Source organism: Paraburkholderia fungorum (assembly GCF_046026025.1).
Lineage (GTDB): Bacteria > Pseudomonadota > Gammaproteobacteria > Burkholderiales > Burkholderiaceae > Paraburkholderia > Paraburkholderia fungorum_E.
The window spans coordinates 1-115,343 of sequence record NZ_JAQQFL010000012.1 but is presented as its reverse complement, the minus strand read 5'-3'; the positions used below and the strand labels follow the sequence as shown (position 1 = coordinate 115,343).

At 62.1% G+C, this 115,343-nt stretch carries 98 protein-coding genes and 3 pseudogenes (1 of these 101 running past the window's edge); 50 read left to right on the top strand and 51 right to left on the bottom strand.

What is annotated here, in order from left to right:
- Together PQR67_RS15540 and PQR67_RS15535 are read right to left on the bottom strand one after the other, a co-directional pair.
- On the bottom strand, positions 1-379 hold the 5' portion of the coding sequence (locus PQR67_RS15540; protein WP_408460597.1) for an ureidoglycolate lyase. 206 nt of this gene lie to the left of the window's left edge; only the first 379 of its 585 coding nucleotides appear in the window; the start codon lies at positions 377-379; the stop codon falls past the left edge of the window.
- A 47-nt stretch (positions 380-426) separates the two neighbouring features.
- The gene (locus PQR67_RS15535) at positions 427-1,371 is read right to left on the bottom strand and encodes a LysR family transcriptional regulator (protein ID WP_408460594.1); all 945 of its coding nucleotides are present in this window, start codon (positions 1,369-1,371) and stop codon (positions 427-429) included.
- Between the two features lie 295 nt (positions 1,372-1,666).
- Here PQR67_RS15535 and PQR67_RS15530 point away from each other — a divergent pair, with 295 nt between their 5' ends.
- From PQR67_RS15530 to PQR67_RS15510, 5 genes are all read left to right on the top strand, one after another.
- On the top strand, positions 1,667-2,803 hold the full coding sequence (locus PQR67_RS15530; protein ID WP_408460827.1) for a branched-chain amino acid ABC transporter substrate-binding protein: 1,137 nt from the start codon (positions 1,667-1,669) through the stop codon (positions 2,801-2,803).
- Between the two features lie 434 nt (positions 2,804-3,237).
- On the top strand, positions 3,238-4,242 hold the full coding sequence (locus PQR67_RS15525; RefSeq protein WP_408460591.1) for a sugar ABC transporter substrate-binding protein: 1,005 nt from the start codon (positions 3,238-3,240) through the stop codon (positions 4,240-4,242).
- 127 nt (positions 4,243-4,369) lie between these two features.
- Entirely contained in the window at positions 4,370-5,356 is a 987-nt protein-coding gene (locus tag PQR67_RS15520; protein ID WP_408460588.1) for an ABC transporter permease, read from the top strand.
- 20 nt (positions 5,357-5,376) lie between these two features.
- A complete protein-coding gene (locus tag PQR67_RS15515) occupies positions 5,377-6,174 on the top strand; it encodes an ATP-binding cassette domain-containing protein (protein ID WP_408460585.1) in 798 nt (265 codons plus the stop codon).
- 30 nt (positions 6,175-6,204) lie between these two features.
- The gene (locus PQR67_RS15510; protein ID WP_408460582.1) at positions 6,205-7,431 is read left to right on the top strand and encodes an ROK family transcriptional regulator; all 1,227 of its coding nucleotides are present in this window, start codon (positions 6,205-6,207) and stop codon (positions 7,429-7,431) included.
- Between the two features lie 10 nt (positions 7,432-7,441).
- Here PQR67_RS15510 and PQR67_RS15505 read toward each other — a convergent pair whose 3' ends face one another.
- Together PQR67_RS15505 and PQR67_RS15500 are read right to left on the bottom strand one after the other, a co-directional pair.
- Positions 7,442-10,528 (bottom strand): transglycosylase domain-containing protein, encoded by a 3,087-nt coding sequence (locus PQR67_RS15505; protein ID WP_408460579.1) that lies wholly within the window; start codon positions 10,526-10,528, stop codon positions 7,442-7,444.
- 195 nt (positions 10,529-10,723) lie between these two features.
- Positions 10,724-10,975: pseudogene (locus PQR67_RS15500) on the bottom strand (LysR family transcriptional regulator); the annotation flags it as partial.
- 171 nt (positions 10,976-11,146) lie between these two features.
- Here PQR67_RS15500 and PQR67_RS15495 point away from each other — a divergent pair.
- From PQR67_RS15495 to PQR67_RS15480, 4 genes are all read left to right on the top strand, one after another.
- The gene (locus tag PQR67_RS15495) at positions 11,147-11,716 is read left to right on the top strand and encodes an RNA polymerase sigma factor (RefSeq protein WP_408460577.1); all 570 of its coding nucleotides are present in this window, start codon (positions 11,147-11,149) and stop codon (positions 11,714-11,716) included.
- A complete protein-coding gene (locus PQR67_RS15490) occupies positions 11,716-12,498 on the top strand; it encodes an anti-sigma factor (RefSeq protein ID WP_408460574.1) in 783 nt (260 codons plus the stop codon). Before PQR67_RS15495 ends, PQR67_RS15490 begins: the two co-directional genes overlap by 1 nt.
- A gap of 140 nt (positions 12,499-12,638) precedes the next feature.
- Entirely contained in the window at positions 12,639-13,940 is a 1,302-nt protein-coding gene (locus PQR67_RS15485) for an NAD(P)/FAD-dependent oxidoreductase (RefSeq protein ID WP_408460571.1), read from the top strand.
- Between the two features lie 120 nt (positions 13,941-14,060).
- Complete coding sequence (locus PQR67_RS15480) at positions 14,061-14,756, top strand: TetR/AcrR family transcriptional regulator (protein WP_408460568.1); 696 nt, start codon at positions 14,061-14,063, stop codon at positions 14,754-14,756.
- 73 nt (positions 14,757-14,829) lie between these two features.
- On the opposite strand, the gene PQR67_RS15475 is transcribed toward PQR67_RS15480, so the two are convergent.
- Genes PQR67_RS15475 through aroQ form a run of 3 tightly spaced genes read right to left on the bottom strand, consistent with a single transcriptional unit; the run spans position 14,830 to position 17,664 of the window.
- Positions 14,830-16,215, bottom strand: a complete 1,386-nt coding sequence (locus PQR67_RS15475; protein WP_408460565.1) for an MFS transporter — start codon at positions 16,213-16,215, stop codon at positions 14,830-14,832.
- Positions 16,216-16,261: 46 nt separating this feature from the next.
- Positions 16,262-17,212 (bottom strand): shikimate dehydrogenase, encoded by a 951-nt coding sequence (locus PQR67_RS15470; protein ID WP_408460562.1) that lies wholly within the window; start codon positions 17,210-17,212, stop codon positions 16,262-16,264.
- Entirely contained in the window at positions 17,209-17,664 is a 456-nt protein-coding gene (gene aroQ, locus PQR67_RS15465; protein WP_408460559.1) for a type II 3-dehydroquinate dehydratase, read from the bottom strand. Before aroQ ends, PQR67_RS15470 begins: the two co-directional genes overlap by 4 nt.
- A 319-nt stretch (positions 17,665-17,983) precedes the next feature.
- On the opposite strand from aroQ, the gene PQR67_RS15460 reads away from it, so the two are divergent.
- The 3 genes from PQR67_RS15460 to PQR67_RS15450 all read left to right on the top strand — a co-directional run bounded on the left by PQR67_RS15460 (position 17,984) and on the right by PQR67_RS15450 (position 20,906).
- On the top strand, positions 17,984-19,867 hold the full coding sequence (locus PQR67_RS15460) for a bifunctional sugar phosphate isomerase/epimerase/4-hydroxyphenylpyruvate dioxygenase family protein (protein ID WP_408460556.1): 1,884 nt from the start codon (positions 17,984-17,986) through the stop codon (positions 19,865-19,867).
- A 289-nt stretch (positions 19,868-20,156) separates the two neighbouring features.
- Positions 20,157-20,489 carry a hypothetical protein gene (locus PQR67_RS15455; RefSeq protein ID WP_408460554.1) on the top strand — a complete coding sequence of 111 codons (333 nt, stop codon included), beginning with the start codon at positions 20,157-20,159 and terminating at the stop codon, positions 20,487-20,489.
- 156 nt (positions 20,490-20,645) lie between these two features.
- Positions 20,646-20,906, top strand: coding sequence for a hypothetical protein (locus PQR67_RS15450; protein WP_408460551.1), 261 nt, complete (start codon positions 20,646-20,648; stop codon positions 20,904-20,906).
- Between the two features lie 18 nt (positions 20,907-20,924).
- On the opposite strand, the gene PQR67_RS15445 is transcribed toward PQR67_RS15450, so the two are convergent.
- The 6 genes and pseudogenes from PQR67_RS15445 to PQR67_RS15420 all read right to left on the bottom strand — a co-directional run bounded on the left by PQR67_RS15445 (position 20,925) and on the right by PQR67_RS15420 (position 25,861).
- The gene (locus PQR67_RS15445) at positions 20,925-21,254 is read right to left on the bottom strand and encodes a hypothetical protein (RefSeq protein ID WP_408460548.1); all 330 of its coding nucleotides are present in this window, start codon (positions 21,252-21,254) and stop codon (positions 20,925-20,927) included.
- 12 nt (positions 21,255-21,266) lie between these two features.
- A complete protein-coding gene (locus tag PQR67_RS15440) occupies positions 21,267-22,034 on the bottom strand; it encodes an AraC family transcriptional regulator (protein WP_153142323.1) in 768 nt (255 codons plus the stop codon).
- A gap of 120 nt (positions 22,035-22,154) precedes the next feature.
- Positions 22,155-23,450: an FAD-dependent oxidoreductase gene (locus tag PQR67_RS15435; RefSeq protein WP_408460546.1), complete on the bottom strand. Its 1,296-nt coding sequence runs from the start codon at positions 23,448-23,450 to the stop codon at positions 22,155-22,157.
- An 83-nt stretch (positions 23,451-23,533) separates the two neighbouring features.
- Positions 23,534-23,785: pseudogene (locus tag PQR67_RS15430) on the bottom strand ((2Fe-2S)-binding protein); the annotation flags it as partial.
- Positions 23,778-24,908: an NAD(P)/FAD-dependent oxidoreductase gene (locus tag PQR67_RS15425; protein WP_408460824.1), complete on the bottom strand. Its 1,131-nt coding sequence runs from the start codon at positions 24,906-24,908 to the stop codon at positions 23,778-23,780. The pseudogene PQR67_RS15430 and the gene PQR67_RS15425, both read right to left, overlap by 8 nt.
- A complete protein-coding gene (locus PQR67_RS15420; protein ID WP_408460543.1) occupies positions 24,905-25,861 on the bottom strand; it encodes a 4-hydroxyproline epimerase in 957 nt (318 codons plus the stop codon). Before PQR67_RS15420 ends, PQR67_RS15425 begins: the two co-directional genes overlap by 4 nt.
- A 348-nt stretch (positions 25,862-26,209) precedes the next feature.
- Between PQR67_RS15420 and PQR67_RS15415 the strand changes: the two genes are divergently transcribed.
- Positions 26,210-27,115 carry a dihydrodipicolinate synthase family protein gene (locus PQR67_RS15415; RefSeq protein WP_408460540.1) on the top strand — a complete coding sequence of 302 codons (906 nt, stop codon included), beginning with the start codon at positions 26,210-26,212 and terminating at the stop codon, positions 27,113-27,115.
- A 12-nt stretch (positions 27,116-27,127) separates the two neighbouring features.
- Here PQR67_RS15415 and PQR67_RS15410 read toward each other — a convergent pair whose 3' ends face one another.
- Complete coding sequence (locus PQR67_RS15410) at positions 27,128-27,847, bottom strand: response regulator transcription factor (protein WP_408460537.1); 720 nt, start codon at positions 27,845-27,847, stop codon at positions 27,128-27,130.
- A gap of 416 nt (positions 27,848-28,263) precedes the next feature.
- On the opposite strand from PQR67_RS15410, the gene PQR67_RS15405 reads away from it, so the two are divergent.
- Both PQR67_RS15405 and PQR67_RS15400 read left to right on the top strand, forming a co-directional pair.
- On the top strand, positions 28,264-29,565 hold the full coding sequence (locus tag PQR67_RS15405) for an MFS transporter (RefSeq protein ID WP_408460534.1): 1,302 nt from the start codon (positions 28,264-28,266) through the stop codon (positions 29,563-29,565).
- 151 nt (positions 29,566-29,716) lie between these two features.
- Positions 29,717-31,243, top strand: coding sequence for an MFS transporter (locus tag PQR67_RS15400; RefSeq protein WP_408460531.1), 1,527 nt, complete (start codon positions 29,717-29,719; stop codon positions 31,241-31,243).
- Positions 31,244-31,267: 24 nt separating this feature from the next.
- On the opposite strand, the gene PQR67_RS15395 is transcribed toward PQR67_RS15400, so the two are convergent.
- The 5 genes from PQR67_RS15395 to PQR67_RS15375 all read right to left on the bottom strand — a co-directional run bounded on the left by PQR67_RS15395 (position 31,268) and on the right by PQR67_RS15375 (position 33,416).
- Positions 31,268-31,540 carry a hypothetical protein gene (locus PQR67_RS15395; RefSeq protein ID WP_408460528.1) on the bottom strand — a complete coding sequence of 91 codons (273 nt, stop codon included), beginning with the start codon at positions 31,538-31,540 and terminating at the stop codon, positions 31,268-31,270.
- A gap of 64 nt (positions 31,541-31,604) precedes the next feature.
- Complete coding sequence (locus PQR67_RS15390) at positions 31,605-32,036, bottom strand: DoxX family protein (protein WP_408460525.1); 432 nt, start codon at positions 32,034-32,036, stop codon at positions 31,605-31,607.
- Between the two features lie 128 nt (positions 32,037-32,164).
- A complete protein-coding gene (locus tag PQR67_RS15385) occupies positions 32,165-32,629 on the bottom strand; it encodes an RbsD/FucU family protein (protein WP_408460522.1) in 465 nt (154 codons plus the stop codon).
- A 27-nt stretch (positions 32,630-32,656) separates the two neighbouring features.
- A complete protein-coding gene (locus PQR67_RS15380; RefSeq protein WP_408460519.1) occupies positions 32,657-33,019 on the bottom strand; it encodes a hypothetical protein in 363 nt (120 codons plus the stop codon).
- A gap of 28 nt (positions 33,020-33,047) precedes the next feature.
- Positions 33,048-33,416 (bottom strand): nuclear transport factor 2 family protein, encoded by a 369-nt coding sequence (locus PQR67_RS15375; protein ID WP_408460516.1) that lies wholly within the window; start codon positions 33,414-33,416, stop codon positions 33,048-33,050.
- A 266-nt stretch (positions 33,417-33,682) separates the two neighbouring features.
- Here PQR67_RS15375 and PQR67_RS15370 point away from each other — a divergent pair, with 266 nt between their 5' ends.
- From PQR67_RS15370 to flhC, 7 genes and pseudogenes are all read left to right on the top strand, one after another.
- Positions 33,683-34,081 (top strand): type II toxin-antitoxin system RelE/ParE family toxin, encoded by a 399-nt coding sequence (locus tag PQR67_RS15370; RefSeq protein WP_408460513.1) that lies wholly within the window; start codon positions 33,683-33,685, stop codon positions 34,079-34,081.
- Positions 34,078-34,380, top strand: coding sequence for an addiction module antidote protein (locus PQR67_RS15365; RefSeq protein WP_408460510.1), 303 nt, complete (start codon positions 34,078-34,080; stop codon positions 34,378-34,380). The genes PQR67_RS15370 and PQR67_RS15365 overlap by 4 nt, the downstream gene beginning before the upstream one ends.
- A 164-nt stretch (positions 34,381-34,544) precedes the next feature.
- Positions 34,545-35,402, top strand: a complete 858-nt coding sequence (locus PQR67_RS15360; protein WP_408460507.1) for a helix-turn-helix domain-containing protein — start codon at positions 34,545-34,547, stop codon at positions 35,400-35,402.
- Positions 35,403-35,501: 99 nt separating this feature from the next.
- Positions 35,502-36,047, top strand: a complete 546-nt coding sequence (locus PQR67_RS15355) for a GNAT family N-acetyltransferase (protein WP_408460504.1) — start codon at positions 35,502-35,504, stop codon at positions 36,045-36,047.
- 129 nt (positions 36,048-36,176) lie between these two features.
- Positions 36,177-36,440: pseudogene (locus PQR67_RS15350) on the top strand (YeeE/YedE thiosulfate transporter family protein); the annotation flags it as partial.
- A gap of 521 nt (positions 36,441-36,961) precedes the next feature.
- Entirely contained in the window at positions 36,962-37,282 is a 321-nt protein-coding gene (gene flhD / locus PQR67_RS15345) for a flagellar transcriptional regulator FlhD (RefSeq protein ID WP_028194930.1), read from the top strand.
- Between the two features lie 14 nt (positions 37,283-37,296).
- Positions 37,297-37,866: a flagellar transcriptional regulator FlhC gene (flhC, locus tag PQR67_RS15340; RefSeq protein ID WP_105505973.1), complete on the top strand. Its 570-nt coding sequence runs from the start codon at positions 37,297-37,299 to the stop codon at positions 37,864-37,866.
- A gap of 154 nt (positions 37,867-38,020) precedes the next feature.
- Here the strand turns inward: flhC and PQR67_RS15335 are convergent, their stop codons facing one another.
- From PQR67_RS15335 to PQR67_RS15310, 6 genes are all read right to left on the bottom strand, one after another.
- On the bottom strand, positions 38,021-39,349 hold the full coding sequence (locus tag PQR67_RS15335) for an Nramp family divalent metal transporter (protein WP_408460500.1): 1,329 nt from the start codon (positions 39,347-39,349) through the stop codon (positions 38,021-38,023).
- A 60-nt stretch (positions 39,350-39,409) separates the two neighbouring features.
- Positions 39,410-40,612 carry an acyl-CoA dehydrogenase family protein gene (locus PQR67_RS15330; RefSeq protein ID WP_408460497.1) on the bottom strand — a complete coding sequence of 401 codons (1,203 nt, stop codon included), beginning with the start codon at positions 40,610-40,612 and terminating at the stop codon, positions 39,410-39,412.
- Between the two features lie 191 nt (positions 40,613-40,803).
- Positions 40,804-41,460, bottom strand: coding sequence for a methionine ABC transporter permease (locus tag PQR67_RS15325; protein ID WP_120344862.1), 657 nt, complete (start codon positions 41,458-41,460; stop codon positions 40,804-40,806).
- Entirely contained in the window at positions 41,453-42,610 is a 1,158-nt protein-coding gene (locus tag PQR67_RS15320) for a methionine ABC transporter ATP-binding protein (protein WP_408460494.1), read from the bottom strand. Before PQR67_RS15320 ends, PQR67_RS15325 begins: the two co-directional genes overlap by 8 nt.
- Before the next feature lie 13 nt (positions 42,611-42,623).
- A complete protein-coding gene (locus PQR67_RS15315; RefSeq protein ID WP_408460491.1) occupies positions 42,624-44,039 on the bottom strand; it encodes an LLM class flavin-dependent oxidoreductase in 1,416 nt (471 codons plus the stop codon).
- Positions 44,040-44,130: 91 nt separating this feature from the next.
- Positions 44,131-44,970, bottom strand: coding sequence for a MetQ/NlpA family ABC transporter substrate-binding protein (locus tag PQR67_RS15310; protein WP_408460488.1), 840 nt, complete (start codon positions 44,968-44,970; stop codon positions 44,131-44,133).
- Between the two features lie 364 nt (positions 44,971-45,334).
- Here PQR67_RS15310 and PQR67_RS15305 point away from each other — a divergent pair, with 364 nt between their 5' ends.
- Together PQR67_RS15305 and PQR67_RS15300 are read left to right on the top strand one after the other, a co-directional pair.
- Complete coding sequence (locus tag PQR67_RS15305; protein WP_408460485.1) at positions 45,335-45,658, top strand: helix-turn-helix domain-containing protein; 324 nt, start codon at positions 45,335-45,337, stop codon at positions 45,656-45,658.
- Positions 45,651-46,952, top strand: coding sequence for a type II toxin-antitoxin system HipA family toxin (locus PQR67_RS15300; RefSeq protein WP_408460482.1), 1,302 nt, complete (start codon positions 45,651-45,653; stop codon positions 46,950-46,952). The genes PQR67_RS15305 and PQR67_RS15300 overlap by 8 nt, the downstream gene beginning before the upstream one ends.
- Positions 46,953-47,055: 103 nt before the next feature.
- Here the strand turns inward: PQR67_RS15300 and PQR67_RS15295 are convergent, their stop codons facing one another.
- The 4 genes from PQR67_RS15295 to PQR67_RS15280 all read right to left on the bottom strand — a co-directional run bounded on the left by PQR67_RS15295 (position 47,056) and on the right by PQR67_RS15280 (position 54,086).
- Positions 47,056-48,693, bottom strand: coding sequence for an efflux transporter outer membrane subunit (locus PQR67_RS15295; RefSeq protein ID WP_408460479.1), 1,638 nt, complete (start codon positions 48,691-48,693; stop codon positions 47,056-47,058).
- 13 nt (positions 48,694-48,706) lie between these two features.
- Positions 48,707-51,892 carry an efflux RND transporter permease subunit gene (locus tag PQR67_RS15290; RefSeq protein WP_408460476.1) on the bottom strand — a complete coding sequence of 1,062 codons (3,186 nt, stop codon included), beginning with the start codon at positions 51,890-51,892 and terminating at the stop codon, positions 48,707-48,709.
- 82 nt (positions 51,893-51,974) lie between these two features.
- Positions 51,975-53,186 (bottom strand): efflux RND transporter periplasmic adaptor subunit, encoded by a 1,212-nt coding sequence (locus tag PQR67_RS15285; protein WP_408460473.1) that lies wholly within the window; start codon positions 53,184-53,186, stop codon positions 51,975-51,977.
- 45 nt (positions 53,187-53,231) lie between these two features.
- On the bottom strand, positions 53,232-54,086 hold the full coding sequence (locus tag PQR67_RS15280; RefSeq protein WP_408460470.1) for an alpha/beta hydrolase: 855 nt from the start codon (positions 54,084-54,086) through the stop codon (positions 53,232-53,234).
- A 174-nt stretch (positions 54,087-54,260) separates the two neighbouring features.
- Between PQR67_RS15280 and PQR67_RS15275 the strand changes: the two genes are divergently transcribed.
- Both PQR67_RS15275 and PQR67_RS15270 read left to right on the top strand, forming a co-directional pair.
- On the top strand, positions 54,261-55,265 hold the full coding sequence (locus PQR67_RS15275; protein ID WP_408460467.1) for a LysR family transcriptional regulator: 1,005 nt from the start codon (positions 54,261-54,263) through the stop codon (positions 55,263-55,265).
- 235 nt (positions 55,266-55,500) lie between these two features.
- The gene (locus PQR67_RS15270) at positions 55,501-55,815 is read left to right on the top strand and encodes a DUF4148 domain-containing protein (RefSeq protein WP_408460464.1); all 315 of its coding nucleotides are present in this window, start codon (positions 55,501-55,503) and stop codon (positions 55,813-55,815) included.
- A gap of 776 nt (positions 55,816-56,591) precedes the next feature.
- Here PQR67_RS15270 and PQR67_RS15265 read toward each other — a convergent pair.
- Positions 56,592-57,665, bottom strand: coding sequence for a purine-nucleoside phosphorylase (locus PQR67_RS15265; protein ID WP_408460461.1), 1,074 nt, complete (start codon positions 57,663-57,665; stop codon positions 56,592-56,594).
- A gap of 249 nt (positions 57,666-57,914) precedes the next feature.
- Between PQR67_RS15265 and PQR67_RS15260 the strand changes: the two genes are divergently transcribed.
- On the top strand, positions 57,915-58,895 hold the full coding sequence (locus PQR67_RS15260) for an aldo/keto reductase (protein ID WP_408460459.1): 981 nt from the start codon (positions 57,915-57,917) through the stop codon (positions 58,893-58,895).
- A gap of 42 nt (positions 58,896-58,937) precedes the next feature.
- Here PQR67_RS15260 and PQR67_RS15255 read toward each other — a convergent pair whose 3' ends face one another.
- The 4 genes from PQR67_RS15255 to PQR67_RS15240 all read right to left on the bottom strand — a co-directional run bounded on the left by PQR67_RS15255 (position 58,938) and on the right by PQR67_RS15240 (position 66,814).
- Positions 58,938-59,843 carry a cation diffusion facilitator family transporter gene (locus PQR67_RS15255; protein ID WP_408460456.1) on the bottom strand — a complete coding sequence of 302 codons (906 nt, stop codon included), beginning with the start codon at positions 59,841-59,843 and terminating at the stop codon, positions 58,938-58,940.
- Between the two features lie 176 nt (positions 59,844-60,019).
- Positions 60,020-64,861 carry an NAD-glutamate dehydrogenase gene (locus tag PQR67_RS15250; RefSeq protein ID WP_408460454.1) on the bottom strand — a complete coding sequence of 1,614 codons (4,842 nt, stop codon included), beginning with the start codon at positions 64,859-64,861 and terminating at the stop codon, positions 60,020-60,022.
- 145 nt (positions 64,862-65,006) lie between these two features.
- Positions 65,007-65,783, bottom strand: a complete 777-nt coding sequence (locus PQR67_RS15245; RefSeq protein WP_408460452.1) for an alpha/beta fold hydrolase — start codon at positions 65,781-65,783, stop codon at positions 65,007-65,009.
- Positions 65,780-66,814 (bottom strand): M14 family zinc carboxypeptidase, encoded by a 1,035-nt coding sequence (locus PQR67_RS15240; protein ID WP_408460449.1) that lies wholly within the window; start codon positions 66,812-66,814, stop codon positions 65,780-65,782. The genes PQR67_RS15245 and PQR67_RS15240 overlap by 4 nt, the downstream gene beginning before the upstream one ends.
- 291 nt (positions 66,815-67,105) lie before the next feature.
- Here PQR67_RS15240 and phnC point away from each other — a divergent pair, with 291 nt between their 5' ends.
- The 3 genes from phnC to phnE are packed head-to-tail and all read left to right on the top strand — an operon-like array spanning position 67,106 to position 69,887.
- A complete protein-coding gene (gene phnC, locus PQR67_RS15235) occupies positions 67,106-68,011 on the top strand; it encodes a phosphonate ABC transporter ATP-binding protein (protein ID WP_408460447.1) in 906 nt (301 codons plus the stop codon).
- 41 nt (positions 68,012-68,052) lie between these two features.
- On the top strand, positions 68,053-69,048 hold the full coding sequence (gene phnD / locus PQR67_RS15230; RefSeq protein ID WP_408460444.1) for a phosphonate ABC transporter substrate-binding protein: 996 nt from the start codon (positions 68,053-68,055) through the stop codon (positions 69,046-69,048).
- A complete protein-coding gene (phnE, locus tag PQR67_RS15225; RefSeq protein WP_408460442.1) occupies positions 69,045-69,887 on the top strand; it encodes a phosphonate ABC transporter, permease protein PhnE in 843 nt (280 codons plus the stop codon). The genes phnD and phnE overlap by 4 nt, the downstream gene beginning before the upstream one ends.
- Positions 69,888-69,931: 44 nt before the next feature.
- Here phnE and PQR67_RS15220 read toward each other — a convergent pair whose 3' ends face one another.
- Both PQR67_RS15220 and PQR67_RS15215 read right to left on the bottom strand, forming a co-directional pair.
- Positions 69,932-71,926 carry a hypothetical protein gene (locus PQR67_RS15220; RefSeq protein WP_408460439.1) on the bottom strand — a complete coding sequence of 665 codons (1,995 nt, stop codon included), beginning with the start codon at positions 71,924-71,926 and terminating at the stop codon, positions 69,932-69,934.
- A 319-nt stretch (positions 71,927-72,245) separates the two neighbouring features.
- The gene (locus PQR67_RS15215) at positions 72,246-72,947 is read right to left on the bottom strand and encodes a hypothetical protein (protein WP_408460437.1); all 702 of its coding nucleotides are present in this window, start codon (positions 72,945-72,947) and stop codon (positions 72,246-72,248) included.
- A gap of 106 nt (positions 72,948-73,053) precedes the next feature.
- On the opposite strand from PQR67_RS15215, the gene PQR67_RS15210 reads away from it, so the two are divergent.
- Positions 73,054-73,980, top strand: a complete 927-nt coding sequence (locus tag PQR67_RS15210; protein WP_408460434.1) for a LysR substrate-binding domain-containing protein — start codon at positions 73,054-73,056, stop codon at positions 73,978-73,980.
- Between the two features lie 94 nt (positions 73,981-74,074).
- On the top strand, positions 74,075-74,911 hold the full coding sequence (locus tag PQR67_RS15205; protein ID WP_408460432.1) for an EamA family transporter: 837 nt from the start codon (positions 74,075-74,077) through the stop codon (positions 74,909-74,911).
- Positions 74,912-74,936: 25 nt separating this feature from the next.
- Here PQR67_RS15205 and pdxR read toward each other — a convergent pair whose 3' ends face one another.
- Positions 74,937-76,454 (bottom strand): MocR-like pyridoxine biosynthesis transcription factor PdxR, encoded by a 1,518-nt coding sequence (pdxR, locus tag PQR67_RS15200; protein ID WP_408460429.1) that lies wholly within the window; start codon positions 76,452-76,454, stop codon positions 74,937-74,939.
- A gap of 123 nt (positions 76,455-76,577) precedes the next feature.
- Here pdxR and PQR67_RS15195 point away from each other — a divergent pair, with 123 nt between their 5' ends.
- Both PQR67_RS15195 and PQR67_RS15190 read left to right on the top strand, forming a co-directional pair.
- Positions 76,578-77,861: a 4-aminobutyrate--2-oxoglutarate transaminase gene (locus PQR67_RS15195; RefSeq protein WP_172161415.1), complete on the top strand. Its 1,284-nt coding sequence runs from the start codon at positions 76,578-76,580 to the stop codon at positions 77,859-77,861.
- A gap of 664 nt (positions 77,862-78,525) precedes the next feature.
- The gene (locus PQR67_RS15190) at positions 78,526-79,986 is read left to right on the top strand and encodes an NAD-dependent succinate-semialdehyde dehydrogenase (RefSeq protein WP_408460426.1); all 1,461 of its coding nucleotides are present in this window, start codon (positions 78,526-78,528) and stop codon (positions 79,984-79,986) included.
- Positions 79,987-80,165: 179 nt separating this feature from the next.
- Here PQR67_RS15190 and PQR67_RS15185 read toward each other — a convergent pair whose 3' ends face one another.
- The 4 genes from PQR67_RS15185 to mdlC form a co-directional block, all read right to left on the bottom strand.
- Positions 80,166-81,302, bottom strand: coding sequence for a porin (locus PQR67_RS15185; RefSeq protein WP_408460423.1), 1,137 nt, complete (start codon positions 81,300-81,302; stop codon positions 80,166-80,168).
- Positions 81,303-81,513: 211 nt separating this feature from the next.
- On the bottom strand, positions 81,514-82,941 hold the full coding sequence (locus PQR67_RS15180; RefSeq protein ID WP_459251983.1) for an MFS transporter: 1,428 nt from the start codon (positions 82,939-82,941) through the stop codon (positions 81,514-81,516).
- Between the two features lie 257 nt (positions 82,942-83,198).
- Positions 83,199-84,650 (bottom strand): aldehyde dehydrogenase, encoded by a 1,452-nt coding sequence (locus tag PQR67_RS15175; RefSeq protein ID WP_408460421.1) that lies wholly within the window; start codon positions 84,648-84,650, stop codon positions 83,199-83,201.
- 54 nt (positions 84,651-84,704) lie between these two features.
- Complete coding sequence (mdlC, locus tag PQR67_RS15170) at positions 84,705-86,324, bottom strand: benzoylformate decarboxylase (RefSeq protein WP_408460418.1); 1,620 nt, start codon at positions 86,322-86,324, stop codon at positions 84,705-84,707.
- Between the two features lie 206 nt (positions 86,325-86,530).
- Between mdlC and PQR67_RS15165 the strand changes: the two genes are divergently transcribed.
- Complete coding sequence (locus tag PQR67_RS15165; protein WP_408460415.1) at positions 86,531-87,439, top strand: LysR family transcriptional regulator; 909 nt, start codon at positions 86,531-86,533, stop codon at positions 87,437-87,439.
- 148 nt (positions 87,440-87,587) lie between these two features.
- Here PQR67_RS15165 and PQR67_RS15160 read toward each other — a convergent pair whose 3' ends face one another.
- Both PQR67_RS15160 and PQR67_RS15155 read right to left on the bottom strand, forming a co-directional pair.
- Positions 87,588-87,902: a DUF4148 domain-containing protein gene (locus PQR67_RS15160; RefSeq protein ID WP_408460412.1), complete on the bottom strand. Its 315-nt coding sequence runs from the start codon at positions 87,900-87,902 to the stop codon at positions 87,588-87,590.
- 148 nt (positions 87,903-88,050) lie between these two features.
- Complete coding sequence (locus PQR67_RS15155; RefSeq protein WP_408460410.1) at positions 88,051-89,067, bottom strand: GlxA family transcriptional regulator; 1,017 nt, start codon at positions 89,065-89,067, stop codon at positions 88,051-88,053.
- A 33-nt stretch (positions 89,068-89,100) separates the two neighbouring features.
- On the opposite strand from PQR67_RS15155, the gene PQR67_RS15150 reads away from it, so the two are divergent.
- From PQR67_RS15150 to PQR67_RS15125, 6 genes are all read left to right on the top strand, one after another.
- Entirely contained in the window at positions 89,101-89,484 is a 384-nt protein-coding gene (locus PQR67_RS15150) for a hypothetical protein (protein WP_408460407.1), read from the top strand.
- Positions 89,481-90,434, top strand: coding sequence for a choline ABC transporter substrate-binding protein (locus PQR67_RS15145; RefSeq protein ID WP_408460405.1), 954 nt, complete (start codon positions 89,481-89,483; stop codon positions 90,432-90,434). The genes PQR67_RS15150 and PQR67_RS15145 overlap by 4 nt, the downstream gene beginning before the upstream one ends.
- Positions 90,435-90,524: 90 nt before the next feature.
- Positions 90,525-91,454, top strand: coding sequence for a 3-dehydrocarnitine:acetyl-CoA trimethylamine transferase CdhC (gene cdhC, locus PQR67_RS15140; RefSeq protein ID WP_408460402.1), 930 nt, complete (start codon positions 90,525-90,527; stop codon positions 91,452-91,454).
- A 76-nt stretch (positions 91,455-91,530) separates the two neighbouring features.
- A complete protein-coding gene (locus PQR67_RS15135; RefSeq protein WP_408460399.1) occupies positions 91,531-92,496 on the top strand; it encodes an L-carnitine dehydrogenase in 966 nt (321 codons plus the stop codon).
- 94 nt (positions 92,497-92,590) lie between these two features.
- Complete coding sequence (locus PQR67_RS15130) at positions 92,591-93,109, top strand: thioesterase family protein (RefSeq protein WP_408460396.1); 519 nt, start codon at positions 92,591-92,593, stop codon at positions 93,107-93,109.
- Entirely contained in the window at positions 93,102-94,061 is a 960-nt protein-coding gene (locus tag PQR67_RS15125) for an alpha/beta hydrolase (protein ID WP_408460394.1), read from the top strand. Before PQR67_RS15130 ends, PQR67_RS15125 begins: the two co-directional genes overlap by 8 nt.
- Positions 94,062-94,129: 68 nt before the next feature.
- On the opposite strand, the gene PQR67_RS15120 is transcribed toward PQR67_RS15125, so the two are convergent.
- Together PQR67_RS15120 and PQR67_RS15115 are read right to left on the bottom strand one after the other, a co-directional pair.
- On the bottom strand, positions 94,130-94,972 hold the full coding sequence (locus tag PQR67_RS15120; RefSeq protein WP_408460392.1) for an alpha/beta hydrolase: 843 nt from the start codon (positions 94,970-94,972) through the stop codon (positions 94,130-94,132).
- A gap of 220 nt (positions 94,973-95,192) precedes the next feature.
- A complete protein-coding gene (locus tag PQR67_RS15115; RefSeq protein WP_408460389.1) occupies positions 95,193-95,969 on the bottom strand; it encodes an NAD(P)H-dependent oxidoreductase in 777 nt (258 codons plus the stop codon).
- A gap of 70 nt (positions 95,970-96,039) precedes the next feature.
- On the opposite strand from PQR67_RS15115, the gene PQR67_RS15110 reads away from it, so the two are divergent.
- Positions 96,040-96,954, top strand: a complete 915-nt coding sequence (locus tag PQR67_RS15110; protein WP_408460386.1) for a LysR family transcriptional regulator — start codon at positions 96,040-96,042, stop codon at positions 96,952-96,954.
- 52 nt (positions 96,955-97,006) lie between these two features.
- Here the strand turns inward: PQR67_RS15110 and PQR67_RS15105 are convergent, their stop codons facing one another.
- Positions 97,007-97,888, bottom strand: coding sequence for an aldo/keto reductase family oxidoreductase (locus PQR67_RS15105; RefSeq protein ID WP_408460384.1), 882 nt, complete (start codon positions 97,886-97,888; stop codon positions 97,007-97,009).
- A 106-nt stretch (positions 97,889-97,994) separates the two neighbouring features.
- Here PQR67_RS15105 and PQR67_RS15100 point away from each other — a divergent pair, with 106 nt between their 5' ends.
- Positions 97,995-98,888, top strand: coding sequence for a LysR family transcriptional regulator (locus tag PQR67_RS15100; protein ID WP_408460381.1), 894 nt, complete (start codon positions 97,995-97,997; stop codon positions 98,886-98,888).
- An 84-nt stretch (positions 98,889-98,972) separates the two neighbouring features.
- Here the strand turns inward: PQR67_RS15100 and PQR67_RS15095 are convergent, their stop codons facing one another.
- Together PQR67_RS15095 and PQR67_RS15090 are read right to left on the bottom strand one after the other, a co-directional pair.
- On the bottom strand, positions 98,973-100,133 hold the full coding sequence (locus tag PQR67_RS15095; RefSeq protein ID WP_408460379.1) for a porin: 1,161 nt from the start codon (positions 100,131-100,133) through the stop codon (positions 98,973-98,975).
- A 436-nt stretch (positions 100,134-100,569) separates the two neighbouring features.
- Positions 100,570-101,301 (bottom strand): FadR/GntR family transcriptional regulator, encoded by a 732-nt coding sequence (locus tag PQR67_RS15090; protein ID WP_408460377.1) that lies wholly within the window; start codon positions 101,299-101,301, stop codon positions 100,570-100,572.
- 275 nt (positions 101,302-101,576) lie between these two features.
- Between PQR67_RS15090 and uxuA the strand changes: the two genes are divergently transcribed.
- The 5 genes from uxuA (at position 101,577) to PQR67_RS15065 (ending at position 108,265) form a co-directional block, all read left to right on the top strand.
- Positions 101,577-102,617, top strand: a complete 1,041-nt coding sequence (gene uxuA / locus PQR67_RS15085; protein ID WP_408460374.1) for a mannonate dehydratase — start codon at positions 101,577-101,579, stop codon at positions 102,615-102,617.
- Between the two features lie 84 nt (positions 102,618-102,701).
- Positions 102,702-104,024, top strand: coding sequence for an MFS transporter (locus PQR67_RS15080; protein ID WP_408460372.1), 1,323 nt, complete (start codon positions 102,702-102,704; stop codon positions 104,022-104,024).
- Positions 104,025-104,148: 124 nt separating this feature from the next.
- Positions 104,149-105,366, top strand: coding sequence for a sensor histidine kinase (locus PQR67_RS15075; RefSeq protein WP_408460370.1), 1,218 nt, complete (start codon positions 104,149-104,151; stop codon positions 105,364-105,366).
- Between the two features lie 597 nt (positions 105,367-105,963).
- Entirely contained in the window at positions 105,964-107,811 is a 1,848-nt protein-coding gene (locus PQR67_RS15070; protein WP_408460367.1) for a S10 family serine carboxypeptidase-like protein, read from the top strand.
- A gap of 61 nt (positions 107,812-107,872) precedes the next feature.
- Positions 107,873-108,265, top strand: a complete 393-nt coding sequence (locus PQR67_RS15065) for a 2-oxoglutarate dehydrogenase (protein WP_408460365.1) — start codon at positions 107,873-107,875, stop codon at positions 108,263-108,265.
- Between the two features lie 132 nt (positions 108,266-108,397).
- Here PQR67_RS15065 and PQR67_RS15060 read toward each other — a convergent pair whose 3' ends face one another.
- Positions 108,398-108,781, bottom strand: coding sequence for a hypothetical protein (locus PQR67_RS15060; RefSeq protein WP_408460362.1), 384 nt, complete (start codon positions 108,779-108,781; stop codon positions 108,398-108,400).
- Positions 108,778-109,785: a hypothetical protein gene (locus tag PQR67_RS15055; RefSeq protein WP_408460360.1), complete on the bottom strand. Its 1,008-nt coding sequence runs from the start codon at positions 109,783-109,785 to the stop codon at positions 108,778-108,780. The genes PQR67_RS15060 and PQR67_RS15055 overlap by 4 nt, the downstream gene beginning before the upstream one ends.
- Before the next feature lie 355 nt (positions 109,786-110,140).
- Between PQR67_RS15055 and PQR67_RS15050 the strand changes: the two genes are divergently transcribed.
- Together PQR67_RS15050 and PQR67_RS15045 are read left to right on the top strand one after the other, a co-directional pair.
- A complete protein-coding gene (locus tag PQR67_RS15050) occupies positions 110,141-111,607 on the top strand; it encodes a metallophosphoesterase family protein (protein ID WP_408460357.1) in 1,467 nt (488 codons plus the stop codon).
- Positions 111,608-111,847: 240 nt separating this feature from the next.
- The gene (locus PQR67_RS15045) at positions 111,848-114,106 is read left to right on the top strand and encodes a patatin-like phospholipase family protein (protein WP_408460355.1); all 2,259 of its coding nucleotides are present in this window, start codon (positions 111,848-111,850) and stop codon (positions 114,104-114,106) included.
- A 22-nt stretch (positions 114,107-114,128) separates the two neighbouring features.
- Here the strand turns inward: PQR67_RS15045 and PQR67_RS15040 are convergent, their stop codons facing one another.
- Entirely contained in the window at positions 114,129-115,259 is a 1,131-nt protein-coding gene (locus PQR67_RS15040) for an ATP-binding protein (protein WP_408460818.1), read from the bottom strand.
- Between the last annotated feature and the right edge of the window lie 84 nt (positions 115,260-115,343).

Below are 115,343 nucleotides of genomic sequence, written 5' to 3'. Positions count from 1 at the left end.
AGCGCGGCCGCATGCAGATCCCCTCCCCTACGGGCACCTCGAAAGCGGCCAATGAATCGAGGTTCGGGTGTCCATCCGGCGTGCTCGTTGCGACAATCTGGACGAGAGGTCCGGTTAGCGGCACCACGGCCTGCTCAGTAAGCCAATGCGCCTCGAGTTGCATCACCTCGGCTTCGCGATCGCGGTATCTGACCCACAGAATTTCGGGATCTCCGGACAGGCCGGCATCGAACAGATGTTCGCGCCAGAAATCGGACGACGGGCTTGCAAACGAAGACGCCGCGCTATCCCCTGGAAACGGCTTACCTAACATCCATCCATAGGCTTCGAAAGCGCCGGCAGTAAGCGGCTGAACGGTCAGAGGCGTGGCAGTCGGCATCTCGGTTCGGGCCTTTTTGATAGTCAGAAAAACATCAAGCGTGCCACTCAATGAGGTGGCAGCGCTTCGTCGGTGTCTGGAAAGAGTGCGATATCCGGACCGTTCTCCAGGCTGAACTCTCGCATGACTTTTTGCGCCAGATGCATGATCGACTCGCATAGCAAACTGTCCGGACTTCGCCGGAAGGACGCGAACAGTGGGAGTTCCGGGACTCGATGGGTCACTTTCAGCAGTTGTAGATGACCGGACTCCAGTTCGCGGGTCACGAAAGCCGTCGGCAGAACCGCGATGCCGAAACCGTCGAGTACGAGCCTGATAATCGCCGCGACCGAAGACACGCAATTGATTTGCACGTGCGGCTCGCCGGCGGCTGCAAACAGGCCGGCGACAAACACATGCGGCGACGAATGACGGGCAAAGCTCACGATCGGGAAGCTCGCCAGTTCAGCTTCCGATAGTGCTTCAGCCGACAGATTCAGCGACGGACTCGCCACCCATCGCATCGGCAATGCGCCGAGCGAAACATTTTCCGCGTCCGCACCGGTGACCATCGTGCTCAAGAAAGCGATATCCACGTTGCCATTCACCAGTTGCACGGACAGATTCGTCGAGGTGTCGCAAGTCAGCTCGATCGTCAGGTTCGGATATTCGTCCCGCACTCGCCGTAGTAACTCAGGCAGCCACGTATGCACGACGGACTCCATCACGCCGACCCGCAGCAGCCCACTCACATGCGAACGGTCGCTTACGCTTGCGAGCATGTCGTTCGTGAGTTTCAGGATCTGCTCGGCGAAAGCCAGCGCCTTGGTCCCTTCCTGGGTCAGCTTGACGTCGCGCGGCCCCCGATCGAATAGACGCACGCCGAACTCCTGCTCGAGTGCAGATATCCGACTGGAAATTGCGGCCTGTGTCGCATGCAAGCGCTCCGCTGTCAGTCGGAAATTGCGCAGCTTGGCAAGCCATACAAACGTTTCTAGAAAACGGACATTCATCAGACGCCTTGTATTCCACGCATCGCGTCCGCGCAACGGACAGCTTCAGTGCATTGGCAGAGTTTAGCGCCGCAAAATCAGATCCGTGACAACAAAAACTGGCCACCCGAAACAACTTTTTGTTGTGACCATGGCGGCTCAACGCGCAAGGGACGGCCTTCCGGGAAAGCCCTGGGGGCGATCAGATTTATCTATCGCCGGTCAATAAAATAAGTCGTTGGACGGAAGAATTTGGCGGTCGAACACTCATTGAACCGAAAACTCAGGAGCCGCCATGTCACCCTCGTTCAGTAAATTGAATCGGACGCTGCAAACGAGCGCCGCAGCGCTGCTGCTTGGCGCAGGTAGCGCGAGCTTCGCGGCGGAGCCTGCCGTGGTCCTGATTGGTCATGCCGCACCCTTGACAGGCCAGCTCGCGCATATGGGCAAGGACAGCGAAAATGCGGCGAGGCTTGCAATCGACGAGATCAACAGCCAGCATCCGGTCATCGGCGGCAAGCCGGTCCGCCTGCAACTCGACGCTCAGGACGACGCGGCCGACCCACGCACCGGTACTCAAGTCGCCCAGAAACTCGTTGACGATGGCGTGGTAGCCGTGGTCGGCGATATCAACTCCGGGGTTTCGATCCCGGCATCGAAGATCTACAGCGAGGCCGGCCTGGTGCAGATCTCGCAAGGCTCGACCAATCCCACCTATACGCTGCAAGGCTTCAAAACGACCTTCCGGGTTGTCGCGACCGACGCACTGCAAGGGCCGGCACTGGCTCGCTACGCAGTCGACACAATGCACGCAAAGCGAATTGCAATCGTGGACGATTCCACCGCATACGGCCAGGGCCTCGCGCAAGAATTTGAAAAAGCGGCAAAAGCACGGGGCGCCGTTATCGTGACCCACGAAGCGACGACGGATAAAGCCATCGACTTCCGATCGATTCTGACGAAAATCAAAGGTCTGAAACCCGACGCAATCATGTACGGCGGCTCGGACGCAACGGCCGGCCCGCTGGCGAAACAGGCGGCTAACCTTGGCATCACCGCAAAGGTGCTGGGAGGCGACGGTGCCTGCACGGAGAACATGACGCAACTTGCCGGCAGCGCAATTGGCAATGTGACATGTTCAGAAGCCGGACTTGCCTTGTCAAAAATGCCAAAGGGTCAAGACTTTGACAAGCGATACGTGGCACGCTTCAGCACGCCGATCGACGCCTACGCTCCGTTCACGTACGACGCCGTCTACGTTATCTATGACGCAATGAAGCGAGCCAACTCAACCGACCGATTGAAAATTCTCGCAGCGATGCCTGCCACGAACTATGACGGCGTGATCGGGCACATTGCGTTCGACCCGCACGGCGACCTGAGGGACGCGGCGATCACGATCTACCAGTTCAAGGACAATAAGAAGACCGTGATGGATGTCATCAGAATGTGATCCGGGCGAAAGGGACGGATATCGCGTACATCGAGTTACGCGCGGCTCACACTGATCACCTTCCCGACGGCAGTGCTTCTGCCGTAAAAGACCACTCAATACTTTCAATTATCCTTCAGTCAGGCCAGGACTTTCCCGAAGTCCTGACGCCTGATCTTGCATCGCACCACACCCGCCAAGCCCCGCCACGTAAGCCCCGCCGCCTCGTCGGCCGCTTCGGCACGCCGATCTCCCCTGCTGATAGTTTTCTTGACGCGCATTCTCACGCCTGCTTTACTAAATCAACTCAAGTGATTTAGTCGCCCGATTTCGAACCGCCCCTGAATCGCTTCAGCGTCCAAAGCAGGTTGCAAACCGATGGCAAGCGCGCAGCGTTCGCGTGCGCCATCACCCGCAGTTCACAACATCGTTGCCAATAACCGGAGGAGCGTCCCATGAATCTGAATTCCCGCAGGCATCCTGGCGCCAGGAAAATCGTGTCGATATGCGTCGCGGCATCGGCGGTGTGGTGTGCGAGCGCGAGCCAGGCAGCCGACCAGCCTGTCGTCGGCCTGATCACCAAGACCGACACCAATCCGTTCTTCGTGAAGATGAAACAGGGTGCCGAAGCGGCTGCCTCGAAAGACGGCGCCAAACTGCTCACCGCCGCCGGCAAGTTCGACGGCGACAACGCGAGCCAGGTCACCGCCATCGAAAACATGATGACGGCCGGCGCGAAAGCAATTCTGATCACGCCGAGCGATACCAAGGCGATCGTGCCGAGCATCAAGAAGGCGCGCGCGGCCGGTGTGATGGTGATCGCTCTCGACACGCCGACCGATCCGCAAGATGCCACGGACGCCCTCTTCGCCACCGACAACTTCAAGGCCGGCGTGCTGATCGGCAAGTACGCGAAAACCGCCATGAACGGCAAGCCCGCGAAGATCGCCACGCTCGATCTCGCACCCGGTGTCTCGGTCGGTGTACTGCGTCATAACGGCTTCCTGGAAGGCTTCGGCGTGAAGGAAGGCGATCCGTCGATCGTCTGCAGCCAGGACACTCGCGGCGATCAGGCGAAGGGCCAGACGGCGATGGAAAACTGCCTGCAGAAATCGCCGGATATCAACGTGGTCTACACGATCAACGAACCGGCCGCGGCGGGTGCGTATCGCGCGCTCAAAGCGGCGGGCAAGGACAAGAGCGTGATGATCGTTTCCATCGACGGCGGCTGCGAAGGCGTGCGCAATGTGAAGGCCGGCGCGATCGCGGCGACTTCGCAGCAGTATCCATTGAAGATGGCCGGGCTCGGTGTGACCGCCGGCGTCGACTATGCGAAGACCGGCAAGAAGGTTTCCGGCTATCAGGACACGGGCGTGACGCTGATCACCGACAAACCGATGTCCGGCGTCGACAGCAAGGATACGAAGTTCGGCCTCGACAACTGCTGGGGCAACAAGTAACAGGCACTGAACAGGCGGCCCACTGTGCTGGGCCGCCTGACTGCTGGAGGGCCGGCCGCAGAAGGCCGGCCCGCGTATTGACCGCATGGCCCGCTTGCCGCGTTCATGCATCGAGGACACCCCTATCATGTCGACTCCTTCCGCGCCCGCCGGCCACCCGCGCCCGTTCACCGACCGCTTGCCGTCGCTCGCTGAAATCGGACCGCTGATCGCCCTGTTGCTGGCCTGTGGCTTCTTCATTTCGCAGAGCAACCGGTTCCTGTCGTTCCAGAACCTCTCGCTGATCCTGCAACAGACGATGGTGGTCGCCGTCATCGCGATCGGCCAGACGCTGATCGTGCTGACCGGCGGGATCGATCTGTCGTGCGGGATGGTGATGGCGTTCGGCTCGATCATCATGACCAAATTCGCGGTCACGCTCGGCGTGCCGCCCGTTCTCGCGATTCTGTGCGGCATCGCCGCGAGCGCGCTATTCGGTGCGCTCAACGGCGTGCTGATCACGAAGATCAAGTTGCCGGCCTTTATCGTCACGCTGGGTACGTTGAACATCGCATTCGCGCTCACGCAGATCTATTCCAACGCGGAGAGCGTCTCGAACCTGCCGGACGCGATCATGTTCCTCGGCAACACGTTCAGGCTCGGCCCCGCCGAAGTCACCTACGGCACGGTACTCACGCTGCTGATGTACGCGGCGACCTGGTTCGTCCTGCGTGACACGGTGCCCGGCCGGCATCTGTATGCGCTCGGCAATAATCCCGAAGCCGCGCGCCTGATGGGCCTCTCGTCGCAGAAGATTTTGCTCACGGTGTATTCGCTGGCCGGCGCGATCTACGGCATCGCCGCGCTGCTATCGGTGTCGCGCACCGGCGTCGGCGATCCGCAGGCGGGGCAAACCGAGAACCTCGACAGCATTACCGCCGTGGTGCTGGGCGGCACGAGTCTGTTCGGCGGACGGGGCTCGATTTCCGGCACCCTGCTCGGCGCGCTGATTGTCGGCGTGTTTCGCAACGGCCTGACGCTGATCGGTGTCTCTTCGGTCTACCAGGTGTTGATCACCGGCATGCTCGTGATTCTCGCGGTCGCCGCGGATAAACTTTCCCATCGTCGCGGTTGAGCACTCAATTGGAGTCCGTCATGTCGACATCTACTTCCGCTTCCACCGCGATGCCCGTTCTGCAGGCGCGCGGCATCGTCAAACGCTACGGCAACGTCACCGCGCTCGACGGCTGCGATTTCGAAGTGCTGCCCGGCGAGATTCTCGCCGTGATCGGAGACAACGGCGCGGGCAAGTCGTCGTTGATCAAGGCGCTTTCGGGCGCCACCGTTCCCGACGAAGGCGAAATCCTGCTGGACGGCAAGCCGGTCAAATTCCGCAGCCCGCTGGATGCCCGCGCTCAAGGCATCGAAACCGTCTACCAGGAGCTCGCGGTGGCGCCCGCCATGAGCATCGCCGAGAACCTGTTCCTCGCCCGTGAGCTCGTCAAACCGGGCTGGCGCGGCTCGATCTTCAAGATGATCGACAAGCGCCGCATGCTCGAGGAAGCCACCGCGCACATGAAGGATCTGCAAATCGGCATCCGTTCGATGCGCCAGGCGGTCGAAACCTTATCCGGCGGCCAGCGCCAGGGCGTGGCCGTCGCGCGCAGCGCGGCGTTCGCACGGCATGTGGTGATTCTCGACGAACCCACCGCCGCGCTCGGCGTGAAGGAAGGCAACATGGTGCTCGAGTTGATCCGCCGCGTGCGCGAGCGCGGCCTGCCGGTGATCCTGATCAGCCACAACATGCCGCACGTGTTCGAAGTCGCGGACCGCATCCATATCCAGCGGCTCGGCCGGCGCGCGGCGCTCGTGAACACGCGGGACATCCATATGTCGGAGGCCGTGGCAATCATGACGGGCGCGAAGGAAGCGGACGTCAAGGCGATTGCATGATGGCGGCATCCCGCTGAGGGGCACGCGACGATGGAAACACCCGGCACCCGCTCACCGCTCGAACGCACGGTCGGCTCGAATCAGGTCGGCATGCGTCAATTCAACGAACGAATCGTGCTGCAGGCGATCCGTTTGCATGGGCCGCTGCCGAAAGCCGACGTAGGCCGCCTCACGCGTCTGTCGATGCAGACGGTGTCGATGATCGTCGACCGTCTGATCGACGACGGCCTGCTCGAGAAGCAGGCGCGCGTGCGCGGACGCATCGGTCAACCGTCGGTGCCGATCGCATTGCGTGCCGACGGTGCGTACACCATCGGCATCAAGGTAGGACGCCGGAGCCTCGACGTGCTGGCGATGGATTTCGCGGGCCGCGTCGTGTGCCGCGATGTCTTCGACTATGCCTATCCCGATCCGCGCACGCTATTCCCCGCGCTGGAAAGCAGACTGGCGCGCGTGACCCAGACGCTCGGCGCGAACGCGGACAAAGTGGTCGGCGTGGGCGTGGCGGCGCCGCTGTGGCTCGGCGGCTGGCGCGACTTTCTCGGCGCGCCGCAAGAAGCGCTGGAAGCCTGGCACGAGATCGATCTGCGCAGCCGCATCGCGACGATGACAGGCCTGCCCGTCGAATTCGCCAAGGACACCACCGCCGCTTGCGCCGCCGAACTCGTGATGGGGCAAGGCCGCGGAATTCACAATTTTCTGTACCTGTTCGTCGGGACGTTTATCGGCGGCGGCCTGGTGATCGACGGGCGTTTGCATGCCGGCCCGCACGACAATGCCGGCGCAGTCGGCTCGATCCCGCTGAGGGACGGCGGCCCTCGCAAACCGGCGCGGCAGTTGCTGCACGCCGCATCGGGCTTTGTTCTGGAACGGCTATTGAGCGATGCGGGCGCGCCAGCCGCGGCCGCGCATGACCATCGCGCGTTGTCGCCGGACCTGTGGCGGCAGACCGAGCAATGGCTCGACACGGCGTGCCCGGCCATCGCCAGTGCATTGACCAATGCGGCGGCCCTGCTCGATCTGGAAGCGGTCGTGATCGACGGCGAACTCGACCGGCAACTGGTGCGCGAAATCATCCGCCGGACCGAGCGCGTGCTCGATCGTTTCGAATGGGAAGGCCTGGTGCGCCCGCAGCTACTGGAAGGCACCATCGGTGCCGATGCGCGGGCAATGGGCGGTGCGATTCTGCCGCTGTACGCGCATTTCGCGCCCGTGCACGAACTGTTTCTCAAGCCGGCGACGGACGCGGGATATTAGACGCCGCCGCTCATTGCGCTTGCGCGGCCACCTTCGTTATCGACGCGGTTCTGGCCGGCGGATTGTCGAGCAACGGCTGCAACACCGGCGCGAGCGACTTCAGCAACTGCACCGAGAGCGCACTCGTGAAGTCGTAATGGGCTGCATACGGTTCGTGCACCCAGGCAGTCAGCGTGCCGTAGAACCGGTCTCCCATCACGAACACGAAGGTTGCGCTGCGGTTCACCTTGCGCGACTCGATCAGGCGCGCGCCTTTGGCCCACACATTGAAGCGCTGATCGCCAGTGCCGGTCTTGCCGTAAATCTCCAGTGTCTGGCCATTGGGGAACGTCATGCCCTGGGCGAGACGCTTGGCGGTACCGCCTAACACGACGTCACGCAACAGCCCCCTGACAACCCCGGCGATCTCCGGCGACAACTGCTGCTGCGGCGCTACCGCCGCGCGCTGGAAATGCGTTTCGTAGGGCGTATTTTTCGCGAAATCGAGTTGCGTGAGGCTTTCTGTCGGCACCTTGCTGCCGTCGTTGGCAATCACGCCGATCAGTTGCGCGAGCGCCGCCGGCCGGTCGCCGGACGCGCCAATCGCCGCCGCATACGACGGCGTGAGCGTCGCGAACGGATAGCCGAGCGCCTGCCACGATTTGCCGATCGCATCGTACGCGCGCAACTCGACCATCCGCTTGATGCGGCGGTCCTGAGTAGCGTGATAGCGGGTTTTGAAGAGCCACGAATAGGTCGACAGACGCACGTCGCGACTCGCGGTTTCCATCTGCTCGAGCGTCGCGTCGGGATGCGCGCGCAGATAGTTGAGGGTCCACAGTTCCAGCGGATGCACGCTCGAAATGTAGCCGCGATCGTTCAGGTTGAAGCGGTCGATCGCATATTTTTCGTACAGGTTCGCGAGATCCTCATCGTCCAGCACGGAGGCCGCCGGCGTGTTCTTCAACGCGGCCCGCATCTTCGCGTTGAACCACGCGTTCGATTCGTCCGGCGCCACGCTGCGCAACACCGTCGCCACCTTGGGCGGCGATTTGCGCACGCCGAGCAGCAGCAGAGTCAATTGCTGATCCGGCGTCTTACCGTGGTACTTCGTGTAGAAACGCGTCATATACACGCGGCTCTCCTGATCGGCGAAACGCGTGAGATACATCTTGCGGGTCGTCGGATCGCCCAGCCATTGCGACGAGGGTCCCGTGGTCTGCAGCATCTCGTAGTGGACGATATCGCGCATCAGCCGCACAAACACCAGATTCACCGAATGCTGGAACGCGCGATGCACGGTGAGAATGCGGCTGTTGTCGTCGGAGTCGAAGTTGTTGAAGCTCTGCGCGCCGCCACCCGTATAGAAGGTTTCGCCCGGGCTCGCCGAGTATTTGCGTTCCACGGCCGCATCGAGCATGGCTTGCAGCGAGCGGTCCGAGGTATGCATCAGATAGTCGAGCGCCCAGCGCGTAAGCTGATCGTTCGGATCGGGTTTCACCGCTTTCAGCTCCGCCATGCTCAACGGGGCATAACGCGCGTGCAGGTCGGAGACGATCTGCAGATACGTCACCACGGTGCGCATTTTCGCGGTTGAGCCGAGATTGAGCCGGGCGCCGGAGTTGATGTCGAACGGCTGGTTCACGCTATCGGTTTGCACCCGCACGAGGTTCGCGCCGTCGCGCCGTTCGAAGAGCGTGAAGCTATAGGCGATTTTCGAGGGGTCGTCGGCGGCGCGCAGCATTTCAAAACCGACGATCCCGGCGGCTTTCGCGCCGTCACGCGTCGCGGCGGCGGCAAGACGGTCGCTCACCGCCTGTTGCACGGCATTATTGAGCGTGCCCGTCGCCTGCAAGTCGAGCCGGTCGAGTTCATAGAAACTCGGTATACCGAGCGCCACCAGCAGATGCGAGCGCATCGACGTAACGGCCTTGCGCGACACGAACGAGTCCGCGTTCTGCACCGCGTTCGGTGCGTGGCGCAGAGCGACTTGCGCGGACAGCGCGGCATCACGCAGCGCAGGCGTGACGACACCGCCGTTCGCCAGCAGACGGATATAGCTATCCGTCAGACGTTCGAGATCGGCGTAACCGTGACGCAGGAAATACGACGGTGCGCGCTGCGCGATCATCAGTGACAGCACCTGGCGAAACGCGATGCCCTGCCCGGCAAGATTCGCCTCGCTCGACGGCGCTTTCAGAATGCGGTTGACCTCGTTGAAATCGCTGCCGTACCAGGCGGCCAAACCATCGCCAATCCCGTTGATCTCGCCGATGCCCGGTTGCGCGGCGAGCGGCACCGAGTTGAGGTAATGGACGACGATCTGCTGGCGCGCGGGCATGGTCTGCGGACCATTCAGATAAGCGCGCACCGAGGCCGACGCGATCTGCCGCAATTTCTCCGGCGGCGTTGCCGTGCGCCCGCCCGCCGAGTGGCGGAACTTCTCTATCTGCGTGGCAAGCGTGCTGCCGCCCGGCGTCGACTGATGCCGGTTGAACACGCGCGCGCCCTGATCGACTAGCGCGCGGCTAAAGCGCCCCCAGTCGATCGCCGGGTTGCGGTTCGGCTGATCCGGATCGAGCAGATAGCGGTCTTCGATAAACAGCAGCGAGCGCACAACGACCGGCGGGATTGAATCGAAGCTGTCATAAACGCGGCCCGGAAACTGTGCGCCAAAGAGCGGCGCACCGGTGCCGTCGAAGAGTTGCAGTCCTGCCTGATCTTTTTCGGCGTAGGGAATAAACAGACCGTCATCGGCCAGCGACAGCATCCGTTCGGAATCACGCGCCTGCGCGCTGATTTCAAACCCGCGTTGCAGCAATCGCTGCTGGAACGACGGCAGCAACGCGTAGCCGAGCCGGCTGTCGTAGGGGCCTTTGTCTGCCTGAGGGAAGCGGATGGAATGACTTGGACCGGTGTCGACGGAGAAACCCACGTCGCGCGTGAGTTCGGAGAGATAGCGCGCCTGCAGCCGGGACGTTTCGATCTCGACCTGGACCAGGCGCACCACCAAAGCCAGCGCGAGCAAAAACGCCGCTGCCAGCCCCCATTTGAGCCACTTCCTGACGGGCGCCGTGCCTGTCGCGCGAAGCGGTAACCGAACCAGTGGCCGATTCATGGCTGCTCTCCCCGAGCGTGCGCCATGCTCTTGAGTCCGGCGCACCTTCAATCAAGTGTAGCGCGGAAAATGAGCGTGCAATCGGTTCGGATTTACCCGAGAGTGTCGCCGCAGCAACACCCCACCACAAGGCATGGCGGAGCGCCGTCCGGCGTGAGATATTGAAAGTCTTTCGCGACTCGAAAAACCGCTGTTTCAGGCGGTTTTCTGCTTCTGCACTGCCTGATTTTCCCACTGCGCCGCCACCTGCCCCACCGTCCGTTCACGCAATAACTCGATGAATTGCTCGGCCGGCGGCGATAGCACGCCGCCCTTGCGCGTCACGACGCCGAACGTTTGCGAAGGCGATTTAAGTTTGACCGGCACGAGTCCCGCCATTTTCTGCTGCACGAATAACGCCGCGATTGCGCTGTGCAAGAGTGAAGCCAGATCGGCACTGTTTTGTACACTGGTGTTGCGCTGGGACGCCTGAGGCCAGGTTGCGGACCCAGCGCCGGGCCCGTGCAGCCGTATACGCAGACGTCGGCCCGGTGGATGCAGTACACGGGGTGAAAACCACATGTAAGACCACGAGGAAATTGAGTAACATAGGCCCGCAAGCCCACCACGCCACTTTCCATGACCGCCGATCCTCGAGAACTGACGCCGGACACCCTCGCCGAGTTGCTCGAGCGCGTTGCCAGACAGGACGGCGCGGCGCTGCGCGAGCTATATGATCTCGCTGCCCCGAAACTGTTTGGCCTCGCGCTTCGTATATTGAGCAAGCACGAGTGGGCCGAAGAAGTCTTGCAGGACAGCTTCGTCAATATCTGGCGCTTTGCCGGCGACTACCGCCGCGCACTGTCCGCCCCGATGACGTGGATGTCGGCGATCGTCAGAAACCGTGCTCTCGATCACCTGCGGCGGGTCAACACGCAGGAAACGGAATGGAGCGATGCGTTGGACGATCTTGTGGCAAGCGGCGATCCAGATCCCGAAGCGCTGAGCGCGGTCAGCCTGCAGGCACGCCTGCTGGCCGGCTGCATGCAGCAGCTGGAACCGGCGCAGCGTCAGGCGGTTGCCCTTGCCTACCTGCGCGATCAGAGCCATAGCGAGATTGCCGAAGTGCTGACGGTGCCGCTCGGCACCGTCAAGTCCTGGATCCGGCGTGGCCTCGCCAAGCTGAAAACCTGTCTGGGAGGTCAGTGATGAATCTCCATCGCTATCCTCAGCAGGTCGACATGCTGGCCGCCGAATATGTGCTCGGCACGCTGCGCGGTGGCGCCCGGCGCCGCTTCCAGTACTACGCGGACCACGACGCGGTGATTCGTCAGGCCATCGACGAGTGGCTGCGGCGCATCTCGCCGCTGGCCGAACTTGCGGAGCCGCGCATGCCACCGGCCGCGGTATGGCAAGCCATCGAACGGCGTCTCGATTTGAGTTCGGCCCGCGAGGCGGCACGCCCGCGTACCGTGGTCGAAAAACCCGCGCGTCCGTCCGGCAGCCTCTTCGAGAACCTCGCGTTCTGGCGTGGCTGGGCGATCGGCGTGACCGGGTTCGCCGCGATCGCCGCCGTGGTCGCCGTGCGCTCGCTGCTGCCGTCCGGTGTGACGCCTGCCACGGCGCCGAGCGTCGCGCAGCAACCTGAAACAGCCGTTTCACACGTCGCCGTGCTGAATGACAAGGACACCCATCCGGTCATGCTGGTGGCGTGGGACGAAACCCACGCCACCATGACGCTGCATCCGCTCGGCAAGGTCGACTTGCCGGCCGGCCGGGCGATGGAGTTGTGGGGTATTCCGGCCAGTGGCCACCCGGTGTCGCTCGGCATGTTGCCGGACAGCGCCAACGGCAAGGTCACCGCCGGTCAGCAGAAACCGGAGCGCTATGCGGCGCTGGCGGTCTCGATCGAAGCGCCGGGCGGCTCGCCCGATCACAATGCGCCTACCGGTCCGGTGGTGTTCAGCGGCAAACTGCTGCCCGTGTCCTGAGCGGTTTGAGACCATACCGGCAAGGCCGGCATTCGCTGTGAGCGGATGCCGGCCTTTTGTTTAACCGATAACTACGATCCGAAGCGCAAGCATTGTCAGATGGCTGGACGCGGGCCCACCGTTGCCGCTACCCTATCCGCATGCAAAGCTTTTACGAAGCCACCGTCACCCGCTCTGCCGGGCACCCGTCCACTTACGCGCCGCTAACGGGCCGGCGCAGCGTCAACGTCTGCGTCATTGGCGGCGGCCTCGCGGGTTTGTCCACGGCGTTGGGACTCGCCGAGCGCGGCGTCTCCGACGTCACCGTACTCGAAGCCGAGCAGGTCGGCTTCGGCGCCTCCGGCCGCAACGGCGGCTTCGTGTTCGGCGGCTATAGCCTCGATTGCGCCGATCTGCTGAAGACCCTCGGCCCGGCCCGCGCCCGCGAACTCTATGCGCTGACCACCGACGCCGTCGATCTGATGAGAAAGCGTATCCAGCGCTACCACATCGATTGCGACGTGACCGATGCCGGCGTGATCTTCGCCAACTGGTTCGACGAACCGGCGAGGCTCGACACGCAACGTCGCCTGATGCGGGATTCGTTCGGTGTCGAGTGGGAACCCGTGGCGGCCGCGTCGCTCGCGTCGCAACTGAAGACGAGCCGTTATCACGGCGGCCTGTTCGAGCGCAACGCATTCCACTTTCATCCGCTGAAATATGTGCTCGGTGTCGCTGGAGCCGCGGCCAACGCGGGCGTGCAGATTCACGAGAAGTCGCCGGTTGTGCGCTTACAGTTTGAAGGCGCGGGTTTCGTGGTGCACACGCCGCACGGCGCGCTCGATGCGCGCCACGTCGTGATGGCCGGCGGCGGCTATGCGCGCAACCTCTATGCAAAGGTCGAACGTGCGGTGTTGCCGATCGCCACCTACGTGATGGCCACCGAACCGCTCGGCGCGCGCCTGAAAGACGCGATCGACACTCGCGCCGCCGTCTACGACACGCGCTTCGCCTTCGACTACTACCGCCCACTGCCCGACACGCGCATCCTGTGGGGCGGCCGCATCTCGGTTCGTGACCGCGCTCCCGAAGTCATTGCGCGGCTGTTGCGGCGTGATCTGCTGAAGGTCTATCCGCAGTTGCATGACGTGCGTATCGAGCACGCCTGGGGCGGCCTGATGAGCTACGCGCGGCACAAGATGCCGCAAATCGGCCGCAGCACGGACGGCATCTGGTACGCGGTCGGCTTCGGCGGGCACGGCATGGCGCCCACCACCGTCTCCGGCGAATTGCTGGCGGCGGCCATCGCCGGCGAACGGCCGATACCCGACGCGTTCGCGGCCTTCGGGCTGACGCCCGTCTACGGCGCGCTCGGTCTCGCCGCCGCCCAACTCACCTACACCGCCATGCAGACGCGCGACGCACTCGCCGCCCGGCACTCCTCGACCCGGCCGACGCCGTGACGCTATTCCCGTGACGCTATTCAATACGCTGGTCAATGCGCACCCGCTTATGCCCAGGACCCGCGCCGGGGGCCGGTTTCGCCATGCTAGAATGCGCCGTCACTGCCGCTCGAATACACAATGAAAAAGGGAAGCAAGGCCGCCGAGCCTGATACCAACGGCATCGCGTCCAGCGCCCCGCGCGCCGACGCACGACGCAAGTACGATCCCGAACAGACGAAGCGCAACATCCTCGACGTCGCGACCCAGGAGTTCTCCGCGATGGGCCTGACGGGTGCGCGCGTCGACGCGATCGCGGAGCGCACGAACACCACCAAGCGCATGCTGTACTACTACTTCGGCAGCAAGGAAGGGTTGTACCAGGCCGTGCTGGAAAAAGTGTACGGCGACATTCGCGCGCTCGAACAGGATCTGCACGTCAGCGAACTCGATCCGATCGAGGGCATGCGCGCGCTGGTCGAGTTTACGTTCGACTATCACGACCGCCAGCGCGACTTCGTCCGTCTCGTGACGATCGAGAACATTCACGGCGCGAAGTACGTCGAGCAGGTGAAGAGCTTCAAAGGCCGCAACGTCACCGTCATCCATACGATCGAAGATCTGCTCTCGCGCGGCATCGCCGCGGGACTGTTCCGCAGCGATATCGACGCGATCGACCTGCATCTGATGATCAGCTCACTGTGCTTTCACCGTGTCGGCAATCGCCATACCTTCGGTACAGCATTTGGCCGCGATCCGTCGCATCCGCGCCTGCGTGCGCGTCATCGCGCCATGATCGTCGACGCCGTGCTGCGTTTTGTGCGCAAGGAAGACTGAAGCACGTCTGAAATGAACGAAGGGGGACGTGGCCTCGCCACCTCCCCCTTTTCTATTCCATCAGGCGTGCTGTTCAATCCACCAGCACGATCCGCTTGATATCGCCGACGATAAAGATGTAAGACAGCGCGCCGATCAACGCAATCGCGCCGATGAACACCAGCGCGCCGACAAACGAGCCGGTTGCCGCGACGATGAAACCCACCACCAGCGGCGTGATGATGCCGGCCAGATTGGCGGCGAAGTTGAAGATGCCGCCCGTCACGCCGAGCAGGCCTTCGGGCGCAATGTCCGATACCAGTGTCCAGCCCAGCGCCGCCATTCCCTGCGCGAAAAACGCCACCGACAGAATCGCGATCACCGCCACGTTGCTCTCGACATAGTTGGCGAGAATGATCGTCGACGCGAGCAGCAAGCCGGCAATGATCGGTAGTTTGCGCGCGACGTTTGCCGACTTGCCGCGCCGCAGCAGCCAATCGGAGAAGATGCCGCCGAACATCACGCCGATCGATGCGGCAATGAACGGCATGATCGCGAAGAAGCCGATCTTCAGCCATGCCATGTGACGTTCGGTGGCGAGATACGTGGGGAACCAGGTGAGGAAGAACACCAGCGTCGAGTTACCGGCGAACTGACCGAGGCAGATGCCGGCCAATTGACGATGCTTGAGCAGGCGTCCGATGGTGCGCCATTCGAAGCCGCTTTTTCCAGCCGCAGTTGCCGAAGCTGCTGCCGGTGCGCCGGAAGAACCGGCGTCCTTCTTTCCGTGGGTCAGACCACCGCCTGCTTCGATATAGTCGAGCTCCGCCTGATTGATCCACGGATGCTCATGCGGCTCACGATAAAACTTCCACCAGATCAGGCCGAACACGATGCCGACGGCGCCCACCACGTAGAACAGCGAACGCCAGCCGAACGCGCCCATCAGCATGAACAGGAACGGGCTGAAAAACGCGAGGCCGATATATTCGCCAACCGTGTACGTGCCGGTGGCCATGGCGCGTTCGCTCTGCGGAAACCATGTCGCCACCACCCGGCTATTGGTCGGAAAGCACGGCGCCTCCGAAACGCCCAGCCCGAGCCGGAAAGCGAACAACGCGCCGATACCATGCACCAGCCCTTGCGCCAGCGTGCACAGCGACCAGAACGTCATCGACAGAAAATACGTGAGCTTGCTGCCGAAGCGGTCCAGAAAGAGGCCACCCGGAATCTGCGAAGCCACATAGCTCCACGAGAATACGGAGAACAGCAGGCCCATGACCGCGGCGTTGATACCAAGCTCCTTGGTCAACTGCGGCGCCGCGATGCCGAGCACCGTGCGGTCCAGATAGTTGATCATCGTGCCGATCGCCAGCAGCGAGAGAATCTGATAGCGGGCTTTCGAGCGTCGCACGGTGCCCGCGGCGGCATTCGTTTGATGTGTCGCGTCGGCGGGCGTGGTTGGAAGCGGTTGCGGCATGGTGTGTCTGTCTCCTCGGTGTGGTTACGTACCGGATATGTGTGGCTTATGTGCTGCTGGCCTCGCGTTGCAGCAAGGACTGGAAATGGCTGTACACACGCTCGGCATCGGGATCCAGGCCCGTGAAAATGCGCATGGCGTCGACCGCCTGATATACCGCCATGCCGCCGCCGCTCAGCGTGCGGCAGCCGAGCGCCTCCGCCGCCTGCAACAGTGCGGTGCGGATCGGGAAATAGACGATGTCGGCCACCCACAAATCGCGGTGCAACAATTCGACCGGCAACGGCAAACCCGGCAATTTCGCCATGCCGGTGGGCGTGGCGTGAATCAGGCCGTTAGCGCTCGCGAGCGATTCATCGAGCGATTTGAGCGAGTCGCCGGCGCTGACGGAGGAAGCCGGGAAACGCTTCTGCAATTCCCCGGCGAGCGACGCGGCGCGCGCGGCGTCCACGTCGAATAGCGTGAGCGTTTGAGCGCCCATCGTCAGCGCGGCATGCGCGACTGCCGCGCCTGCGCCGCCCGCGCCCAGTTGCACGACGCGCGCGAGCGACGCGTCCGGCAAGCCGCGTTGAAACGCGCGGGCGAAACCTGACCAATCGGTGTTATGGCCGATCCGTTTGCCGTCCTTGAACAGAACCGTGTTGACCGCACCGAGCGCACGCGCGTCGTCGGACAGTTCGTCGAGCAACGGAATCACGGCCTGCTTGCACGGGTACGTGATGTTCAAGCCGTTGTAGCCCATGCGTTCAGCGGCGACCAGCAAATCGGAGAGCGCCGTGACATCCAGCTTCAACGCTTCCAGATCGATGCGCCGGTACACATAATGCAGGCCGAGTTTGCTGCCCTCTTCCTCATGCATCGCCGGGCTGAGCGATCCACCAATACCCGATCCGATCAGACCGACGAGAAACGATTTTTCGCTTGCCTGAGCGTTCGTTTGTGGGTTCGTTTGTGGGTTCGCTCGTGAGGTCGTTTGTGGGTTCGCCTGAGTGCTCATTTAGCCCCCCGCTTCTTCAGGATGACCGCCATCCGCTCCAGCGCGAGCACATAGCCCTGCGTACCGCAACCGACGATGATCGCCTCGGCCACCGCCGACACGTACGAGTGGTGCCGGAATGCTTCGCGGCGATGCACGTTTGAAATATGCACTTCGATGACGGGCTTTTCGATCGCGCTGAGCGCGTCGGCAATCGCCACCGAGGTATGCGTATAAGCGGCGGGATTGATCACGATGCCATCGACCTTGGTGCGCGCCGCGTGCAACCAGTCGATGAGTTGGTGTTCGGCATTCGACTGACAGAAGTCGATCGACAGATCCAGCCGTTCGCCTGCGTCACGGCAAAGTTTCGCGACGTCGTCGAGCGTTTCCGAGCCGTAGATGGCCGGCTCACGCGTGCCGAGCAGGTTGAGATTCGGTCCGTTGAGGACCAGCACTGATGCAAAACTCATGACGGGTACTCCTGCAAAGTAAGGCATAAAGCGGGCCACGGCACGCGCCGCGGCTCTACAACGTGAGCGCAGTGTGCGCGCATTGGCCGCCATCGTCATTCGGGGTTTATACGAATTTGTACCATCTAGTTAGTTTGTATAAACTGTCGAAAAATTGCGTTATTGTGGGCGCTTCCGCCTGGCGACTATCAGGTTACCGGTAACCAGCTAGACCATTTATCGCATTGCAGCATGGCGGCCCGCAATGCCTGCGGACGCGCCGCGGCGGCCACCAGGCGCCGCCCCAACAGCCGTTTGATTGTTTTTGCAGGAGCCGTTCATGCAACGTTCGATTGCCACCGTGTCGATCAGCGGGACCCTCGTCGAAAAACTGACCGCCATCCAGGCGGCGGGCTTCGAAGGCGTCGAAATCTTCGAGAACGACCTGCTGTATTTCGACGGCTCTCCCGCCGACGTACGTCGTATCGCCGAGGATCTCGGGCTGAAGATCATGCTGTTTCAACCGTTCCGGGATTTCGACGGGGTGAGCCCGGAGCGCCTCGCGCGCAATCTGGATCGGGCAAAACGCAAGTTCGACGTGATGCATGAACTGGGTACCGACCGGATTCTGGTGTGCAGCAACGTCTCGCCCGACACCATCGGCGACGATTCGCTGATGACCGATCAGCTCGGCGCACTGGCCCGCGCGGCCGAAGCGGCCGGTGTGATCGCCGGTTATGAAGCGCTCGCGTGGGGCAAGCACGTGAAGACGTACCGCCACGCGTGGAAGCTCGTCAACGCGGTGAATCATCCGAATCTCGGGCTGGTGCTGGACAGCTTTCATACGCTGTCGCTCAGCGATACGGTGGACGCGATCGCCGAGATTCCCGGTGAGCGCATCGCCTTCGTACAAATCGCGGACGCGCCGAAGCTCGCCATGGACGTGCTCGAATGGAGCCGCCACTACCGCTGCTTCCCGGGTCAGGGCGATTTCGATCTGGCGGGTTTCACCGCGCAGGTCGTAAAAACCGGCTACACCGGGCCGCTTTCGCTCGAAATCTTCAACGACGGTTTTCGCGCCGCGCCGACCGCCATCACCGCGGCGGACGGCCATCGTTCGCTGCTGTTTCTCGAGGAGCAGACTCGCGCGCTGCTTGAATCCGCCCGGCAGCCGGTCGGCGAGCTCTATCAATCGCCCGCCGCGCCCGCGCACGTCGGCTATCAGTTTCTCGAGTTCGCGGTCGACCACACCACTCGCGCGCACCTCGTCGACTGGCTCGGCAAGTTACGCTTTCGCCAGGCCGGCCAGCATCGCTCGAAAGATGTGACGTTGTTTCAGCACGGCGCGGCGTCGATCGTGCTGAACGCCGAACCGGATTCATTCGCCAACGCTTTCTTCCAGCGGCATGGTTTGTCGCTGTGCGCGTCGGCATTTCGCGTGGACGACGCCAATCAGGCGTTCGAGCGCGCCGCCGGCTTCGGCTACGCCCCGTTCTCGGGCCAGATCGGGCCGAACGAACGCGTGTTGCCCGCTGTGCAGGCGCCCGACGGCAGCCTGAACTATTTCGTCGACGAAACGCCGGACCAGCCCACCCTGTTCGAAGCCGATTTCATCCTCACCGACGTCAACGGTCCGACCGAAGTGGGGCCGCTCACGCGCATCGACCATGTCTGCCTGTCGGTGCCGGCGCCTGCGCTGGATACGTGGGTTCTGTTTCTGCGGACCGCGCTCGGCTTCCAGGCCGAGCCGGGCGTGCTGGTGCCCGATCCGTATGGGCTGGTGCGCAGCCGCGCGCTGCGCAGCCCTGACGGTTCGGTGCGCATCGTATTGAACGCGTCGGTGGACCACCACACGGCGGTGGCCGAGGCATTGCACACCTACCACGGCTCGGGCCTGAACCACGTCGCGTTCAGCACCAGCGACATTTTCAGTGCGATTCCCGAGTTCATCGCCGACGGTCTGCCGGTGCTGCGCATCCCACGCAATTACTATGAAGACCTCGCCGCCCGCTATGCGCTGCCGGACGAGACGCTCGAGGCGCTGCGCGCGCACAACATCCTGTACGACCGGGACGAGCGCGGGGGCGAGTTCTTCCACGCTTACACCGAACAACTCGATCAGCGCTTTTTCCTGGAAGTTGTCGAACGGCGCGGCGGCTACGACGGCTATGGCGCCGTCAACGCGGCCGTACGGCTCGCGGCGCAGGCGCAGCGCCGCAAATAGGCGTTCGTGCCCTGAAAGGGTCCGGGCTTCGGGCTTCGGGCTTCGGGCTTCGGGCTTCGGGCTTCGGGCTTCGGGCTTCGGGTTCCAGGTTCCAGGTTCCGGGCACGGCTCGCCTTGTGGCCGTCCACCTGTGGATTCAGGCAGATCGGGCACAGCCCATGCTTGCTTCGCTCAGACGGGCGCGCCGCGCCGATATAATGGCGGCTGATCCGCGGTCCGGTGCCGCGCGCAGTCTGCCCGATGCGGGCGTCGCGCGCGCCGTCGTGCCGAATGAAACGCCAGGAGAGATATGAAGAAGTTTGCCGTAGTCCTGTCAGTTCCCCTGCTTCTCAGCGCTTGCGCGTACTTCCAGAAGAATCCGGATGCCGGCGAGCCCGTCACGGACACCACCACGCAGCGCTCGGTCAATGACGTGGTCGCCTGCCTGACGCAAGTAGCGACCAGTCACAATGCCGCGTTCAAATCGACCGAAATCCCGCAAGGCCAGATGCTCGACTTCGGCGATTCGAATATCGTCAAGGTGCGTAGCGACAACGGGGCGACGACTTATCGCTTCTACGCCGGCAAGCGCCACGTGGGCAATCTGTGGATTGAATCGGCGAGTAAAACCTGCGCGCCGTAAGGTAAGTTAGGGTAATAATCGGGCAAGTGTAACCATCGGTAACTTGTTCCGACGCAATGATAGTGTCACGGTGTTACATCACAATGGTGTCTTAAGAATCGTTTAAGACTTCATCCGCATGATCCGTTCGACACTATCCCGCACAAGGTGCGCTCCATGAATCAGCCCAATCACAACACGAACGAGACGACGGCACCAGCAAAGCGGCCCACGATTCTGCGCCGCCTGCTGAGCCATCACGAACTGGCGACGCTCCTGCTGTTGCTGCACGCGCCGATCGACGCATCCGCGAAACCCGAGATTCCGCAGCTTCACGAAGCGGGCTTGATCGAAACGGTTGCCGGCGACGCAGGCGACTCGCAAATCCGTCTGACGCCTGAAGGCAACGCAGTGCTGCGCGGACTTGGCGTGAAATAAGGCAAGGCAAGCTATAGCTCAGGCCTGCCATACGCCGTACCCCGCCTCACGCAGTCCAATCGCCAACTCAACTTCCATATCCTGTGCGCCGCGGTAAGGCATCGGATTGAACACTTCATACAGTTCGGGCAAGAGGCGCAGACCGTAATCGCGCACATAGCGATTTGCCTGAATGCCGGCTTTGTGCCGGTCGAATCTCAAATCCGGGTCCAGTCCCGTCATTCCCACGTACACGCAAGGCTTGTCGAACCGGTAATCCGGATTCGCGCGGCGAAAGCGCGCCTCGTTCCAGACGGTATCGTCCAGCACGACGACGTAGACATAGTAATGATGCTTGCGACGAACCATGGGGGCCGGAGTTCAGCTTCGTGAGGTCCCGTGCAGCAGCATCCGGTACTCGGTCGGCGTGATGCCCACGGTCGCCTTGAATTGGCGCGTGAAGGCGCTGTGGTCAGTGTAGCCGCAGAGCGCGGCGACGTCGGTGACCTTGTCGTGCGAAACCAGCAGCGCGGTGGCGGCGTCCAGCCGCGTTTTCAGCAACACCTGACGCGGCGTCAAATGAAATACCTTGTGAAAGTAGCGCTCCAGTTGCGCCACCGACATATCCGCCATGGCAGCGAGCTGTTTCAGATTCAACGGCTGCACGTAGTTTTCCTGGATGGACTGCACCACCGCGGCCAGCCGGCTGTAAGCGGGGTGACTGCTTTCGTCGGCTTTCAGATCGCGGGAGATGCCGGCGAGGCCGACCACCTTGCCCGCCGGATCGCGCAACGGCTGCTTGCAGGTCAGGCACCAACCCGGCTGGCGGCCGGGATACAGATGCAATTCCAGCTGATCGATCATCTGGCTGCCGACATTGATGATCGCTTTGTCCTGTGCGGTGTAGATGCGGCCAAAACGCCGCGGGAAGACGTCCTCGGCAGTCTTGCCGAGCAACGCGGCCTTTTCCTTGAAGCCACAGCGCGAAGCCAGCGTGCGATTGACCAGCGCATAGCGAGCGTGCGCGTCCTTGACGAAAAACACCACGTCCGGCATTGCGTCGAACACGGGCTCGAGCAACGTGAAATGCGACAGCATGCCGGACAGCGTTGCGTCGTCCGGTTCGAGCGGATGAGCCAGCGTGTTCATCATGCGGGTTCCGTGGTCGGTGCGGTTTTGCGTGGATCGCGCGTTGCTGGTGCGCGCTTGCGCTCGATTATAGGACCACGCGGGCGGAGACAATACCCGCCGGCCGCATGGATGCCGAGGTCACCCGGGCGGCGACGACTCTGCGCTCGCCGCCATCAAGGTGCCGATTTGCGCCGGACTGAACGGCGGCCGCGGCGCCGCGGCTTGCCAGCCGAAATACAGCCCGGCCGCGGCGCCGCAGATTCGTCCCTGACATGCACCCATTCCGCAGCGGGTATGCAGCTTCGCCGCGCGCCAATCCGGATAGGCGCGCACCGTGCCAAGGCTGACGTCTTCGCAACGGCACAGCAGCGTGGCGTCGTCGGGTGGGGTGCGCGCGGCGGCTTGCAAGGCAAAGGCTGCTTCGACACGGTCGGCGAAACGCCGCCATCGGGCTCGTTGCGCATGCAGCGCGGCGCGGTTTGCCGGGCTATGGCTCGCCGGGTCGCCACTCGCGGAAAGCCCGGCAATCTCGCCTTCCACACCCGAGAGCTCCGCGCCGCCAACTCCCGTGCATTCGCCTGCCGCCAGCACGCCATCCGCTGAAGTCCGCTGCTCACTGTCGACCACGATCCCACCTGCTTCGTTAATCTCACAGCCGAGCGCTTGCGCGAGCGTGATGTTCGGCACGAGTCCATACCCGCACGCGATGCGGTCGCAATCCAGTGTGAGTTGGCGCGGCCCGCGCTGAATCGTCACGCGCTCGACCCGACCGTCACCAAGCGCTTGCCTGACGACGCTGCCGGTCCAGTAACGCACACCCGCGAAGCCGCGCGTCATGGTCAGGGCTTGCCGCAACTTCGCCGGCTCGCCCAACAGAGAGACGCCGAAGCGGGCGACCTCGTACGCCGACGCCTGCTCCACCACCGCCACCACCTGCGCGCCAGCGGCACGCGCAGTAGCGAGCGCAGCGATCAGCAGCGGCCCGCTGCCCGCAATCACGATCCGTTCGCCGCGCACCGGCATGCCGCCTTTGATGAGTGCCTGCAGCGCGCCTGCACCGGTCACGCCCGGCAGCGTCCAGCCGGCGAATGGCAAGAGCCGCTCGCGCGCGCCGGTCGCGAGAATCAACCGCTCGTAGCTGATGGACACGCCACCATGCTCAGCCGATTCGAGCAGCAAGCCGCGCGAGCCCAAAGGCGCGATCACGCGAGTCGACGGCAAAAGGGTGACGTTGGTTTGCATCTTCAAAGTGGCGAGCAGGACTTGCAGCGGCGCTTGCGGCAGATGGCCGGGACCCTGCCGCCAGATCTGGCCGCCGGCGCGCGGGTTGTCGTCGAGTAACGCAACCGTGGCGCCCGCGCGTGCCGCGGCTTGCGCGGCGGTCAACCCGGCGGGACCGGCGCCTACCACGACGATATCGAAGTGTTGCTTCATCGTGTGCCTGTGATGGTGCTCGTGCCGTTGGCGGCGGTGGGGATAACAGCAATCGCGTTGCCCTCGCCGTTTGCCACGACCGTCGTGCAAACCACTTGCCCGTCGCGGCAAAGCGTCTGGCACGCCAACGCATGCGCCCGGCCGTCAATCGTGACGCGGCACTCCTGGCACACGCCCATGCCGCACAGCGCCGCGCGCGCCTGACCGCTAACCGACGTCCGCGTGCCGCTCGCGCCCGCGATCACCAGCGCCGCGGCCACAGTCGTACCCGCTTCGACCACGACGCGCCTACCGTCGATCGTCAGGTGGAGACAGGTTGCATTGGCGTTAGTCATGGGTCACTCCCTCTTGCGCAAAACGGCCCGGCAAGTACGGCTCGATGGGAATCGGTGCGACGTTCCCCGTGATTTGCGCGGCGAGCAACTTGGCGCTCGCGAGCGAAGTCGTTACGCCTAGGCCTTCGTGCCCCACCGCGAGCCACACGCCTGGCGAAAAGTCGCCGGCCGGGCCGATCAACGGCAATCCGTCAGGCGACGCCGCACGAAAGCCGGTCCACGCGCGGATGCCATTAAGTGTCGGCAGAACGGGCAGGTAGTGCGCGGCGCGCTGCAGCATCTGAGCGAGCACCGGCAGGTCGACGGCGGGGTCGGTTGTATCGAACTGACGCGACGAGCCGATCAGCAACTGGCCGGTAGGCCGCGGCTGGGCATTGAATGCCACCGAGGTGCCGGCCGCATGATGCGCGCTCTTGATGTAGCCGAGTTCGAGCAGTTGATGGCGAATCAGCTCGGGGTAGCGGTCAGTGATCAGCAGATGCCCCTTCTTGGGCTGCAACGGAGGCGAGCGCAGCAGTTGCTGGGCGCCCAGGCCATTGGCCACGATCACATGCGCGGCGCCGATGCGCTCGCCATCGGCCAGCGTCACACCGCTGCCATTGACGGTGGCAACCCGCGCGCCGAGCCGCACATGGATATTCTCGACTCCTGAGGATTGGGTCAGCAGCCACTCGGCAACGGTGGGCGCGTACACAATACTGTCGTGCTCGATCCGCAAGCCGCCGGCCATCGACTGCGCCAGCGCCGGTTCGCACGCTCGCAACTCGAACGCGTCGAGCATCTGCGCCGAAACGCCCTGTGCTTCGAACGCGGCATGCATGGTGCGGGCGGCCTGGCACTCCTCGTCGTCGGCGGCGACCCATAGGGTGCCGCAGCGGGCGAACGCGTCGCGCGTGCGCAGTTGCGGCGCGAGCGCCAGCCACAAGTCGCGCGAATAGCGGCTCAACGCGAATTCCGCGGGCGAGTCGTTCATCACGACGATATGGCCCATGCCCGCCGCCGTCGCGCCGCCGCCGATGCCCTGTGCGTCGAGTACCTCGACCCGCATGCCGAGCGCCGCCAGCTCCGCCGCGCAAGCCGCGCCGACAATGCCGGCCCCGACGATCAATGCGTCCGCGGTCATGCCGCGCGGATGCCCCACGCGAACGGATCACGCTCGTCGAAACACAAACGCCCTTCGGCCATGATGTGCGCGTGGCCGGTGATGGTCGGAATCACCGAGACGCCATCGTCGGCGTGACGGTAGCTCGCCTCGAATACGCTGCCGATAATGCTTTCCTGCCGCCACACCGTGCCTTCGGCGAGCTTGCCGTCGGCGGCAAGGCAGGCGATTTTCGCGCTCGTGCCGGTACCGCACGGCGAGCGGTCGTACGCGTTGCCGGGACAGAGGACGAAGCTGCGGCTGTCGATGCCGTCGCGCGAGCCGGGTCCAAAGAGTTCGACGTGGTCGATCAAGGCGCCGTCTGCGCCGGTAATGCGCTGCGCGATCAGCGCATCGCGGATAGCCGCGCTGAACGCGGTCAGCTCGGTAATCCGCGCGGCCTCCAGCACGTGCCCGTGGTCGGCGATGAGAAAGAACCAGTTGCCCCCCCAGCCGATGTCGCCAGTCAACCTGCCGTAGCCCGGCACATCCACCTGCACGCCTTGCCGGTAGCGATAAGCCGGTACGTTGCGCACGGCTACACTGCCGTCCTCGTTGAGCGTCGCCTCGACGATGCCGACCGGCGTCTCGATCCGATGACGCCCCGGCCCGATCCGTCCCATGTGCGCGAGCGAGACGACGAGGCCGATCGTGCCATGCCCGCACATGCCGAGATAGCCCACATTGTTGAAGAAGATCACGCCGGCCGCGCATGCCGGGTCGTCAGGCTCGCAGAGCAGCGCACCGACCACCACGTCCGAGCCGCGCGGTTCGGTGACGACGCCCGCGCGCCAGTCGTCGAAATGCGTGCGGAATACGTCCAGACGCTGTGCCAGCGCGCCACCGCCCAGCGCCGGGCCACCCGACACCACCAGGCGGGTCGGTTCACCGCCGGTGTGCGAGTCGATGATATCGAGGGTTTTCATGATGCACATGGTAGGAATGCCGGCAGCCGGAGTCTTGGTGTGCTTAATCGCGGATTGTGACGATTTCAGCATAGCCGCTGCGCTCGCGCTCGCACATCCCAATCTTTGAAAAATGAACCTATGCCCTACCTGGACAGCGCACACCCAACGGATTCGAGAACGCGTGCAAGGCCCTGCCCGTACGATTTCGACGCATTTTACGCGCCGTCCTGAAATAGCTGATCTGCTTCACCTTGTTGGGTCTACAGGCGTGAGCACTATGCTGAAATCGTCATCAGCCACGCATGAATCACGCAAGACGGCGGCATTTTCCCTGCTTACACTGCGCTTCAAGTCAACTCACTCGGGAGAGCAATTGTGGCGCATATCTGGGAAGGCGTATGGCCTGCGGTAACCACCAAATTTCACGCGGATTTCAGCATAGACCGCACATGGACAGCGAAGAATATCGATGCGCAGATCGATGCCGGGGCGGACGGCATCATCGTGTGTGGATCGCTCGGCGAAGCGTCGACCCTTTCGCTCGACGAGAAGCTGGAGGTGCTCGACGTCGCGGTCGAGGCTTCACGCGGACGCGTCCCGGTGTTGCTGACGATCGCCGAGAACAGCACGCTCGACGCCTGCCGCCAGGCCGAAGCCGGTAGCGGGCATGGCGCAGCGGGTTTCATGGTGCTGCCCGGGCTGCGCTATCTGTCGGACCGGCGTGAAACGCTGCATCACTTTCGCAGCGTCGCCGATGCGAGTGCCCTACCCCTGATGATCTATAACAATCCGCTTGCCTATGGCGTCGACATGACGCCCGAGATGTTCGCGGAAATCGCCGACGAAAAGAAGATCGTCGCGATCAAGGAATCCTGCGGCGACGTGCGCCGCGTAACCGATCTGATCAATGTGGTGGGCGACCGCTTCGCGATTCTGTGCGGAGTCGACAATCTCGCGATGGAAGCGATATTGATGGGCGCGCATGGCTGGGTGGCCGGTCTCGTGTGCGCGTTTCCGCGCGAGACGGTCGTGATCTACAAGTTGCTGAAAGCGGGCCGTCTTGAAGAAGCGCGCGCGATCTATCGCTGGTTCGCGCCCCTGCTCGCGCTCGACGTCTCGTCAAAGCTGGTGCAAAACATCAAGCTGGCCGAAACGATCGTCGAGCTTGGCACGGAGCCGGTCCGGCCGCCGCGCCTGCCGCTGGCCGGAGATGAACGCAAGGCCGTTGAAGCATTGATCCGCCGGGCGATCGAGACCCGGCCGGTGCTGCCGCAGGTTTGAGTTGCAGCGGGTTCAGGCCGCCTGCTTCTGCTCGGCCGCTTCGCCTTGCCGCAGATGCAGCAACCGGTAGCCGCTTTTGTAAACGGGCTGCAGCCGGAAGTCGTTTTGCGGCTCGATCTCGAGCAGCAGGCGCAGGCGCGACACGTGGCTGTCGATGGTGCGGGTGAACTCCCGGAACTCACGGCCCCACACCATCGCGAAGATATGGTCGCGCGACAACACGCGGCCAATATTGGAAAAGAACAGCGACGCCAGCCGGTATTGCGTACCCGACAGCGCGACCGGTTGGCCGCGCAGCATGACGAGCTGGCGATGCGTGTCGAAATGGTAGGGACCGACGTCGAAGCTCGCGGTGCTGAAACGGTCCGGATAGGCGCGACGCAGCAACGCCGTGATGCGCTCGCGGAACTCGCCCGGCCGCAACGGCAGCACCACATAGTCGTCTGCGCCGCTGACAAAGGCACGTACCGCGCTGTCTTCGGATGTCTCCGCTGAAGCGAACAGGACCGGCAAGCGGTCGCCGCCGACCGCGCGCACCGAACGCAGCACCTCGGCGCCGGACAGGCGGCCGCCTTGCCAGTCCAGCACCAGCAGATCCACGGTGGAACGGGCGAGCGCTTTCGACATGGTCAGACCATCGTCGTAGGCCATACAGGTATGGCCGGCGCTCATGATGACCTTTTCGATCGATTGACGCAGGACGGGGTCACGCTGAAGGATGGCAATGCGCATGGGATAACTCTCAACTGATAGCTCGGACGCGATTCTCAGAGGGACGCCCAAGTCATCCCATAGGAGCATTCCTAATTTGCGCATCAATCGCCCCTCTCCGACAGATGCTCGCCGCGCCCCTACACGGAAAGCGACAGCTCGTACGACGCACAGCCCTCGTGCTAGTGCAGACCGTCGAGAAGGCACGTTTTGGGGAACTTTTTCCAATCTAATTAAGCACTTCCCGAAACGAACAGCTTTCGTCCTGTAAAATCCCCGCCCTGGTCCCAGTCGTCATCACGCTTGCCCTACCCGGGCCGGCGCGCCGGTGTCCCGTGCTCCCGTGCTCTACCCAGCGCTTGCCACACTTCTCGCCCGACGACCGCCGTATTTCCACGCGCTACGTGTGGCTCCCAATTCAAGACAAGATACAAGCAATGCAAGCGACAAATCTGGGTGGAGCGCAGGCTGCCATCCCACGCCCTCTTGGGCGAAGCGATTACAAGACGCTCGGCCTCGCCGCGCTCGGCGGGGCGCTGGAGTTTTACGACTTCATCATCTTCGTATTCTTTGCGCCGGCAATCGGCCAGTTGTTCTTCCCCGCCGCGATGCCCGACTGGCTGCGTCAGGTGCAGACCTTCGGCATCTTCGCGGCGGGCTATCTGGCACGGCCGCTTGGCGGCATCATCATGGCGCACTTCGGCGACCTGTTCGGCCGCAAGCGCATGTTCACGCTGAGCGTCCTGTTGATGTCGGTGCCGACGCTGATGATGGGTCTGCTGCCCACCTACGCCAGCATCGGCGTGATGGCGCCGGTCTTGCTGCTGCTGTTCCGCGTGATGCAAGGCGCGGCGGTCGGCGGCGAAGTTCCGGGCGCCTGGGTGTTCGTCTCCGAGCACGTGCCGCAGCGGCACATCGGCTATGCATGCGGCACGCTGACGGCCGGCCTCACGGCAGGCATCCTGCTCGGCTCGCTAATCGCGTCGGCGGTGAACCGCCACTTCGCGCCGGCGGAGATCTCCGCTTACGCATGGCGCATCCCGTTCCTCGTGGGCGGCGTATTCGGCATGTTCTCGGTTTATCTGCGCCGCTGGCTGCATGAGACGCCGGTGTTCGCCGAGCTCAAACAACGCAAGGCGATCGCCGCGGAAGTGCCGCTCAAGGCCGTCTTGCGCGACCACGGCCGCGCCGTGATCGTGTCGATGCTGCTCACGTGGATGCTGTCGGCCGCGATCGTCGTGGTCATTCTGATGACGCCGACGCTGCTGCAAAAGCAGTTTCATATCGCGCCGGCCACCGCGCTGCTGGCGAACTGCGTGGCGACGCTGTGCCTGACGATCGGTTGCGTGATGGCCGGTTCGATCGCCGGCCGGATCGGCGCGGGACGCACGATTTTCATCGGCGGCCTCGCGCTGGCGGTGACGTACTACGTGATGTTCCAGCAACTCGCCGTCGATACTTCGGCGTTGGTGCCGCTGTACGCCGTGGCCGGTCTTTTTGTCGGTGTGATTGGCGCGATTCCGTTCGTGCTGGTCAAGGCGTTCCCGCCCGTCGTGCGATTCTCGGGAATCTCGTTTTCGTATAACGTCGCGTATGCGGTGTTCGGCGGCCTGACACCGATCGCGGTTTCGCTGATGATGAAGTCGAATCCGATGGCTGCGCCGCTCTATGTCGGCGCGATCTGCGTTCTCGGGGCCTTGACTACGCTGTTTATCAAAGACGCGCCGCAAGCGCGCTAATCGAGCTACTGCGCAGCGGCGCGCCGCGTGGTGCGCCGTTGTTCCATCGGCTCCGCGCCGCGCCCCTCGGGCACTCTCCGCAGTTCCGGCGACATCCATACTTCACGCCGGGCCGAAACATCGCTCGTTGAATCGGCCTAGGATGGGTGTCATGAACTCATCCCCATCACCCGTCTCGCCCGCTCTCGGCCGCATCCTCGCGACGGTCAGCGTCGGCTTCGTCGTCACGCAACTCGACGTGACCATCGTCAACATCGCACTGCCGAAGATCGGTGCGGACCTGCATGCGAATGTCGCGGGACTGCAATGGGTCGTCGACGCGTACACGCTCGCCTTCGCCGTGCTGATGCTGTCGGCGGGCGCGCTCGGCGACCGGCTCGGCATCCGGCGCATGTACGCGGCCGGCATCGTGCTGTTTGCGCTCGCGTCGCTCGCCTGCGGATTGGCGCTCGATGCCACCATGCTGGTGGCCGCCCGGGCGGTGCAAGGCATCGGCGCGGCCGCCATGCTGCCGAATTCGCTGGCGCTGCTCAACCAGTCTTATGGCCACGATCCGAAGCTCCGGGCGCGTGCCGTCGGGCTTTGGACCGCCGCGGGCGCGATTGCGATCGCGGCCGGGCCCGTGATCGGCGGCCTGCTGATTGCGGCCTTCGGCTGGCGCAGCATCTTTCTCGTCAATCTGCCGATTTGCGCGGCCGGCTGGTTGGCGACTTTGCGCTGGGTACCCGGGCCTGAGTCCGAGTCCGCGCCAAACGGCGCGCAGCGGGGGGCTCCGGCTAACGCTGCTGCTATGGCCAGGGCCAGTGCGGCAACTCAGGACCGAACCGCAACCGCGGCAGGCTCGCGCGGTATCGATCTGAGCGGTCAGGCCCTCGCGATTGTCGCGCTCACCGCCTTTGTCGCCGCGGTGATCGAGTGGCGGCCGCTGGGGTTGAGCCATCCGCTGGTAGCCGGGGGTTTCATCCTTGCGCTCATCGCCACGGGTGCCTTTATCGCCGTGGAGTCGCGCGTCGCGGCACCGATGCTGCCGCTCTCGCTATTCAGCAAGCGCACCTTCAATGCCGCGGTGCTGTTCGGCATCTGCGTGAATCTGACCTACTACGGCATGGTGTTCGTGCTGAGCCTGTACTTGCAGCGTGTGCGCGGCTACACCCCGCTGCAGGCGGGCCTCGCGTTCCTGCCGTTGACCGGCGGCTTTCTGATCTCTAACGTGGCGAGCGGCTGGGTAGTCGGGCGGTTTGGCGTACGCGTGCCGATGATTGCCGGCGCGGTCACCGCGGGGCTCGGCTATGGCCTGCTCCATTTCGTCGGTGCGTCCACGCCGCTCATCGGCTTGCTGCTGCCGTTCCTGCTCATTCCATCGGGGATGGGTCTCGCGGTCCCGGCGATGACGACCGCCGTCCTGGCCTCCGCTGAGGCCACCCGCGCGGGCACTGCGTCCGCCGTGCTCAACACCGCCCGGCAAGCAGGCGGCGCAGTGGGTGTAGCCGCCTTTGGCGCGCTGGCGAGCGGCGCTGCCGCCACGCAGATTGTTACGGGGATGCAAGCCGCGACAGCCGTCTCGGTCGGCCTGCTGGTGGTGGGCGGCGTAATGGGCTGCCTTGTGAATCCAGAGCCGCACAGGTTGACTTCGAACCCGCACAAGACAGGCTCCGGCCGGATTCCTGAATCGCGCTGATCGGCTCCTGACTTGTCGCGCGACTTACAGCGCCGCTTCCTGAATCAGGCCGGTGTCGATCGCGCGCTCGATCAGCCCGTCGTTCTGCGCCTTGACGATCGCATCGGCGATCAGCTTCTCAGGCTGTTCTATTTCGGCTTTGATCGTGCCGATGAGACCGGATGCATCCAGAATCACCAGGGTTTTCGCGGAATCGGCAAGGCTGATGATGACGCGATGGGGCGTAGGCCCTTCGCCGAGACTTGCACACAACTGCGTGACCTTGCCGCCAATGGTTTGCTCAAAACTTTGAATCATTATCTGCTCCCTTGATTACAGCCGGAATCAAACGCGACCGGCCCACACTACGCCAACCGCGTGATCAGAGATTCAGCCCCCTGCGTGGCGAACGCGCACCGTCGATACTGATGCGGCCCGCTCCGGTCACGAACAGCAGCAGGAAACCGCCGGCGATACCAATGTTCTTCCAGAAGTGAATCACCATATCGCGTTGCAAAGCAGGATCCGTGACGTTCCAGAAATCGTGGCCCAGCACCGCGGTTGCCACGGTGTAGACAGCCATGATGAGCGCGAGCGGGCGAATCTTGAAGCCGACGATCAGCAGCAGACCGCCGAGCGCTTCGACCGCGGTTGCAATCGGCGCGGCAACCGGCACGAACGGCACACCCTTCGAATGCAGATAGCCGACAAAGCCCGCATAGCCCAGCAGTTTCATCACGCCGCCCCACAAAAACAGCACGGCAAGGGCAATGCGCGCGATGAGGATCACGCCGGAATCGACGGGACGCGTCATGAGGGGCTCCTGTAAATGAATAAGCAGCAGACCCGGCCAGGCGGCCGCAGTTCCCTATTTTGCATCCGGTAACATGTGCATTGCCCGCCTTTTCCAAGCGCGGGGCGGCGTGAACGGCGCGATTTGCCCTATTGCTGCGGCGCATCCGGCGCGAGCAAGACACCTTTGGTGAACACGAAGCAGCCGTAACCGCGCTCTTCGCCGGTAGCGATCACGCAATAGGCTTTGCGCGCCCGCTCATAGAATGCGAAACGTTCGACCGAGGCAAAGGGCACCTCGCGCCCTTCCGCGGCATTGATCTCGATCTGCGCCTCGCGCTGAACCGCCGGAATCGTGTCCGGCTCGCCCACCACTTCCATTCGCGAGGCAGGGCGTTCGATGAACGTATCCAGCGGCATCACCGACAGAATCGCGCGAATTGCACGCGGTGCGTTCACGCCATCGAGACGAAGCAGCTTGCCCAACACCGTCTCCTGCGCGACGGAAGCACCCGGAAAGTTGGCGTCGCAAACGATCAGTTCGTCGCCATGTCCCATCGAGCGTAACGCATGCAGCACGTCGGCATTCAGCAGCGGGTCCAGATTCTTCAGCACGGCGTCTCCTTGAGGTCTGATTAGTGGCTAGGCGGGTCGAACGGGTTGTCCTCGTACTATCCCTGTAGCGCGTCGCGATCGATTGTAGCAAGACCGTGGCGCACGGTCCGTTGCCCGCGGCTCATCGTCGATCAGCCTTTGCGCACGATGCGGCGTGCGGCTTTGCGCCGACACGGTCCACCGTAGCCATCCAACCAGCGCGAGCAGCACGAGAGCCACGCCACCCAACACCGGCTCGCGCCAGGCCAGCAACGCAGTAAAGGTGAACGCACGCGTGCCGGCCAGCAGAGCGAAGCCGGCGATCGCGCTGGAGAGCGCGTCGACAGCGCCTGACAGGCGTGCGAACGTGAGGGCCGTACCAGGAACCGTGGCGGCAGCGGACTCGTGCATGATCGTCTCCGTTAAAAACAGTGTGTTATCAGCTAGCGGCGGGTACCTGGTCGAGGAAACCCGTCACCGCCTGCAAGCGGCCATGTGCATCGAGCACGCCGAAATCGGAGCCTTTGACGATCGCTTCGCCGGCCGGCGTGGTCAGTGCCCACGAAAAGCGCAAACGGTTCGCGAAGCCGTCGACCTCCGTCGTGCGGCGAAACGTGTGATGCGGGAAGCGTTCATGCACCGCACGGATCATCGCGTCGATGCCGTCATGGCCCGCCCCTGCCAGCAGTGGATCGCGATAGTCGGCATCGTTGGCCCACGTTGCGGCGATCAGCTCACGGCGGCGCACGGCATCGGTTTCATTCCATGCGTCGAAATAACGGTCGATCAGATCGGTATGCGCGTTCATCTCAAACTCCTTGATTTGCATGACTGAGCACTACGCTCGGCAGACACGTTGTATGCGGCGGGCTCGGAGTGAAGATTGGCGCCTCGAGAGCGGCGCGTCGATTACGTGAGAGGTAAGCATCTCGACGCACCACGGTGCGCAAGCGCGTCTTTCGCCTGCCGGATTGGCCATCTGGCCGAATCGTCAGGAGCGATGTCAGCCGCTAACCTCATGGAGCAAATGGGGGCCGCGCAGCGTTGCCGCACGGCATGTGACGAACTGAACGGGTGCGGATACAAACCGCTTTTTTTAATATGATTTTTCCACTTGCAAGACCGTATCCGATGGGATACACTCATCAGCAAATCGGTTCACCTCCGGTGTACACGGTCAACCGCACCGAAGAATTCGACAACTGGCTTGCCGGTCTCGCAGACTTAAGAGCGAGGGCAAAAATCCTGGTGCGGGTCCGGCGTGCGGAGCGAGGTCATTTCGGCGACGTAAAGCTGCTGGAAGACGGGGTGTCCGAAATGCGTGTCGATTGCGGTCCCGGCTATCGGGTCTACTTCGCGCGTGAAGGGCGAATGGTGTACCTGCTGCTCTGCGGTGGCGATAAGTCCACGCAGCCGGCCGACATCAAGCACGCCAAATCAATGTGGGCAGCAATCAGAAAGGAACTGTCATGAGCAAAGTCAAAACCGCACGGTTCGACGCATCGCACTACCTCGATAGCGAGGAGATGATCGCTGAATATCTCAACGCGGCGCTGGAAGAAAGCGACGCCGACGTCCTGCTCGCCGCGATTGCCGACATCGCAAAAGCACGCGGCATCGCAAAGGTCGCGGCCGACGCCGGACTCGGGCGCGAAAGCCTCTATAAAACGCTCGCGCCAGGCTCCAAACCGCGCATGGATACCGTGTTCAAACTGCTGCGCGCACTGGGTGTCAAGCTCAATGCCGTGCCGGAACGTGTGGCGCACGCCTGATTCGCGCTTGCCGTGTTGTTGCTTGGGGCAAGGCGCTGAATGCGTTGCATGTTCTTGGGTGCGCCTACGTTTTCTCGGGTATTCCGCCTGATTCCGGCATTCCGCGGTATTCCATTACCTGTCGGGTAATGGATCGCTAACGAGCTTTGGCTATCATCGGTAGCATGAACACACTCTCTCTTGCGCAAACCATCCCGTCGAACAGTCCGACGGCAAGCCGCACGATCGGCGATCTGCTACGCGAATGGCGGCAACGGCGAAGAATGAGCCAGTTGCTGCTCGCCGCTGAAGCTGAAATTTCAACGCGGCATCTGAGCTTCGTCGAGTCAGGCCGGGCGGTGCCCAGCCGGGAAATGGTCATGCACCTCGCCGAACGGCTCGACGTGCCGCTTCGTGCGCGCAATGCGCTGCTGATCGCGGCGGGTTATGCGCCGCTGTTCCGCGAACGTCCGCTAACGGACCCGCAACTGGCCGCTGCGCGCGAGGCAGTCGAGTTGGTGCTCAAAGGTCACGAGCCGTATCCGGCACTCGCGATCGACCGTCACTGGACCATCGTGGCCGCAAACAATGCGCTCGCGCCGCTGCTTGCAGGCGCGAGCCCGGAACTGCTGAAACCGCCGGTCAATGCGATGCGACTGAGCTTGCATCCGGAAGGCATCGCAGCGTCGATCATCAACTGGCATGCCTGGCGTGCGCATGCGCTGTCCCGACTCCAGCGGCAAATCGACGTAAGTGGTGACGAGACGCTGAGCGCACTGCGTGACGAGCTGGCCGCCTATCCCGCTCCGCCCGGCGCGGGAGTGGCGGACCACGACGATGCCGCGAGTCATCAGGTCGCCGTGCCGCTGCGACTGCGCACGCCGATCGGCGAGCTGTCGTTCTTCAGCACGACCACGGTGTTCGGCACACCGGTAGATGTAACTCTCTCGGAACTCGCCATTGAGGCGTTCTTTCCCGCCGACCGGCAAACCGCAGCGGCGTTGCTCGAGTTTGCCGAGAAGCAACGCACCGAGGGGAAATAGGCTGAAGCCGGGAAGCCATAGTCGGACACGAACGCCTGCGCATCTTCGAACGCTGTGTTGTTGCTTACAAGGCCATTCAAATCACGTGGAGAGACGCATTTGATCAACAACGCCCTGCTGATCCGCCAACTCGGGCCGTCCGACCGCGACGCCTATTTCCAGCTTCGCCTGCGCGGCCTGAAGGCCCATCCAGAGTCGTTCGGCCAGAGCTATGAAGAAGCGTTGGCCAAGGGCGCCCCGCAACATGACGCGATGCTGCAAGGCGCGCGCGCGACCGAAGGTGATTTTTTGCTGGGTGCTTATGCATCGGCCAACGCGACATCTACCAACACACCGTTGATCGGCGTGGTCGGATTGCTGCGCAGCCAGCGCGACAAGGAGCGGCACAAGGCCTCTGTCATCGGCATGTATGTCGCGCCGGAAGCCGCGGGCCGCGGCGTCGGGCGCGCGTTGCTCAATGAGTTGCTGGCGCGAGCGGCGCAAGTAGAAGGCCTAAGGCAAATACAGTTGCTGGTGAACAGCCGGAATGAGGCGGCACGCAAACTCTATGAGTCGCTGGGCTTTCGCAAATATGGCTGCGAGATAGACGCGCTGAGCGTCAACGGCGTGTTTCACGATGCCGATCTGATGGCGCGCTGCATGTAACCAGGCTTCATGCGGCCACGCTTCAAGCAGCAATCATCTGCCGCTCGTCAACCCAACATCATGTCCGATCTCTCCACTTCGCTTCCGCGCGTGCCCCGCCGCTTCGACATCAATCCGAAACCGCCAGGCGCAGCGCTCGCCGGCCGTTACGCACCCGTCTGGAAAGTGCCGGCCCGCTCGTTGATCGCGGCGGTGGTGGGCGGCCTGATGCTCGGCTACGGAGCCCGTCTGGCCTACGGTTGTAACATTGGCGCCTACTTCAGCGGCATCGTGTCTGGCAGCTTGCATGGCTGGCTGTGGCGGGTCGCCGCCTTCGCCGGCAACGTACCCGGCACCCGTCTGCGCCCGGCGTTCGGCCTCGGGGTCGAGCGGATTCGCGCAAACGGTTGCTAGAAGTTACAAATGCGGCCTCGTTTGTAACTGGGGCCGCACCAACCTGTTACACCTCTGATTTGTCCCCACTGCGACGTCAATGAGCGGTATTTATTACTTTTAATTGATCTCGCTTTCTACTTCCTTTCTGATTCAGTCCTGATTTTCCGGTTCCCGACCGGATGTGCACCATTGCTCAGACTAATAAGCCTGGTGCCCACCACACAAGGGTTTCCATGGATCAGACAAAATTCACAGACGGCAAAAAATCTGTTAAGCATCCTCTATTACAGCGCCGTGAAAGAGTTACCGAAATTTGATGCATTTTTTTGAGATATTTTTCCGACAGGGGATTGATTTCTTGTTTTGCCCTTCATACAATTCGTCCCAAGCTGTTACGAAATGTAACGTGATGTATCAAATGGTCGCTGTCTGTATCAGGTGGTGACATGTAGCCGGAGGACAACGTTTCCGGTGAGGCACAAAAGACATAACGGCAGAAAATGCCGACATAGTAATTCGGGGCTTCGGAAACACAGAAAATGGACCGTAGCAGCGAGACGCTGGATTCAATCCGCGAGATCAACTTGTCTTACATCATGCTCGCGCAACGTATGTTGCGTGAGGACAAACCGGTCGGCATGTTCCGGCTGGGACTGTCGTCGGAACTGGCTGATTTGCTTGCCGGGCTGTCGCTCGCGCAGATCGTCAAGCTGGCCGCTTCCGATCAGCTTTTATGCTTCTTCCGCTTCAACGACCACTCGATGTTGTCGGCGTTGACGCAAACGACGAAGCATGCAGCAGTTGCACCGACTCACGCGGCGATCCTGCTTGCAGGCCAGCCTGCTGAGCAGTTTGCTTAATCGAGGTGACCGCGATGCTCAAGCGTAGCCTGACGGAAGACGCGCAAGAAGTATTCCGCGCCATCGCGCTGATCGAACTCGGCGCGCGCATGCAGGTGCTCGAAAGCGAGTTGACGCTTTCGCGCGACCGCATGATCCGCCTGTACCGCGAGGTCAAAGGCGTATCGCCGCCCAAGGGCATGCTGCCGTTTTCGGCGGACTGGTACATGACGTGGCTGGCGAACATCCACGCGTCGCTGTTCTACAACACGTACCTGTTCCTGAAGAACGAAGCGCGTTGCTCGCATCTGGATGCGCTGACCAAAGGATATCGACTGTATCTGGAACATTGTCAGCACAGCGAAAGCGAGCCGGTGCTGGATCTGACGCGTGCGTGGACGCTGGTGCGTTTCTTCGACGCCGACATCCTGCAGTTGACCAAATGCTGCCGTTGCACCGGCAAGTTCGTCGCCCACAAGCACGATCTGCAACACAACGTGGTGTGTGGCGCCTGCCAGCCACCGTCGCGCGCCGGCAAGACCAAGAAGGCCGCCGCCGCTCGCCAGGAAGCGCTCGAAGCAGCGCAGATTGCGCAAGCCGCCTGAATCGGGTTGATTCGAAGAGGGCCGGTCCAGCCTGATTCGAGCCGAAGCACCCAGGAAAAAGGTCCGCCATCGCGCGGACTTTTTTTATCGGGCGGCCGCCCGGCACCGAACGCTCGCGACCCGGCGCGACTCTGCCACCGCCCGGGTTATCGCATCAATTCACCAGCCCCACCGTCTGCACCACCAGCCACAGGTTCGCCGCACTGATCACCAGGAACAGCGACCAGGCGAGCAGCCGCGTCGGCAGTGTGTTGGCGAATTCGCCCATCAGCGAACGATCGTTGGTCATGCGGATGAGCGGATAAAGCGCGAACGGCAATTGCAGGCTCAACACAACCTGGCTTGCGACCAGCAGTTTGCCGACGGCGCCGTTGCCCATCATCTGCACGCCGATCAGCGCCGGAATCAGGGCGAGTGCCCGCGTGATGAAGCGCCGTTGCCAGCACGGAATTTTCAGCTTCAGGAAACCTTCCATGATGACCTGCCCTGCCACCGTGCCCGTGAAAGTCGAACTTTGCCCCGACGCCAGCAACGTGATCGCGAACAGCACCGCTGCGAAACCGGTGCCGACGATCGGCGTCAGCAGCTTGTACGCATCTTCGATTTCGGTGACCTGATTGTGGCCAGTGGCATGGAACGCGGCGGCCGCGAGGATCAGGATCGCCATATTGATCAGCAACGCGATCACCAGCGAGACGATCGTATCGATGCGTGACATGCCGATCGCCGACCGGATACTGGCCGGATCACGCTTGACGGCGCGCGTCTGCACGATCGACGAATGCAGGTAGAGGTTGTGCGGCATCACGGTCGCCCCGAGAATGCCGATCGCCAGATACATCGGCTCACGGCTGCTGAGCGCCTGCCATGAAGGAATCAGTCCTTGCGTGACCGACGGCCAATGCGGCTTCACCAGCGCCAGTTCGATGATGTAGCCAACCCCAATTGTCGCGATCAAGCCGAGCATGATCGCTTCGAGATCGCGGAAATTCTTGCCCTTCAGGCCAAGCACGATCAGCGTGTCGAACGCAGTCAGTAACACGCCCGTGGTCAGCGAGCATTTGAAGAGCAGATGGAAGGCCAGCGCGCCGCCGAGCACTTCGGCCAGATCGCAGGCCACGATCGAGAGTTCGGCGAGCAGCCACTGAAAGCGCGCGGCACCCGGCGAATATCGCAGTCTCGACAATTCCGCGAGGTCCCGCCCGGTGGCGATGCCCAGACGCATGCTCAGGCATTGCAGCGCCATCGCCGCGAGACTCGACAGCAGGACGACGAACAGCAGGCTGTAGCCGTAGCGCGAACCCGCTTCGATATCGGTGGCCCAATTGCCGGGGTCCATGTAGCCGATCGAAATCAGCAGACCAGGCCCGGCGAACTGCAGGATTTTTTTCCAGAACGGCGCGCCTTGCGAGACGGCGACGGTGCCTTGCACCTCGGATGGACAAAACGGCGCCGTTGCGGTGGTCGGTAATTTGAACTGCAATCCGCTGCTCTCTTGAAGGGGATAAAGCGCGGCGCCTCATAGAAGCCGCCGCGAGCCGCCTCAAGTGTACAAAGAAACCTCCGGCAGTGTCCCGCTGAGTGCATAGCGGCCGACGTCGCGCAGACGATAGTCGAGCGGGTCATGCAGCGTATGCACGCGAGCATTGCGCCAGAACCGGTCGAGTGCGAGCGGTGCATGCGTGGCACGCGCGCCACAGGCGTCGAACAGTTTCTCGCTGACGTCGAGCGCGGAACGGTGGGCGACGATTTTCGCCTCCGAGGTGGCAAGCGCCACGTGTGCGCGCGTTTCGGCGTCCAAAGCCGCACCCCGTTGCCATGCGTCTTCGAGCGCATAGGCGGCACGTGTTGCCAGCGCCTCCGCGCTCACCGCCTGCAGACGCATCTCACCGAAACGCTGGATCAGGTAGGGATCGTCAGTGGCTTTCTCGACGCCGGAAGAGATCCACGGCTTGCCGTATTGCGTGACATACGCGCGCGCCTCTTCGAGCGCACCCTGCGCGATGCCGACGAACAGATTGGTCAGCACCTGTTGCGAGATCAACGTACGCAGACTCGCATAGGGCGTGTCGGCCCGCTCCAGCACCTCATGCGGCTCGACCAGAACCTGCGCAAAGGAGACGCTGCCGCTATCGGTTTGCCGCTGGCCGATCGGGTTCCAGTCTTCGTGAACGGTAATGCCTTCGCGCGTGGTCGGGACCACGGCGAACACCGCTTTGCCGGTGGCCGGTTCGAGCGCGGAAACCGTCATCATGTGCGAGCCGCGCGTGCCCGAGCAAAATCCTTTCTGCCCATCGAGACGATAGCCGCCGCCACGGGTTGCACGCGCAACGAGTCGCGTGTCGAGCGGATTGACGGCATTGCCCCACCACCAGCGCCCTTCCACCGTGCCGCCCAGATAGCGGGCCCGCTGTTGCGCGTTGCCCCAGACATTGACGCTGACCACCTGCAGGCACGTGAAGCCCAGCAGATGCGCGAGCGCACTGTCGACTCGCGCGATCTGACGGATCGTCTCGTAGATCTCAGGCCAACGCGCGCCGGGACCGCCAAACTCACGCGGCACGGCGAGCGTGAGCAGACCCGCGTCGGCGATCCATTGTTTTTCCCGCGCGGCGTGGCCACCGTCGCGATCGCGCTGAGCCGCGCTGGCACGCAACGCGTCGAGCAAACCGGCGAGATCGCGCACCACGGGCGCTGCGTCGGTTGGCAGCGTGTGCAGCGCCTCGGGATGACGAGGTTCGTTCATGCAATGTCCACGTGAAAAGGTTGGGCGAGCGGCACGCGGCTTATCAGCGCGGCCGGTCTGCATTCGACCAGGTGAGCGGCAGTCTCGCTGCACCCAGCATGGCACATAACATGACAAACAGCGACGTCAGCGCTGAAAACGCGGGACGTATACGCCTATTCGTCACGTAAATAGCGCTCGAAAGGCGGCCATCATGCGCGCTGCGCGAGCCGTCGCACAAAGCGGTCGCCGACAAACTGCACCGCCGTCACAATCACGATCAGCAAGACGATCACCGTCACCATCACGGTCGTATCGAAACGCTGATAGCCGTAGCGAATCGCCAGATCGCCCAGGCCGCCGGCGCCCACCGCGCCCGCCATCGCCGACGAACCGATCATGGCGACCACCGTGATCGTAAAACCGCCGAGTATGCCCGGCAGCGCTTCCGGCAGCAGCACATGCCAGATGATATGCCGGCGCTGCGCACCCATTGCCTGCGCGGCTTCGATCAACCCGCGGTCCACTTCGCGCAAGCTCACTTCGGCCACGCGTGCAAAAAAAGGAATCGCTGCGATACTGAGCGGCACAATCGCGGCCCATACGCCGATCGTCGTGCCGATCAGCAAACGCGTGAGCGGCAGCAGCGCAACCAGCAGAATGATAAACGGCGTGGAGCGAAACGCATTGACGAGCGCGCCGAGCGTGCTGTTCACCACACGCTTTTCGAAGATGCCGCCTCGTGTGGTGGTGACCAGCACCAGCGCGAGCGGAATGCCGATCAACGCCGCGACGAAGGCCGACACGCCGACCATGACAATGGTGTCGCGAATGGCATCGGCAAGTTCCGAGAGCCAGAGATCAGACATAGCCGAGCACCTCGACATGATTGGCATAGCGGCGTGCACGTTCGAGCAAGGTCGCGATCTGCTTTTGCACCGTGTCGCCGGCATTCGCGCGCACTTCCGCCGACACCACCAGACGTCCTTGCGCATGCCCCTGAATCCGGTCAATGCCGCCATGCACGAAACTCACGCGCCCGCCTTCCACGCTCAAGGCCGACGTCAACCCGCCCAGATCGGGCTCGTTCGCATCGCTGCCGGTGAAGCGCACGTCGAGCAGAATCCGCGCATCCGCCTGCGCGATCTCATGCACCGGTTTGACCCGTGTGGCCAGATCCGCTGGCAGATCGTGCACCAGGGTACGCAGCAACGCACGCGTGGCGTCATGCCGTGGCTCGCCGAACACGCGCCACACCGGACCGGTCTCCACCACTTCGCCGCGCTCGATCACCGCCACCGTATCGCAGACCTCACGAATCACCTGCATTTCGTGGGTGATCAGCACAATGGTCAGGTTGAGCCGTTGATTGATATCGCGCAGCAACGCGAGAATGGCTTGCGTCGTTTCAGGATCGAGTGCCGACGTTGCTTCATCGCAAAGCAAAATATCCGGGTCGGTCACAAGTGCGCGCGCAATTCCGACGCGCTGCTTCTGCCCGCCGGACAAACTCGCCGGGTAAGCATCGCGTTTGGTCGACAGGCCCACTAGTTCGAGCAAGGCATCGACCTTTTTGTCGATTGCCGCTTTCGGCGTGCCGGCGATTTTGAGCGGCAACGCAATGTTCTCGCGCACCGTTTTCGCGGAGAGCAGATTGAAATGCTGGAACACCATGCCGATCCGGCGACGCAATGTGACCAGTCCGCGTTCGTCGAGTTCGCCGACGCTCACGCCACTCACGCGAACAGCGCCGGAAGTCGGTTTTTCCAGACCGTTGACGAGCCGCAGCAGCGTTGATTTTCCTGCGCCGCTGCGACCGATGATGCCGAACACCTCGCCTCGCGCCACCTTCAGCGTGACATTCGCAAGCGCCGCGGTCGACACACCGCGCGTGTTGGCGAAGACCTTGCCCACGTCGTCGAAAACGACAGCTTCCTGGGCGATATCGGGCGCAGCACGATTCAAGCCGAGGGACGGCGCGTCTTCAATAAACTGCGGCACGTCGAATAGATTAGCCATGGCTTCGTTCCTCTCATGCTTCCACGGTGGATCGCGCGCCGGCTTGCGCAATCTGCGCATTGAGCCGATGCTGCGCGCCAGCGTGGACCTCAGGCAGTCGCGCGCGGCCGCCACCGAATAGCTTTTCACGCAGCGTCGGCGCCGGGTCGTAGTCTTCCTTATAGACGCCGCGATTCTGCAATTCCGGCACCACCAGATCGACGAAGTCTTCAAACGATTCGGGCATGACCGTACGTGTCAGATTGAATCCGTCCACGCCGGCCTCTTCTATCCACGAGATCAACTCGTCCGCGATCTGTTGCGGCGAACCGACCACGGGTTTCGCGCGGCCGCCGAGCGTCATCTGTTCGAGCACCTTGCGTTTGGTCCACACGCCGTTCACGCTCTTCTTCGAAATCGCCTCGACGGCCGATTGCATCGACTCGGTCTTCACATACGAAATCGGGTCATCCAGCGCGTATTGCGAGAAGTCGATGCCGGTCGAACTGGAGAAATGCGCGATGCCGCCCTCGGCGCTCGCGTAGCGCCGGTACTCTTCGAATTTCTCCTGCGCGGCGCGTTCTGTTTCACCGACTACAACGGTAATGCCGGCAAAGATCTTGATATCGTCAGGCGCGCGGCCGAAGCTCACCGCGCGGGCGCGGATGTCGTCGACAATGGAGCGCGTAAGCTGCTTGTTCTGCCCACCGACAAACACGCATTCCGCGTGACGCGCCGCGAAATCGACGCCCCGGCTCGACGAACCCGCCTGATACAGAACCGGCGTGCGTTGCGGCGACGGCTCGCTCAGATGAATGGCGTCGATCGAATAGTACGGACCGTCGTGTTTCACACGATGCACCTTGCCGGGATGCGAGAAGATGCGCGCCGCGCGATCGCGCACCACCGCGTCGTCTTCCCAGCTTTGCTCCCATAGCTTGTAGACCACGTCCATGTAATCGTCCGCGCGATCGTAGCGGTCATCGTGACTGATCTGTTGCGCGAGACCCATGCCGCGCGCCGCACTGTCCAGATAGCCAGTGACGATGTTCCAGCCCACCCGGCCTTTGGTCAGATGATCCAGCGTCGACATGCGTCGCGCGAACAGATACGGTGGCTCATACGTCAGATTCGACGTGACGCCGAAGCCGATATGCTTCGTCACATGCGCCATGGCCGGCACGATCAGCGAGGGATCGTTGATCGGAATCTGCACCGATTCGCGCAGCGGGGTGTCCGGACCACCTTGATAAACGTCGTATACGCCGACGATATCCGCGAGAAAGATCCCGTCGAACTTGCCGCGTTCGAGCGTTTGCGCAAGACTCGTCCAGTAATCGAGGTCGGTGTAATGGGCGGAACGGTCACGCGGATGCGTCCACAAACCATGATTGATATGGCCGACCGCGTTCATATTGAACGCGTTCAGCAGGATCTTTTTTTTCGCCATCGTGTGGCTCCTTGCTCTATACAACGCTAGCCGCGTGGCTGAGGTGCGTCACCGAGTTGCGTAACCAGGTTATGTAACTTGGTTATGTAACTTACCAGGCGACCGCGTACAGATTGCCGAAGGCTTTATCGAGCGCGGCGCGCACGGCGGGCGAATGCTGATAGATCGCGATGAACTTGCGGATACGCGGATCGTTTACGCTTTCCGGACGCACGACCCACTGAATCGCGTAGTTCTTGTTTTCGAGGCCATCGAACAGCAATGCGCTGTTCGGATCGGTGGTGCCTGCGAGCTTGATGAAGCTCGGGTAGCCTTGGGCGAGATCGACGTCGTCGAGCGAGCGGGCCAACTGCGATGCTTCGAGCTGGACGATTTTCAGATGCTTCGGGTTGTCGACGATGTCGAGCGTCGTGGCGCGATAGTCGATGCCCGGCGTCAGTTTGATCAGACCGGCGCGTTGCAGCAACAACAGACCACGGCCGCCGTTGACCGGATCGTTCGCAATGGCGACGGTGGCGCCGTCCTTCAGTTGATCGAAGCGTTTGATCTTCTTCGAGTAGAGACCGATCTTCATGATCGTGCCCGGCGCGATCGCGACGAAGTTATAACCGCCCTGCTTCTTTGCGTTCTCGAGAAACGGGATGTGCTGGAAATAGTTGACGTCGATATCCTTGTTGGCGAGTGCCGCGTTCGGGGTATTCCAGTCGGTAAACTCGATGATCTTCACATCGAGCCCTTGTTCCTTCGCTTCGCGCGCGGCCACTTTGAGCGCTTCGATCTGCGGGCTGGTGGCGGTGCCGATTTTCAAGGTAGGCGTGTCGGCCGCGGCTGCCGGTGCGGCCGACAAAGCCAGCGCGACGCCGAATGCGCCGATCAGCGTCAGCGCCGGAGCATGAAAAAAACGCTGCACTGCAGAGAGAGAAATGCGCATGGTGAGCTCTTTAGAATTGGGGCGCGGCATGTTTCGAGGCGAGCCGATCCCACGGCATGCTGGTAGACGCGCCGGAGTCGGTCGAACGACGGAAAACGGAAATCTGCAACGCGCGGTTTAACCGGCGCGCGGCAGCAAAAGAACGCGCGAGCGGATCAGCGCGGACAGCAGGTCGGACAGGTCATCGCCTCTCTCCAGATGAGGTGCGAATCATGATAGACGGCGGGAAACCGGCGGTCTACGAACGGATGTTGGGAAGGAAAGCGGGAAAAATGATTTGGGGACGACACGATCGCCATCTGCACTTGAAAACCACAAAAATATGTATAAAATCAAAATTTAGGCGTTTAAATTTGATTTAATTGTGAAAAAAATCCAGCTACTCGACATGCTGCCGTTCGAAGCCGAGGAAGTCATCACCGCCTTGGGATACAAGATCGCGCTCGCGCGCCGAGCCCGATCGTGGACTCAGGCGGACCTCGCCGCGAAGATGGGCGTCAGCGTGAACACCGTAGTCAATCTCGAGAAGGGCCGGCCGTCCGTTGCATTCGGGCAGGTCGTCATGGCACTGTGGTTGCTGGATTCTCTGGACGTGCTGCGCCAGGCCACACGCCCCGAAGACGATCCCGTGATCCAGAGAGAAGCGCTCAAGCGCTTGCCAAAACGCGTGCGGGGATCTAATGGCTGAAAAAACGCGACCGGTGTGGATATGGCCGCCCGGCGAAGTCGACCCAATCGTCTGCGGCACCTTCGAATGGTCGCCGGGGATCGGTCAATTCGCCTATCTCCCGGAATATAGGGCGCGCGCCGGCGCCCTGCCTATCGATCCCAGCAACCTGCCATTCTCGCGGTCGACGAAACCTGCAACGACCACACTAATGAACGGTCTTTTCGGCGTACTGCGCGATGCGGCGCCCGAGGGATTTGGCCTGGATTTGCTCCTTGCGAAACACGCCCGGCAGGATCTCGACGAAATCGACCGAATGGATCTGGCGGTCGGAGATGGTGTCGGGGCAATCGAAGTCTGTTCGCCCGACATGATCGATCGAAAGATCGCGTATCGGCCGCCATCCGAAAACGAACTGAAACTGCAACTCGCCGATGTCGAACCGGGATTCTCGGTACGTCGCGTTGTTGAGCAACTATCGGGAATAGACGACGGTACCAGTCTCGGCGGCGAAAAACCCAAACTGACCATCACGCGGCAAAGCGGCAGCGCTACACAATGGTGGATTGCCAAGCTGCAGGAACGCGGGGCCGCGCCATTTCTCCCAGCCCGTGAATTCGTAGCAATGACGCTGGCCGCGCAGTGTGACATTGACGCGGCCCAGGTGCACTACAGCAGGATGGGCCAGCACGAGGTCGTACTGGTCAAACGATTCGACCGCGACGTGGTAGCAGAAGGCGTGCAACGCTCGTTGTTCGCGAGCGCCGCAACGGTGCTGCGACTGCGTAGCGATTCGACGCGGGAAGACCCAGATCGTTCGTACGTGAAGTTCTCGCATGAGTTGCGGCGTTGGTGCGCAGATCGGAATCAAAGCTACGTCGACCAGCAACGTGAACTGTGGCGGCGTATGGTGTTCAATGCGCTGGTCGGCAACTATGACGATCATCCACGCAATCATGGGCTGCTTTACCGCTCAGGCTCCTGGGCATTGTCGCCCGCCTATGACATCGTGGCGATACCACGCCGGCGAGAAGATCAGGCCATGGCATTGAACCGCCAGGGAGATCGCATTGCAACGCCTGAGAGCCTGATCGTCGACGCGCCAGCATTTTCGTACGAGATGGAGGAAGCGTGGAACACCTTGCGCGCAATGGCCGATGTTGTGCATACGTCGTGGCGCGCATTGTTTGCGATGTCATGCGGTCTCACCGAACCGGAGATCGAGATTCAGCGCCCTGCTTTTAAACTTGCTGAAGACATCTCGACCGGACAACAGACGCTCGATCTGGTGCGGTTGGGCCGACGCCGTCGATAAAGGTTCTTCTCCGATGCCGGCAACCGGCGACAAAAAACGCCGGGCCGCGCTTTAGCTCGCGCAACCCGGCGTTCTTCATCGGCCAACAAACTGCAAGCAGATCCTAGCGCTTCGCCACCTGATCCACCGCTACAGAAGCAGAGGCCGAGGTAGAGGCAGAGGCCGAGGCAGCAATCGCGCCCGACGCCGGCGCAATCGCCCCAACCGCCGTATCGCCTGCCGGGCCCGCCGGCTTCACATCGCCCCAGCCGCCGCCGAGCGCGCGAATCAGATTCACGGTCGACACCGCCTGCGTGCCCGACAGATGGCTCGCCTGCAACTGCGAAAGCAGCACTTGCCGCTCGCCGTCGATCACATCCAGATAGCTGACCGCGCCTTCCGTGTACTGCGTGCGCGACAGATGCGCCGCACGCTGCGAAGCCACGACCGCATCGTTCTGCTCGCGCATCTGATCGTCCAGCAAACGCAGATCGGCCAGATTGTCCTCGACCTCACGGAACGCCACCAGCACCTGTTGACGATACTGCGCCACATCCTCGTCGTACTTTGAGCGCGCCTGCGCGAGGTTTGCCTTACGGCGGCCGCCGTCGAACAGCGGCAGCGTCAGCGCGGTACCGGCGAACGGCCCGAGAATAAACGCGCGGCTCGACCACATGAACAGATCGCCCAGCGTCGCCGATTCAAAACCAGCCCCGCCCGTGATATCGAGCTTCGGGAAAAACGCCGACTTCGCCAGACCGACCCGCGCATTCGCCGCCATCATCGCCCGCTCCGCCGCCGAAATGTCCGGCCGACGTTCAAGCAGCGCCGACGGCAAACCTGGCGGCACGCGCACCGTCACCGGCGCGAGCGGCGCTTCCGCGAACGAGAAATCCGCCGGCGGCTTGCCGAGCAGAATCGCCAGACTGTGCTCCGAGGCCGCGCGCTGACGCGCCACACCCACCGCGTCGGCACGCGCACTCGCCAGCTCGTTACGGGAGCGCGAAACATCCAGCTCGCCGATATCGCCTTCCTTGAAGCGGCGCTCGACCAGCTTCAGCGTGTCCTCGCGCAACGCCACGGTGCGGCGGTACAGATCCTGATCCGTGTCGAGCTCACGCAACTGGAAGTAGTTCTGCGCCACGTCCGCTTGCAATGACAACTGGACCGAGCGGAACAGCGCTTCACTTTGCTGCTCGTCCGCCCGCGACGCATTCACGTTCGAACCGACCCGCCCGAACAGATCGGTCTCATACGACGCCCCCACCTGGGCGCGCCAGATCGTGCCGTTCGTACCACCGGCGCTATCCGGCTGGAATTGCGAGGCGGCCGATGCCCGTTCACGCGTCGGGCCAAAACCCGCGTCCAGCTTCGGGAACCAGTCCGACTTGGCCGCCCGGGTCACTGCACGCGCCTGCTGCACGCGTGCCGCAGCCGCCTTCAGGTCCTGATTCGCGGCAGCCGCCTGCTCTTCCAGCGCGTTGAGTTGCGGGTCGCCGAAAATCGTCCACCATTCGCCGCGATGCGCATCGTCGGCGGGCTGGGCCTGTTTCCAGGTACCCGCCTCCTGCGGCGATGCGGCGGACGTAGCCGATGCAGCGGACGCACCCGAAGCCGCAGCAGGCGCTTCCTTGAAGGCAACCGGCGTATCCACCTGCGGCCGCTTATACGTGGGCTCCACGGAGCAGGCTGCGAGCAACGCCACCAGCAAACCGCTAGTCGCCGCCCGGCCCCACCCGCTCAAAGATTCAAAACGATTCATTTTTGTTTTCTCCTCAGGCTTCCGTCGCCGGCGCCCCAAGATGCGGTGCGTCTTTCTGCGCGACGTGAATCGTCCCGCCCGCCAACGTACGCAGCACCACATAGAACACAGGGGTCAGCATCAGGCCGAACAGCGTCACGCCGAGCATGCCGAAGAACACCGCGATACCCATCGCGTGACGCATCTCCGAACCCGCTCCGCTCGAAAGCACCAGCGGCACCACACCCATGATGAAAGCGATCGACGTCATCAGAATCGGACGAAGACGCATGCGGCTCGCCTCGATCGCCGCCGCCAGCGGCGTACGCCCGTCATGCTCCAGCTCCCGGGCGAACTCGACGATCAGGATCGCGTTCTTCGCCGACAGCCCCACCAGCACCATCAAGCCAATCTGCGTGAAGATGTTGTTGTCGCCACCCGTGAGCCACACACCGGTCAGCGCGGACAGCACGCTCATCGGCACGATCAGGATCACCGCGAGCGGCAGCGTCAGGCTTTCATACAAGGCGGCCAGCACGAGGAACACGAGCAGCACGCTGATCGGGAACACCCACAGACCCGCATTGCCGGCGATGATCTGCTGATACGTCAGGTCGGTCCATTCCAGCTTCACACCGTGCGGCAAGGTTTCAGCCGCCACGCGTTCGGCCGCGGCTTGCGCCTGGCCTGACGAGAAGCCCGGCGCCGGACCACCGTTGATGTCGGCAGCCGTATAGCCGTTGTAACGCACCACCATTTCCGGACCATACGTCGGCGTCACCGTCACCAGTGACGACAGCGGCACCATGTCACCGGCAGCATTGCGCGTCTTCAGTTGCAGGATGTCGTCGGCACGTTGACGGAACGGCGCATCGGCCTGCACCCGCACCTGATACACGCGGCCGAAACGGTTGAAGTCGTTCACATACAGCGAACCCAGATAGATCTGCATCGTGTTGAACACGTCCGTGACCGGCACACCGAGCTGCTTGGCCTTCACACGATCCAGGTCGACGTTCAACTGCGGCACGTTGATCTGATAGCTGGAGAAGGTCGGTCCGAGTTCAGGCGTTTGCGCCGCCCGCTTCACGAATGCTTCCGCTGCCTTGTTCAGCTCCGCGTAGCCCACCGCGCCATGGTCCTCCAACTGCATCTTGAAGCCGCCGAGCGTGCCGAGACCCAGCACCGGAGGCGGCGGGAACACCGCCACGAACGAATCCTTGATCGCGCCGTACTGCTGATTCAACGCGCCGGCAATCGCACCGGCCGAGAGCTTCTTGCTGCCACGCTCCTTGAAAGGCTTCAGCGTGACGAACACGATGCCCGCGCTCGAACTATTGGTGAAGCCGTTCACCGACAAACCGGGGAAAGCCACTGCGCTTTCCACGCCCGGCTGTTTCAGCGCGATCGCACTCATATCGCGAATCACCTTTTCCGTGCGATCCAGCGATGCACCGTTCGGCAATTGCGCGAAGGCAATCAGGTATTCCTTGTCCTGCGCGGGCACGAAACCGCCCGGCACGACGCGCGAGATCAGCACCGTTGCGCCCAGCAGGATCGCGTAGACCGCGAGCATCGCGCCCTTACGGCGCAACACGCCCTTCACGCCACGGCCATACTCCGTCGAGCCGCGATGGAACACCTTGTTAAAGCCCTTGAAGAAGCGGCCCAGCACGCGATTCATCACCCGTGTCAGGATGTCTTCCTTGGCGCCATGGCCGCGCAACAGCATCGCGGACAACGCCGGCGACAAGGTCAGCGAGTTGAATGCCGAGATCACCGTCGAGATCGCGATGGTCATCGCGAACTGCTTGTAGAACTGACCCGTCAGGCCGGTCATGAAAGCGAGCGGCACGAACACGGCAACCAGCGTCAGCGCGATAGCGATAATCGGCCCGCTCACTTCCTGCATCGCCTTATACGTGGCATCGCGCGCACTGAGCCCGCTTTCGATGTTCCGCTCGACGTTCTCCACCACCACGATCGCATCGTCCACCACGATCCCGATGGCCAGCACCATCCCGAACAATGACAACGCATTGATCGAGAAGCCGAATGCAAGCAGCAGCGAGAACGTACCGACAATCGACACCGGCACCGCAATCAGCGGAATGATCGACGCACGCCACGTTTGCAGGAACACGATCACCACGATCACCACCAGCGCGATCGCTTCGAGCAGCGTGTGGATCACGGCCTCGATACTCGAGCGCACGAACTGCGTCGGGTCATAGACGATCTTGTATTCGACGCCCGCCGGCATGTCTTCCGCCAGCTCTTTCATCGCCGAGCGAACCTGATCGGAAATCGCCAGCGAGTTCGCACCCGGTGCCTGATTGATCGCGAGCGCAACCGCCGGCTTGTTATCCAGCAGCGAACGCAGGCCGTACTCCGATGCCGCCAGTTCGACACGTGCGATATCGCGCAGATACGTCACGCCGCCATCCGGCGCGGTTTTGACGATGATGTCGCCGAATTCGCCCTCAGTCCTCAAACGGCCACGCGCGTTCACCGACAACTGTAATTGCGTGCCCGGCACCGAAGGCGATGCGCCGATCACACCGGCTGCCACCTGAATGTTCTGCTCACGGATCGCGTTGACCACTTCGGTCGCCGTCAAACCGCGCTGTGCGACCTTCTGCGGATCGAGCCAGACGCGCATCGCGTAGTCGCCCGAACCCCACAACTGCACTTCGCCGACGCCCTGAATCCGCGCCAACCGGTCCTTGACGTTGAGCAGCGCGTAGTTGCGCAGATACGTCATGTCGTAGCGATTGTTCGGCGAGATCAGGTGGACCACCATCGTCAGCGTGGGCGAACTCTTGATGGTCGTGATGCCCAGGCGCTGCACATCTTCCGGCAGGCGCGGCAGCGCCTGATTGACGCGGTTCTGCACCAGTTGCGTCGCAAGGTCCGGATTGGTGCCGAGCTTGAAGGTCACCGTCAGCGTGAGATTGCCGTCGCTATTGGCTTGCGACTGCATGTACAGCATGTTCTCGACGCCGTTGATCTGCTCTTCGAGCGGCGCGGCGACCGCCTCGGCGATCACCTTCGGGTTCGCGCCAGGATACTGCGCGTGCACCACCACTGAAGGCGGCACGACTTCCGGGTACTCCGAAATCGGCAGCTTGAAGAGCGAAATAATGCCCCCCAGCAGGATCAATACCGATAGCACGCCGGCAAAGATCGGTCGATCGATGAAGAATTTGGATATGTTCATGGGAAGCTCTTAACGTTGGAGCATGCGCCCGCTATGACCAGACAATGGGTAGATACAACTGGCCAGGCGCGGCGCACGAGGCTCACGAATTCTTGTCCGCGGTTTTCGCTTTCGTCTGCGCAAGCGGTACGCTGTTCGGATCCTGATCGGCGGTCATCGGCACCATATGAGCGCGCACCGCATCGCCCGGACGCACACGCTGGATACCATTCACGACGATCCGGTCGGTCGGCTGCAAGCCACCCTTGACCACGCGCAGGTTGCCTTGCATGCTGCCCACCGAGATCTCGCGATACACCACGTGATTGCCCTGATCGACCACCAGCACGAACTTCTTGTCCTGATCGGTGCCCACTGCGGCGTCGTCGATCAGCAGGGCCGGGTGCGGCTCGCTGCCGCCGACCTTCACGCGCGCATACAGGCCCGGGATCAATGCGCCATCCTGGTTATCGAAACGCGCGCGCACGCGGATCGTGCCGGACGACGTGTCCAGCCGGTTGTCGACGGATTCGATCGTGCCGCTGCGCGAGTAGCCGCTTTCATCCGCCAGACCCAGGTCCACCGGCACCTTGCGGCCGTCTTTCGCGCGGCTCAGGTATTGCAGGTAGGTTTGTTCGTCGACATCGAACGATGCGTAGATCGGCGAAACCGACACCAGCGTGGTGAGCGGCGCCGAGCTTGCGCCCGCCGCCACCACATTGCCCACCGTGATTTCCGCGCGCGACACACGGCCTGCCACAGGCGCAACGATCTTCGTGTAGCCGAAATTGATACGCGCGGTTTCGACCGCGGCCTGCGCGGCCTTCAGGTTGGCGCTCGCTTCGCGCGCGGCGTTCTGCTTCTCGTCGTAATCACGCTTGGCGATCGCGTTGTCGGCAATCAGGCGTTGCGCGCGTTCCCAATCGCTTTGCGTGTAGCCCGTGCGCGCTTGCGCCGCCGCGAGCTGGGCTTCGGCGCGATCCACTTCAGCGGCGTACGGACGCGGATCGATCACGAACAGCGTATCGCCCTTCTTCACCAGCGCACCGTCCTTGAAGTTGACAGACACGATCGTGCCCGGCACTTGCGAACGGACATCCACTTTTTCGACCGCTTCGAGGCGGCCCGAATAGCTTTGCCAGTCGGTGATGGTCTTTTGCACCACGGTGGCAACGTCAACCTCCGGCACGATGGTCGGCGCGGCGGGCGAGCTCGCGTCGACGCGAATCGCGCCGAACGTGCCCAGCCCGGCCACCACGACGACGGCTAGCGCGGCAATCGCCACACGGCGACGGGAAAGAGGAAGGATAGTCATGAGAAGCTCCCGGTATCGTTGATTAAAGTTCTACTTATTTCTGTTTCAGCGATGGGCGCGCGCATCGAAGCGCCACTGAAAAAATCTCACCGCCTCCTGCAATGCGGGCGGATGGTCGGCCAACGCGGCGTGCGAGATGCTGGGATAGCGGACCACCTGGGTCAGCACACCGGCGTCGATCAGACTGCTCGCGTATTTCTCCGCCTCCACATGCAGCACATCGTTTTGCGCCGTCGCGATCAGCGTGGCCGGCAGGCCCGCGAGACGCGACGACTCGAGCGGCGCGGCATACGGATGCATGCGTTGCGACGCTTGCGGCAGATACGCGCGATAACACGCCGCGCATTCCTTCGCGGTGATGTCCGAGCCGAGCCGCTTCTCGTCGCCGAGGCGCGTGAGGCTCGGATCCAGCATCGGTCCGAACAGCGCCTGCGCGACGATGCGCACATCACCGCGATCGCGTGCGATGAAAGCAAGGCAGTTGGCCAACTGCCCGCCGGCATCGTGGCCCGCCACGCCGACCTTCTTGCTGTTGCCACCAAACGCGCGCGCTCGTGTCTGCACCCACAGCGCCGCGCGATGGGCGTCTTCAGGCGCCGCCGGAAACGGAAACTGGGGCGCCAGCGAGTAACCGACCGAGACGACCAGGGCCGGTAAGTGTTCTGCGAAATAACGCGCGGCGTAGTCGGCCTGATCGATCGAGCCCTTGGTAAAACCGCCGCCGTGAAAATAAAGCAGCACTGGCAGTGCGGTTTTCTGTGTCTGCCGGTACAAACGCAACGTAATGTCCTGGGCGTGCCCTTCGATCTGCACGTCAGTGATCTCAAGTGCCGAACTGTCTGCCTGTGCCGGGCCGCTGCCGGCGGGCACGAAAGAGTACGGCGGTTTAAATGCATCCATGTCGAGCCGCGCAATGCGCATAGAACTTCAATGGTGCGAATTGTGGGTTCGGCAGACTCGTAAATAAATGCCTATAATCCGGCAACACAATTCGGCGTCCCTGAACAATCGAATGCGAATGCTCTGCGGATTCGATTCCTGCTCGGTGCGCCCGCCCCTTTCTGGAGGTTTGCAATGGACCGGCTTCAGGCCATGCAAGTGTTCACGCGCGTCGTCGACACCAACAGCTTTACCCGTGCGGCGGAAACGCTCGACCTGCCGCGCGCATCGGTTACCACCATCATTCAGAATCTCGAAGCGTTCCTCGGTACGCGTCTGATGCACCGGACCACGCGGCGTTTGTCGCTGACGCCGGACGGCGCTGCGTACTACGAACGCTGCGTGCGCATTCTTGCGGACGTCGAAGAGACCGAGGCCAGCTTCCAGAGCGGCAACAAGAAGCCGCACGGCAAGTTGCGCATCGACATGCCGGGATCGATCGGGCGTTTGCTGGTGATCCCTTCGCTCTGTGAATTCCACACGCGCTATCCCGACATCGACCTGCAGCTCGGATTGACGGACCGGCCCGTCGATCTGTTGCAGGAAGGCGTGGATTGCGTGGTACGTGTGGGTGCGCTACAGGATTCGTCGCTGGTGGCGCGGCGTATCGGTTTGTTCGAGGGCGTGACATGCGCGGCCCCCGACTACATCGAACGCGCGGGCATGCCGGCGTCGCTCGAGGACCTCGATAATCACAAAGCAGTCAATTATTTTTCGAGCCGCACGGGGCGCACGATCGATTGGGCCTTCATGGTTGATGGCAAAGAAATCGAAGTAAAAATGAAGGGCATTGTGTCGGTGAATGACGCCGATGCCTACGTAACTTGCGGGCTGGAAGGGTTCGGCCTGATTCAGCCGGCGCTCTTCATGGTGCTGCCGCATCTGCGTTCGGGCCAGCTGGTTGAAGTGTTGCCGGAGCTGAAGCCTTTACCGATGCCGATTTCCGCAGTCTATCCGCACAGTCGGCATCTGTCGCCTAAAGTCCGTGTTTTCGTAGACTGGATTGCCGAGCTGTTCGATCGCTGCCCGTTGCTGAGCGGACGCGGCAGTCTCGACGCGATGTGCACGAAGCGTACTTTCGAAGAACGTGAATCTGCTCCGACGCTCGATACACCGGTGATAACGGAGTGGGTTGCCTGATTCGCGCGAGCCGAGGTACAGAATCGAGGTACAGAATCTGAAACAGTGAATTCCAATCGCGGCTCTAATGCCGCGATTGCCCCGCAGTACCGGGTGACATGCATGTCACCGCGATTGTTCTGGAATCGCGACAATTCATTTCGCGAAAGTGCGATTTATCCGCACTGTGTCGACGTCTACATTTCACCCTGTCGCAGCGCTGCTCGTGCTGCAAACAAATCGACAGGAGTGAATCATGCAACGCAATCTCTTAGCAGGTCTGGTTATTTCGCTGCTTGCCAGCGCGCCGGTGTTCGCACAAGGCAATGCTGGTGGTGGGGGTATTGGCCATGCGGGCACATATGAAACGCAAGCTGTTGCGAGCACAGGTGGTAAAACGCGTGCTGAAGTTCAGGCCGAACTGGTTGCGGCGTATCGGGATGGGTCGCTGCCCGCGCTGAATCGTACTTCGTACCCGAATAAAGGCTTGATTGGTCAAACGCAGGCTGCGCGGATTGCATTGCAAGAAGGTAGAAGTGGCGATGTGACGCGGGTTGCTGATGGGCAGTAAGCTTGGTTCGCTACCGCGATGATTTGGATTCCATAAGGATTTTTTTATTGCGGTGGGTTCTGGTCTTTTATTCTTTGCAAAGGAGCATGTCATGACACCGTCTGAACTCGATCATTGGGATTTGGATGCGGCTGTTTGGATGCCTTATCGGGCGCCGCAACGGTAGAGGTTTTTTGGTTTTTTTTGCCTGCGTGGCGCTTGTCTGTGTGCTTGTGGTTTTGGCCTTTCCTTGTTTTCTTATCGGTCTATTAGCGTTCCCCCTGTGCGGGGGGCACCTACTTTTCTTTGCCTGCCGCAAAGAAAAGTAGGCAAAAGAAAGCGGCTCAAACCGCTAATTCTTAAGTGGGTCCCCTGGCTCGGAGGGGGCAGTGGTGCATCTGGAATCGGTGTTCTCGCACATTCCACGTTAGTGACAAAGCACTCATTCGCTCCCACTCCGCACTGCGTGCGTCGCGGACGGGTCTGCCAGGGAAACCGCAGTGATCGGTTTTGTGAAGTGCGCGTCGGCGCGCGCAGCGCCGCCGGAAGTATGACTGCCTTGTCACCGGGGCTGAATGCGCGAGGGCACGGATTCCAGATGCACCACTACCGTGGCTGTGCGGGGGACCCGCTTAAGAGTTGGCGGTTTGAGCCGCTTTCTTTTGCCTACTTTTCTTTGCGGCAGGCAAAGAAAAGTAGGTGCCCCCCCGCACAGGGGGAACGCTAATAAACCACTAAAAAAACAAGGAAAGGCCAAAACCACAAGCACACAGACAAGCGCCACGCAGGCAAAAAACCTACCTCTTAGGCACCCCGTCCCGCCACTCCCCCCAATGACTAACAATATCCTGCACAAGCGGATTCCCCGACCTGTACAGGTTCTCAATAGCAATCGTAAAGCCCCCTTGCGCAGCATAGTTAAGCAGATTATCGGCACTAGTCTGCCCATCATATGGCCGATCAAAATCCGACCCGGCCCGCAACACCGCAACGCGGTTCAAATCCACCTTATGCACAGAGGCCGCGCGCTTAAGCGCCTCATACGTCGCGTTATCCTCCTGCTGCGTCGTGCAATAAACCCCATTGCCATCGGTCAGAATCTTCGTCCAATCCCGCGCCCGCTGCCCAAGCAGCGTCCCTGACCACCACGTGTCTCCCGCCAACGTATCGCATTGAATAACGGTAGGCGGCCGGTTCGCCGGCGCATAAGAATACTTGGCACGCGCAGCCTGCGCCTGAGCACTGTCAGATAGCACCACACTCCGCGACAAAGCAAACGCTGTATCGGCCAGTTGCGTATTCAACTGAAACACCTCCGTCCGATAGTCCAGTGGCGGCTTAGCCGCAGGACTCGTGGTGTTGATCCCAAGGTACCCGGTATTCCAACCCGGCGGAATCTCCCGCCCATCGATCTCCCACTGAATCCCGAAATCCACCAGGTACTTCGCCCACGCGGCAGACCCGACCGTGCCCTGTTGCGGATCGATCCCGGCAATCCCCGCCACCATAAAGTAGGTATGCCGCAAATCGAAGCGCGGCGAGAAGGTCAACGCCATGATCGACGCGGCAGCGTTGCTATGCCCCATGCCGGTGGTCATGACACACACGTCCTGATTATTGCAATGTACCGTCGGGTAATCGGGCGACAGGCCGTCAACCGTAATCTCGCGCCACGGCCCAAGCCGGTCCAGCCACACCTGGCCCTCTGGTCCGAACATCGAAATGATCATCACCTTGACCGGCCGCCCGTGCGAGCCGCCGTCGCCTTGCGAATAACCGGCGCTGTCGTCAGCGCTGGCCACGCCGGATGTGAAAGCGGCGCAAGCCGCCAGTGTCATTGCGCAGAATGCGCCAAGTGTGCGAGTCAGCATCGGTGGTCCTTCCTTTTTTCTTTTGATGCAGATTGGGAGAGGGGCTGCCTTCAGGCCGAAAGAAGTATAGATGCGAAGAAATTATTTTCCACTACGCGTTGCGGCATTTCATGCGCCGCGGTTGAACACCGGCATATTCCGCGCGCCTGGCCGGCCCGTCGCCCTCTCAGCACGTCAACGCTGCCCTTCCTATAATGGAGGCCTCCCTGCACGCACCGCCTTTGCGCGCCTCACCCCTGGAGCACCACGATGGACTATGTGAAACTCGGCCGCACCGGCCTCGATGTATCGCGTCTTTGTCTCGGCTGCATGAGCTATGGCGTGCCCGCTCGCGGCACCCACCCCTGGTCGCTCGACGATGAAGCGGCACGCCCCTTTATCAAGCAGGCACTCGACCATGGCATCAATTTCTTCGATACCGCCAACGTTTACTCGGACGGCACCAGCGAAGAAATCGTCGGCCGCGCGCTGAAGGACTTTGCGAAGCGCGACGAGATCGTGCTGGCCACCAAGGTGAATAGCCGCATGCATCCCGGCCCGAACGGCGCAGGCCTGTCGCGCAAGGCAATAATGGCCGAAATCGACAACAGCCTGCGGCGTCTCGGTACGGATTACGTGGATCTGTATCAGATCCACCGCTGGGACGACAGTACGCCGATCGAAGAAACCATGGAAGCACTGCACGACGTCGTGAAAGCAGGCAAGGCACGCTATATCGGCGCGTCGTCGATGTATGCGTGGCAGTTCGCCAAGGCGTTGCACGTCGCCGAACGTAATGGCTGGACGCGTTTCGTGACCATGCAGAACTACGTGAACCTGCTATACCGCGAGGAGGAACGCGAGATGCTGCCGCTGTGCGAAAGCGAAGGCATCGGCGTGATTCCATGGAGCCCGCTGGCACGCGGACGTCTGACGCGCGACTGGAACACCGAAAGCGCACGCTCCGAGACTGACGCATTCGGTCGCACGCTATACGCCCACACCGAAGACGCGGATCGGCGGATCGTCGAACGCGTCAGCGCGATTGCCAGCGAACGCGGGGTGCCGCGGGCACAAGTGGCGCTCGCGTGGGTGTTGCAGAAGAAGCCGATCACCGCGCCCATCGTCGGTGCGACCAGGCTGCATCACCTGGACGATGCGGTCGCGGCACTATCGTTGAATCTGGGCGCGGACGAAATCCGTCAACTGGAAGAACTGTACGTACCGCATGCGGTGACCGGTTTCCAATAAGCGGCTAAGGAACCGGGCGTGCTCCACCCGCAAGACAACGCATCAAACCCGCGGCACGTCCGGTTCAAAAAACACCCAGCGCACTTGCGGAAACGCCGCCTGCAGGTCCGCTTCGATCACATTGATCGCATCGACCATCGCGCGGCCGCTCGCATAGTCGATCATTTCCGCCTGCACCGCCACCACCACGTGGCGGCCCCATTGCAGCGTGATCATGTTCATGATGCTGCGAATCTCGGAGCGGGCGCGCAGATGCGCCTCGATCGCGCGGCGCACTTCCGGGCTCGCCGATTCGCCAACGATCATCGACTTCACTTCACGCGCCACCAGCCACGCAATGACCATCAGCAACACACCCACGCCGATGGAGCCCAACGCGTCATAGACCGGATTCCCGGTCACCATGGTCAGCAGCACGGCGACGAAGGCCATCGCAAGCCCCGCTAACGCGGCAATGTCCTCGCCGGCCACCACCAGCAGTTCAGACTCGCGCGTTTCCCGAAACCAGCGCCACATGCTTTTGTCGGGATGCGTCTTGCGGATTTCCTTGACCGCGCCCCACAACGAGAGGGCCTCGAGCACGACCGAGACGCCGAGTACGACGAGCGCCACATACGCGTACTGCAAAGGTTCCCGCACAAACAGACGATGCACGCCCTCGTACACCGAAAACGCGCCGCCCACAAAGAACAGCAGCAACGCCACCAGCAGCGAGTAAAAATTAATCTCGCGGCCGCCGCCCATTGGATGCAACGGGCTCGCGGGCTTGCGCGCCTGGCGCAAGCCGAATAGCAGCAGCAACTGGTTGCCGCAATCGGCGGTGGAGTGAATGGCTTCGGCGAACATCGAACCGGAACCGGTGAAGGCGGCAGCAGCGAACTTGCAAATGGCGATGCCGAGGTTGGCGGCAAGCGCATAGAAAATGGCTTTCGGCGATTCTTCTTTCATCGTCGTGGCGGGGGTCCGTGAGTTTGCAGAGCGCTTTCAGTTGGCAAGAGTGCGTATTATGGACACGCCAGGTGGCATGCGTCCAACCCCGGCGCCACTCTACGTCGTCTTACGCCGGGTTTCGTCACGCATTCAGCGCATCGGCTCCTGCTCGCCCTTCGTCGCCCTTCGTCGCGCTATGCCCTTTCGAGCGCAGCCATCTCCCGCACGATCACCAGCAGCATCGACAAGCTCGCGCCGCCCGTAGCCCGCAAATCGGCAAGCAGGCGCGCGTAACGCTCGAGTTGCGCGGCGCGCTTCTCGCGCCATGCCTGAACCAGACCCTCCGGCGTGGAGGCGTCGTCGGCGTCGGCCAGCGCGCTCGTGGTCAGCGCGCGCTTCAGGCGGGCGAGTTCCGCCAGCGCGGTGGCGCGCGCCAGCATGTCCCAGTGCGTGGGTGCGGGCAGCGCGGTCGCGCGCTCGCTGATCCAGCCGTAGTTCAGCAGCGTACCGAGCGCGAAGTAGACGCCTGCCACGAGCTCGATCGTGCGGCCGCAAGTCGACGACACCTCGGCGATGTCGAGCAAAGCCGCCGAGATCTCGCCGCTGGCGATTCGCACCGCCAGTTCGCTGTCGACACCGGCGTCCGCGAGCACACGTTGCCGCTCGGACAACGCTTCGAGATCCGCGCCCGGCAGCAGCGCGGGCCATTGCGGCGCGAGGCGCTGCGCCGCATCGCGGCAGCGTGCGAGCAAGCCGGCGACATCGCCGTCGCTAACGCCCCCCGCTTGCAACTGCCGCAGAAACCACAGCGCCGAGCGTTCGACGAGCCGCGCCACCTCGACGAACATGCGTGCCTGCACGTCGTCGGCAACACGGTTGTCCAACGCGTCGATGCTGCGCCACACGTCGTCGAGATCGAACACGTCGCGCGCCATGATGCAGGCCCGCACAATGTCGCCAGGTTTCGCATCGGTCTCTTCCATCAGGCGATGCACGAACTCGCAGCCCACGCGATTCACCAGCGCATTGGTCAGATGCGTGGCGAGGATTTCGCGCCGCAACGGGTGACGTTGCATGGGTTCGCTAAAGCGCTGCCGCAACGGCTTCGGAAAGTACTCGATCAGCATGTCGCTGACAAGCGGGTCTTCCGGCATCGACGAGTCGAGCAACGCGTCGTACAGCCACATCTTGCTATAGGCAAGCAGCACCGAGCGCTCGGGTGTGGTCAGCCCTTGTTTCGCGGCCAGGCGTTCAGCGACTTCTTCGTCGGTCGGCAAGAATTCGATCACGCGATTGAGACGACCCGCGCGTTCGAGGTAGCGCATCAGGCGCACTTCGGCATCGAGCAATTCGACGCCGTAGCGGCCCGCGATCGAGAGCGCCTGGGTCTGGTAGTAGTTGTCCTGCAAGACCAGCAGGCCCACTTCGTCGGTCATCTCCGCGAGCAGTGCATTGCGCTGCTTCTCGGTCATTTCGCCGTCGGAGACGACCAGACCCAGCAGAATCTTGATGTTGACCTCGTGGTCCGAACAGTCGACGCCGGCGGAGTTGTCGATCGCATCGGTGTTGATGCGGCCGCCGCGCTGCGCGAACTCGATACGCCCCAGTTGCGTGAGGCCGAGATTGCCGCCCTCCGCGACCACCTTGCAGTGCAGATCGGCGCCGTTGACGCGGATCGCATCATTGGCGCGGTCGCCGACCTGCAGATGCGTTTCACGGGTCGCTTTCACGTAGGTGCCGATGCCGCCGTTGTAGAGCAGATCGACCGGCGCCTGCAAAATCGCACGCATCAATTCCGCGGGCGCGAGCGCCGGCGCGCTGATGCCGAGCACCGACTGCACCGCTGGCGACAACGGAATCGTCTTGGCCGTGCGTGGAAACACCCCGCCGCCCGCCGAGATCAACGACGGATCGTAGTCGGCCCAACTCGAGCGATCCAGACCGAACAGGCGCCCACGTTCGGCAAGGCTTACCGCTGGATCGGGGTTCGGATCGAGAAAGATATGCCGGTGATCGAATGCGGCCACCAGTTTGATATGCGGCGACAGCAGCATGCCATTGCCGAACACGTCGCCCGACATATCGCCGACGCCAACCACGGTGAAATCCGTCGCCTGCGTATCGACGCCCATTTCCCGGAAGTGCCGCTTGACCGACTCCCACGCGCCGCGCGCTGTGATCGCCATTTTCTTGTGGTCATAACCGACGGAGCCGCCCGACGCAAAGGCGTCGTCGAGCCAGAAACCGTATTCCTGGGAGATCGCGTTCGCGTAGTCGGAGAAGGTGGCGGTACCCTTGTCGGCGGCGACCACCAGATACGGATCGTCGGGGTCATGGCGCACCACGTCGGGCGGCGGCACCACCGTCGTCCCCGCGAGGTTGTCGGTCAAATCGAGCAGGCCGCGCAGGAATGTCTGATAGCAGGCGATGCCTTCGCGCATCCACGCATCACGCTCCGTCTGCGGCGGCGGATTCTTCACGACGAAGCCGCCTTTGGAGCCGACCGGCACGATCACCACATTCTTCACCATCTGCGCCTTCATCAAGCCGAGCACTTCCGTGCGGAAGTCCTCGCGCCGATCCGACCAGCGCAGCCCGCCGCGCGCCACACGGCCGCCGCGCAAATGCACGCCTTCCACTCGCGGCGAGTACACCCAGATTTCGAACATCGGTTTCGGTTCAGGCAAACCGGGGACATGCGCGGGATCGAATTTGAACGACAGATACGGCTTGGGCTGGCCTTGAGCGTCGAAGCGATAGTAGTTCGTGCGCTGCGTGGCCTTGATGACGCCGAGGAATTGCCGCAATATCCGGTCCTCGTCGAGATTCGGCACCTGATCGAGCGCGCTGTCGATCTTCTTCAACAATCCATCGACACGTGCCTCGCGCGTCACGCCCTGGGCCGGGTCGAAGCGCGCAATGAACAACTCCACCAGCATGCGGGCAATCTCCGGATTGCCGGTCACCGCGCGTTCGATATACGCGTCGCTGAATGTCGAACCCACCTGCCGCAAGTACTTGGCATAAGCACGCAGAATCGTCACCTCGCGCGCATTCAGTTGCGCGCGCAACACGAGGCGGTTGAAGTCGTCGCTTTCGATTCCGCCGGTCCACACCTGTTCGAACGCGTCTTCGAAAAGATTCTTCACCCGTTCGATATCGAACTCCGCATCGTCCGCGAGTTCGAGCCCGAAGTCGTGAATCCACGCAGGCGTGGCGTCGAGCGATTCGATCAGATAAGGCCGCTCCTCGTCGACACGCACGCCCAGATGTTCGAGCATCGGCAAGCTGCGCGACAACGCAATCGGCAATCCCGCACGATAAACCTTGAAACGAAACGCGCGCGGCCCGGCTTCGATCGGGCGGTACAGGTTCATGGCAAGTCGTTCGCTGCCCTGCACACGCTCGATCAGCTCGATATCGCGCACCGCGGTACGCGCCGGATAGTCGTCGCGATAACCGGGAGGAAACGAATCCGCATAGTGTTGCAGGAGACGGTTGCCCTGCTCTTCGCCGAATGCGTCGAGCAATGCGTCGGCGAGATCGTCCTGCCAGCGGCGCGTGACCTGCACGAGCCGCGCTTCGAGCTCACGCGTATCCACATGGGGCATGCCGCCCGGCTTCGCATGCACGACGAAATGAATCCGCGCGAGGGTCGACTCCGATAACAGCGGTGTGAATTCGACGCTTTCGCCGTTGAATGCATCGACTAGCAGGTTGGCAATGCGCTGCCGCAGATCGGTGTTGTACTTGTCGCGCGGCACGAACACCAGACACGATACGAAGCGATCGAAACGGTCGCGCCGCACGAACAGGCGCGTGCGCTGATGCTCCTGCAAACGCAGCACACCCAGCGCGATGTCGTAGAGCTGGTCTTCGTCGGCCTGAAAGAGTTCGTCGCGCGGGTAAGTTTCGAGCACCGTCACCAGCGATTTAGCCAGGTGGCCCTTTGGCAGGAAACCGGCCCGCCGCACGATGTTCGCGCATTTGCGCCGCACAATCGGAATTTCCGAGGCCGAAACCAGGTAGGCGGTCGAGGTATACAGACCGATAAAACGCCGCTCCCCGATTACCTTGCCGTCCGCTCCCGCCAGCTTGATGCCGACGTAATCCAGATAGCCCGGACGATGCACCGTCGCGCGCGAGTTGGCCTTGGTCAGGAAAATGGGCGACGAGCCGGAGATGATCTCGGCGGCCGCCGGCGGTAACGGCGTGATTTCGGCGGCGCCCGCGGGACGCAACGCGTCACGCAGAATGCCGAGGCCGGAGCCGGGCATCGCACGCAAGCCAAAGCCGCCGTCGTTCTGCACCAGCTCGTAGTCGCGCTGGCCAAGAAACGTGAAATGATCGGCCACCATCCATTCGAGAAACGCGCGAGCCTCGACACCTTCGGGCCCCGCCTCGCCGGCTTTCATGCCTTTGACGGTGACGCGCGCGAGTTCGACGATCTTCGGCCAGTCTTCCACCGCGGCGCGCACGTCGCGCAGCACCCGGGCGATTTCGTCACGCAATGCGTCGAGCTTCGCTGCGTCGCCGCAACGGTCGACTTCGAAGTGAATGAACGAGGCGAGCTGCGAGCGCGTATCGGTGGCATCTTCAGCACCCTGACTCACTCGCACAATACTGCCATCCGCACCGCGCCAGATGCGAAACACCGGATGCACGACCGAATGCAGCGCGAGCCCGAGGCGGTTGACCGCCATCGATACCGAATCGACCAGAAACGGCATGTCGTCGTTGACGATTTCGATCACCGTGTGATCGGAATGCCAGCCGTGCTGTTCGAGTATCGGGTTATAGACACGGAGCCGTTCGCTGCCCGGCACGAAACGCTGCGCGGTTTGCCAGTGTGCAAGCGCCGCGCCGTAAAGATCGGCGATCGCGCGGCTCTGCAGATCGTCGGCGTCGACGAAATCATAGTAGTGCCGCAGGAAAGGCTCGACGACTTTGAAGGTCGGCTCCGGCAAGCGCCCACGCGCAAATTCGAAGACATCGTTCAGCAGGTGCGTGACGGCTTCTTCATTCTTTGCTTGCATGATCAACTCCCCTGGCGGGCGGCAATAGCGAGTATCGCTCGATTCGCATGCATCGTCTGAACGGGGATTATGCGCCTGCCGCCCGAAAAGCGATGCGCGAGCTCACTTAGGTTATACCCGCTGCCGGTATGCGTCCTGCTTCTGTTTAGAGCACGGCCTTCGATTCCCTCGCCTCCTGCTTCAACCATGCTTGAACCTGCTCGCTGGTCCACGCCGGGTCGTCGTGCGGCAGATCGTGACCGGCCCATGGATGCTCGCAAAGCGTTGCGCCCCACGCCGCCGCGAGTTTCGCCGAACACACCGGGTTGACCAGCCGGTCGGCGCGCGAAGCAAGAATCAGCAGCGGACAACGCGGTTTCGTCGCCGCCGCATTGAAGCGCGCGGCCGCCCACAGTTGTCGTAACGCGTTGCCCCGGCTCACCGGCGCGCTTGCGCGAATCTCGCTCCATACCTCGAGGTCCGCGCCCAGCGTGTCGACGTTGTTGCATGTGAGCCGATGGATGCCGCTTTCCGCGCGTGACGCGTCGCGCCAGTGAGCCGCCACGCCCAGAAGCCCCGGCCACGCGGATGGACGCAAGCGCTCGTGCACGCGGCTGAACGGCCGCATACTGGTATTGATCAGCACGAGCCGCTCGATCTCGCCGGGATGCCGTTGCGCCCAGTCTGTCGCCACCATGCCGCCGAGCGACATCGCCAGCACGCGATAAGGGCCGGTTGCTCCGGTTTGCAGCGCAGCAATCCGCACGAAGCTCACCATCTCCTCTACATCCGCCGGCGCGCGCAAGTGGGTGAACTCGCCATTGCCCGGCAGATCGAGCAGCAGCAGGCGGTCCGCGCCGGCCGCCTTGCGCAGCAAGCCGGGCAAATGGCCCCAGTGGCGTGTTTCGCGCGTCAGGCCACGCAACAGAATCCATGTGCTCATAAGGCTGCCGGTTTGGACCAATGGTCGGTCGCGCTTTGCAGCAATTGCTCGCGACGATTGCCTTGCGGCAGCCAGCGTTGCGATGAGAACGCCGCGCGCGCGAGAAAATCAAGCAGATTCGCATGACGCCGCAGCACGCGCGCGGTGCGGTGCGCCTTCACCGGATTGAACATGCCCTGGCGCGAAAACAGTTGACGCGGATTCTTCTTGATCCACAGCCACGAACCGAGTTCAAGCGTCATCGGCAGGAAGATGTTCGGCGCCGGCGCGCGGTCGTACGCGAAGTCCCACAGATCGCCGTGCAGCAGATATTGATGACTCTGTGGCTCGAACGCGTAGCCATGATGCGGATGCGCGCGCTCGAACATGGTTTTCAGCATGTACATTTCCGGCAAATGCGGCATCAGTTTGCGCGTACGCGCATAAGGAAACCAGATGCTATCCCGCCAGCCGTAACCCGAGTGGCAGTCGAGCGCAATACTCAGGGGCCGCGCGGCCATTTCGGTTTCGACCACCCGCAGGAGCGCGGCCGCCTCCGGCTCCATAGGTTCGCCCGGCCGGCCGCGATACCAGGGCAGCCATGCGCCCACCCGCTGTCCGCCGGCGAGCAGCGGCACGCGTTCGTCGGCATTCTGCGGCGCATTGCGCATCAGATCGACGCCGTTGGGATTGGCGCGCGTGGCGGCCCACATGCCGCCCGGATTGACGATCGGCATAAAGATCAGACGAATCGACTGTAATTGCCGCACTAGCAGCTCGTCCCATTCCAGGCGGGCGAGCAGCGCGCGCATGTAGTCGAGCACGAGTTGCGAGCCAATCCGTTCGAGCCCGTGAATCCCGCCAAAAAAACCGATCGCCGGTGCGAGCGGGTCGGTCGAACCGATACTCGCGGTGTGCACGGCGAATTGCCGCCCTCGCACCGTCGTCTCGCACACGGTGCGAATCTCGAAGCTGGCGCTGCCCTGCTCAAGGATCGTCTTGAGATCTTCGTACTCCGCAAAACTGTCGGGAAGAAAGCTCAAAGGCTGCATGACGACATCGAAAGGGACTGCAAGGTTATTGGGGACGGCACACCGAATGACGCAATATAGCCTGGCAACACACGATCATGCGAAACCGGCCCGACCCACTGCAAATCGTGTCATACAGGTGTCATTTTTTATTCGAATGAATGACATCTCCCTGCCTTTCCGGCGACGCAAAAAAGACACGCGAAGATATAGTCGTCTAGACGTTGCGATGCCTTCACTCAACCGTCACAGACGCTTCCTAGAATGAGCCCCACACATGCCGGCAATGGCCGAATGCATCAAGGGGTACTTATGGAAACAATTCGGGAAGCCATCCGTATTGAACGGTTGAGCAAGACGTTCAGCAACGGCCGCAAGGCCCTGGACGAAATCGATCTGCGTGTCGAGCCGGGCGAAATGGTTGCATTGATCGGCGCCTCGGGTTCGGGCAAGTCGACGTTGCTGCGGCACATCGCGGGCTTCACGGCCTCGGATGCGCAGCCCTCGCAGATCGCGATTCTCGGCCGCCCGATCCAGCAGAACGGCCGCATCGTGCGAGAGGTGCGCAGCATTCGCCGCGATATCGGCTTCGTGTTCCAGCAATTCAATCTGGTGAACCGGCTTTCAGTGGAGAGCAACGTGCTGATCGGCGCGCTCGCGCGGCTGCCTTTGTGGCGCCGTCTCACCGGGCGCTTTCCGGTCGCGGAGCGGGTGTTGTCGATGGCCGCGCTCAATGAAGTCGGCATTGGCGACCACGCCCGCGAACGCGCCGCCAATCTTTCCGGCGGTCAGCAGCAACGCGCCGCACTGGCGCGGGCGCCGGTACAACGCGCGCGCATCGTGCTCGCCGACGAACCGATCGCCTCGCTCGACCCCGAATCGTCGCGCCGCGTGATGGAGATGCTGCGCACGCTGAACGTCGAGCATCAACTGACGGTGCTGGTGTCGCTGCATCAGGTCGATATCGCCATGCAGTTTTGCCCGCGCACCGTTGCCCTGCGTCGCGGCAAGGTGGTCTATGACGGCCCCTCCGCCGCGCTGAGCCCGGCACTGCTTAAGAAACTCTATGGCGACGACGCCCGTGAACTGCTCAACGAGGGCGGCGCCGATAGCACCGATAGCGCCGCCAACGGGGGCGACACCGGCGGTCTGGCGCCAGGCGCGGCACCCACCTCGACGCGCTATGCGTTCGCCCTCAATCCGGCGCACTCGAACTGAGCGCGCCCCCCATTCTGCTCACCCAACCGGACTTCAAAGCGATGAGATTCCTGCGTTCATTACGTTCAGTACGTTCATTGATCACATTGACTGTCGGTGCGGCCGCATTCGCCTGCGCCGCCACCGCACACGCCGAGGACCTCAACCTCGGCATCATCTCGACCGACTCCTCCTCCGTGCTCAAACAGCGCTGGGAGCCGTTGATCGCGGACATGAACAAGCAAACCGGCCTGAACGTCAAAGCGTTCTTCGCAACCGACTACGCCGGCATCATCGAAGGCATGCGCTTTAACAAGGTACAGGTCGGCTATTTCGGCAATGCATCGGCGATCGAAGCGGTGGATCGTTCGCAAGGCGAAGTGTTCGCGAAGGTCCTGTATGCGAACGGCGACCTCGGCTATAAGTCGGTGCTCATCACCAATGTCAACAGCCGCTTCAAGACGCTCGACGACGTGTTCAAGAATACGAAGGACGTCACGCTCGGTTTCGGCGATCCGAACTCCACCTCGGGCACGCTGATCCCGGGCTACTACCTGTTCGCCAAGCGCAACATAGCGATCAATACGTCGTTCAAGGCGGTGCTGCCGTCGAGCCACGAAGCGAACCTGCTGGCCGTGGTGAACAACAAGATCGACGTCGCGACCAACAACACCGAGATGCTCGACACGCTGAAGCAGCAGCACCCGGACAAGTTCGCACAAGTGCGTGTGCTGTGGACCTCGCCGCTGATTCCGTCTGATCCGCTGGTATGGCGCAAGGATCTGCCGCAGGCCACCAAGGACAAGATCCGCAACTTCTTCCTGAACTACGGCAAGACCGATCCGCATGAAAAAGAGGTGATGGCGTCGATCACGGGTTACGCCGGCTTCGCGGCATCGTCGGATGCGCAATTGCTGCCGATCCGCCAGGTCGCGTTGTACCGGCAGAAGCAGAAGATCGAGAACGACACGCATCTTTCCGACGACGACCGCAAGACCCAGTTGGCCGACATCGATGCGAAGATGAGCGCGCTCAATAGCGCCGTATCCAAGCAATGAACACGGTTGACCGGATCACGTCGCCCACGCGTGCGAGCGAAACGCTCGCCGCGCAGGCGGCATCGCACGCCGCGCCTGCCGCCGGCAAGCGCAGCTGGCTGTCGCTCATCGGCTGGATCGCCGTGCTTGCCGTGCTGGGTGGCGCGTGGCACGGCGCCGACATGCGTCCGCTCGATCTGCTCTCCGACTCCGGCAACATGGGCCAGTTCGCCAAGGACTTCTTCCCGCCGGACTTCACTGAATGGCGCAGCTATTTGCACGAGATGGTCGTGACGCTGTCGGTGGCGGTCTGGGGCACCGTCCTCTCGCTGGTATGCGCCGTGCCATGCGGACTGATGTCCGCACACAACATGGCGCCAATGTGGGTCGTGCAGCCGATGCGCCGCCTGATGGACGCGTGCCGCGCGATCAATGAAATGGTCTTCGCGATGCTGTTCATCGTCGCGGTAGGACTCGGTCCGTTCGCCGGCGTGCTGGCGTTGTGGGTGCATACCACGGGCGTGCTCGCCAAGCTCTTTGCCGAGGCGGTCGAGGCCATCGATCCGCGTCCGGCCGAAGGCGTGCGCGCCACCGGCGCGACCAGTCTCGACGAAATCATTTACGGCGTGCTGCCGCAAGTGCTGCCGTTGTGGATCTCGTACGCGTTATATCGCTTCGAATCGAACGTGCGCTCGGCGATGGTGGTCGGCATGGTCGGCGCGGGCGGGATCGGCGTGGTGCTGTACGAAGCGATCCGCTCGTTCAACTACGCGCAGACGGCCGCGGTGATGATCATGGTGATCGTTGTGGTGACGGTGATCGATATGGCGTCCGCGTGGCTGCGCGAACGCGTGACCTGATGCAAGGAACGACCTGAGGACGGGAGGTTTTCATCCCGCTCAGGTCACTTGTTGACCAGCGACTTTGCCGCCTCCTCCGTAAAGATTGCGCCCCTGAAGCCACTAACCGGAATCCGCGCGTTGACGTGCGACAACGCCACATGTTTGTCACCGATGACAGCCACGTCTAGTGCGCAATCTTCGAGGTTTTGCGGCTTGACACCCGCCGCGACACATTGCTCCCGTGACTTGCTGTACACCGCGGGGGCTAGATCGGCCGCGTAGAAGGGTTGGACGGGATTCGAGTCGGTCAGGGCTGCGAGACTCAGGCGCCCGGCGTCAAACAGCGACTGATTCGCCGGGACACGCCAACTATCACCGTAAGCGCTATAAAAGGTTCCAAAGTTGAATGGCGCCGGAATGACTTTCCCATCGCGCGCCACCACGGCATTGACGTTGCCTTTGGCATTGACCAGCAGGCCTTGCACGTTCGCCGGCCACCGCCCCAATCCGACGTACACGTCGATGTAATCGGTTGGAGCGCTTTGCAGGATGGCCTGCACCGAATTGCCATGCATGTCGCGCGCAACGTATGCATTACCGTGGCGCGTCAGATCACCGTCGCCGGCAAACACTCGCTTTTCTCCGTCGCGCAGTACGACCGGCGATCCGTTAGCAAAGACCTGTGGTTTGTTGCCTGCAACTGAGAACACCACAACTGTCTTGCCAATCGAGGCCGCAATGGCCTGGTTGACGGCTGCGTTGGGCCATTGAGGGGCGCCCGAGATCTGTCGCGTTTGCACCTGGAATCCCATATCGGTCAACGCCAGAACGAATTCACCTTGCGCCTGAAAATCATAGTTGAGATTACTCGCCGGCCCGTTCACCGCCTGCGGCGTCGGCGTGAAAGTATGCAGATGCGTGTCTGCGATGCCTGACGCAACAGCGCACGCAGCCGCCGACGACGATGCGCTCGACTGATCGGACAGCAGCGTTGGCGCGGCCTGCGTCGGAATCGGCGGAGTATTGACCATATTCAGGTTGTTGGTTTCACCTGTGAATCCTTCGAGTACGCAGCTCGGTGCGCCCGTTGTACTGTTGTGGACGGTTGTCGTGACAGCCAACGCCGTTCCTGCATTGAAGTTAGCGCTGTATCCGCAGCAATCGCCAACGACCGCGAACTCGGCGGTCGTCCAGTAGTCAGCCAGGCCCAGCATGTTGTCAGGACTGGTCATAACGTAATGGGTCGCGCCCGACGCCAGATCCAGACGGTCATTGCCTCCCGCCGCGACACTGCCCGTCATATTCGTTTGTGCGAGCGAGGTCGCGGGAATCAATGTAACGGTCACAGCCTGCGAGGAATTACGAAAACAACTGCCCTGATATTGAATCCACCCCGACGGGCATGAGTTTCCGTAGTTGATAAGCCAGTATTGTATATACGCCGATCCGCCGGATTTGCTGGAATACACGTATTGTTGCCAGCCCTGACAGGAGCCTGGATTGGCCGTCCCAGTACACGCGGGTGGCGAAGCGAAAAAGTTGCTATTGATTTGCAAGGTGTATGCGTTGGCCACCTGCGTGGATGGCGATTGATAGGTGTAACCATTTTCACCGGTCGTGTTCGCGGTCGAAAACGACCCGATCACGGAGATCAGTTTTCCGGAAACTTGCGCCGAATAGTCATAGCCGTTGCCGACAGTATCGGGCAGCGCACCTTGCCTGGGCGGCATCGGAATGTCCGGTGGTTTGGCACAGGTAACCTCTCTCCATCCGAGCTTCGGGTATTCGGCCTGGAAACAACCCTCATGTGGAACAGGCGTGTTGATCAGCGACTTATGCCACTCCAGTTGCAGGACCGCGAGGGCCGCTGGCGCATTCGCGACCTTCGGCTTGACCGCCGTGACCTTGTTCATTAATGGTTTGGTATCCTGTGCAAATGACATCTGGCAGAATAATGCTATCTGCATGACGAGATACGCCTTCACGGCTATCCGCACAAATGCCCACGCGTTGCCTGGTCCACATAGGATCACTTGTGATGAGTCTGGCTCTTTCACGGCTGTCTCCTGTGATTGCGCAACGTCGAAAATCTCTTCCTATCTCGACACTTTGAAATACAGTAATTACTCTAGTCCACGAGATGACGAAATACTGTAGGTATCGAAAAAATATCTCCTCATTTGAATTAAGTCCTGACTGGGATTTTCGCCTGACATGGCTATGTTCCCATTTAAATACTTCGCATTCCTTTAAAAACCTCAACACACCATCAAACGCATTCACTCCGCGTCGACTCGCATGAATTTCAGCACCGGGCGGCAACCTCCGCCTTTGCCGGATGAGCAATTTTCTGCAAGTTCATGGAAGAGGAACTGCTTACTTAGTCGGGGACTTTGCCCAGCCGAAGTCCACAGGTGCAGGAACAGAATCGCGTGAATCAACGGCAGCACGGTTCAACGCCTCGCCGACCTTGCCGAAGAACGCTTCATATTCTTCACGCGCCAGCACAGTCTTCGTGCGGGCGTCGCCGTTGCTGTCCCACACCGTATTGTCGAAACGCGCCCGCACGACGACACCTTGACCGCCTTCCGCCGCCCGTACACTGACGAGCGCCGCGGTGTACTGGTGATCGGGTTTGGCCGGCAGCATGCCGATACGCGTCTTGAGCACGCCACGCAGCACTTCGCGCCATTTCGGCGCCAGCACTTCCGCGCGGCCTGCTTCGACTAGCGCGGTGTCCGTTTCCACTGTAACCGGCGCGTAGCCGCTCGATTTCAACGCCGCTGCGACCGCCGTCAGCACCTTCTCCCGCGTGGCGCCCGGAAAGCTGCGGTCGCGCATGGTGGTAAGCGCGGTACGTTCGCTGTCGGTCAGATCCACGCTCACCTGACGCGAACTGTATTTGACAGCGGTGCCTCCGGAGCCTGTCACCCGTTCGTTCGGATCCGGCGCCTTGCATGCGCCCAGCATGGCAACGATGCCCGCGCTCATGCAGACACTGCGCCAGAACGGGCAGCGCCTCGCCTTCGGATAACAGAAAAACTGGGGTGTGGCGCGTTGCAGCACAGGCGATGCCATTGCGATGACCGGTAGTAGAAAGCTTTATCGTAAAAGCATGAAGGCGATATCCTCAATGGAAAGTTTCTGTTAGAAATACAAGCAATACTTGGATATAGGGCTTTTCATGCGCCGCCTGCCCCCTCTCAACACCTTGCGCAGCTTCGAGGCCGCCGGGCGTCTCGGCAGCCTCACCAAAGCGGCCGAAGAACTGTGCGTTACGCATAGCGCGGTCACGCAGCAGATTCGCGCGCTCGAAGACTATCTCGGGCAAAAGCTGTTCGAACGCCACGGCCGCACGCTGCAGATGACGCCGCACGCCCGGCACTATCTGGTCGATGTCGCCGGTTGTCTGAGCCGGCTGGCCGAAGCCACCGCGCAAATGAGCGGCAATACCGCGCGACGAACCCTCCGTGTGAATACATCGGGGTCGTTCGCGCACGGCTGGCTGATTCCGCGGCTCGCGCGCTTTCACGCGCAACACCCTGAAATCGACGTGCAGATCGTTACCGTCAACGGCCTGAACATCGACACCCTCGACGAGTCGCACGACGCCATCATCCGCCGCTACCAACCGAATCTGCGCCGCTACGGCTTCGACTCGCGGCCGCTCGTCGCCAATGTGGCCGTGCCCATATGCGCGCCCAATCTGCCCGGACTGGATGCGCTACGGACCCCCGCCGATTTGCTGCAAGCACGACTGCTGCACTATGCGGGCTTGCCGGAGGCCTGGCAGTACTGGTTCCACTGCGCGGCGGTGCCGGCCGGCGAAACGCTCGGCGGCCCCTTCTATGAGCAGTTCTTTTTGCTCGTGCAGGCAGCCGCAAGCGGACTCGGCGTGGCGCTCGCGCCTCAGGCGATCGTCGAAGAGGACATACAGCGCGGGCGGCTGGTCGCGCTCTTTCCGGAAGTCAGACTCGAAGGACCGCCGTTTCATTGCCTGTATCGCGTAGCGCCGCAGGATCGCGAACTCAACCTGTTTCTCGACTGGTTGTTCGACGATGCGCTGCAGGTGCCGGCAGAGGTGCCCCGAACCGCTTCAAAGCCCCTCTAGTTAAAACGTGATTCGGCCATTGCGGCGTTCTGCTGGAATAATCACGTGCTTGTGGCCGCCTCTGCGGCCTTCTTTCTCCTCTCCCTGAACGTCGATGGACACCCTGGTCGTCTCGCTGGTCCTGCTTTCCGCGCTGCTTCACGCCACCTGGAACGCGTTTCTGCATCTATCCGAAGACCGTGTATGGCTGCTCGGCATGATGGCGATTCCGTATATGGCCGTCAGCGCGGTCGGCGTGATCGTGCTGCCTTTGCCCGACCCGGCCGCGTGGCCTTATATCTTTGCGTCGGTGGTACTCGAATTCGGCTACCTGCTGGCACTGATCCGCGCCTACAAGAGCGGCGACTTTGGGCAAATCTATCCGATTGCTCGCGGTCTTTCGCCGATGCTCGTGTTCGTCGGCGCGATGGTGTTCGCCCACGAGGCGCTCAAACCGCTGGCGGCGCTCGGGGTGGCATTGGTGTCGCTCGGCATCGTCTCGCTGGCGTTTCGCCGCGGCATGCGGTTTTCCGGTGAAAGCGTGCCGTTTGCCCTGCTGACCGGCTTCTTCATCGCGACGTATTCGGTCGTCGACGGAATCGGCGCACGTGTAGCGGGCAACGGCCTGAGCTACATCATGTGGGTCTATCTGATCTGGAATATCCCGCAGTTTCTGCTCGCCTGGCATTGGCGCGGCGGCGCCCGCGGGCTGTTCATCGGCCGCACGGTGGTGCTCAAGGGCATCGCGTCCGGCGTGCTCGCGCTCACCGCCTATTGCCTGATCATCGAGGCCTACCGCTACCTGCCGATCGCGATGGTCTCCGCGCTGCGGGAGCTGAGCTCGATCTTCGCGGTGCTGATCGGCTGGCTGTTCATGCGCGAGAAGCTGACGGCGCGGCGTATCGCGGCATGCGCCATGGTTACGCTGGGGGCGGTGTTGATCCGGCTTTGAAGCCGTAAAGCCCCTCGCTCCACGCTCAGGCGAACTGCAGCAGCGTCGCGTCGATCGCATCCGCCAGCGTATTGAAGGCGGGCGCGATCTCCTCGTCCGGCACGCAGGCATAGCCGATCAGCAAGCCCGACGGCGCCAGCGCCGGTTGCGCGTAATACCCCGACAACGGCCGCACGACGATATTGCGCTCCAACGCCGCGGTCGCCACCGCGCGGTCGTCGCTGCCTTCCGGCAATTGCATCACCAGATGCAAACCGGCATCGCCGCCCACGGCCGGCAGCGCATCGCCATAACGGTGCGCGGCGGCGTCCAGCAGGGTCTGGCGACGCTGCCCGTAAAGCGTGCGCATCTTGCGGATATGCGACGTGAAATGCCCTTCCGCGATGAACTCCGCGAGCATCGCCTGCTGCAACAACTGCCCTTCCCGGTATAACTCCGCGCTCGCGGTCGCGAAGCTCTCGGCCAGTGCTTCCGGTACGACCAGGTAGCCGATACGCAAGCCCGGAAACAGCGTCTTGCCGAAGCTGCCCACGTAGATCACCTGGCCGGACCTATCGAGACCTTGCAGCGATGCCAGCGGCCGGCTGCCGTAACGGTATTCGCTGTCGTAGTCGTCCTCGATGATCCAGCACTGGTTCTGCCGCGCGTACTCGAGCAGCATGCGACGCCGGGCGAGGCTCATCACCATGCCGAGCGGATATTGATGCGACGGCGTGACGAGTATCAGCTTCGGCGGTTGCGCGAGATCGTCGGCGGACGGATTGATGCCTTCTTCATCGACGGCGATTGGCCGCGATTGCAGGCCGGAGACGTGCAGCACGCTGCGCACGCCCCAGTAGCACGGATCTTCGGTCCAGATCACGTCGCCCGGATCGGACAGCAGACGCACGGCCAGATCGACCGACTGGTGAATCCCGGTCGTGATGATGATCTGCTCGGGCGTGCAACGCACCGAGCGCGAGGTACGCAGATAATCGGCCAGCGCGTGCCGCAACGAGGCCAGCCCGCCGCCTGGCGCGTAGGTCAGCAAGTCAGGGCGCAGCCGGCGCCAATACTTGTTGTGCAAGCGGCTCCACACGCGCGCCGGAAACTTCGTGACATCCGGCACCCCCGGCATGAACGCGCCCCATTGCCGTTTCGACACCCCCGCCCCCGCGATGAGCCGCGCGCCGCGCGTCGACAGCGCGCGCTTGACCTGCAACGGGAGCGGCGGCGGCAATGATTCGAGCGGCGCGCCCGGCGCGTCGGTGTCGGGCGCACCGACGATCTCGTCCGGCGCGCTATCGGCGACGAACGTGCCGCGGCCGGTTGCCGAGCTCACATAGCCTTCGAGCACCAATTGCTCGTACACCTGGGTGACGGTATTGCGCCCGATGCCCAACTCCTGCGCCAGCAGACGCGACGACGGCACCTTACTGCCCGCCGGCAATTCGCGCGACAGGATCGCCTGCTGCAACAGCCGATGCAACTGACGATAGATCGGCTGGCCGTTGCCACGGTCGAGGCGCTGCGCCAGCCAGTCGGACAAAACGCTCGCGCGCATGATTGGCTCCTATTTTTTTATTGAAATGGCTCTGAAATTAAGAGCCAAATCTCATTATAGTCTTTGCATGTGCTGCGTTGAGCACGCAGTCCCCTGCAAAATCGAGGAGCCAAGGAGACAACCATGAAGAATGCTGAACTGAAGAGCCGCAAAGACGCCGCTACGCCGCGCGGCGTCGGGGTGATGTGCGATTTCTACGCTGAGCGCGCGGAGAACGCCGAGTTGTGGGACGTCGAAGGCCGCCGTTTCATCGATTTCGCTGCGGGTATTGCCGTGTGCAACACGGGCCACCGTCACCCGAAGATTCTGGCGGCGATCCGCGACCAGCTCGATCATTTCACGCACACTGCCTATCAGATCGTGCCGTACGCGTCGTACGTCGAGTTGGCTGAGAAGATCAACGCGCGTGCGCCGGGTGACTATCCGAAGAAAACCGCCTTCTTCACGACGGGCGCGGAAGCCGTTGAAAACGCCATCAAGATTGCGCGTGCCGCGACTGGCCGTCCGGGCGTGATCGCCTTCACGGGCGGTTTCCATGGCCGCACGATGATGGGCATGGCGCTGACCGGCAAGGTTGCGCCGTACAAGATCGGCTTTGGCCCGTTCCCGGCGGACGTGTTCCATGCTCCGTTCCCGAATCCGCTGCACGGCGTGACCACGGCTGACTCGCTGAAGGCGATTGAGTTTCTGTTCAAGGCCGACATCGATCCGAAGCGCGTTGCGGCGATTATTTTCGAACCGGTTCAGGGCGAAGGCGGCTTCTATCCGGCGCCGGCCGAGTTCGTGCGCGCCTTGCGCAAGCTGTGCAATGAGCATGGCATTCTGCTGATCGCCGACGAAGTGCAAACGGGTTTTGCCCGTACCGGCAAGTTGTTTGCAATGCATCACTATGACGTGGTGCCGGATCTGATGACGATGGCCAAGAGCCTGGCGGGCGGCATGCCGTTGTCGGGTGTGGTCGGGCGTGCTGACCTGATGGACGCTGCCGCGCCTGGCGGACTGGGGGGCACTTACGCGGGTAACCCGCTGGCGGTTGCTTCCGCGCATGCCGTGCTCGATATCATCGATGAAGAGAAGCTCTGCGAGCGGGCTACTGTTTTGGGTGACCGTGTCAAGGCCAAGCTGATCGCGCTGCAGAGCGAAGTTCCGCAGATCGCCGATGTGCGTGGGCCGGGTGGGATGGTGGCTGTTGAATTCTGCAAGGCTGGCGGGACTGAGCCGGATGCTGACTTTACCAAGCGGGTGCAGGCTCGGGCGCTGGAGCGCGGGTTGTTGTTGCTGGTTTGTGGTGTTTATTCGAACGTTGTTCGGTTCTTGTTCCCGCTTACGATTCAGGACTCTGTCTTTGATGAGGCTATGGGGATTCTTGAAGCTGTGTTGAAGGAAAGTGTTGCTGTAGCTGTTTGATTTTTTTTGCCTGCGCGGCGCTTGGTGGATGGTTGCATGCTGTGTTGGCCTTTCCTTGTTTTCTTTGTGGTCTATTAGCGTTCCCCCTGTGCGGGGGGGCACCTACTTTTCTTTGCCTGCCGCAAAGAAAAGTAGGCAAAAGAAAGCGGCTCAAACCGCCAGCTCATAAGTGGGTCCCCTGGCTTGGAGGGGGCAGTGGTACATCTGGAATCCGTGCCCTCGCACATTCCGCGTTAGTGACAAAGGATTCGCTAGCTCCCACTCCGCACTGCGTGCGTCGCGGATGGGTATGCCAGGGAACCCTAAGGTTTCAGTTTCGCGTAGCGCCAGCAAGACCGCAGCGGTGGGTTTTGTGAAGTGCGCTTCGGCGCGCCCAGCGCCGCCGGAAGTATGAGTGCCTTGTCACTGGCGCCGAATGTGCGAGGGCACGGATTCCAGATGCACCACTACCGTGGCTGTGCGGGGGACCCGCTTAAGAGTTAGCGGTGTGAGCCGCTTTCTTTTGCCTACTTTTCTTTGCGGCAGGCAAAGAAAAGTAGGTGCCCCCCCGCACAGGGGGAACGCTAATAGACCACTAACAAAACAAGGAAAGGCCAACGCAGCAGGCAAACCACCAAACCAGGCATCGAGCAGCACCCCCCACCCCCTGGAGCGAAACCCCAAAATGCCGACGCCAGTCCTAAAAGACCCCACCCTTCTAAAAACAAAAGCCTACATAGCAGGCGAATGGCAATCCGCCGAAGACAACACGACATTCGAAGTAAAAAACCCAGCCACAGGCGAAACCATCGCCACCGTGCCCCGCATGGGCACCGCCGAAACCCGCCGCGCAATCGACACAGCCAACGCCGCATGGCCAGCATGGCGAGCCACCACCGCCAAACAGCGCGCCACGATCCTGCGTAAATGGCACGACCTGATGCTGGAAAACGCCGACGATCTGGCAACGATTCTGACCACCGAACAAGGCAAGCCCCTCGCCGAAGCCAAAGGCGAAATCCTGTACGCCGCCTCGTTCCTGGAATGGTTCGCGGAAGAAGGCAAACGCGTCAACGGCGACACCATCCCCACGCCGGCAGGCGACAAACGCATCATCGTGACGAAAGAACCAATCGGCGTCTGCGCAGCCATCACGCCGTGGAATTTTCCGGCGGCCATGATCACGCGTAAAGTCGGCCCGGCACTCGCCGCCGGTTGCCCAATCATCGTCAAACCGGCCGAAGCCACACCGCTGTCGGCCCTCGCCCTCGCCGTGCTGGCCGAACGCGCCGGTGTGCCGCGCGGCGTGTTCAATGTCGTAACGGGCGAGCCGAAAGCAATCGGCGCAGAAATGACCGGCAATCCGATCGTGCGCAAACTGTCCTTCACCGGCTCCACGCCGGTAGGCCGTCTGCTGATGGCGCAGTGCGCGCCGACGGTCAAGAAAGTGTCGCTCGAACTCGGCGGCAACGCGCCGTTCATCGTCTTCGACGACGCGGATCTGGATGCGGCCGTCGCGGGCGCCATCGCGTCGAAATATCGCAATAGCGGTCAAACCTGCGTATGCACGAATCGCTTCTACGTGCACGATAAGGTCTACGACGCATTCGCCGAAAAACTGCGCGTGGCCGTCGAGCTACTCAAGGTCGGCCGCGGCACCGAAGATGGCGTCACGCAAGGCCCCCTGATCAACGAAGCCGCCGTGCTCAAGGTCGAGTCGCATATCGAAGACGCCCTCGCCAAAGGGGCTCGCATCGTCACCGGTGGCAAACGCCACGCGCTCGGTCACGGCTTCTTCGAGCCGACCGTGCTCGCGGATGTCACGCCGGCCATGAAGGTCGCGCGCGACGAAACCTTCGGTCCGCTCGCGCCGTTGTTCCGCTTCTCGTCGGATGAAGAAGTGATCCGCCTCGCCAACGATACGGAATTCGGCCTCGCGTCGTACTTCTTTAGCCGCGATATCGGCCGCGTCTGGCGTGTCGCGGAAGCGCTCGAATATGGCATGGTGGGGATCAACACCGGCCTGATTTCCAACGAAGTCGCGCCGTTCGGCGGAGTCAAGCAATCCGGTCTTGGCCGCGAAGGCTCGCACTACGGTATCGACGATTACGTGGTGATCAAGTACATGTGCGTCGGCGGTATCTGACGCAAAAACGGCCACGTCGGCATATCCGACGCGGCCGTTTTAACTTGAGCAACAACAACAACAACAAGACTTGTACTCAACCTGTAGTCAACGCATGCAGCATGCCGACCAGACCGCGTGACAACCGCCGTCGTATCCGCCATGACTTGCGCCTGGCCGCTGCATTTTCACTGCATCGGTCAGAACGAATGGCGAATGCCGGCCATCACGCCGAGTTGCCCGATGCCCGGCGCCGGTGTCGTGCCTCCGCCGCCCTGGCTCACCGTATAAGCAGCGTGCGGACTGTTGAACAGATACGCACCTTGCAGGTAAACCGCGGAACGCTTCGACAACAGATACGTGGTGCGTAGCGCGGCGATTGTGCCGCGCGTGTCGTCCGCACGATTGACGATGCGATACACGCCGCCATCGAGAATGAACGCTGGCGTCACGTTATAGGACGCGGTCACGTAGTACAGATTCGAGCGCACGTCCGGCAATGCCGGGGACACCGTTTCGACATGACGGCCAAGCCAACCCGCGCCGAGCTTCACCGGCCCGATGTGTCCATAGCCGTTCAGTTGCATCCGCACATCCTTGTCGCCAGATTGCGTCAATGCAAAAGGCGCCGTGCCGTCGAACAGATTCGCAGCCGCGCCCGGGCCGCCACGTTGTTCGTCGTAGGCACCCGCTACGCCATAGCCGTTCATGTCATAGCGCAACATCGCCGACCATTCGCGGCAACTCTGCGAACTGCCCGGAATCGACCCCACACAGGTACCCTGCCCCGGCGAATTGCCCGTACCGGCCGAATCGCGGCCGAACGAATAAGTCGCGCCGAGCGTGAAACCCGAGAACGTGCCCTTGTACGCAATCGTGTTGTCGCTGCGCGCACTCGGCATGTACTGATCGAACGATCCCGTGCCGCCGTATATGTCAGGGCCGAGCAGATCGGAATCGAGGATCGCCCAATACGTCATCGTGTACTGGCGACCGAACGTCAACGTGCCATAGGGACTCTCGAGACCGACGTAAGCTTGCCGCCCAAACAGCCGGCCACCCTGATTGAGGGTGCCGCCCTTGGTGTTAAAGCCACTTTCCAGCACAAACACCGCGGACAACCCACCGCCTAGTCCTTCCTTGCCGCGAATCCCCCAGCGCGATGGAAATTCGCCGGTGATACCCGGCATGCGCACGACACTATTGCCCGCTGCATTCGCATGCGTCACCAGTTCGATGCCGGTGTCGATGATCCCGTACAACGTCACGCTGCTCTGTGCGAACGACGAGGCGCTGATACCGAGCAACATGCTACCCAACGCGAGTTTGTATTTCATTATCTCCGTGTCTCCTGGACTGGTGCTTTGTACGAGCGCACAGCTATCCCGATGTGGCTCATACGCAGCATTTTTTATGTAGCGATACTAATTACCGACGTGTCGATACCGACCGCTATTCAAGCCGTCCGGCACACTAACGATTGACTGCCTCAGATAGCGGCGATCCGCGTATCACGCGCGATCGCCGCAAGTCAGGACATTGCGTCCCTCAAACCCCTGGCTTCGGAATATGGCGCTTGACCGCCATCAGCGCGACCATCACGATCAGCATCGCGATCCCGAGCATCCACAGATACGACGACGCGCCGCCGGCCGTAATCACCACCGCACCGGCGAACGCGCTGGCAATCGCACCGAGCCGGCCGAACGCGAGCGCCGACGCGGTACCGGTCGCCCGCACACGGGTCGGATAGACGTAAGCACACAGCGCGAACATCGTCGACTGGACCGCGTTGACGAACAGTCCGTGCACGCCGAGACCGAAGATCAGCAAGCCGGTGTGATCGGCGATGTTCACGCCGAGCAGCAACAACGCGCTCACCGCACCACCCGCACTGCAGAGAATCAACGGCCAACGCGAGCCGGTGCGAGCGATGACCGCGGCGCACAGCAACGCGCCAACCACACCACCGAGGTTGTATGCGGTGAGGCCCGAGCCCGCCACCGCTACCGACAAGCCCTGCGTGCTCAGCATGGTCGGCAACCAGCTGAACGCGCTATAGACGGCCAGCAGGCATAGGCAGAACGCGCACCAGATGGCCACCGTATCGAGCGCCAGACCCTCGCGGAACAGCGCGGTAAAACCCGTGTGCTTTTCAACGGCCTGTTCACGTGAGTCGGCAAACTCGCAGCCGCTTGCCACCGGCCGCGACATCCGGCCAAGCAGGCGTTTGAGCTCCGGCCAGCGTTGCGGGTGCCGGGCGAGAAAGCGCGGCGACTCAGGCAACGTGAAGAGCAGCAACACGCCGAGCGCGAGTGGCAGCACGCCGCCGATCATGAACAAGCCGCGCCATCCGTACGTCGGCAGAATTTCGTGCGCGAACAGCCCTGCAACCATGCCGCCGAGCGGCACGCAGACAATCGTCGCAGTAACGGCCAAGGTGCGGCGGCGAGCCGGCGTGAATTCCGCGGTCATGGTCGTCGAACTCGGCAATGCGCCGCCGATGCCTAAACCGGCGATAAACCGCAGCACGGCGATCGTCACGATGTCAGGCGCGAAGCAGATACCGCATGTGGCGGCGCCGAACACCAGCACGCTGCCGATCACCGCCCAGCGGCGGCCAAAGCGATCCGCCAGCAGCCCGGCACACGCACTGCCAATGCCCATGCCGATCAAACCGGCCGCGACCACCGGCGCAAAAGCCGCGCGCGTGACGCCCCATTCCTTGATCAGCACGGGAATCGCGAAACCGATCAGTTGACTGTCGAAACCGTCCAGGACGATCGACAACGCCGCGAGAAACACCACGGTCTTCTGCATGATGGTGTAAGGGCCTTCGTCGAGCATGCGGCCGATGTCGACCACGCGACGTCCCTCTTCGATGCCCTGCTGATTACCGGCGAGTGGCGCTGCGGCTGCATCGGTCGCGCCGGTTGCCGCACTGGCCGCACCGGCCGGTGGTACATAACTGGTCATGCAACTGTCTCCTGGTGTGTGTGCGCGATCTGAGCGCCGCGCTTTTTCTCGTCATGCTTTTGGGGCACGCTTTTTGGGTACGTTCTCGGGTCACGTTTTTTGCTCAGTATGTGAGCGAGCGCCCCGCTTTCGACATTGCCATTTCGCGTAAAAGCCATGACATGTATGCATGGCTTCCACGGCGCGCGCATCGCCGCGGCAAACCGGCGTGCGGCAACACGCAACTGCATGCAGCGAGCGAAACGGCAATCGCCCCTTCAGAAGGGGTAATGACGCGGCGTGGTTTGCACGGTAATCCAGCGCAAGTCCGTGAATTCGGCGATACCCGCCTGCCCGCCGAAGCGTCCAAAGCCGCTGCCCTTCACGCCGCCGAACGGCATTTGCGCTTCGTCGTGAACGGTCGGCCCGTTGATGTGGCAAATGCCCGATTCGATGCGCCTGGCGACATTCATCGCGCGCGCCACATCACGGCTGAACACGGCCGACGACAGCCCATATTCGTTGTCGTTCGCACAGGCAACGGCTTCGTCTTCGCCATTGACGCGCACAATGCCCTTCACGGGTCCGAACGACTCCTCGCCATAGATGCGCATCGCGGGTGTGACGTGGTCGAGCAGCGTGGCGGGCATCAAGGTGCTGTCCGCCTTGCCACCGCAGAGGAGCGTGGCGCCTTTGGCCAGCGCGTCGTCGATCAACGCGTTGCAGCGTTCCACCGTCGCCATATCGACAACCGATCCCAGCACCACCGGCCCTTTGCGTGGATCGCCGAGCGGCAGGCCACGCGCTTTCTGCGCGAGTCTGGCAACGAACGGGTCGGCGATCCGTTCATCGACGATGATCCGTTCCGTCGACATGCAGATCTGCCCCGAGTTGGCGAACGCGCCGAATGCAGCAGCGTTGACGGCGGCGTCGAGATCCGCGTCGTCGAGCACGAGCAACGGAGCTTTCCCGCCGAGTTCCAGCACCGAAGGCTTCAGATAGCGCGCACAGGTGGCCGCGATAATCTTGCCCACATGCGTGGAGCCGGTGAAATTGACGCGCCGGACTTTCGGATGGGCGATCAGCGCCTCGACCACGGCGCCTGCATCGGCCGGCGCGTTCGTGATGAAGTTCACCACCCCCTTGGGCAAACCCGCTTCCTGCAAGACCTCGATAATCAGGCCGTGCGTGCCGGGGCAGATCTCCGAGCCTTTCAGCACGACGGTATTTCCGCACGCAAGCGGCAACGCAATTGCACGCACCGCGAGGATCACCGGCGCATTCCATGGCGCGATGCCGAGCACAACACCGGCCGGCTGACGCACGCCCATCGCGAGACTGCCCGGCACGTCGGATGGAATCAGCTCGCCGCCAATCTGCGTAGTGAGCGACGCTGCTTCCATCAATCCGCCGGCGGCGAGATGCACATTGAACCCCGCCCACATCGCCGATGCGCCCGTCTCCGCGGCCATGACTTTGACGAACGCGTCGCTGCGAGCCTCCAGCGCGTGCGCCGCCTTCATCAGCAGCGCACGGCGCTCACCCGGCCCGAGCGCGGACCATGCCGGAAACGCCGCTGCCGCGGCATCGGCGGCGGCTACCGCGTCGGCAACTGTTGCCGCGGGAGCACGCGTGGCGACTTCGCCGTCGAGTGGATTGCGGCGCTCGAAGGTCGCGCCGTTGCTCGCTTCTACGGCTGCACCGTTGATCAGCATCGAAATGCTCTGCATCGTGTTGTCTCCTGCGGAAAGTTTTATGAATGCGGGTGTGGCGCTCACTCGAGATCAGGCCACGACGACTTCGACCAGCCTCGGTCCGGGCGATGCCAACGCCTCGCGCAGAACCTCATGCAGGCGTTCGGCATCGGTCACGCGCGTGCCGTGGCAACCCATGCCGGCAGCAAGCGACACGAAGTCGAGTCCCGGCAGATCGGTGCCTTGCACAGGATCGTTCGGACCAAAACCGAATTCGGGTGCGAAATCCTGCAACGCGGCGTAGCGGGAATTGTTCAGGATCACGAAGGTAATCGGCAGTTTCATCTGCACGGCGCTATAGATGGCCTGGATCGAATACATGCTGGAGCCGTCGCCAATCAGGCCGATCACGCGCGTGCCGGGCTTCGCCAACGCCACGCCGACAGCAGCCGGCATGCCATAACCGAGGCCGCCGCTATCCATCGTGTAGAAGGTGCCGCTGCGCGTGAACGGCAGATAGGTTTGCATCACCGGCCGTGAACTCGGCGCCTCCTCGACCACGATATCGTCTGCGTGGCGCACCTCGGCCAAGGTCTGCAACGCAAACGCCACCGACATCACCGCAGACGGTTCCGCGCGCGGACGCGCGACGCGCGGCGCTGGCAAGGGGCGCGCTTTCGGCGCAGGCCTGGCTAGAAGATCGGCTACGCCCAGACGAATATTGCCGACCACCGCGGTGCCGGTCGGCGCCCACGCCGCGATCGCCGGATCGTCGATCAACTGGCACAGGGTTGCTCCGGCAGGCAGATGCGGGCCGTGGCCTTCGACGTGATACGTGAAGGCCGCGGCGCCGATCACGAAGATCAGATCATGGCCACCGAGCAGTTCGACGATCTTCTCGCGCATGGCCGGCAAGAAACCGGCGAACAGGCGATGGTCTTCAGGGAACGCGCAGCGGCCTGTCATCGGCGCGACGAACACGCGGGCGTTGTGGCGTTCAGCGAGACTCACCACCTCGTCCCATCCACCGGCGCGATCGACTGCGCCGCCCAGCACGAAAGCCGGCCGTTCGCAGGCATCGAGCGCCGCGCCGATCTGCTCCAGCACGAACGGCTCCGGCCGCGTCTCGGTACTGACTACGCGTGCCGGCACCGGCTCCGCGGCGCGGTCCCAATCGTCGACGGGAATCGACACCAGCACCGGCCCGCGCGGCTCCTGCATCGCCACGTGATAAGCGCGCGCGATCGCCAGCGGCACGTCCTCGGCGCGCGCCGGTTCGATGCTCCATTTGACATACGGTTTCGGTAATTCGGTGGCCTGGGTCGACGCGAGGAACGGGTCGAACGGCAGAATCGAGCGGGCCTGCTGTCCGGCGGTGATCACGATCGGCGTGCGGTTGCGGAACGCGGTGAAGATATTGCCCATCGCATTGCCCACACCCGCCGCTGAATGCAGATTGACGAATGACGCGTTGCGGGTGGCCTGCGCATAGCCGTCGGCCATGCCGACCACGGCCGCTTCCTGCAAGCCCAGCACATAACGGAAATCGTGCGGGAAATCGCGGAACAGCGGCAATTCCGTCGACCCTGGGTTGGCGAACACCGAGGTCATGCCGAGACGGCGCATGAGATCGATGACGGCGTCACGCACGGTGAACGAAGTGAGTTGAGAGAGTCCCGATGCGTCTGAACGGGGCACATTGCTGGTCATACCTGTCTCCTGTCGACCAGAGTTAGTGCTTCAGCTGTCGACTGGAGTTGGCGCTTTAGCGCTTACTCCAGTCCCATGCAGAGCACTCCCGCTGGCCCCATGCAAATTAGTTGCGGCCGATAAGCGCCGTTTCCTGAAGGCCCATTATCGGAAGCCCAAGGTTAATTGAAAATTGCCTTTTTTGAGAAAAGGCATTACTTTTCAGCATGACTTTCAATCTTCAACAATTGCATGCGTTCGCCACCATTGTCGCGAGCGGCAGTCTGGGTCGTGCCGCGGAAGTGCTGCATGTCACCCAGCCCGCGCTGAGCCGCACCATCAAGCGGCTCGAGGATCAGGTCGGCGCGCCGCTGTTCGAACGGCACTCGAAGGGTATGCAGCTTACTGCGATCGGCAGCGCGCTGCTGCCGCACGCCACCCTGCTGCAACGCGAAGCCGATCACGCGCGCGAGGAAATCGACGCGATGCGCGGCCTCGCGAAAGGGACGATTCGCGTCGGCGCGGTGGCGAGCATCGCGACGCTCGTGTTGCCGCTCGCGGTGAGCGGTGTGCTCGCGCGCTGGCCGAATCTGCGGGTGGAGATCATGGAGGGCGTGTGGGACCGGCTGGCGGACAGTCTGATGAAACACGAGATCGATCTCGCGCTCAGCATGGCGGTGCCCGACACGGATGAGATCACGGCGATTGCCGATTGCAGGTGGGAAGACACGAGCTATGTGGTCGCCGCGCTCGATCATCCGCTGCGAAACAAAACGGATTTATCGCTTGCCGACACGCTCGATCAGCAGTGGTGTGTGCCCCCGCGTGGAACGGGGCCGTTCGAACATATGCAGAACGTGTTTGCCGAGCATGGGTTCGGTATGCCGCAAATCGCGGTCGAGACGCGGTCGATCACGGTGCTGAAAAGTCTCGTGACGCGCGCGGGGTTTCTGAGCTGGATGGCCATGCCGATGTACGACACCGAAAGTGCGGCCGGCGTGTTCGATACGCTGCCGATCCCGGGTCTGGTCGCACGCCGCACGTTGACGGCGTTTCGGCGTCGTCAGGGGATTTTGCCGAGTCCGGCAGTGAAGTTGCTGGAACAACTCAGACAGTTGACTGCCGTACCCGGCTAAGCGCCTGCGCAAAACCTGGGGCCGCCCGGCTGCTTCGTTTAGCGCTCAATGGCACAGCGGCCCCGCTTTCACATCGAAGTGAAAGCGGAGCCGCTGTGCAACGCTATCGATCATGCGGCTGCGAGACTATCGCTCGCACCACCGCCGATTAGTGGCCGAAGTTTGCCACCGGCGCCGAGTACGAACTCGGTGTCACGTCGCCGCGGCTGCCCGCTTGCGACGAGCCATTCGTGGCCGAACCGTAACCGCTGCCGTTTTGCGCCGCGACGCGGGCTTCGGCTGCCTGAATGTTTGCGGGGTAGTCGTCGACGTTCGCGGTTGCCGGGTTGTAGCCGGCCTTTTCCAGTTGGACCAGTTCGGCACGCACCTGGGCACGCGTCACCGGCTGGCTGGATTGGGCAAAAGCCGCGAGCGGTGCGGTGATGAGAGCAGCGATAGCAACAGCTTCGATCAGGGATTTCATGACGACTACCTCCAGAGATTGTTTTTTGCCGTGCTGCAAACCCGTTTGTTTGCAGCCAGTGGACACAGTCTAAGAGTCAGTCGGTATAGGGTAAACCCCTAATAAACAAATTCACTGTTGCTAGAATCGACACAATTGCTGCGAAAGGTCATTGAAAGCTCGGTGATAAAGACGCTGCCGGCGTTGCCTCACCAGGTAAGACCTCAGCGCCGCCATTTCTGCCGCCCGTCACCTGCCGGTCGCTTCTCGGACTCACACCGAACCGCGCGCGATACGTCCGCGAAAAATGCGAAGGGGACTCGAATCCGCACGCGACGCAAATCGCGGTGATCGACATGTCGGTCTGTTGCAGCAACTCGCGCGCACGGGTAAGGCGCAGTTGCAGGTAGAAATGCGTCGGGGTGTCCTTCAGCGAGGCGCAGAAGAGCCGTTCCAGTTGCCGCCGCGTCACGCTGATCTCCTCTGCGAGCTGGTCGGGCGTCAGCGGCTCTTCCATATGCTGCTCCATTGCCCCGATCACCTGAATCAGCTTACGGTTGTGCACGCCGTAACGCGCCGCGATTTCCATGCGCTGATGGTCCGAACGCTGCCGGATCCGGCTCACGACAAACTGCTCCGATACCGCGGAAGCCAACGCTGCGCCGTGCTTGCGGCCAATCAGGTCGAGCATCATGTCGATCGACGCCGTGCCGCCCGCGCACGTGATGCGCCGCGCGCCGATTTCGAACAGCTCCTGGCTTGCGTTCAGCGAGGCATAACGCTCGCGAAACGCCGACAACGCTTCCCAATGCACGGTCACGCTGTCCAGTCCGCCAAGAAGCCCGGCTTCCGCGAGGACGAAGCTGCCCGTATCGATGCCGCCGAGCGTCGCCCCGCCCCGTTCGAGCCGCCTCAGGCAATCGCCGAGCTCGCGCGTATAACAGGCAAGCGGCTCGAAGCCCGCGACGACGAATATCGTCTGCGCCTCATGGACATCGGCGATTGCCGCCTCCGCGTTGATCGATATGCCGTTGCTGGCCGCGACCGGTGCGCCGTCGAGACTCAGAATGCGCCAGCGGTAGAGATCGCCGCGAAAGCGGTTCGCCACGCGCAATGGCTCGACCGCCGACATGAAGCCAAGCGCCGAGAAGCCCGGCAGCAGCAGGAACGACATATCTTCGGGCATCGTGCGCGGACTCGATCAGGGACACTCGGGGACATGCGGGAACACTTAGGGACACAAACCGCAAACGAACGCGGGATTCTGGGCGAGCGTAGCAAGCAGTGCGCGATGCGGCAAGGCGCTCCAAAATTCATCGACCCATCGATGCTGCACTGCATGATGAACGATGCTGGTTTTCCCTCGTTGTCGCATGGGAGCAAGAACGGGTCGCTGACGGTCGCTTTGGCAGGAATATGGGGCATTAACGTTACGTCATTCCTGCCGCTCAGGCGCTACTTCAGCCTGTGTCGAGACATGAGTCAATGCATGGCTCGATGCACATCGCGCAATACCGGGCAGGTCCGGGGGCCGCCCCGTTTTTCTCGTCGCGGCTGGTTCGAAAACACGCTGTTCAACGTGTCAGAAGAGGGAACGTCATGAAGTTACGCGTCAAAGCCCTGCTTGCCCATCTTGTCTGTCTGGCGGCTGTCACCGCTGCGTCGCCGGTCCTCGCACAGGATCCCGACACCTGCCGCGCGGTGCATTTTGCCGACATTGGCTGGACCGACATCACGTCGACCACGGCGCTTGCGTCGACGGTATTCGAGGGACTCGGCTATCAGCCTGTGACGACCGTCGCGTCAGTGCCGATTTCGTTCGCCGGCCTGAAGAGCAAACAGCTCGACGTGTCGCTCGGCTACTGGTGGCCCGTGCAGGAAAAGGCGATTGCACCGTTCGTCGATTCGAAATCGATCCAGGTGCTGCAGCCGCCTAACCTGACCGGCGCCAAGGCGACCTTCGCCGTGCCGAGCTACGAATACGACGCAGGCCTCAAGACTTTCGCCGACATCGCGAAACATCGCGACCAGCTCGACGGCAAGATCTATGGCATCGAACCCGGCAGCAGTGCGAACGCGGCGATTCAGAAAATGATCGCCAGCAATCAGTTCGGCCTCAGCGGCTTCAAGCTGATCGAATCGAGTGAAGCGGGCATGCTGGTGTCGGTGGATCGCGCGATTCGCGAGAAGAAATGGGTGGTGTTTCTCGGCTGGGAACCGCATCCCATGAATATCCAGGTCGACATGAAATACCTCACCGGCAGCGACGGCGTGTTCGGTCCGAACGACGGCGAAGCACGCGTTTATACGCTGACGTCCCCCGACTATCTGACGCGTTGTCCGAATGCGGGCAAGCTCGTGAGCAATCTGCGCTTTTCGACGCAACTGGAGAACATGGTGATGCAGTCGGTGATGAACAAGGAGAAACCTGCCGATGCCGCCAAGGCGTATCTGAAGAAGAACCCGCAAGTACTGGATGCGTGGCTCGCCGGGGTGAAGACCTATGACGGTAAAGACGGTCTGCCTGCGGTAAAGGCCTATCTCGGACTTTGAAGGGGCCGCCCAGGTGCGGCCGGCCACCAGAGCCGCGATCCAGCCTGCCTCCCCCCAGTTGCGCATTTCAATTTACAGGAACCAGCACGCATGAATCATGAAGTCATCGTGACCTGCGCGGTCACCGGCGCGGGCGATACGGTCGGCAAGCATCCGGCCATTCCCGTCACGCCGAAGCAGATCGCCGACGCCGCTATCGAAGCCGCGAAAGCCGGCGCCACCGTTGCGCATTGCCACGTGCGCGATCCGAAGACCGGGCGCGGCAGCCGCGATCCGCAGTTGTATCGCGAGGTCGTCGACCGGATCCGCTCGTCAGGCACCGACGTGATCATCAATCTGACGGCGGGCATGGGCGGCGATCTCGAGATCGGTGCCGGCGAAGATCCGATGCGTTTCGGCGCGGCAACGGACCTCGTCGGCGGGTTGACACGCCTCGCGCACGTCGAGGAACTGCTGCCGGAAATCTGCACGCTCGATTGCGGCACGCTCAATTTCGGCGACGGCAATTACATCTATGTGTCGACGCCCGCGCAATTGCGGGCCGGCGCGCAGCGCATCCAGGAGCTGGGCGTGAAGCCGGAACTGGAAATCTTCGACACCGGACATCTGTGGTTCGCCAAGCAATTGCTCAAGGAAGGTTTGCTCGACTCGCCGCCGCTGTTTCAGATCTGCCTTGGCATTCCATGGGGCGCGCCCGCCGACACCACGACGATGAAAGCGATGGCCGACAACCTGCCGCCTGGTGCGCAATGGGCCGGCTTCGGCATCGGCCGCATGCAGATGCCGATGGTCGCGCAGGCGATGCTCCTCGGCGGCCACGTGCGGGTCGGGCTGGAAGACAACATCTGGCTCGACAAGGGTGTGCATGCAAGCAACGGCACGCTGGTGCAGCGCGCGATCGAGATCGTCGAGCGGCTCGGCGGCCGCGCGCTGACACCCGCGGAAGGCCGCCGCAAACTCGGCTTGCCCGCGCGTGGCGAGCGGCAACTGGAGCGGCGCGCGGCTGGACAGTACGCGTGACGATGCCGCGTATCCGTCACGCCGGCGATAGCGCGCTGCGGCACCTGAAAACTCATAGACAAAGGAAACATCAGCAATGGCAGTAATCGTCGATATCAAAACATTTGCGGCAATCGGCGCGGGCGTGATCGGTAGCGGCTGGGTGGCGCGCGCGCTCGCGCATGGGCTCGACGTCGTCGCATGGGACCCCGCGCGAGGCGCTGAGAAACAGTTGCGCGAGAACGTCGCGAATGCGTGGCCGGCGTTGGAACGCGTCGGTCTCGCCGAGGGCGCAACGCCCGCCAGGCTGCGTTTCGTCGATACGATCGAAGCCTGTGTCGAACAGGCTGACTTCATTCAGGAGAGCGCACCCGAACGCGAGGAATTGAAGCTCGCCTTGCATGAGCAGATCAGTCGTGCGGCAAAGCCGGATGCGATCATCGCTTCGTCCACTTCCGGGCTGCTGCCGAGCGATTTCTATGCAAGGGCGGTGAATCCGCAGCGTTGCATCGTCGGGCATCCGTTCAATCCGGTGTATCTCCTGCCGCTCGTCGAAGTACTGGGCGGTGAACAGACCGCACCGGCGACCATCGACGCTGCGATGCAGGTTTACCGTTCGCTGTCGATGCGCCCGCTTCTCGTGCGCAAGGAAGTGCCTGGCTTTATCGCCGACCGCCTGCTCGAAGCGTTGTGGCGCGAGGCGCTCCATCTGGTCAATGAGGGCGTAGCGACCACGGGCGAAATCGACGATGCGATCCGCTTCGGCGCGGGCATCCGCTGGTCGTTTATGGGCACGTTCCTGACGTACACGCTGGCAGGCGGTGATGCAGGCATGCGCCACTTCATGCAGCAGTTTGGGCCGGCTCTAGAACTGCCGTGGACTAAACTGGTAGCACCGCGGCTCACCGACGAGTTGATCGATCGGGTGGTGAACGGAACCTCCGAACAGGTCGGGCCGCGTTCGATCAAGCAACTCGAACGCTATCGGGACGATTGCATTACGAGTGTGCTGGCGGCGATTGGAGAAGCCAAGGCGCGGCACGGGTTGCTGCCTGCGGAGTGATGCGGCTGTGTGCAGGCGAGCATACTGCTGAGTAGGCCCGTTGCGTTCCCGCAGCGGGCGACACGACTCATATTGATGACGGAGACGATTGCCGATGCCGGATCACGCTGCGCTGCCCTGCTATCGCGATACCGTACGCGCCGAATGGGTCGACTACAACGGCCATTTGCGCGACGCGTTCTACATGCTGATTTTCAGCTTCGCGACTGATGCGTTGATCGACGTAATCGGACTGCCTGATCCGGTGCGCAAAGAACGTGGCCGCTCGATCTATACGCTCGAAGCGCATATCAACTACCTGCACGAGATCAAGGAAGGCGCGCAGGTTCGCGTCGATATGCGCGTGCTCGGGCACGATGCCAAGCGGTTGCATCTCTACCTCGAGATGTTTGCTGATGACGGCGTCGAACCCGTGGCCGCAGGCGAACAGATGCTGCTGCACGTCGATACCGGCGGCCCGCGCGCAGTGGCCTTCGACCCCGACGTCGCGGCGCGTGTCCGGGCCCTGGCGCAAGCGCATGCCGCCTTGCCGGCGGCGAGGTTCACGGGCCGCGTGATCGGATTGCCGGTCAAGACGCCACGGAATGCAACTGAAGGGGGCGAGCATGCTTGAACCGGAGATCGCCGCGTTCATCGAGCGGACTGCCGCCATTTACGTGGGGCATTCGACTTCATTGCCGCCGAGCGAACAGCGTGCAATTTACGAGCGCTACGCGGCGGCGCTCACGCCGCCGTTGCCAGCCGATGTGATCGCGGAAGACGCGGTATTCCGCGCGAGCGCCGGGCATCCCATCAGACTGCGGCGTTATCGAAATAGTGGAACGGCGAGCGGGACATCCGGCGGCACCGTCCTGTACTTTCACGGTGGCGGCTTCGTGCTCGGCTCATTAGAAAGTCATCAGATCGTGACAGCGCGGATTGCGGCGGATACCGGGCTCGATGTGATTGCCGTCGATTACCGGCTTGCGCCTGAACACCGCGCGCCAGCCGCCCACGACGATTGCCTCGAGCTCACGCTGGCGGCGTTGAACGGCCGGTTGCCGTTCGATTCGCTAGCGGGAGGGGCGTTGCAGCTGGCGGGGGACAGCGCCGGCGCGACTCTCGCGGCCAGCGTCGCCATGCGTTTGCGCGATACCGGTGTTGAGGGCATACGTGGACTTGCGCTGGTTTATCCGATGCTCGGCACCGAGCCACAGATGCCCGCGCGCGAAACCGAAGCGCATGCGCCGATGCTGACGCTTGCCAATGTGCATGCGTTTCGCGACCTATATTGGGGCAAACGCGGAAGCGAACCTGCGCCCTATCCTGCCTGGACGATACCGCTCGATGCGACGCGCTTCGACGGACTTCCGCCGACGCTCGCGCTCGGTGTCGAACACGATCCGTTGCGGGACGACGCGAGGGTGTTTGTCGAACGTATCAATGCGGCCGGCGGACAGGGCCGGCTATGGATTGGAACCGGACTCGTGCATGGATGCTGGCGCGCGCTCGAATCGAGTCCCGGTGTGAAGGCAATGCATCGCACGGTCTGCCAGTTTCTGGGCGAGCACTCAGCCGTCTCGTGATGCCGTCAGGCGGGATGATCGTCAGTACAACCGTCAATTCGCCATTAGCGACTTAACCCGTTCGCGCCTCAGGTCTGCGCCGCGCCACCACTTCGCTTGAACGAACTGGCAAAGAACAGCACCTGATATTGCACCGCATTCGCCCAGTACTTCCACGTGTGGCCGCCCGGCCGCTCCGCATAATCATGCGGCACGCCCAACTCGACAAGCCGCGCATGCAGCATCCGGTTCGACTGGACAAGCGAGTCATTCACCCCGCAGTCGATCGTCAGCGCAATATGCGCACTTGCCAAACTACGGGCGTTCTCAACAATCGCCTCGTTGTTCCAGAAATCCGCGTGGCGGGCCGGATCGCCAAACACTTCGTCGATCCCGGGTTCATCCTCGCATCCGCGTGGATCGACCGCCCCGCTGATACTGCCCGCAGCGCCGAATTCGTCCGGCCGGTCGAGCGCGATATGCAGTGCGCCGAATCCGCCCATGCTCAAGCCGGTAATCGCGCGCGCCTGGCGCGTTGCAATCGTGCGGAAATGCTGGTCGATATAGCCGACAACTTCGGTACCTACGTAGGTTTCGTAACGGCTGCGCGGATCGACGGGGCTATCGATATACCAGCTCTCGTGCCCCCCATCCGGCATGACGAGGATCACGTGATAGCGGTCGGCGAGTTTGCCGATCTGAGAATTCGCGGTCCAGTCGGTGTAGTCGCCGCCCGAGCCGTGCAGCAGGTAGACGACCGGGAAGCGATCGGCGGCTTTGCCATGCGTATATTGGTCAGGCAGCACCACCGTCGCGTCGAACGACTTATGCATGGCCGCACTGGGAATGGCGACGACCCTGGACTGAAATGCCCAGACCGGGTTCGTGAACAACAGCGTCAGAATGAGCCAGAACACACGATTCATTTTCATGGTTTGTCGCTCTCCCCCTTTCTATGTGTTCGATGAACACTGTCTGGCATCTGGCGGCAAAACTCTGACGACGACTCTAACAACGGCGACTTACAACCAAATTTCAACCAGGCATACGGTCTTGTCAGCTTGGCGCCGCTCCAGGGGGAGCCGGAGCGGCCAAACCAAACCGCCATGCACCGGCTCCGCCCTGAAAGCGAATACCGGGGCGGCAGCGCATCTATTCAATGTGTGCTGAAAAGCCCACCCGGTCCGGTGCAACATCAGGCCGCAATGTGAGTGCCGGGATGTCATACGCCCCGGCGTTCTGTGCGCGAAACGGTATGGGCGCGCTCGTCCACAGGTCATCGAGACGTTGTCCCAGTTCGTCGCGAATCGTTGAGAACCTTGCCTCGTCGATTCGGCTCGTCCGATGGATGACGAACGGCGGCAACACGTCGAAACCGGGGTAATGCAGCACCCCATGCTGAATCGGGAATAACACATCGTCGATCGGCCCGTTGATACCGCGCGGGCTGTAGTGCGATTCCCATCCTCCTGTTGTCACGATCAGCATCGCCCGCTTGCCTGCCATGTTGCCTTCCCCGTAACGGTCGCCCCAGCGCGCGTCGGAATGCTCGCCTACGCCGTACGCGAAACCATAGGCGTAGACCCGTTCTACCCAGCCTTTCAGGATCGCGGGCATCGAGAACCACCACAACGGGAACTGCAGAGTCACCGCATCCGCCCATTTCAGCTTCTCCTGTTCGAGTGCGATGTCGGGGCTTTGACGGCCGTCCCTGAAAGCACGCTTCGAATCGAGAGAAGGGTCGAAACGCGCACCCGGTTGCGTATCCAGGCTGTCGTTTGCATCGAGCGATGCTTTCCAGTTCATCGCATACAGATCGGATACCTGAACGGTGTGCCCCGCATCCTCGAGACGCTTTACTGCAAATTCCTTGAGGGACCCGTTCAACGACCGGGGTTCCGGGTGTGCATAGACGAGAAGAACATTCATGACCTGAGCTCCATTGCCAGAAAGGGATACGATAGGTCTGCGTCAGGTATATTGGAAATGAATTACCAATATGCCAGGTATAGCCATGAATAATCTCAGAAGACTGGACCTCAACCTGCTGGTCACACTCGATGTTCTACTATCGGAACACAACGTAACCCGTGCGGCGGAACGCCTGAACTTCTCTCAACCATCGGTGAGCGTGCATCTTGCCAAGCTGCGGGATATCTTTGGCGACCCTTTGTTGCTGCCGGGACCACGCGGCATGCGCCCCACCGCGAGGGCCGAGGAATTGCGCGAACCTTTGCGCCAGGCGCTCGATGCGCTTGAGCACGCGGTGGCGCCGGCCAGCCCCTTCGATCCGTCCGAAGCGAACCATACGTGGCGCGTGGCCGCTACCGACTACGCCGAATCGACGATCCTGCTACCCATGCTCGCCGGTTTGCGCGCGGCAGCGCCCGGCACCCGGCTCGCGATCGTGGAAGCTGCGCCACCCCGCATCGCGAAGCAGGCGGAACAGGGCGATATCGATCTGGCCTTCCATACCAGCGAAGGCGCGCCGCCCGGATTGCGCCGGCGGGTGCTTTTCAAGGAGCGGTACGTGCTGGCAGGCCGCGCGGATCACCCACGACTGAAGCGAAAACCGACGCTCGCGCAGTTCTGCAAACTGGAGCACGTGATCGTCTCACCGGACGGCGGCGGGTTTAGCGGCGTCACGGATGACGCACTGGCGGAGGTGGGCCTCGCGCGCAGGGTTGTACTCTCGGTCCCGCACTTCCTGTTCCTGAGGTCGGTCCTGGCGGATACCGATCTCGTGGCAATGCTGCCCGCGCGCCTGGTGCGCGGCAATCGCGCGCTCAGGATTGTCGAGGCGCCGGTTGAAGTGCCGGGTTACGAAATGGCGATGCTCTGGCATGAACGCGCTCATCGCGACCCGGCACATCAGTGGCTGCGTGACTGCATCACGGATTCGGTAGCGACGTAACAACGGACGTAACAGCGCGTGAGAATCCGGGGATGCAATCCACTCAAAGCGATCAGGCTTGGCCATTTCCCCCGCCGATCGCATCCAGTCCAGCGCGCACCTCGTCGCTCAGGCTCAAGCGTGCTGCCTGCATGTTTTCACGCAAATGCCCAAGCGACGACGTGCCCGGAATCAGCAGAATGTTAGGCGCGCGATAGAGCAGCCAGGCCAGCGCCACCTGCATCGGTGTCGCGCCGATCGTTTGCGCGACGTCGGACAGCGCCGACGACTGGATCGGTGTGAATCCGCCAAGCGGGAAGAACGGTACATAAGCGATGCCCTGCCGCGCCAGTTCATCGACGAGAGCATCGTCTGCCCGGTGAACCAGGTTGTAGTGATTCTGTACGCAAACGACCTTCGCGATGCCCTGTGCCTCGGCCACCTGCGCCGCCGTCACGTTGCTCAACCCGATATGGCGAACCAGCCCGCGCTGTTGCAGTTCGGCAAGCGCCACGACCTGCTTTTCAATCGACCCTTCGGCGGGTGCATGCACGCTGCCCATGACCCGCATGTTGACGACATCGAGCGCGTCGAGGCCGAGATTGCGAAGGTTGTCGTGAACGCCGCGCTCGATATCTTCCGGTTCGAGCGCCGGCAGCCACGAACCATCGTTGCCACGGACCGCGCCGACTTTGGTGACGATCACGAGGTCATCAGGATAAGGATGCAGTGCTTCGCGAATCAACTGGTTGGTGACGTGGGGGCCGTAGAAGTCGCTCGTATCGATGTGATTGACACCCGAGGCCACCGCTTCGCGCAGTACGGCGATCGCCGCGTCACGGTCTTTCGGCGGCCCGAATACGCCGGGTCCGGCCAGTTGCATGGCGCCATAGCCCATGCGTTGCACGAGGTGGCCGGCCAGCGGAAATGTGTCCACGGTGGTGAAGTTCGACATGGTGCGCTCCAGGGTGTGAGGGGGTGAGCGGCAGTATGGCGGCGATTGCACTGTTCGATAATCCGGTCTAGATTGCACGGGTTGTTAAACATTATGAACAATGGCTATGGAATTCAACGATCTTGCCGCGTTTGTCTCGGTTGCCCGCGCCGACGGCTTTCGCGACGCCGCACGCATCAGCGGCGTCTCCGCGTCCAGTCTGAGCATAGCCGTGCGTCGTCTCGAAACGAAGCTCGGTATGCGCCTGCTCAACCGAACCACGCGCAGCGTCGCCCCAACCGAAGCGGGATTGCGCCTGCTCGAGAAGCTGACGCCCTTGTTCAGCGAAATGGAAGCCGCGCTGGATGTCCTGAACCGCTTCAGGGACAAACCGAGCGGCACCCTCAAACTCAACGTCCCGGCGAGCGTTGCGCGCATCGTGCTGCCGGACGTCATCCCCCGATTCCTGAAGACCTATCCCGACATACGCGTGGAGGTTGTGGTGGAGGACGGCTTCGTCGACGTGCTGTCAATCGGCTGCGACGCGGGTATTCGCTATGACGAGCGACTCGAGCAGGACATGATCGCGATTCCAATCGGACCACGCATGCAGCGTTTTGCCACGGCCGCGGCACCGGGTTATCTGGACACGCACGGCAGACCCGAACATCCGCGCGAGTTGCTCGCTCATGCGTGTTTGCGGGGGCAATTTGCCGGTGGCGCTACGCCGACCTGGCACTTCGAGCGCGATGGCGAAGTGGTCCAGTTGAATCCGTCGGGACCGCTTCTCGTGAGACCCGGCGCGGCAATGGACCTTGCGATCAGTACCGCCGTCGCGGGCGTGGGGGTGATTCATCTTTTCGAGGACATGCTGCGCCCTCATCTCGATAGCGGCGCCCTTGAGCCCATTCTGGAGCCATGGTGGCCGCGCTTTTCCGGACCGTTTCTTTACTATCCGGGCGGTCGTCATTTGCCCGCGCCGTTGCGCGTCTTTGTCGACTTCCTGAAGGCAGGCGATTGAACAGCAAGCCGGTGATGACGGATGCCCTTCAACGTGCAGGCATCCGTCATGGCGGCCCGCGTAACGCGAGGCCGGCGAGCCCGCTCAGAATGCGTGACGCATCCCTACCGTGACCGCGACTTGCGAGTTCGACGCCGAAGGCGAGAGCGTGTTGATCATCGCATGCGAGAGCACGGAGTCAGCGGGCGCCCCGTGCACGTTCTGATAGACGCCTTCAAGATAGAAGTCGGTACGCTTGCTGATCGCATAATCGGTCTGGAGCATCGCCGTATTCCATCCCGGCGACGAGCCGTTATAGGCGCCACGCGTATAGGTGTAAGCGCCCGATACGCTCAACGCAGGCGTCAGCGCGTACTTGACGTTCGCTTCGTAGTTGTCGAGACGCAGCGAGCCACTCAGGCTTCCGGCGGAAGCATCGTTTGCACCGAGGTAGGTGCCGGTGCCGAACGAGAAGACGCCCGACACGTTGTCCAGTTGCGTGTGGCTCCAGACGAGGCCAACGGTAGCCGGTCCGAACGTGTAGTTGCCGCCCAGCGACCAGATACGCTGGCGTTGCGCGAGGAAGTTCGCGCTAGTGTCGCCCGTGGTGGAGGCCCCGCCCGCGCTGCCCGCGTTATTGAATTGCAGGTATCCGGCGGCGAGATTGACAGGTCCCTGGGTATAGGAAACGCCGAAGCCGTATGAGCGGTTGTTCGCGAAGCTGCCTGCCTTGTTGCTGAAGGCATACATTGTTTCGAAGGTAACGCCGCGATACGTCGGGCTCGTGTACTTCACCGTATTGTTGAGAACGACCGAATTGCCGGCAAGGTTGTCGTTTTCGAACGGATGCGCGGCCATGTTGCCGCCCCACGTGTTGAACTCCGCCGTGAGCGGTCCGACAAGATCGTTCATCACGTCAAACTGGCGACCGAACGTGACGGTGCCGTACGGATCGCTCTGCAAACCGACCCATGCCTGAGAACCGAAACCATCGCCAGAGAAAGCCTGGGCGCCGTTATTCAGGAGGAAGCCTTGCTCCAGCTTGAACACCGCGTGCAAGCCACCACCAAGATCCTCCGAACCCTTGAGGCCGAAAACCGTGTTCTGCGTCGAACTGCTCACTTCCTGCCAGTTGCTATGGCCGCCCTGATTATTCGTGTAGATCAATCCCGCATCGATAAGGCCATAGAGCGTCACGCTGCTTTGCGCATGCGCCGAAATAGCAAAGGCGCCCGAAAGCGCGACCACGAGTAAAGACTTTTTCATACTTGTTGGCTCCGTGATTAAGCGGTGATGGATGTAGTCAATGATGTGCATTCGATATCCACTGGCGAGCGCGCTGAACACCTGCGGATCGCCAGCGGATCGCCAGCAGGACTCGCGAACGGACAGGCAACGCACTGGCACGCCGGTGCCATGCGGATTGCGGGAAAATTCAATATCGCCTGCTGATTATTGCGCGTGGCGCATTGCAATGATTTGCCAATTGCGCTTACTGACTACAGTGTGGTTTTCAATCGTTTTCAATCGGGTTACGCGGGCGCGTCTTGCGAGCGCTGTCGAAAAAGAACAGCGCGATGATATGACATCGAAAATAAATACCGCATCAAAAAATAAAATGACGTGGTGTCAAAAGTACACGAGCGCGCCATGTTGGCGGCGTGGTTGTGAAACTCGATATGGCAGCGCTCACAACGCCGCCTTATCGCCACGCTTGCGTAAACTCCCCCACCACGCGAGACAGATGCGCCTGCATCGCATCTCGCGCCGCGGCCGGATCGCGGCTCATGATGGCGGCGAAGATACGCTGATGATCTTCCTGTGACGCCGCACGCATCGCCGGCGTATGAAAGTGTTCCTCGATCTTGGCCCATAGCGGATCGCTTCGCGCACAGTCCCACATCGCGGTGACCATGTGCAACAACACCGTATTGCCGGTGGCTTCAGCAATCCGCATGTGAAACTGACGATCCGCCGCGTCGTTCGCCTGCTTGTCGTGCATCTGCTCGCGCATCGTCGTGAGCGCGGAGAAGATACGGTCGAGGTCGCTGTCCTTGCGCTCGGTCGCCGCGAGCGCCGCCACCTCGGATTCGATCAGCGCGCGCGCGCGCAATGTTTCGATCGGACCGGGGCCGCGCGGCAGCTCGAAGGTCACCGGCCTGGCGCCGATGCCCGCCGACACATAGATGCCCGACCCTCCACGCACTTCAACCACGCCCTGCACCTCGAGCGCGATGATCGCCTCGCGAACCTGCGTGCGGCTCACGCCGAATCGGTCAGCCAGGGTGCGCTCCGACGGCAATCGCGAACCCGCTTCGAAATCTCCGGACCCGGCGATCAATGCATGAATCTGTTTCGCGAGACCGATATAGGAACGGTCCGCGGCTTCTGCGTCTTGCCGGTGGGCGAATGGCTGGGTGGGGAGATCGGTCATCAAGTGCTCGCGGATTGGCATGCCGAGGCGCCACCTTCGGCCCTCGCCGGAAAATGGTACACCAGTTTCGTGCACCGGCCCCTTTCACGTCACTCGAACCGCCGCCAGCCGCCCTCTCGTCCCCGGCAGGAAAGGCTCGGTTCGGGTATAGACTGGTAAACCACTATCGCATCAAATTGGTCAACCAATCATAATCCGGTTGAATCGGGAGACCGAACCACGCGTTCCCGTCCCCAATCAGCAAGGCCTGCGCGGTCAATCAAAGGAGTGAAGTCGTGAAGATGTCTTTCCGGTGGTACGGTGAATCCGATCCCGTCACGCTGCAGTACATTCGCCAGATTCCCGGCATGACGGATATCGTCTCCGCCATCTACGACGAGCCCGTGGGCGAGGTGTGGCCCATGCACAAGATCGCCGCACTGAAGTCGACGATCGAAGCGGCCGGCCTTCGCTTCGAAGTCGTCGAATCGGTGCCCGTGCATGAAGACATCAAGCTCGGCAAGCCGGGGCGCGAGCGTCTCATCGCCAACTATCAGCAGACCATCCGGAACCTCGCGGCAGCCGGCATCAAGGTGATCTGCTACAACTTCATGCCGGTGTTCGACTGGACCCGCACGGAGCTGGCGAAAACGCTCGAAGACGGTTCGACGTGCCTCGCCTTCAGCACGAAAGAAATCGAAGAGATCGACCCGAACAACGGCATTGCACTGCCCGGCTGGGATTCGAGCTACAAGCCCGAGCACTTGAAGGCCTTGCTCGCCGAGTACCGCGAGGTCGACGAAACCAGGCTTTGGCAGCATCTGGAATATTTCCTGAAAGCGATCATTCCCGTTGCCGAAGCATGCGGCATGAAGATGGCCATTCATCCGGACGACCCGCCGCGCCCTATCTTCGGACTGCCACGTATCGTGAAGAACCGTGACGACCTTGCGCGCATCGTCAAGATCGTGGATTCGCCGGCGAACGGCCTGACACTGTGCTCCGGCTCGCTCGGCGCCGGGCCGCAGAACAACGTGGAAGCGCTCGTGCGCGAATTCGGCGGCATGGGGCGTATTCACTTCGCGCACATCCGCAATGTGAAGATCACGCCGGAGGGCGATTTCGAAGAATCGGCCCACCTGTCCAGTTGCGGTTCGCTGGATATCGCCGCGATCGTGAAGGCCTATCACGACACCGGCTTCACCGGTTATTTCCGTCCCGATCATGGCCGCATGATCTGGGGCGAAACGGGCAAGCCCGGCTATGGTTTGTACGACCGCGCGCTCGGCGCCGTCTACATCAACGGCTTGTGGGAAGCGATGGACAAGCTGTCCTGAAGCCCAGATAAAACGCTCGATAAACGGCGCCGGCGGACTGCCCGGCCGGCGCCGTCATAACCACAACTCCGGACGGAGACTTCCATGCCACGCATCCGATGGACCATGATCTTCATGTGTTTCCTCGCCAACGTCATCAACTTCGTCGATCGCGCCAATCTGGCGATCGCGGCACCGAGCATTCGGGCCGAGCTGGGTCTGGACGCTGTCGGCATGGGGCTCGTGCTTAGCGCGTTCTTCTGGACTTACGCATTCCTGCAACTGCCGGCCGGCTGGTTCATCGACAAGGTCGGCGTGCGCGTGAGCCTGGCGCTGGCGGTGGGCTGGTGGTCGGCCTTCACGATTGCGACCGGTGCGGCACGCGGTCTCGCGCAACTCGTGGGCGTGCGGCTGATGCTCGGCGTGGGTGAAGCGGCGGCGATTCCGTCGTTCGCCAAGGTCGCGTTCAACTGGTTTCCACGCAGCGAGCGCGGCCTCGCGAGCAGTATTTTCGACAGCGGCTCACGTGTCGGATCGGCGCTTTCGCTGCCTCTGGTCGCGTGGTTGATTTCCATCGTCGGCTGGCGCGGTTCGTTCGTGATAACAGGTGGCCTCGGCGTTGTGTGGGCGCTCGCGTGGTGGTTCATCTATCGTGACCCTGAGCGCTACCGGGCGATTGCGCCCGCGGCTGTCGACGCCTTGCTGGCGCAGCGCGCCGCGCCCGCCGCTGTCAGCACGGTCGGCACCACCGAAAGCGCCGGCACCGTGTCGTGGCTCGACCTGTTTCGTTACCGCACGGTGTGGGGCATGATGATCGGGCTGTTCTGCCTCAACTTTGCGATTTACTTTTTCATCACGTGGTTCCCGAGTTACCTGCTGCAGTCGCGGGGATTTTCGCTCGCGTCGCTCGGAACGTGGGGCATGCTGCCGGCGCTGCTGGCCATTCCGGGCGGCTGGCTTGGCGGCCTCGTATCGGACAGTCTGTTCAAACGGGGCTGGAGCGCCACCGCGGCGCGCAAGACGTGCCTTGTGATCGGCATGCTGCTCTCGTCGTCGATCGCGCTTTCGGTGCTTGTCCAAAGCACGTGGGCGTGCCTCGCTTTGTTCGCCCTCGCCTATGCGAGTTTGTCGTTCGCCGGCGCCAATGTCTGGACTCTGGTTGGCGAGGTCGCGCCGACACCCGCTCATGTGGCATCGCTCGGCGGCATTCAGAACTTTGCGGGGAATCTCGCCGGTATTTTCATCACCACGTTCACCGGCGTCATGCTGGCGATCACCAAAGGTTCGTTTGTGATTCCGCTGATGGTTGCGGGCTCGCTATGCGTGGTTGGCGCCCTGTCGTATCTGTTCGTGGTCGGTAAGGTCGAACCGTTGCCGTTGCTTCCACGCGCTCGAACGGAAAAGATTGCCGGGCACGGAGCCACTTGAATCGCCGTATCAGAGGCCGCCGCGTCAAACTTTATGTTGATCTCGCCAGGCTTCTGCAAGAGATGTTCCACTATCAAAAATTGCGGTGATAATGGGTCGGAAATCTCACGCCGATGCGCCCAATATGACCGATGCACACCTTAGCCCGCTGCGCAAATTTGCCGATTTCATTCGTGAGCATCGAACCCGCCTGACCGAGCAATGGATGAAAAGCGTTTTCGGCGATGTCGACCTCGTCGAAGCGGACAAGCTCACGTATCAGCAACTCGCCGATCACCTGCCGGACATTCTTGAAGGACTGTGCCGCGCGCTCGACGTCGAGGACCTCGAACACGTTGAGCACGCGCTAGAACGCGATGCGAGAAAACACGGCATGGTCCGTTGGCGTCAGGGCTATCGGATCGAGGAACTCGTACGCGAACTCGATCTGTTTCACCAGGTGCTCGATGGAGCGCTCGAAGAATTCGCCGGCCAGGACAGCACCTTCACGCGCCGCCACGAAGGCCGGGCGCGGCGCATGGTTGCCGAAACCCTCAGCATGGTGACGCTCACGTCGATCAGGGAGGCGATCAACGAGCGGGATCGCAAGATCGACGAGTACACCGGCAGGCTCGAACGCGTCAATCACGAACTGGTGCTCAAGCAGCGGCTGGTTGGCGATCTTTACGAATCACGCATGCAGATCACCCGCAGCGTGGTCCACGATCTGCGCAATTTTCTGAACGCGTTTTCGATTGCGCTGCAACTGATCGCACGGGCGCCCGCCAAGGCAGACACAGCGTTGGCGCTGGCCAACCGGCAGGCCTCGGACATGAAGCAGCTCGTCGATCAGATGGTCGAGTACTCTGTCGTACTCGGCGACGACACGCCACTCGCGAGCGAACAGGTCAAATTGCGCGGGCTATACGATGAACTTGTCGCTTCTTCGCGTCCGGCAATCGAGGCCAAGGGACTCAAATTGCACACGACGTTCGATCCGGCGCTATCCGAGGTCACATCCAATCGTCTCAAGCTTAAGCAGATTGCCGTCAATCTGCTCTCCAACGCGACAAAGTACACGAAGTCCGGCGAGATCGAACTGGCCTTCGCGACGGCCGGCGCGGAGCACTGGGTGATTCGCGTATCGGACACTGGCGTGGGCATTGCACCTTCGGACGCGCAACGGGTATTCAACGAATTCGAGCGTGCTGCGGGCGACGATATTCCCGGCACGGGCCTCGGCCTTGCAATCGTCAAGGAGCTTTGCCACCGGTTGAACGCGCAGATCGATTTTTCGTCACACGAAGGCGTGGGAACCACGTTCGAAATCCACTTCCCGCTGGCGCCGGGCGAAACCGAATGAACCCGCACAGACGCGATGGAGACACGAGACGCGCGAATGGTAGAAATTTATCCCGCCTGATTTCCCAAATCGCACCGGAAGCGGGATATACGCGCATTCGTCTCGATACGCTTGCCGATACGCTCCTCGCACAATTCAATTATTACGATTAACAAACAAAAATATTTTAATCCGTAATAAATAGCCAGTTAACTCACGTCGGTTCCCCGAGCCGGTTAATTGACTCAAACGCCGACTCAAACGCTGACTCACGCGCCGACTCACGCGCGTATTGAGGTGCAACTTTCCGAAGTTGCAATTACGGAAACTCGGCACGTCCTTGACAAACGGCAGTGGCGTCACCTATTTTTCTTCTGCCGCCAATATACGAATATCCGATTAAGGAAACGTATTCTCAAAAGCACCGGAATATCTGATCCAGATATTTAGTTATTCTACGCATACCGCATAGAGATACAGATCTATGCGCTTTGAAGCATGTTGGTCTCAACCGCTGCACGCCGACAATTCACCGTCAATATTTCGAACTCCGATTTATTTTTTCCGGCGCGAGCGGCCTTTGTGAAATGGTATCTGAACCCACCACCAAGGATAGAGATGAAACGAGACGAGCGTCTTACCGGCCATAGCCATCATCACCATTATCGCCAGAGCAGGCTGCCGGCCATGGGAACCTTAGCGGTCGCGATCATGCTTCTCGGAGGTTGCGGCGGAGGAGACGGCGGGTCTTCTTCAGGCACGGCTGTGAGCATGCAGCAAACCGCGGCGAACCAGCAACTCACCGCCCAACAGGCCGCCGCGCAATCGCAGGCATCAGCGGTCAATCAAACCTATATCGACCCGGTTGCGTATTCAGGCAACGCCACAGATGGTCTCGCGCCGGCTCAGGCGTCGGAGAAGGCCGCGGTCATGCACTACCAGTGGAAGTCAGGCAGAGCGCCGCTTAACTACACCACGACCACCGGCCATCTGACGGCCACCGATTCGAGCGGCAACCCCGAAGCCACGATGTCCTATGTCGCGTACACCGCGCCGGGTCCGAACGGCTCGCCGCGGCCTGTCACGTTCGTCTACAACGGCGGTCCGGGCTCCTCCTCCATCTGGCTGCGGCTCGGCTCGTTCGCGCCGACGCGGGTCGCCACGCCCGACCCGGTGTTCGGGAACTGGCCGAACTATCCGCTCGTCGACAATAAGGACAGCCTGATCGACACCACGGACATGGTCTTCATCGATCCACCCGGAACCGGTCTTTCTGAGGCGATTCTGCCGAATACGAACCAGAAGTACTGGACGACCGACGCAGACGTCAACATCATGCGTGACTTCATTCAGCGCTATCTGACGGTCAACAATCGTGCCACTTCGCCGATTTATCTGTACGGCGAATCATACGGTACGCCTCGCACGGATATGCTCGCGTTGGCGCTCGAATCGGCCGGCGTGCATCTGACCGGCATCGTCCTTCAGTCTGCAATCCTGAACTATTTCGCGGACGCAATCGAGGCCGTCGCCATTACGAACTCGACGAGTGCACTGGCATTGGATACGGATACGCTGGCGGGCTATTTCCCTGGCTACGCGGAAGTCGCCGCTTACTACAACCAGGTGTCGCCAGCGCCACTCAATCAGGACCTCTACGCACTGCAGACGAGCCTGTTCGTCACGGCGGCCTACAACCAGTTCAGACGGTATTCGCAATCGTGGGTGCTCAGTCAGCTCGGCATACCCGACGCCCTGGGTACGCCGGTGTTTCCGAGCAACCAGACGCTTCAGGCGTGGACTTTCCCATCCAGTTTGACCACCCAGGCGCTGCAGGGTTATTTCGGCGCGAACCCGTTCTCGACGAGCCTCCTGCCCGGCACGACGATCGGCCGGTACGACGGGCGCGTGTCATTGCCGAATTCGGATCCACGCCTGCAAAACGACGGGGACCCGTCTGACATCCTGATCTCCCAGCCGTTCACCACGGCGCTCGCGACGCAGATGCCCGACTACCTCGGATATACGGCGCCGAACGCGACCTATTTGCCGCTGAACGACAACATCATCAACGTGTGGGATTTCTCGCATGACGGACAGCCTCTGCCCGACACGATCCCGGATCTGCTGGGCGCGCTGACGCTCAATCCGCAACTCAAGGTGCTCTCGGAAAACGGCTTTCATGATCTCGCCACACCGTTCTTCAATACCGAGAAGCAACTGGCGCGGTTGCAAACAGTGCCCGGTCTGAATCCTGACTTGCAGGTCAACTTCTTCCAGGGCGGGCACATGATCTACCTGGATGACGTCGCCCGTCCGAGGATGAAACGGGATCTGGTGCGCTTCTATCGCGGCACGCCGATTCCGGATGCGCTCGCGCTCTGGACACTGCCCCCGCCGTGGCGCGACGAGAGCGCCGCCAGTCAGCCGACCGCTACCGCCGCGGCGCAAGCCACGGCACCCTGACTGAACCGACGCGATGCGCCTCGTTCGCGATACTCTATTCACTCAATCAATGCGAGTCATCATGTCCCTTTTCGATATGTTGCGGCGTGTGTCCCCGTTACTCGTCCTCGGATGCCTGATTGGCAATGCGTACGCGTTACCGCCGCAAGCGGTAGCGCCGGCCACGCCGCCAAATGGGGCTCGAGGTGTCGACGGTCCGTTCTTTCCTCAAAACCGTGTAGCGCCCGTCACGCCCTCGACCGGCACGGCATTGCAGCAGGAAGCGCAGCAGCGGCTCGAAGCGCGGCTGGGGGCGAATACGACCCTTAGCAATGGTGCGGCGGTCACGAAAACTCAGGCTCAGGCAGCGGGGCTCGGCTATGTCGCCAAGCACTTCGATCAGATCGATTCAAACCATAAAGGGAGTGTGACCCTGGGCGACGTCAGGCAGTATCTTCAGCAGCAGGGCCGCTGACAGAGCGGTATGGCCGGGCGCTTCTGGTTTGAAAACCTGGAGCGCCCACTTTTAGCAAAACGGAACGCGCTGCGCGCATGTTTCGAGTTTCATTTTTTCAGTCAATCTGCGCCTTTGCCGGCAGGCAAACTTTCACTCCTTGCCGGCAGGCAAACAACCATTCATTACGCCGCCGCGATCGCTCAACCCGCGCACCACGACCTCGGATGATTTGCCGTCGCGTCTCGCCAATTCGGCGAGATCGAGCAACGCTGCGTATTTCGCCGAACAATCCTGTTGACGTTCAATCGCGCGACGCACGCTATACGTTTCAGTGTGCGAGACGCCCCCACCCACCGCAATCGCCACACCGGCAGCCACAATCATCGTTGCCACCACGCCTAGCTTGCAAAAGGTCCGCGTACGTAGCACGTTGAAACGTGTCCGGAGCACCCGCGCGCTTGCCTGCCCGCTCATCCGCTGCGGACCGGAGCGCCCGGCCTCATCGCGGGCTGCCGCTCGCAGGTTTTCACTCATGACCAGTGCGCCGGCACCCAGACATTGCCGACCCAGTGCCCTGGCACCCACACGACTGGACGCGGCGCCGGCGCCACATAAACAACGCGCGGAGCGACATAGACGGCAGGCGGCGGGGGCGGCGGGACGTAGACAACCGGGGGCGGCGGCACATACACAACCGGCGGCGGGACGACAACAGCCGGCGGCGGTGCCACGACAACCGGCGGCGGCGCCACGACGACCGGCGGCGGCGCCACGACGACCGGCTTGGCTGCCACCACGACCGTCGTACTGCCCGTGGTGACGACGCCCGTGGTCACGACCGTCCCGCTTGTCGTCACCGTGTTGCCACGTGTTCCCGTTGCGCTAGTCGACGTCGTCACGACACCCGGCGCAACCCGTGTCGCCGTACCGGCGTGATTCACCGTGCCGCCATCAGAACCCGTCACCGTGCCCGAACGCGAACACGAAGCGCCCGCGCAACTGGTGGACGCCGAATGATTGACGGTGTTGCCGTTCGAGCCCGTCACCGAGCCGGACGACGAATACTGGCCAGGCGCTGTTCTGGTCACATCGCCAGACGTGGTGGCGGTTTTGCTGTCCGGTCCGGTGAGGCTGCCGGTATGCGAACAGGTGCCGCCCGCGCAATTGGTGTCGCCGGCGTGTTGGACCTGGTTGCCGTAGCGCCCCGTCGCCGTGCCTGAATTCGAGAACTGGCCTGGGGCGGTTCGGGTCACGGTGCCGGTGTTGGTCGCCAGACCACCGTAGGGACCGGCCACGCCACCGGCATGCGAGCAACTGCCGCCGCCACATGAGCCGTAACGCGCCCCGTTGTAGGTGCCGCGCGAAGTGTAGGCCGTGCCATGTTGCGACCAGGCGAAAGCCGACGCGCTGCCGAGCGCGAGTACGGCGACGGTCGCGCTGAGTGCAAGCTTGCGCAACACGGAGCGTGCGGATACGGCGGTCGTCACGGAGGTGTGTGACGCGGCAGTGGCCGGGACGATGAACGAGCAGTTTTTCACGGTATGTCCTTCCTGATTTCGGGCCACTTTTGCGCACAGCGACGTGGCGACGAACGGACTATAGAAGGACCCGCGGCCTTAATCACCAGTGAAGATATGTCACCCTGTTTCACTGCGACAGAGGCCCACTGGACAAGAGTTTGCGGGCAACTCGAAGGGGCCGTGACATAGCGCGACATAAATTGTTCCGGGCCGGGCTGGTCCCGCACCGCGCGCGGCGTCAAACACGTCAACGGCAGCGAACCCTGTTCGACACCGCGCGACACTTTTCCGCAAAACATGTGTCGTAGGGTTCGATGGATGCAACGGCGCAAGCCGCTGACTTGTCACCCCGCTTACTCTTCAAGAGGCGCTCATGTCGACAAAACGCGAGTCGAAATCCAAAGCCAAGGCAAAAGAAAGCACGGCGAAAGCAGAAGGCAAACGACAGTCGGCGAGCAAGACCGCCGCATCCGGAAAAAAGGCCACCGCGCTCGCTAGCGGCTCAAAACAGCCCGCCTGGACGGCCGCCGCGACAGCGCTGCGGCCGCGGATGCTGGACCAGCCCGTATTCGCGCAGCCGCAGCCGACCGCGGACCCAACGGTGTTTCGTGTACCCCATCCGTCGGACGACGCGGCCTACAAGGAAATCGACTTGCTCAATGCGGAGCACAAGCTGTTTCCGTTGCCGTTTCCCGCGCCGAGAGGCGGCGTGGAGCCCCAGCTCACCCTCACTGAAGTCATGGGCGGCAACGCAAGCGCCATCGACAGAATCACGGCCGCCGGGCAACTGGTGTTTCACGCGCTAGGAGATTGCGGCAGTACGAAGGGGCCGGCCACTCAAAACGAAGTAGCCGACAAGTTGACCGCCGACTTCAATGAAGCCAATGCCAGCGAGGTGCCGCAGTTCGCGTTGCTGCTTGGCGATGTCGTCTATAACTTCGGCGAGGGCCAATACTATTACGATCAGTTTTACGAACCGTATCGAGGCTATCCGGCGCCGATCCTCGCCTGCGCCGGCAATCACGACGGCATGGTCTCGCCGGAAGCGCACGCCGCCAGTCTCACCGCATACCTGCGAAATTTTTGTGCGGAGAGCTTCTCCGTGGCGCCCGAAGCCGGCGGGTTGTCGCGCACGGCGCAAATCCAGCCGGGCGTGTTCTTTACATTCGATGCGCCGTTCGTGCGCGTGCTGGTGATTTACAGCAATACGCTCGAAGATCCCGGCGTGATTTCAGGCCCTGGAATCGGCAGTACGCAGCTCGCCTTTCTCGACGCCGCGCTCAAGCGCGTCAAAGCCGAGAAGTTCAACGGCGCATTGCTGATCGCGAACCATCACCCGCCGTATAGCGCGGGCGGGCACGGATCGAGCGTCGACATGCTGGCGCAGATCGATACGATCTGCGAAGCCAACGGCGTGTGGCCGCATGCGTTCCTTTCCGGCCACGCCCACAATTATCAGCGCTTCACACGCACCCGAAACGCGGACGGCACGCAGATTCCCTACCTGGTGTGCGGCAACGGCGGACACGGTCTGGTCAAGCTCGCGGCGCAGGGTGCGCCCGCCATCCGCGCGCCGCAAATCATGCAGGCGGCGTCGGCCACCACCGATCAGGTCGTGCTGGAAAACTACGACGACACCAATTACGGCTATCTGCGCATCGTCGTCACCGCCGCGCAGTTACGGATCGAGTATCACTCGGCGTCCGACGGTCTCAACACGAAAGCGCCGAACGATTACGTGACGGTCGACCTCGCCGGGCGCCAGGTGGCGCATTTTGTTGCGCCGGATATGGGACATCCGCTGGCGGCGAGAGCCGTACGTGCTTTGGTACGCCGCTAGTGGCGAGACCTCGCGTCGACGCCCGGCTCCCATGCAAGGCGCGAGGCAGGCCATGTCGGGCGCTGCGACTACGATTTTTCGCAAACCCGCGTTTACACGATGTCACCTGTTTTTACCGGGCCAAAACCATGTAATCTCTCGGTTTTCTTCCAGAACAAAAAACGGGTGGGTCGAGCGGTGGCGCGGGAACAACTACAACAAACGGCGGTGCGCGGGCGCCGCCGCCCTATCGTTCTTCGTTTGCGCTGCACTGTCGTGCTGCTGGCGTGCGGTATCGCCGCCTTCGCACGTCCCGCTCACGCGGCCGAATCCGCCTGTAGCGCCGAAGCCGGTCCGGCCGGCCGCCCCTCCGTCGGTCTCGTGCTGTCGGGCGGCGGCGCGCGTGGCTATGCGCACCTCGGCGTGTTGAAGGTACTCGAGGAAAATCGCATTCCGGTCGATTGCATCGCCGCCACCAGCATGGGCTCGGTGGTCGGCGGCCTGTACGCGAGCGGTATGACGGCGCAGGACATGCAAAACCGCCTCGCGGGGATCAATCTCGCCGACATCGCGTTCGATATCACCGACCGGGCCGATCTGCCGCAATCGCGCCGGGAGGACGAGCGGCTGTACGTGAACAGCCTCTCGCTCGGTTACGGCGCCAACGGTTTCCGCTTGCCGGTCGGGCTCATTCAGGGCAATCGCCTGCAGGCGCTGTTGCAGGACTGGACCTCCGCGGTCCCCGGCAACGTTCCGTTCGACCGCTTGCCCATCCCCTATCGCGCGATCGCCACCGATCTGCGCACCGGCCAGAAGGTCGTGCTCGATCACGGTTCGCTGCCGCAGGCGATTCGCGCCAGCATGGCGTTGCCGGGCCTGTTCGCGCCGGCCGATATCGACGGGCGTACCCTCGTGGACGGCGGCATTGTCAGCAATCTGCCTATCGAAACGGCGCGCGACATGGGCGCGAACGTCGTAATCGCCGTCGATATCGGTTCACCGTTGCGGCCGCTGGATGCACTGGCTTCACCCGCCGACGTGATGCAGCAGATGATCGGCATTCTGATTCACCAGAACGTTGCGCGCCAACGTGAGCAGTTGCAAGCCGGCGACGTACTGATCGAACCGGCGCTCGGCTCGCTGAGCTTCACCGATTTCGCCAACGCGAGCCAGGCGATCGCAGCCGGCGCCGCCGCCACGCGTGCGGCGCTGCCGCAGCTTCAGCATCTGGCGCTCTCGCCCGCCGATTACGCCGCGTGGCGCGCCCGGCACGGTACGCCCGCCATGCGTCCGGTACGGATTACGCAGATCGAGATCCAGTCGCCAGGCGCGGTGCCCGAGTCGCGCATTCGCAACGCGTTGCACGTCCAACCCGGTGACGTGTACGATCCGGCCGCGCTGAACAAGAACTTGCTGGCGCTCTCCAATACGGGCGATTTCGCCAGCGTGAGCCAGCAACTCGTCGACGACGGCGACGAACACAAGCTCGTCATCGCCGCGCAGCAGAAGCAATGGGGACCGAATTTCCTGCTGTTCGGACTCGGTTTATCGAGTAGTTCGACGGATGAAGGCGGTTTCCGGCTGCATCTCGGTTATCGCCGGCCATGGCTCACCTCGTCCGGGCTGGAAGGACGCGTGGACGGGACCGTCGGCAGTGACCTGATCGACCTGCATGCGGAGTTGCGGCAACCGCTGTCGACTTCTTTCGGTTATTACGTCGCGCCTTATGTCGAGTTTCAGCGCCGTTATGCCAACCTCTACGACGACTCCGGCAACGTCAAGGTCACGCAATACCTCTTGCAGACTCAGCGCGCCGGGCTCGACTTCGGCATACCGATCTCGCGTCTCGGCGACTTCCGGATCGGCGTGGCCTATGCGCATGGTTTCGCGGCGCCGCAATATAACTTGCCGCTGGACTTCGATGTGGCCAGCTCGCCGCTGCTGTTCCCCGATATCTACGGGCGGCAGCTTAGCGCGCGCGCACGTCTCGTGATCGACCAGCTCGACGATCCGCTGTTTGCCCGCAAAGGTTACTTCGGCGAACTACGCGTAGAACGTTCGTTGTTCGCGGGTAGCGACAGTTTCACCGAGGTCTACGGCAAAGGCCTCGTCGCGGCGAGCTATGGGCGGCACAGCATCAACGCGAGCATCGAAGCGGGTAACGACTTCGGCGGCACCAATCTGACCAATCCGTTCGGCTTCACGCTGGGCGGTTTCCAGCATTTGTCGGCTTACGCCGCCGACCAGTTGTCCGGCAACTCGATGGCGTATGGCCAGATCACGTACATGAATCAGCTTGCCACGTTCAACGCGTCGCCGATTCGCGGCCTGTTCGCAGGGCTGAGTATTGAAGCCGGCAACGTCTGGAACCGCGATTCGGATTTCGGCAATGGATCGCTGAAGCGCAGCGTGACGATTTTCACTGCGTTGACCAGTTCATTCGGTCCGATATATCTGGGTATAGCGTTCGCACCGGGCGGCCGCCATAACTTCTACTTCCAGTTGGGCCACACCTATTGACGCTGCCCAGGAGCGGCGTGCTTCACGCCACCGTACCTACCGGCCAGCTCATTTCGAAGCGCGCGCCGCTCAGCGTCAAGGGATCAGTGACGGCGATGCGGCCGTGATGGGCGCGCAGCACCTGTTGCGTAATCGCGAGACCCAGGCCATAGCCGCCGGTCTGCCGATCGAGCCGCACGAAGGCGTCGAAAATGCGCGCGCGCTGCTCGGGTGGCACGCCTGTGCCATCGTCTTCCACATAAATTTCCACGTTGCCGTGCTTGACGCTCAGGCCGACCATGATCTGCGAATGCGCGTATTTACTCGCGTTGCGCAACAGGTTTCTCATTGCGTAGGACATGAGGCGCTTGTCCATCACGACGCGTAGCGACGTGTCGACGTCGGTTTGCGCATCCAGTTGCTTGTCCGCGTAAAGCAACGTGGCGTCGGTGATCTGGCCGTCGAACCATGCCGCCAGCACGGTCGATTCAAGATTCGATTGCAGGGAGCTGTATTCGAGGCGCGCGTAGGTGAGGCTCATGTCGATGAGCTCGTCGAGTTCGGTGACGTCCTGGCCGATGCTCGCCAATGCGCTGTTGTATTCGGCCGCGGAAGCGGGCTCGCGGAGGTTTTCCAGTGCGAAGCGCACGCGGGCGAGCGGTGTGCGCAGTTCGTGGGAAATGCCGTTGGTGAGTTCGCGCTGCGCGGCGATCAGGCGTTCCATACGCTCGGCCAAGGCGTTGAGTGTGCGGGCCAACGGGCCGATGATGACGCTGTGCGATTCGCGGGCGCGGGTGTTGAAGCGTCCGCCAGTGAAGTCGATTGCGCGTTCGCGGACCATGACCAGGTCTAGCCAGACAGGGCGCATCCAGCGGTAAGCGGAGATTGCTGGTAGCAGTAGGGTTACCAATGCGATTGGGATCGATGCTTTTGCTGTTGTCAGCGTTTGCCAGATCGATGGCGAGGTTTTTAGTGTCAGGCTTAGGGTGGTTATCGATGCTGCCAGGACTACCACTGTTAGCGTCAGCAGGCGCGTGTAGACGCGCAGGTATAGCCTCGACCAGCTCGGGATTCTGTCCGCCCGCGTGTCCGTCCAGGAGCGGCGGAAACGGTGCAGGCGCCATTTGGTATAGCGGTAGGGGCTTAGTTTCTTTTGCTCCGCTGATGGTGGCATTTGTTTCTCTTTGCTTCTTTTTTGGCGGTAGTGGTCTATTGGTGTTGCCCCTGTGCGGGGCGGCACTTACTTTCTTTGCCGCGG

What these genes read in the sequence shown, in the direction of transcription:
- PQR67_RS15535 (WP_408460594.1), bottom strand. Translation starts at nt 1,371, where the DNA reads ATGAATGTCCGTTTTCTAGAAACGTTTGTATGGCTTGCCAAGCTGCGC.
- PQR67_RS15525 (WP_408460591.1), top strand. Translation starts at nt 3,238, where the DNA reads ATGAATCTGAATTCCCGCAGGCATCCTGGCGCCAGGAAAATCGTGTCG.
- PQR67_RS15520 (WP_408460588.1), top strand. Translation starts at nt 4,370, where the DNA reads ATGTCGACTCCTTCCGCGCCCGCCGGCCACCCGCGCCCGTTCACCGAC.
- PQR67_RS15515 (WP_408460585.1), top strand. Translation starts at nt 5,377, where the DNA reads ATGTCGACATCTACTTCCGCTTCCACCGCGATGCCCGTTCTGCAGGCG.
- PQR67_RS15510 (WP_408460582.1), top strand. Translation starts at nt 6,205, where the DNA reads ATGGAAACACCCGGCACCCGCTCACCGCTCGAACGCACGGTCGGCTCG.
- PQR67_RS15505 (WP_408460579.1), bottom strand. Translation starts at nt 10,528, where the DNA reads ATGAATCGGCCACTGGTTCGGTTACCGCTTCGCGCGACAGGCACGGCG.
- PQR67_RS15495 (WP_408460577.1), top strand. Translation starts at nt 11,147, where the DNA reads ATGACCGCCGATCCTCGAGAACTGACGCCGGACACCCTCGCCGAGTTG.
- PQR67_RS15490 (WP_408460574.1), top strand. Translation starts at nt 11,716, where the DNA reads ATGAATCTCCATCGCTATCCTCAGCAGGTCGACATGCTGGCCGCCGAA.
- PQR67_RS15485 (WP_408460571.1), top strand. Translation starts at nt 12,639, where the DNA reads ATGCAAAGCTTTTACGAAGCCACCGTCACCCGCTCTGCCGGGCACCCG.
- PQR67_RS15480 (WP_408460568.1), top strand. Translation starts at nt 14,061, where the DNA reads ATGAAAAAGGGAAGCAAGGCCGCCGAGCCTGATACCAACGGCATCGCG.
- PQR67_RS15475 (WP_408460565.1), bottom strand. Translation starts at nt 16,215, where the DNA reads ATGCCGCAACCGCTTCCAACCACGCCCGCCGACGCGACACATCAAACG.
- PQR67_RS15470 (WP_408460562.1), bottom strand. Translation starts at nt 17,212, where the DNA reads ATGAGCACTCAGGCGAACCCACAAACGACCTCACGAGCGAACCCACAA.
- aroQ (WP_408460559.1), bottom strand. Translation starts at nt 17,664, where the DNA reads ATGAGTTTTGCATCAGTGCTGGTCCTCAACGGACCGAATCTCAACCTG.
- PQR67_RS15460 (WP_408460556.1), top strand. Translation starts at nt 17,984, where the DNA reads ATGCAACGTTCGATTGCCACCGTGTCGATCAGCGGGACCCTCGTCGAA.
- PQR67_RS15455 (WP_408460554.1), top strand. Translation starts at nt 20,157, where the DNA reads ATGAAGAAGTTTGCCGTAGTCCTGTCAGTTCCCCTGCTTCTCAGCGCT.
- PQR67_RS15450 (WP_408460551.1), top strand. Translation starts at nt 20,646, where the DNA reads ATGAATCAGCCCAATCACAACACGAACGAGACGACGGCACCAGCAAAG.
- PQR67_RS15445 (WP_408460548.1), bottom strand. Translation starts at nt 21,254, where the DNA reads ATGGTTCGTCGCAAGCATCATTACTATGTCTACGTCGTCGTGCTGGAC.
- PQR67_RS15440 (WP_153142323.1), bottom strand. Translation starts at nt 22,034, where the DNA reads ATGAACACGCTGGCTCATCCGCTCGAACCGGACGACGCAACGCTGTCC.
- PQR67_RS15435 (WP_408460546.1), bottom strand. Translation starts at nt 23,450, where the DNA reads ATGAAGCAACACTTCGATATCGTCGTGGTAGGCGCCGGTCCCGCCGGG.
- PQR67_RS15425 (WP_408460824.1), bottom strand. Translation starts at nt 24,908, where the DNA reads ATGACCGCGGACGCATTGATCGTCGGGGCCGGCATTGTCGGCGCGGCT.
- PQR67_RS15420 (WP_408460543.1), bottom strand. Translation starts at nt 25,861, where the DNA reads ATGTGCATCATGAAAACCCTCGATATCATCGACTCGCACACCGGCGGT.
- PQR67_RS15410 (WP_408460537.1), bottom strand. Translation starts at nt 27,847, where the DNA reads ATGCGCATTGCCATCCTTCAGCGTGACCCCGTCCTGCGTCAATCGATC.
- PQR67_RS15405 (WP_408460534.1), top strand. Translation starts at nt 28,264, where the DNA reads ATGCAAGCGACAAATCTGGGTGGAGCGCAGGCTGCCATCCCACGCCCT.
- PQR67_RS15400 (WP_408460531.1), top strand. Translation starts at nt 29,717, where the DNA reads ATGAACTCATCCCCATCACCCGTCTCGCCCGCTCTCGGCCGCATCCTC.
- PQR67_RS15395 (WP_408460528.1), bottom strand. Translation starts at nt 31,540, where the DNA reads ATGATTCAAAGTTTTGAGCAAACCATTGGCGGCAAGGTCACGCAGTTG.
- PQR67_RS15390 (WP_408460525.1), bottom strand. Translation starts at nt 32,036, where the DNA reads ATGACGCGTCCCGTCGATTCCGGCGTGATCCTCATCGCGCGCATTGCC.
- PQR67_RS15380 (WP_408460519.1), bottom strand. Translation starts at nt 33,019, where the DNA reads ATGCACGAGTCCGCTGCCGCCACGGTTCCTGGTACGGCCCTCACGTTC.
- PQR67_RS15375 (WP_408460516.1), bottom strand. Translation starts at nt 33,416, where the DNA reads ATGAACGCGCATACCGATCTGATCGACCGTTATTTCGACGCATGGAAT.
- PQR67_RS15365 (WP_408460510.1), top strand. Translation starts at nt 34,078, where the DNA reads ATGAGCAAAGTCAAAACCGCACGGTTCGACGCATCGCACTACCTCGAT.
- PQR67_RS15360 (WP_408460507.1), top strand. Translation starts at nt 34,545, where the DNA reads ATGAACACACTCTCTCTTGCGCAAACCATCCCGTCGAACAGTCCGACG.
- flhD (WP_028194930.1), top strand. Translation starts at nt 36,962, where the DNA reads ATGGACCGTAGCAGCGAGACGCTGGATTCAATCCGCGAGATCAACTTG.
- flhC (WP_105505973.1), top strand. Translation starts at nt 37,297, where the DNA reads ATGCTCAAGCGTAGCCTGACGGAAGACGCGCAAGAAGTATTCCGCGCC.
- PQR67_RS15330 (WP_408460497.1), bottom strand. Translation starts at nt 40,612, where the DNA reads ATGAACGAACCTCGTCATCCCGAGGCGCTGCACACGCTGCCAACCGAC.
- PQR67_RS15325 (WP_120344862.1), bottom strand. Translation starts at nt 41,460, where the DNA reads ATGTCTGATCTCTGGCTCTCGGAACTTGCCGATGCCATTCGCGACACC.
- PQR67_RS15320 (WP_408460494.1), bottom strand. Translation starts at nt 42,610, where the DNA reads ATGGCTAATCTATTCGACGTGCCGCAGTTTATTGAAGACGCGCCGTCC.
- PQR67_RS15315 (WP_408460491.1), bottom strand. Translation starts at nt 44,039, where the DNA reads ATGGCGAAAAAAAAGATCCTGCTGAACGCGTTCAATATGAACGCGGTC.
- PQR67_RS15310 (WP_408460488.1), bottom strand. Translation starts at nt 44,970, where the DNA reads ATGCGCATTTCTCTCTCTGCAGTGCAGCGTTTTTTTCATGCTCCGGCG.
- PQR67_RS15300 (WP_408460482.1), top strand. Translation starts at nt 45,651, where the DNA reads ATGGCTGAAAAAACGCGACCGGTGTGGATATGGCCGCCCGGCGAAGTC.
- PQR67_RS15295 (WP_408460479.1), bottom strand. Translation starts at nt 48,693, where the DNA reads ATGAATCGTTTTGAATCTTTGAGCGGGTGGGGCCGGGCGGCGACTAGC.
- PQR67_RS15290 (WP_408460476.1), bottom strand. Translation starts at nt 51,892, where the DNA reads ATGAACATATCCAAATTCTTCATCGATCGACCGATCTTTGCCGGCGTG.
- PQR67_RS15285 (WP_408460473.1), bottom strand. Translation starts at nt 53,186, where the DNA reads ATGACTATCCTTCCTCTTTCCCGTCGCCGTGTGGCGATTGCCGCGCTA.
- PQR67_RS15280 (WP_408460470.1), bottom strand. Translation starts at nt 54,086, where the DNA reads ATGGATGCATTTAAACCGCCGTACTCTTTCGTGCCCGCCGGCAGCGGC.
- PQR67_RS15275 (WP_408460467.1), top strand. Translation starts at nt 54,261, where the DNA reads ATGGACCGGCTTCAGGCCATGCAAGTGTTCACGCGCGTCGTCGACACC.
- PQR67_RS15270 (WP_408460464.1), top strand. Translation starts at nt 55,501, where the DNA reads ATGCAACGCAATCTCTTAGCAGGTCTGGTTATTTCGCTGCTTGCCAGC.
- PQR67_RS15265 (WP_408460461.1), bottom strand. Translation starts at nt 57,665, where the DNA reads ATGCTGACTCGCACACTTGGCGCATTCTGCGCAATGACACTGGCGGCT.
- PQR67_RS15260 (WP_408460459.1), top strand. Translation starts at nt 57,915, where the DNA reads ATGGACTATGTGAAACTCGGCCGCACCGGCCTCGATGTATCGCGTCTT.
- PQR67_RS15255 (WP_408460456.1), bottom strand. Translation starts at nt 59,843, where the DNA reads ATGAAAGAAGAATCGCCGAAAGCCATTTTCTATGCGCTTGCCGCCAAC.
- PQR67_RS15250 (WP_408460454.1), bottom strand. Translation starts at nt 64,861, where the DNA reads ATGCAAGCAAAGAATGAAGAAGCCGTCACGCACCTGCTGAACGATGTC.
- PQR67_RS15245 (WP_408460452.1), bottom strand. Translation starts at nt 65,783, where the DNA reads ATGAGCACATGGATTCTGTTGCGTGGCCTGACGCGCGAAACACGCCAC.
- PQR67_RS15240 (WP_408460449.1), bottom strand. Translation starts at nt 66,814, where the DNA reads ATGCAGCCTTTGAGCTTTCTTCCCGACAGTTTTGCGGAGTACGAAGAT.
- phnC (WP_408460447.1), top strand. Translation starts at nt 67,106, where the DNA reads ATGGAAACAATTCGGGAAGCCATCCGTATTGAACGGTTGAGCAAGACG.
- phnD (WP_408460444.1), top strand. Translation starts at nt 68,053, where the DNA reads ATGAGATTCCTGCGTTCATTACGTTCAGTACGTTCATTGATCACATTG.
- phnE (WP_408460442.1), top strand. Translation starts at nt 69,045, where the DNA reads ATGAACACGGTTGACCGGATCACGTCGCCCACGCGTGCGAGCGAAACG.
- PQR67_RS15215 (WP_408460437.1), bottom strand. Translation starts at nt 72,947, where the DNA reads ATGGCATCGCCTGTGCTGCAACGCGCCACACCCCAGTTTTTCTGTTAT.
- PQR67_RS15210 (WP_408460434.1), top strand. Translation starts at nt 73,054, where the DNA reads ATGCGCCGCCTGCCCCCTCTCAACACCTTGCGCAGCTTCGAGGCCGCC.
- PQR67_RS15205 (WP_408460432.1), top strand. Translation starts at nt 74,075, where the DNA reads ATGGACACCCTGGTCGTCTCGCTGGTCCTGCTTTCCGCGCTGCTTCAC.
- pdxR (WP_408460429.1), bottom strand. Translation starts at nt 76,454, where the DNA reads ATGCGCGCGAGCGTTTTGTCCGACTGGCTGGCGCAGCGCCTCGACCGT.
- PQR67_RS15195 (WP_172161415.1), top strand. Translation starts at nt 76,578, where the DNA reads ATGAAGAATGCTGAACTGAAGAGCCGCAAAGACGCCGCTACGCCGCGC.
- PQR67_RS15190 (WP_408460426.1), top strand. Translation starts at nt 78,526, where the DNA reads ATGCCGACGCCAGTCCTAAAAGACCCCACCCTTCTAAAAACAAAAGCC.
- PQR67_RS15185 (WP_408460423.1), bottom strand. Translation starts at nt 81,302, where the DNA reads ATGAAATACAAACTCGCGTTGGGTAGCATGTTGCTCGGTATCAGCGCC.
- PQR67_RS15180 (WP_459251983.1), bottom strand. Translation starts at nt 82,941, where the DNA reads ATGACCAGTTATGTACCACCGGCCGGTGCGGCCAGTGCGGCAACCGGC.
- PQR67_RS15175 (WP_408460421.1), bottom strand. Translation starts at nt 84,650, where the DNA reads ATGCAGAGCATTTCGATGCTGATCAACGGTGCAGCCGTAGAAGCGAGC.
- mdlC (WP_408460418.1), bottom strand. Translation starts at nt 86,324, where the DNA reads ATGACCAGCAATGTGCCCCGTTCAGACGCATCGGGACTCTCTCAACTC.
- PQR67_RS15165 (WP_408460415.1), top strand. Translation starts at nt 86,531, where the DNA reads ATGACTTTCAATCTTCAACAATTGCATGCGTTCGCCACCATTGTCGCG.
- PQR67_RS15160 (WP_408460412.1), bottom strand. Translation starts at nt 87,902, where the DNA reads ATGAAATCCCTGATCGAAGCTGTTGCTATCGCTGCTCTCATCACCGCA.
- PQR67_RS15155 (WP_408460410.1), bottom strand. Translation starts at nt 89,067, where the DNA reads ATGCCCGAAGATATGTCGTTCCTGCTGCTGCCGGGCTTCTCGGCGCTT.
- PQR67_RS15150 (WP_408460407.1), top strand. Translation starts at nt 89,101, where the DNA reads ATGCGGGAACACTTAGGGACACAAACCGCAAACGAACGCGGGATTCTG.
- PQR67_RS15145 (WP_408460405.1), top strand. Translation starts at nt 89,481, where the DNA reads ATGAAGTTACGCGTCAAAGCCCTGCTTGCCCATCTTGTCTGTCTGGCG.
- cdhC (WP_408460402.1), top strand. Translation starts at nt 90,525, where the DNA reads ATGAATCATGAAGTCATCGTGACCTGCGCGGTCACCGGCGCGGGCGAT.
- PQR67_RS15135 (WP_408460399.1), top strand. Translation starts at nt 91,531, where the DNA reads ATGGCAGTAATCGTCGATATCAAAACATTTGCGGCAATCGGCGCGGGC.
- PQR67_RS15130 (WP_408460396.1), top strand. Translation starts at nt 92,591, where the DNA reads ATGCCGGATCACGCTGCGCTGCCCTGCTATCGCGATACCGTACGCGCC.
- PQR67_RS15125 (WP_408460394.1), top strand. Translation starts at nt 93,102, where the DNA reads ATGCTTGAACCGGAGATCGCCGCGTTCATCGAGCGGACTGCCGCCATT.
- PQR67_RS15120 (WP_408460392.1), bottom strand. Translation starts at nt 94,972, where the DNA reads ATGAAAATGAATCGTGTGTTCTGGCTCATTCTGACGCTGTTGTTCACG.
- PQR67_RS15115 (WP_408460389.1), bottom strand. Translation starts at nt 95,969, where the DNA reads ATGAATGTTCTTCTCGTCTATGCACACCCGGAACCCCGGTCGTTGAAC.
- PQR67_RS15110 (WP_408460386.1), top strand. Translation starts at nt 96,040, where the DNA reads ATGCCAGGTATAGCCATGAATAATCTCAGAAGACTGGACCTCAACCTG.
- PQR67_RS15105 (WP_408460384.1), bottom strand. Translation starts at nt 97,888, where the DNA reads ATGTCGAACTTCACCACCGTGGACACATTTCCGCTGGCCGGCCACCTC.
- PQR67_RS15100 (WP_408460381.1), top strand. Translation starts at nt 97,995, where the DNA reads ATGGAATTCAACGATCTTGCCGCGTTTGTCTCGGTTGCCCGCGCCGAC.
- PQR67_RS15095 (WP_408460379.1), bottom strand. Translation starts at nt 100,133, where the DNA reads ATGAAAAAGTCTTTACTCGTGGTCGCGCTTTCGGGCGCCTTTGCTATT.
- PQR67_RS15090 (WP_408460377.1), bottom strand. Translation starts at nt 101,301, where the DNA reads ATGACCGATCTCCCCACCCAGCCATTCGCCCACCGGCAAGACGCAGAA.
- PQR67_RS15080 (WP_408460372.1), top strand. Translation starts at nt 102,702, where the DNA reads ATGCCACGCATCCGATGGACCATGATCTTCATGTGTTTCCTCGCCAAC.
- PQR67_RS15075 (WP_408460370.1), top strand. Translation starts at nt 104,149, where the DNA reads ATGACCGATGCACACCTTAGCCCGCTGCGCAAATTTGCCGATTTCATT.
- PQR67_RS15070 (WP_408460367.1), top strand. Translation starts at nt 105,964, where the DNA reads ATGAAACGAGACGAGCGTCTTACCGGCCATAGCCATCATCACCATTAT.
- PQR67_RS15065 (WP_408460365.1), top strand. Translation starts at nt 107,873, where the DNA reads ATGTCCCTTTTCGATATGTTGCGGCGTGTGTCCCCGTTACTCGTCCTC.
- PQR67_RS15060 (WP_408460362.1), bottom strand. Translation starts at nt 108,781, where the DNA reads ATGAGTGAAAACCTGCGAGCGGCAGCCCGCGATGAGGCCGGGCGCTCC.
- PQR67_RS15050 (WP_408460357.1), top strand. Translation starts at nt 110,141, where the DNA reads ATGTCGACAAAACGCGAGTCGAAATCCAAAGCCAAGGCAAAAGAAAGC.
- PQR67_RS15040 (WP_408460818.1), bottom strand. Translation starts at nt 115,259, where the DNA reads ATGCCACCATCAGCGGAGCAAAAGAAACTAAGCCCCTACCGCTATACC.